General features: G+C 34.1%; 98 protein-coding genes, 3 tRNA genes and 1 pseudogene (1 of these 102 running past the window's edge). 50 read left to right on the top strand and 52 right to left on the bottom strand.

The window, feature by feature from the left end; all coding sequences use genetic code 11:
- Window positions 1-114: 114 nt before the first annotated feature.
- Together HNV08_RS07665 and HNV08_RS07660 are read right to left on the bottom strand one after the other, a co-directional pair.
- The gene (locus HNV08_RS07665; protein WP_173280577.1) at window positions 115-417 is read right to left on the bottom strand and encodes a hypothetical protein; all 303 of its coding nucleotides are present in this window, start codon (window positions 415-417) and stop codon (window positions 115-117) included.
- Window positions 405-1,916, bottom strand: a complete 1,512-nt coding sequence (locus HNV08_RS07660; RefSeq protein ID WP_173280576.1) for a hypothetical protein — start codon at window positions 1,914-1,916, stop codon at window positions 405-407. Before HNV08_RS07660 ends, HNV08_RS07665 begins: the two co-directional genes overlap by 13 nt.
- A 351-nt stretch (window positions 1,917-2,267) precedes the next feature.
- On the opposite strand from HNV08_RS07660, the gene HNV08_RS07655 reads away from it, so the two are divergent.
- Together HNV08_RS07655 and HNV08_RS07650 are read left to right on the top strand one after the other, a co-directional pair.
- Window positions 2,268-2,807, top strand: a complete 540-nt coding sequence (locus HNV08_RS07655) for a hypothetical protein (RefSeq protein ID WP_173280575.1) — start codon at window positions 2,268-2,270, stop codon at window positions 2,805-2,807.
- A gap of 53 nt (window positions 2,808-2,860) precedes the next feature.
- Complete coding sequence (locus HNV08_RS07650; protein ID WP_173280574.1) at window positions 2,861-3,544, top strand: hypothetical protein; 684 nt, start codon at window positions 2,861-2,863, stop codon at window positions 3,542-3,544.
- Between the two features lie 222 nt (window positions 3,545-3,766).
- Here HNV08_RS07650 and HNV08_RS07645 read toward each other — a convergent pair.
- Window positions 3,767-3,851 (bottom strand) — tRNA-Ser (locus HNV08_RS07645).
- Window positions 3,852-4,070: 219 nt separating this feature from the next.
- Here HNV08_RS07645 and HNV08_RS07640 point away from each other — a divergent pair.
- The 3 genes from HNV08_RS07640 (at window position 4,071) to HNV08_RS07630 (ending at window position 7,238) form a co-directional block, all read left to right on the top strand.
- Entirely contained in the window at window positions 4,071-4,403 is a 333-nt protein-coding gene (locus HNV08_RS07640; protein ID WP_173280573.1) for a hypothetical protein, read from the top strand.
- A gap of 176 nt (window positions 4,404-4,579) precedes the next feature.
- Window positions 4,580-5,611 (top strand): M28 family metallopeptidase, encoded by a 1,032-nt coding sequence (locus HNV08_RS07635; RefSeq protein ID WP_173280572.1) that lies wholly within the window; start codon window positions 4,580-4,582, stop codon window positions 5,609-5,611.
- 49 nt (window positions 5,612-5,660) lie between these two features.
- Window positions 5,661-7,238: a M28 family peptidase gene (locus HNV08_RS07630; protein ID WP_173280571.1), complete on the top strand. Its 1,578-nt coding sequence runs from the start codon at window positions 5,661-5,663 to the stop codon at window positions 7,236-7,238.
- A 111-nt stretch (window positions 7,239-7,349) separates the two neighbouring features.
- On the opposite strand, the gene HNV08_RS07625 is transcribed toward HNV08_RS07630, so the two are convergent.
- Window positions 7,350-7,425 (bottom strand) — tRNA-His (locus HNV08_RS07625).
- A 59-nt stretch (window positions 7,426-7,484) separates the two neighbouring features.
- Window positions 7,485-8,207, bottom strand: coding sequence for a bacillithiol biosynthesis deacetylase BshB1 (bshB1, locus tag HNV08_RS07620; RefSeq protein WP_173280570.1), 723 nt, complete (start codon window positions 8,205-8,207; stop codon window positions 7,485-7,487).
- Between the two features lie 222 nt (window positions 8,208-8,429).
- On the opposite strand from bshB1, the gene HNV08_RS07615 reads away from it, so the two are divergent.
- From HNV08_RS07615 to HNV08_RS07605, 3 genes are read left to right on the top strand one after another with little or no spacing between them, the layout of a single operon-like run.
- Complete coding sequence (locus tag HNV08_RS07615) at window positions 8,430-10,268, top strand: SLC13 family permease (protein WP_173280569.1); 1,839 nt, start codon at window positions 8,430-8,432, stop codon at window positions 10,266-10,268.
- A 51-nt stretch (window positions 10,269-10,319) separates the two neighbouring features.
- A complete protein-coding gene (gene pckA / locus HNV08_RS07610; protein ID WP_394353394.1) occupies window positions 10,320-11,930 on the top strand; it encodes a phosphoenolpyruvate carboxykinase (ATP) in 1,611 nt (536 codons plus the stop codon).
- Window positions 11,931-11,986: 56 nt separating this feature from the next.
- Window positions 11,987-12,670, top strand: coding sequence for a DUF2490 domain-containing protein (locus tag HNV08_RS07605; RefSeq protein ID WP_173280567.1), 684 nt, complete (start codon window positions 11,987-11,989; stop codon window positions 12,668-12,670).
- Between the two features lie 40 nt (window positions 12,671-12,710).
- Here HNV08_RS07605 and HNV08_RS07600 read toward each other — a convergent pair whose 3' ends face one another.
- From HNV08_RS07600 to HNV08_RS07580, 5 genes are all read right to left on the bottom strand, one after another.
- The gene (locus HNV08_RS07600) at window positions 12,711-13,865 is read right to left on the bottom strand and encodes a trans-sulfuration enzyme family protein (protein ID WP_173280566.1); all 1,155 of its coding nucleotides are present in this window, start codon (window positions 13,863-13,865) and stop codon (window positions 12,711-12,713) included.
- A gap of 48 nt (window positions 13,866-13,913) precedes the next feature.
- On the bottom strand, window positions 13,914-14,687 hold the full coding sequence (locus HNV08_RS07595) for a T9SS type A sorting domain-containing protein (RefSeq protein ID WP_173280565.1): 774 nt from the start codon (window positions 14,685-14,687) through the stop codon (window positions 13,914-13,916).
- Between the two features lie 206 nt (window positions 14,688-14,893).
- The gene (gene ccsA / locus HNV08_RS07590; RefSeq protein ID WP_173280564.1) at window positions 14,894-18,148 is read right to left on the bottom strand and encodes a cytochrome c biogenesis protein CcsA; all 3,255 of its coding nucleotides are present in this window, start codon (window positions 18,146-18,148) and stop codon (window positions 14,894-14,896) included.
- 104 nt (window positions 18,149-18,252) lie between these two features.
- Entirely contained in the window at window positions 18,253-18,702 is a 450-nt protein-coding gene (mscL, locus tag HNV08_RS07585) for a large conductance mechanosensitive channel protein MscL (protein WP_173280563.1), read from the bottom strand.
- A 65-nt stretch (window positions 18,703-18,767) separates the two neighbouring features.
- Complete coding sequence (locus HNV08_RS07580; protein ID WP_173280562.1) at window positions 18,768-19,157, bottom strand: group III truncated hemoglobin; 390 nt, start codon at window positions 19,155-19,157, stop codon at window positions 18,768-18,770.
- Between the two features lie 69 nt (window positions 19,158-19,226).
- On the opposite strand from HNV08_RS07580, the gene HNV08_RS07575 reads away from it, so the two are divergent.
- The 9 genes and pseudogenes from HNV08_RS07575 to HNV08_RS07535 all read left to right on the top strand — a co-directional run bounded on the left by HNV08_RS07575 (window position 19,227) and on the right by HNV08_RS07535 (window position 26,303).
- Complete coding sequence (locus tag HNV08_RS07575; RefSeq protein WP_173280561.1) at window positions 19,227-20,018, top strand: Rossmann-like and DUF2520 domain-containing protein; 792 nt, start codon at window positions 19,227-19,229, stop codon at window positions 20,016-20,018.
- A gap of 14 nt (window positions 20,019-20,032) precedes the next feature.
- The gene (locus HNV08_RS07570) at window positions 20,033-20,566 is read left to right on the top strand and encodes a KdsC family phosphatase (protein ID WP_173280560.1); all 534 of its coding nucleotides are present in this window, start codon (window positions 20,033-20,035) and stop codon (window positions 20,564-20,566) included.
- 113 nt (window positions 20,567-20,679) lie between these two features.
- Window positions 20,680-21,606, top strand: coding sequence for a geranylgeranylglycerol-phosphate geranylgeranyltransferase (locus HNV08_RS07565; RefSeq protein WP_173280559.1), 927 nt, complete (start codon window positions 20,680-20,682; stop codon window positions 21,604-21,606).
- 1 nt (window position 21,607) lies between these two features.
- Entirely contained in the window at window positions 21,608-22,201 is a 594-nt protein-coding gene (locus tag HNV08_RS07560; protein WP_173280558.1) for a Maf-like protein, read from the top strand.
- Window positions 22,202-22,233: 32 nt separating this feature from the next.
- The gene (locus tag HNV08_RS07555) at window positions 22,234-23,172 is read left to right on the top strand and encodes a septum formation inhibitor Maf (RefSeq protein ID WP_173280557.1); all 939 of its coding nucleotides are present in this window, start codon (window positions 22,234-22,236) and stop codon (window positions 23,170-23,172) included.
- Between the two features lie 42 nt (window positions 23,173-23,214).
- Window positions 23,215-23,749 (top strand): annotated as a pseudogene (locus HNV08_RS07550) (mechanosensitive ion channel domain-containing protein).
- A 34-nt stretch (window positions 23,750-23,783) separates the two neighbouring features.
- Complete coding sequence (corA, locus tag HNV08_RS07545; protein ID WP_173280556.1) at window positions 23,784-24,866, top strand: magnesium/cobalt transporter CorA; 1,083 nt, start codon at window positions 23,784-23,786, stop codon at window positions 24,864-24,866.
- Between the two features lie 589 nt (window positions 24,867-25,455).
- Window positions 25,456-25,806, top strand: coding sequence for a hypothetical protein (locus HNV08_RS07540; protein WP_173280555.1), 351 nt, complete (start codon window positions 25,456-25,458; stop codon window positions 25,804-25,806).
- An 89-nt stretch (window positions 25,807-25,895) separates the two neighbouring features.
- Window positions 25,896-26,303, top strand: coding sequence for a hypothetical protein (locus HNV08_RS07535; RefSeq protein ID WP_173280554.1), 408 nt, complete (start codon window positions 25,896-25,898; stop codon window positions 26,301-26,303).
- On the opposite strand, the gene HNV08_RS07530 is transcribed toward HNV08_RS07535, so the two are convergent.
- The 4 genes from HNV08_RS07530 to HNV08_RS07515 all read right to left on the bottom strand — a co-directional run bounded on the left by HNV08_RS07530 (window position 26,290) and on the right by HNV08_RS07515 (window position 29,797).
- The gene (locus tag HNV08_RS07530; protein WP_173280553.1) at window positions 26,290-26,994 is read right to left on the bottom strand and encodes a peptidoglycan DD-metalloendopeptidase family protein; all 705 of its coding nucleotides are present in this window, start codon (window positions 26,992-26,994) and stop codon (window positions 26,290-26,292) included. The genes HNV08_RS07535 and HNV08_RS07530 overlap by 14 nt on opposite strands.
- A gap of 146 nt (window positions 26,995-27,140) precedes the next feature.
- Window positions 27,141-28,727, bottom strand: coding sequence for a CCDC174 family protein (locus HNV08_RS07525; RefSeq protein ID WP_173280552.1), 1,587 nt, complete (start codon window positions 28,725-28,727; stop codon window positions 27,141-27,143).
- Window positions 28,728-28,776: 49 nt separating this feature from the next.
- The gene (locus HNV08_RS07520) at window positions 28,777-29,346 is read right to left on the bottom strand and encodes a hypothetical protein (RefSeq protein ID WP_173280551.1); all 570 of its coding nucleotides are present in this window, start codon (window positions 29,344-29,346) and stop codon (window positions 28,777-28,779) included.
- Entirely contained in the window at window positions 29,330-29,797 is a 468-nt protein-coding gene (locus HNV08_RS07515) for an RNA polymerase sigma factor (protein ID WP_194241984.1), read from the bottom strand. Before HNV08_RS07515 ends, HNV08_RS07520 begins: the two co-directional genes overlap by 17 nt.
- Before the next feature lie 302 nt (window positions 29,798-30,099).
- On the opposite strand from HNV08_RS07515, the gene HNV08_RS07510 reads away from it, so the two are divergent.
- The 6 genes from HNV08_RS07510 (at window position 30,100) to HNV08_RS07485 (ending at window position 35,188) form a co-directional block, all read left to right on the top strand.
- The gene (locus HNV08_RS07510) at window positions 30,100-30,666 is read left to right on the top strand and encodes a DUF2911 domain-containing protein (RefSeq protein ID WP_173280550.1); all 567 of its coding nucleotides are present in this window, start codon (window positions 30,100-30,102) and stop codon (window positions 30,664-30,666) included.
- 6 nt (window positions 30,667-30,672) lie between these two features.
- Window positions 30,673-31,758 (top strand): methylmalonyl Co-A mutase-associated GTPase MeaB, encoded by a 1,086-nt coding sequence (meaB, locus tag HNV08_RS07505; protein ID WP_173280549.1) that lies wholly within the window; start codon window positions 30,673-30,675, stop codon window positions 31,756-31,758.
- 89 nt (window positions 31,759-31,847) lie between these two features.
- Window positions 31,848-32,066: a hypothetical protein gene (locus tag HNV08_RS07500; RefSeq protein ID WP_173280548.1), complete on the top strand. Its 219-nt coding sequence runs from the start codon at window positions 31,848-31,850 to the stop codon at window positions 32,064-32,066.
- Window positions 32,067-32,143: 77 nt separating this feature from the next.
- Window positions 32,144-32,860 (top strand): glycosyltransferase family 2 protein, encoded by a 717-nt coding sequence (locus HNV08_RS07495; protein ID WP_173280547.1) that lies wholly within the window; start codon window positions 32,144-32,146, stop codon window positions 32,858-32,860.
- Between the two features lie 91 nt (window positions 32,861-32,951).
- The gene (locus HNV08_RS07490; RefSeq protein WP_173280546.1) at window positions 32,952-33,575 is read left to right on the top strand and encodes a lipid-A-disaccharide synthase N-terminal domain-containing protein; all 624 of its coding nucleotides are present in this window, start codon (window positions 32,952-32,954) and stop codon (window positions 33,573-33,575) included.
- 2 nt (window positions 33,576-33,577) lie between these two features.
- Window positions 33,578-35,188: an ArnT family glycosyltransferase gene (locus HNV08_RS07485; protein ID WP_173280545.1), complete on the top strand. Its 1,611-nt coding sequence runs from the start codon at window positions 33,578-33,580 to the stop codon at window positions 35,186-35,188.
- Here HNV08_RS07485 and HNV08_RS07480 read toward each other — a convergent pair.
- From HNV08_RS07480 to HNV08_RS07440, 9 genes are all read right to left on the bottom strand, one after another.
- Entirely contained in the window at window positions 35,175-35,744 is a 570-nt protein-coding gene (locus tag HNV08_RS07480) for a phosphatase PAP2 family protein (protein ID WP_173280544.1), read from the bottom strand. The genes HNV08_RS07485 and HNV08_RS07480 overlap by 14 nt on opposite strands.
- Entirely contained in the window at window positions 35,744-35,971 is a 228-nt protein-coding gene (locus tag HNV08_RS07475) for a hypothetical protein (RefSeq protein ID WP_173280543.1), read from the bottom strand. Before HNV08_RS07475 ends, HNV08_RS07480 begins: the two co-directional genes overlap by 1 nt.
- A 3-nt stretch (window positions 35,972-35,974) precedes the next feature.
- The gene (locus HNV08_RS07470; RefSeq protein ID WP_173280542.1) at window positions 35,975-37,357 is read right to left on the bottom strand and encodes an MATE family efflux transporter; all 1,383 of its coding nucleotides are present in this window, start codon (window positions 37,355-37,357) and stop codon (window positions 35,975-35,977) included.
- 39 nt (window positions 37,358-37,396) lie between these two features.
- Window positions 37,397-38,005, bottom strand: a complete 609-nt coding sequence (locus HNV08_RS07465; RefSeq protein ID WP_173280541.1) for a MarC family protein — start codon at window positions 38,003-38,005, stop codon at window positions 37,397-37,399.
- Complete coding sequence (locus HNV08_RS07460; RefSeq protein ID WP_173280540.1) at window positions 38,006-38,527, bottom strand: DUF3124 domain-containing protein; 522 nt, start codon at window positions 38,525-38,527, stop codon at window positions 38,006-38,008.
- A 145-nt stretch (window positions 38,528-38,672) separates the two neighbouring features.
- Entirely contained in the window at window positions 38,673-39,614 is a 942-nt protein-coding gene (locus tag HNV08_RS07455; RefSeq protein ID WP_173280539.1) for an NAD(P)H-dependent flavin oxidoreductase, read from the bottom strand.
- Between the two features lie 9 nt (window positions 39,615-39,623).
- Entirely contained in the window at window positions 39,624-41,240 is a 1,617-nt protein-coding gene (locus tag HNV08_RS07450) for a S8 family serine peptidase (RefSeq protein WP_173280538.1), read from the bottom strand.
- Window positions 41,241-41,343: 103 nt separating this feature from the next.
- On the bottom strand, window positions 41,344-42,531 hold the full coding sequence (gene mnmA, locus HNV08_RS07445; protein ID WP_173280537.1) for a tRNA 2-thiouridine(34) synthase MnmA: 1,188 nt from the start codon (window positions 42,529-42,531) through the stop codon (window positions 41,344-41,346).
- A 138-nt stretch (window positions 42,532-42,669) separates the two neighbouring features.
- Window positions 42,670-43,380 carry a toxin-antitoxin system YwqK family antitoxin gene (locus tag HNV08_RS07440; protein WP_173280536.1) on the bottom strand — a complete coding sequence of 237 codons (711 nt, stop codon included), beginning with the start codon at window positions 43,378-43,380 and terminating at the stop codon, window positions 42,670-42,672.
- A gap of 63 nt (window positions 43,381-43,443) precedes the next feature.
- Between HNV08_RS07440 and HNV08_RS07435 the strand changes: the two genes are divergently transcribed.
- Entirely contained in the window at window positions 43,444-44,424 is a 981-nt protein-coding gene (locus HNV08_RS07435; protein ID WP_173280535.1) for a fasciclin domain-containing protein, read from the top strand.
- Between the two features lie 229 nt (window positions 44,425-44,653).
- On the opposite strand, the gene yidC is transcribed toward HNV08_RS07435, so the two are convergent.
- Both yidC and HNV08_RS07425 read right to left on the bottom strand, forming a co-directional pair.
- Complete coding sequence (yidC, locus tag HNV08_RS07430) at window positions 44,654-46,555, bottom strand: membrane protein insertase YidC (protein ID WP_173280534.1); 1,902 nt, start codon at window positions 46,553-46,555, stop codon at window positions 44,654-44,656.
- A 122-nt stretch (window positions 46,556-46,677) separates the two neighbouring features.
- Window positions 46,678-48,294, bottom strand: coding sequence for a CTP synthase (locus HNV08_RS07425; protein WP_173280533.1), 1,617 nt, complete (start codon window positions 48,292-48,294; stop codon window positions 46,678-46,680).
- Between the two features lie 462 nt (window positions 48,295-48,756).
- Here HNV08_RS07425 and HNV08_RS07420 point away from each other — a divergent pair, with 462 nt between their 5' ends.
- The 4 genes from HNV08_RS07420 (at window position 48,757) to HNV08_RS16415 (ending at window position 54,234) form a co-directional block, all read left to right on the top strand.
- Window positions 48,757-51,258 carry a PIG-L family deacetylase gene (locus HNV08_RS07420; RefSeq protein WP_173280532.1) on the top strand — a complete coding sequence of 834 codons (2,502 nt, stop codon included), beginning with the start codon at window positions 48,757-48,759 and terminating at the stop codon, window positions 51,256-51,258.
- A gap of 187 nt (window positions 51,259-51,445) precedes the next feature.
- Complete coding sequence (locus HNV08_RS07415) at window positions 51,446-53,260, top strand: sodium:solute symporter (RefSeq protein ID WP_173280531.1); 1,815 nt, start codon at window positions 51,446-51,448, stop codon at window positions 53,258-53,260.
- On the top strand, window positions 53,260-53,637 hold the full coding sequence (locus tag HNV08_RS16420; RefSeq protein WP_317170217.1) for a Gfo/Idh/MocA family protein: 378 nt from the start codon (window positions 53,260-53,262) through the stop codon (window positions 53,635-53,637). Before HNV08_RS07415 ends, HNV08_RS16420 begins: the two co-directional genes overlap by 1 nt.
- 27 nt (window positions 53,638-53,664) lie before the next feature.
- Window positions 53,665-54,234, top strand: a complete 570-nt coding sequence (locus HNV08_RS16415) for a Gfo/Idh/MocA family protein (protein ID WP_317170216.1) — start codon at window positions 53,665-53,667, stop codon at window positions 54,232-54,234.
- 75 nt (window positions 54,235-54,309) lie between these two features.
- Here the strand turns inward: HNV08_RS16415 and HNV08_RS07405 are convergent, their stop codons facing one another.
- Window positions 54,310-55,155: a DUF2911 domain-containing protein gene (locus tag HNV08_RS07405; RefSeq protein WP_173280530.1), complete on the bottom strand. Its 846-nt coding sequence runs from the start codon at window positions 55,153-55,155 to the stop codon at window positions 54,310-54,312.
- Between the two features lie 267 nt (window positions 55,156-55,422).
- Here HNV08_RS07405 and HNV08_RS07400 point away from each other — a divergent pair, with 267 nt between their 5' ends.
- From HNV08_RS07400 to HNV08_RS07335, 14 genes are all read left to right on the top strand, one after another.
- Window positions 55,423-56,079 carry a TetR family transcriptional regulator C-terminal domain-containing protein gene (locus HNV08_RS07400; RefSeq protein ID WP_173280529.1) on the top strand — a complete coding sequence of 219 codons (657 nt, stop codon included), beginning with the start codon at window positions 55,423-55,425 and terminating at the stop codon, window positions 56,077-56,079.
- A 5-nt stretch (window positions 56,080-56,084) separates the two neighbouring features.
- Window positions 56,085-57,395: an ABC1 kinase family protein gene (locus tag HNV08_RS07395; RefSeq protein ID WP_173280528.1), complete on the top strand. Its 1,311-nt coding sequence runs from the start codon at window positions 56,085-56,087 to the stop codon at window positions 57,393-57,395.
- Between the two features lie 29 nt (window positions 57,396-57,424).
- Window positions 57,425-58,846, top strand: a complete 1,422-nt coding sequence (locus HNV08_RS07390; RefSeq protein WP_173280527.1) for an SDR family oxidoreductase — start codon at window positions 57,425-57,427, stop codon at window positions 58,844-58,846.
- 159 nt (window positions 58,847-59,005) lie between these two features.
- Window positions 59,006-59,371 (top strand): hypothetical protein, encoded by a 366-nt coding sequence (locus tag HNV08_RS07385; RefSeq protein WP_173280526.1) that lies wholly within the window; start codon window positions 59,006-59,008, stop codon window positions 59,369-59,371.
- The gene (locus tag HNV08_RS07380; RefSeq protein ID WP_173280525.1) at window positions 59,368-59,640 is read left to right on the top strand and encodes a TIGR03643 family protein; all 273 of its coding nucleotides are present in this window, start codon (window positions 59,368-59,370) and stop codon (window positions 59,638-59,640) included. The genes HNV08_RS07385 and HNV08_RS07380 overlap by 4 nt, the downstream gene beginning before the upstream one ends.
- A gap of 55 nt (window positions 59,641-59,695) precedes the next feature.
- Window positions 59,696-60,385 carry a GTP cyclohydrolase I FolE gene (gene folE, locus HNV08_RS07375; protein WP_173280524.1) on the top strand — a complete coding sequence of 230 codons (690 nt, stop codon included), beginning with the start codon at window positions 59,696-59,698 and terminating at the stop codon, window positions 60,383-60,385.
- A 6-nt stretch (window positions 60,386-60,391) separates the two neighbouring features.
- On the top strand, window positions 60,392-60,622 hold the full coding sequence (locus tag HNV08_RS07370) for a hypothetical protein (protein ID WP_173280523.1): 231 nt from the start codon (window positions 60,392-60,394) through the stop codon (window positions 60,620-60,622).
- An 8-nt stretch (window positions 60,623-60,630) separates the two neighbouring features.
- Entirely contained in the window at window positions 60,631-61,317 is a 687-nt protein-coding gene (locus HNV08_RS07365) for an SDR family NAD(P)-dependent oxidoreductase (protein ID WP_173280522.1), read from the top strand.
- Between the two features lie 31 nt (window positions 61,318-61,348).
- Window positions 61,349-61,837, top strand: a complete 489-nt coding sequence (locus HNV08_RS07360) for a glutathione peroxidase (RefSeq protein WP_173280521.1) — start codon at window positions 61,349-61,351, stop codon at window positions 61,835-61,837.
- Window positions 61,838-61,843: 6 nt separating this feature from the next.
- A complete protein-coding gene (locus HNV08_RS07355; RefSeq protein ID WP_173280520.1) occupies window positions 61,844-62,014 on the top strand; it encodes a Lacal_2735 family protein in 171 nt (56 codons plus the stop codon).
- Window position 62,015: 1 nt separating this feature from the next.
- On the top strand, window positions 62,016-62,480 hold the full coding sequence (locus HNV08_RS07350) for a TspO/MBR family protein (RefSeq protein ID WP_173280519.1): 465 nt from the start codon (window positions 62,016-62,018) through the stop codon (window positions 62,478-62,480).
- 26 nt (window positions 62,481-62,506) lie between these two features.
- A complete protein-coding gene (locus tag HNV08_RS07345) occupies window positions 62,507-62,974 on the top strand; it encodes an SRPBCC family protein (protein ID WP_173280518.1) in 468 nt (155 codons plus the stop codon).
- Window positions 62,975-63,108: 134 nt separating this feature from the next.
- Window positions 63,109-64,413, top strand: coding sequence for a cryptochrome/photolyase family protein (locus HNV08_RS07340; RefSeq protein ID WP_173280517.1), 1,305 nt, complete (start codon window positions 63,109-63,111; stop codon window positions 64,411-64,413).
- Between the two features lie 144 nt (window positions 64,414-64,557).
- Complete coding sequence (locus tag HNV08_RS07335) at window positions 64,558-64,920, top strand: nuclear transport factor 2 family protein (protein WP_173280516.1); 363 nt, start codon at window positions 64,558-64,560, stop codon at window positions 64,918-64,920.
- 18 nt (window positions 64,921-64,938) lie between these two features.
- Here the strand turns inward: HNV08_RS07335 and HNV08_RS07330 are convergent, their stop codons facing one another.
- The 4 genes from HNV08_RS07330 to HNV08_RS07315 all read right to left on the bottom strand — a co-directional run bounded on the left by HNV08_RS07330 (window position 64,939) and on the right by HNV08_RS07315 (window position 70,802).
- Window positions 64,939-68,163, bottom strand: a complete 3,225-nt coding sequence (locus HNV08_RS07330; protein ID WP_173280515.1) for a T9SS type B sorting domain-containing protein — start codon at window positions 68,161-68,163, stop codon at window positions 64,939-64,941.
- A gap of 272 nt (window positions 68,164-68,435) precedes the next feature.
- Complete coding sequence (gene murA, locus HNV08_RS07325; protein WP_173280514.1) at window positions 68,436-69,752, bottom strand: UDP-N-acetylglucosamine 1-carboxyvinyltransferase; 1,317 nt, start codon at window positions 69,750-69,752, stop codon at window positions 68,436-68,438.
- 5 nt (window positions 69,753-69,757) lie between these two features.
- Window positions 69,758-70,417 (bottom strand): DUF4290 domain-containing protein, encoded by a 660-nt coding sequence (locus HNV08_RS07320; protein ID WP_173280513.1) that lies wholly within the window; start codon window positions 70,415-70,417, stop codon window positions 69,758-69,760.
- 91 nt (window positions 70,418-70,508) lie between these two features.
- Window positions 70,509-70,802, bottom strand: coding sequence for a DUF493 family protein (locus tag HNV08_RS07315; RefSeq protein WP_173280512.1), 294 nt, complete (start codon window positions 70,800-70,802; stop codon window positions 70,509-70,511).
- Between the two features lie 213 nt (window positions 70,803-71,015).
- Between HNV08_RS07315 and HNV08_RS07310 the strand changes: the two genes are divergently transcribed.
- From HNV08_RS07310 to HNV08_RS07290, 5 genes are all read left to right on the top strand, one after another.
- Window positions 71,016-71,558 carry an AAA family ATPase gene (locus HNV08_RS07310; protein WP_173280511.1) on the top strand — a complete coding sequence of 181 codons (543 nt, stop codon included), beginning with the start codon at window positions 71,016-71,018 and terminating at the stop codon, window positions 71,556-71,558.
- The gene (locus HNV08_RS07305) at window positions 71,558-73,453 is read left to right on the top strand and encodes a RecQ family ATP-dependent DNA helicase (RefSeq protein WP_173280510.1); all 1,896 of its coding nucleotides are present in this window, start codon (window positions 71,558-71,560) and stop codon (window positions 73,451-73,453) included. Before HNV08_RS07310 ends, HNV08_RS07305 begins: the two co-directional genes overlap by 1 nt.
- Window positions 73,450-74,409 carry a methionyl-tRNA formyltransferase gene (gene fmt, locus HNV08_RS07300; RefSeq protein WP_173280509.1) on the top strand — a complete coding sequence of 320 codons (960 nt, stop codon included), beginning with the start codon at window positions 73,450-73,452 and terminating at the stop codon, window positions 74,407-74,409. The genes HNV08_RS07305 and fmt overlap by 4 nt, the downstream gene beginning before the upstream one ends.
- A 131-nt stretch (window positions 74,410-74,540) precedes the next feature.
- Complete coding sequence (locus tag HNV08_RS07295) at window positions 74,541-74,879, top strand: HU family DNA-binding protein (protein WP_262886685.1); 339 nt, start codon at window positions 74,541-74,543, stop codon at window positions 74,877-74,879.
- A gap of 145 nt (window positions 74,880-75,024) precedes the next feature.
- Window positions 75,025-75,579 carry a YqgE/AlgH family protein gene (locus tag HNV08_RS07290; RefSeq protein ID WP_173280508.1) on the top strand — a complete coding sequence of 185 codons (555 nt, stop codon included), beginning with the start codon at window positions 75,025-75,027 and terminating at the stop codon, window positions 75,577-75,579.
- Between the two features lie 4 nt (window positions 75,580-75,583).
- On the opposite strand, the gene HNV08_RS07285 is transcribed toward HNV08_RS07290, so the two are convergent.
- Both HNV08_RS07285 and HNV08_RS07280 read right to left on the bottom strand, forming a co-directional pair.
- Complete coding sequence (locus HNV08_RS07285; protein ID WP_173280507.1) at window positions 75,584-76,435, bottom strand: aminotransferase class IV; 852 nt, start codon at window positions 76,433-76,435, stop codon at window positions 75,584-75,586.
- 166 nt (window positions 76,436-76,601) lie between these two features.
- Window positions 76,602-76,994 carry an START-like domain-containing protein gene (locus tag HNV08_RS07280; protein WP_173280506.1) on the bottom strand — a complete coding sequence of 131 codons (393 nt, stop codon included), beginning with the start codon at window positions 76,992-76,994 and terminating at the stop codon, window positions 76,602-76,604.
- Between the two features lie 179 nt (window positions 76,995-77,173).
- On the opposite strand from HNV08_RS07280, the gene HNV08_RS07275 reads away from it, so the two are divergent.
- Window positions 77,174-77,247 (top strand) — tRNA-Met (locus HNV08_RS07275).
- 102 nt (window positions 77,248-77,349) lie between these two features.
- Here HNV08_RS07275 and HNV08_RS07270 read toward each other — a convergent pair.
- From HNV08_RS07270 to HNV08_RS07205, 14 genes are all read right to left on the bottom strand, one after another.
- Entirely contained in the window at window positions 77,350-80,220 is a 2,871-nt protein-coding gene (locus HNV08_RS07270) for a type I restriction endonuclease subunit R (RefSeq protein WP_173280505.1), read from the bottom strand.
- Window positions 80,217-80,504, bottom strand: a complete 288-nt coding sequence (locus HNV08_RS07265; RefSeq protein ID WP_173280504.1) for a GIY-YIG nuclease family protein — start codon at window positions 80,502-80,504, stop codon at window positions 80,217-80,219. Before HNV08_RS07265 ends, HNV08_RS07270 begins: the two co-directional genes overlap by 4 nt.
- A gap of 109 nt (window positions 80,505-80,613) precedes the next feature.
- Entirely contained in the window at window positions 80,614-81,990 is a 1,377-nt protein-coding gene (locus tag HNV08_RS07260) for a restriction endonuclease subunit S (protein WP_173280503.1), read from the bottom strand.
- Window positions 81,990-83,591: a type I restriction-modification system subunit M gene (locus HNV08_RS07255; protein ID WP_173280502.1), complete on the bottom strand. Its 1,602-nt coding sequence runs from the start codon at window positions 83,589-83,591 to the stop codon at window positions 81,990-81,992. Before HNV08_RS07255 ends, HNV08_RS07260 begins: the two co-directional genes overlap by 1 nt.
- Before the next feature lie 8 nt (window positions 83,592-83,599).
- Window positions 83,600-84,271: a hypothetical protein gene (locus HNV08_RS07250; protein ID WP_173280501.1), complete on the bottom strand. Its 672-nt coding sequence runs from the start codon at window positions 84,269-84,271 to the stop codon at window positions 83,600-83,602.
- A 155-nt stretch (window positions 84,272-84,426) separates the two neighbouring features.
- Window positions 84,427-84,651 carry a hypothetical protein gene (locus HNV08_RS07245; RefSeq protein WP_173280500.1) on the bottom strand — a complete coding sequence of 75 codons (225 nt, stop codon included), beginning with the start codon at window positions 84,649-84,651 and terminating at the stop codon, window positions 84,427-84,429.
- A 90-nt stretch (window positions 84,652-84,741) separates the two neighbouring features.
- The gene (locus HNV08_RS07240) at window positions 84,742-85,584 is read right to left on the bottom strand and encodes an endonuclease/exonuclease/phosphatase family protein (RefSeq protein WP_194241983.1); all 843 of its coding nucleotides are present in this window, start codon (window positions 85,582-85,584) and stop codon (window positions 84,742-84,744) included.
- An 11-nt stretch (window positions 85,585-85,595) separates the two neighbouring features.
- Window positions 85,596-86,516: a hypothetical protein gene (locus HNV08_RS07235; RefSeq protein ID WP_194241982.1), complete on the bottom strand. Its 921-nt coding sequence runs from the start codon at window positions 86,514-86,516 to the stop codon at window positions 85,596-85,598.
- 3 nt (window positions 86,517-86,519) lie between these two features.
- A complete protein-coding gene (locus HNV08_RS07230; RefSeq protein WP_173280499.1) occupies window positions 86,520-87,785 on the bottom strand; it encodes an ABC transporter permease in 1,266 nt (421 codons plus the stop codon).
- Window positions 87,786-87,787: 2 nt separating this feature from the next.
- Window positions 87,788-88,183 carry a TerB family tellurite resistance protein gene (locus HNV08_RS07225; protein WP_173280498.1) on the bottom strand — a complete coding sequence of 132 codons (396 nt, stop codon included), beginning with the start codon at window positions 88,181-88,183 and terminating at the stop codon, window positions 87,788-87,790.
- Window positions 88,184-88,292: 109 nt separating this feature from the next.
- The gene (locus HNV08_RS07220; RefSeq protein WP_173280497.1) at window positions 88,293-88,655 is read right to left on the bottom strand and encodes a DUF6567 family protein; all 363 of its coding nucleotides are present in this window, start codon (window positions 88,653-88,655) and stop codon (window positions 88,293-88,295) included.
- 273 nt (window positions 88,656-88,928) lie between these two features.
- Window positions 88,929-89,594 (bottom strand): DNA-binding response regulator, encoded by a 666-nt coding sequence (locus tag HNV08_RS07215; protein ID WP_173280496.1) that lies wholly within the window; start codon window positions 89,592-89,594, stop codon window positions 88,929-88,931.
- A gap of 2 nt (window positions 89,595-89,596) precedes the next feature.
- Complete coding sequence (locus tag HNV08_RS07210) at window positions 89,597-91,198, bottom strand: tetratricopeptide repeat-containing sensor histidine kinase (protein WP_173280495.1); 1,602 nt, start codon at window positions 91,196-91,198, stop codon at window positions 89,597-89,599.
- A gap of 93 nt (window positions 91,199-91,291) precedes the next feature.
- Entirely contained in the window at window positions 91,292-91,447 is a 156-nt protein-coding gene (locus tag HNV08_RS07205) for a hypothetical protein (RefSeq protein ID WP_173280145.1), read from the bottom strand.
- A 353-nt stretch (window positions 91,448-91,800) separates the two neighbouring features.
- Here HNV08_RS07205 and HNV08_RS07200 point away from each other — a divergent pair, with 353 nt between their 5' ends.
- Complete coding sequence (locus tag HNV08_RS07200; protein ID WP_173280494.1) at window positions 91,801-92,490, top strand: hypothetical protein; 690 nt, start codon at window positions 91,801-91,803, stop codon at window positions 92,488-92,490.
- A 215-nt stretch (window positions 92,491-92,705) separates the two neighbouring features.
- On the opposite strand, the gene HNV08_RS07195 is transcribed toward HNV08_RS07200, so the two are convergent.
- The 5 genes from HNV08_RS07195 to HNV08_RS07175 form a co-directional block, all read right to left on the bottom strand.
- Complete coding sequence (locus HNV08_RS07195) at window positions 92,706-93,068, bottom strand: hypothetical protein (RefSeq protein WP_173280493.1); 363 nt, start codon at window positions 93,066-93,068, stop codon at window positions 92,706-92,708.
- A gap of 203 nt (window positions 93,069-93,271) precedes the next feature.
- Entirely contained in the window at window positions 93,272-93,418 is a 147-nt protein-coding gene (locus tag HNV08_RS07190; protein WP_173280492.1) for a hypothetical protein, read from the bottom strand.
- Window positions 93,419-93,708: 290 nt separating this feature from the next.
- Window positions 93,709-94,221 carry a GNAT family N-acetyltransferase gene (locus HNV08_RS07185; RefSeq protein ID WP_173280491.1) on the bottom strand — a complete coding sequence of 171 codons (513 nt, stop codon included), beginning with the start codon at window positions 94,219-94,221 and terminating at the stop codon, window positions 93,709-93,711.
- A 58-nt stretch (window positions 94,222-94,279) separates the two neighbouring features.
- Window positions 94,280-95,284 carry a PorP/SprF family type IX secretion system membrane protein gene (locus tag HNV08_RS07180; RefSeq protein WP_173280490.1) on the bottom strand — a complete coding sequence of 335 codons (1,005 nt, stop codon included), beginning with the start codon at window positions 95,282-95,284 and terminating at the stop codon, window positions 94,280-94,282.
- Between the two features lie 6 nt (window positions 95,285-95,290).
- Complete coding sequence (locus tag HNV08_RS07175) at window positions 95,291-101,143, bottom strand: PKD domain-containing protein (protein WP_173280489.1); 5,853 nt, start codon at window positions 101,141-101,143, stop codon at window positions 95,291-95,293.
- 304 nt (window positions 101,144-101,447) lie between these two features.
- Here HNV08_RS07175 and HNV08_RS07170 point away from each other — a divergent pair, with 304 nt between their 5' ends.
- Window positions 101,448-105,581: a LamG-like jellyroll fold domain-containing protein gene (locus HNV08_RS07170; protein WP_173280488.1), complete on the top strand. Its 4,134-nt coding sequence runs from the start codon at window positions 101,448-101,450 to the stop codon at window positions 105,579-105,581.
- A gap of 58 nt (window positions 105,582-105,639) precedes the next feature.
- Here the strand turns inward: HNV08_RS07170 and hisS are convergent, their stop codons facing one another.
- Window positions 105,640-106,579 carry the 3' portion of a histidine--tRNA ligase gene (gene hisS / locus HNV08_RS07165; protein ID WP_173280487.1) on the bottom strand. Its footprint extends 443 nt past the window's final position, so 940 of the gene's 1,383 nt are visible here — the last part of the coding sequence; its start codon lies beyond the right edge, outside the window — the gene reads right to left on this strand; its stop codon occupies window positions 105,640-105,642.

The following is a 106,579-nucleotide window of genomic DNA, read 5'->3' as shown; positions in this document are numbered from 1 at the left end:
AAACGCACATAGATTATCTGTGGGTTGGCTGTGTTGGTATAATTTCCAACATTGATTATTGGATCGTCTCCCGTTTCTGCATCGGCCGCACTCACATGGTAAGTCAATGAAACCTCAGATGGATTCTAATAACTCTGTAGCTTGAATAGAACCACCACTTTGTATTGCGTCTGTTACATTTAAATATTCTAAAATAATAACATCGCTTGTTGCCACAAAATCAAACCAAACATCATTAGTATTATTAGATGACGCACCACAAGTATTAGGATCTCCTGTAGATTCTGTTGCACCTGCATTACTTGCACTTGTTACTAACGTACAAGAATCGTCTGTGTTAACCGATAAACTAATAGGAGCACTACACTCATCGTTAGTTGGAGGACAATAAAAGTATGAAGCGTCTAATAAAAACAAGTACCGTCTTGCTCATTAGTTAAGGTAAAGTTTACTGTAGTTCCACTTGCGTAAGGACCAGCTGTTACCACACCAGTTGAAGAAATTCCTGAAATATCAGCACTTGTTGCATCATCATCAGTTAAAACTAAAGACGTAGCGCTTCCTAAATAAGAAATATCAACATCTACAGTAAACTGTCCATTAGCGCAATCTGCAACAGGTGTTAAACTTCCAATTGTAGGATTAATACAACTGTTCTCTGTTATTATTAAATCGTATGTATACGTTCTTGTGCTTCCTGAGTTACTCAATACCACAAAATAGGTGTTTCCAGCAAGTAACACTATTTCTGTTAAACTTCTAGTATCTCCAGAAAATGTACCTACATAAGCAATACATTCAGTAGCGACATCAGGACAACCATTGACTACATGAATACTTGCACCATTATTAGATATATTAGATACATCAATATTAATAGACATATCAGTAGCTGGTGTAATTTCATAAAATACATCCTTTCCGTTCATGTATGAATTACTACATGGACTTGCATCGATGTTATCTTCATAATTATCGGTATCACCACCTGACTCTAAATACGGAAATGAAGTGACTACAATTGGGCTACTACATGTTGCTCCTGGAAGTGGCGCAGAACGTGTTGTAAACGTTTCTTCTACACAACCTGTTGCACTTCCTATCCCATTAAATGGCACTATGTTTACAAAATATTGTGTTTCATAAGCTAAACCAGCTAAAACATAACTTGCTTCTGTTGTTGTTGCTGCATTGACTACATCAGTACCTCCAGATGTTGTACCTACAGACACTGTATATCCTGTTGGTAAACCTGTCGCTGCTTCCCAAGCCATAGTCATATCAACGTCTGCATCAGTTGCACCAGCTACTGGTGTTGTTAAAGCTACATCACAGTTTGGTACTGTAGAAGCAACCTGATTTAAAGAAACATTATCAATACTTACCCATAAAGCAAAGTTTGAAATATTAACTGCTGTTACCACAAAACGAGCTTGAAAATCACTACCATTAGCTATAGGGCCAATATTAACACTTGCCATAGAACAATCTGATGTGCTCGTGTACGTAAAATTAGAATCATCTATAGTGATAATATTATTCCAATTTGTGCCATCTGTTGTATATTCTAAAACAACTGAACCCCAATCTGTTGCTGGAGCAACAAAACTAGCTGGAGGAAATTGACTCACTTGTTCTAATACATTTAATGAAAAACTAACCGAAAGATCTGTTCCGTTAGAAATTGCAGTATAATTTTCAGTAGTCAGAGTTTCTTGACCTGCACTCGTAAAACCAGTTCCTATAGATTTAGTAGAACCATCACATGGAAAATTCGAAGACGCTCCAAAATTAGTTTCTGTCCAACCAGTAGGAACAGCATTATTTGCCAAGTCATCGAAATCCTCATTGACTTCAATTTGAGCAAATGATACAATGCTAAACAGCATCATACAATAAAATGTAATTTTTTTCATAGGGTATGGATTAATTAATTAGAAATAAACTTTAAACACCTAATATATAATAAGTAATACTTTAATAAAAGGACTTATGTTTGGTATTTACGGAAATTTGAAAGTGAAAAAACAGGCCAAAAACCCTGTAAATCAACCAATTAAAACAATTCATAACACAAACTACAATATGTTCTCTAAAATTTAGAAAATTGTAAGATTCCTTAAAAATTAATCTAAAAATTTTAAAATATATTTCGAAACAAATCCAAATTACGTTTTAAAATCTAAAAAAAATAACGGTTTTCAGGGAGTTTTACCATTTAAGATTGCCATAAGTTTGTACCAAGATTAATGCATCATATTTAATTTATGAAAACAAAACTTATCAACTGTCTTATTATATTTATTATCATTCAATCTTGTGGCTTTAATACTTCTCCAGAAGACTATTTTGATACTACAACGTTAAACACCAATTTATTAACCAATTTTGGCTCTAAAGATTTTGAACATTTCAACAATTTAAAACTTCAAAATGGACTATACACTGAAAATGAAGAAGGCGAATGGGTAGCTCAAAATAAATTGGTGCCTCATTTACAGACTTATGTGATTCCTTCTTTGGAAAAAAAGATTAAAGAAATAAAAGACTTAAGACCTACAGCCAGCACAGAAGCCATGATTAACGCCTCTCTTCTACTTCATGAATTCACTTTAGAAAAATATCAACTTGACTATCTACATATTGCACAGCTTATAGATAACCAAACAAATAGCAAGGTTATAACTGCAGCAATCTTTAATTTAGAACATAGCCATGCTGAAAAATTTTGGGAATTACACAAGAAATTAACGGATGTTGCATTACCTTATGCCAAAGCAAATAACATTGAAGTAACGCGTTATTAAATACACTAAGCCAATTACATCTTAGATGTATTTCAGTTATTAATCTCTAAAAAATGCAGAATATCTCCAAAACCATACTAAATCTAACCTCAAAAAAGTTAGCAACATACCTCATAATTTACCCTTTAATTATTGCGTTAATACATATTGTTTTAATACTAGTATTACAATCAAATGCTATTCAATCTGAACACTTAAATGGAACCCTATTGTTATCAACCTACATCTTTACAGGACTCTATGTTATCATTGCGACAATTTGGTTATTATGGCTACGAGCAACAACACAATCTGTAGATACACCTCTATTAGGATTACGATTAAAATGGTTTAAAATTGCTTTTGGTCTTTTTGTATTTTACTTAGTTTATAATTTGTGCTACAACTTCCTTATCAATTTTATCAATTCTTATAATGCGGATTATACTTGGCTATTATATGCTTCAATAGAAATAATAAACAGTATTGGTCTCTTAATACTTTATCCTACTATCTGTCATTATTCTGCAAGAGCAATCTATGCCAAAAAACACGCTCGTAAAACCACATGGATTAATGCTTTACCATATACTTTACTTTTAATCTTTTTACCAATAAGTATTCCTGTTTTTCAGAATCATTTCAGCCCTATTAAAACAGAGCAAAAGACTTTAGTTAAACTATACGTTTTAGGCTTCATTTTAATCGCAATACTCTTTATCGTAGGATTTATAGCTGCTATTTCTGGATTAATTTAATATATATGGTAAGATCAGATCACTAGTCTATGTCGCACCAATAGAAGAAAAGACTACAAGGAAAGGACCAGACTACTAAAAAAATAGCACTGATCTCATCTGAAAACATTAGTGCGAAAACTGAACAGTTTTGTCATTCTTTATTTTGAAGTTTTGAGCCAAATAAAAAGTCCCATAAACATAATGTTTATAGGACTTTCCTTGATTTTCAACAAATCTCTGCGGAGAGTAAGGGATTCGAACCCCTGGAGGTGTGACCCTCAACAGTTTTCAAGACTGCCGCATTCGACCACTCTGCCAACTCTCCTTTAGCGGCTGCAAATATAATAGGCTTTTTGTTCTAGACAAATATTTTTTACTAGTTTTTTTAAAAAAAATGGAATTATTATTTCGAATAGAATAAAATTGTAATCTTTTGCACATCGTTTATGCGTTCGGCATAATAAATGTTGACTAAATTCTTAAATTTACCAATCTAAATATGAGAAGGTATTAAAAAATATAGATCGCTATAAATAAGATAAATATGAAAAAAGTAATCATCGCCATCGGAATAATCACTGCCATCATAGCCACTATTTTAGCAGCTTCAAAATTTTACAATTTATCTGTGGCACCTACCATCATCGCTTTTTTATGTGGTATTTCAATTTTATTTTTATCGAAAAAAGATAAAACAAAGACCAAATCGATTCAATATATATTTCTTTTAGCCATTATTTCACTTTCCCTCACGATTTATAAAGGGGTAACCCATCCAATACAGAGCGAAGACACAAATCAAACAGATGGAAACAACGTAGAGGACACCAATAGTAAAGCAACAATAGGCGAAAACACTAAGGAAGCTATTAATTGAAAACATCATATCAAAAAAAATAAAATTTTGATTTTTTTGAGATACGTATTTCAACCAAATTATATTACTTTTACTACAACTATTTTAATGTATAAAACTTGCTGTTTTAACAGTTAAATTCGAGGGGAATTACATATTTTTTAGCAGCACAATCTTTTAATAAACTCTAAGGAAACATGAAAGTACTTGTGGCCTCTGCACTTATTCTTGTTGGTTCTTGCGCAACAATAAGACATAGCGAAAAGATAGACAATCTAAAAAAGAGCATTTCTTTTAAGGACAATACAACGGTAAATACTTATTTAAGCACCATAAAACAAACGGATTTAAAAAAGCACCTAGTAGAAATATCTTCCGATAAATATCAAGGTAGAATGACAGGGGAAGAAGGTCATAATCAAGTTTGCGACTACATAAGACGTCAGTATAAAACACTAAACGTGTTACCTCCAGAAACGCACCCTAATTATTACCAAATAGTCCCTAAGACGGCACTACCTAATGACCTTAAAGATTCGCAAAACATTATTGCTTACATAGAAGGTTCAGAATTTCCAGACGAATATGTGTTTATTGCAGCACATTCTGATCATGAAGGTGTAAAAAATGGCGACATATATAATGGCGCAGATGATAACGGTTCTGGTACGGCTGCTGTCCTGGAAATGGCGGAAGCATTTAGTATGGCAGCAAAAGACGGTTACAGACCTAAACGCAGCATAGTATTTTTACATGTCACTGCAGAAGAAGTGGGCTTGCATGGTTCTAGATATTACACAGAACACCCTATTTTCCCATTAGAAAATACCGTTGCCACATTAAATATTGATATGATTGGCCGTGTAGACGATAGGCATTTAAATGATGAAAACTACGTTTACCTCATCGGTTCTAACAAAATGAGTACCGAATTAGACTTTATTGCTCAAAAGGCCAATTCTGATTTTACACAGCTTAATTTAGACTATAAGTACAATTCAGATAATGACCCAAATCAGTACTATTATAGATCAGACCATTACAATTTTGCTCTAAAAGGCATACCTGTGATTTTCTTTTTTAACGGTGAGCACGAAGATTATACCAAGCCAACAGATACTGAGGATAAAATTAATTATCCACTTTTAGAAAAACGTGCCAAATTGATTTTTGCTACAGCCTGGTATCTCGCCAATTCACCCACCCGATTATCTGTTGAGATTATTTAAATGAAACGTAGGCATTTTTTTATAATGCTTAAATAAACAAATTCACTATATGAAAAAGATACTCCTACTAAGTTGCAGCACATTGTTATTATTAGCATGTGGCAGCTCCTCAAAAAACAAATCGACCAACCCAAGTGAAAATGAACCTATTGTTGATCCTACAACTTATGCTTCAAGCATTACTTCAGAAGAATTAAAAACAATGCTTTACATCTATGCTTCTGATGAGTTTGAAGGTAGAGATACGGGTGAAAAAGGTCAGAAAATGGCAGTTGAATATTTAAAGGAACAGTACAAAGCAATGTCTATACCAACTCCTTTAGGTGGTGATGATTATTTTCAGGAAGTAGCTTTAGAAAAACAAAAGACCGCTGAGGCCAAGTTGTCTGTGAACGGAAAACTGTATCACAATTTTGCAGATCATATTGTATTAGCAGCATCTCAAAGCGCTACTATAAACGCAAATGAAATTGTTTATGTAGGTTATGGCATTGATGATGACAACTACTCCGATTACAACAATATAAATGTAACAGACAAAATAGTTGTAGCTAAAGCTGGTGAACCAAAAGATAGCATAGGTAATTTTATAACATCAGGTAAAACCGAAAAAACAAAATGGACCAATGGTCGACAATCAATATCTAGTAAAAGAGACGCTGCTAAAAAAAATGGTGCAAGAGCGCTTCTTTATATAGATAGTGATGCTTTCTCAAGATACGCACCATATCTTCAAAGGCAAGCAGAATCTGGCACAACAGGTCGTTTGTCTTTAAAAAGTGAAGCTGACAATATGGTAATGTTAATGATTAATGACAATTTAGGTAAGGTTTTATTAGCTTCAATTGCAGAATCATCTACACCACAACAACTTAACACAAACATTACTATTGAAGTTAATAATACCTCAGAATCAATTATATCCGAAAATGTAGTCGCGTTCATTAAAGGTTCTGAGAAACCAGATGAAATTCTTGTGATTTCTGCACATTTAGATCATGAAGGCATCAAAAACGGAAAAGTGTACAATGGTGCAGACGATGACGGCTCTGGCACTGTAGCGATGTTAGAAATCGCTGAAGCATTTAAAACAGCACAACAAAATGGTCACGGTCCTAAGAGATCTATATTATTTTTACATGTCACAGGAGAAGAAAAAGGCCTATTGGGCTCAAAATATTATGCCGATAACGACCCTATATTCCCTCTAGAAAATACGGTTGCAGATCTAAATATTGACATGATTGGCAGAACGGATCCTAAACGTACAATTGGGACTAGAAATTATATTTATTTAATTGGTAGCGATAAGTTAAGTACAGATTTACATACAATATCTGAAGATGTTAATTCCAAATACATAAATTTAGAATTAGATTATAAATTTAATGATGATAATGATCCAAATCGTTTTTACTACAGATCTGACCATTACAATTTTGCAAAGCACAATATTCCTGTCATTTTTTATTTTAATGGTACACATGATGATTATCATCAGCCTTCCGATACACCAGATAAAATAGAATATGATTTATTAGAAACGAGAACACGATTAATTTTTCATACAGCTTGGGAGATTGCCAATAGAGCAGATAGAATCATCGTTGATAAAGCCAAAAAATAATATTGAAAATAAAATAGTATAAAAAAGCCTTTCGAATGAACGAAAGGCTTTTTTTATAACAAAATAATTTCCACAAAAAAAGCTTCTCTTTTCAGAGAAGCTTTGTCTTTTGGGTGGAAGACCGGGTTCGAACCGGCGACTTTCGGTACCACAAACCGACGCTCTAACCAGCTGAGCTACAACCACCATTTTAAATTGGATTGCAAAGATAAATTAATTGTTATCTCTTGCAAATTCTTTTTTATATTATTTTAAATCAAATAACGATTCTACGGCAACATAACGCTCAACTGTATAGCCTTCAGCATGTTCCACACCGATTAATCGACCTAAATTCCTTGCTCTATAATTTATACTATCTGTAAAGTTTTTACTTGAAATAGGAGTTTCTGGCTCCTTACTTTGCGGATCAAAGAATTGGGTCTTATACGCTAAAACAGCAGCTTCTTTAGCATCCATATAACCTGTAACATCAACAACTACATCTGGTTCTAAATCTTTCCACTGAATATAATGGTAAATAGTTTTTGGTCGCCAAGGTTCTTGTTTTTGACCTTCTGCCTTATATACGGTCTCAATTTTTTTTAATCCACTTAGAAAACAAGCATCACTTACCAACTGACTTCCCTTAGGATGATCAATATGTCTATCATCTACGGCATTACAAATAATAATCTCAGGTCGATAATGACGAATCATTTTTATAAGTTCTATTTGATGGTCTTTATCATTAACAAAAAATCCGTCCGCAAAACACATATTTTCTCTAGTATGTACACCCAATATTTCAGCGGCATTGGCAGCTTCTTCATCACGTGTTTCTGCTGTACCTCTTGTACCTAATTCACCTCTTGTTAAGTCTATAATTCCAACTTTTTTGCCATTAGCGACTTCTTTTGCCAATGTTGCTCCGCAGCCTAATTCTACATCATCAGGATGTGCTCCTATGGCTAATATGTCTAATTTCATTCTTTTTTAGCTTTATCTGTAATTCAAAAATATCAAAAAGAAAATAGATTTCTCCTTTCTTTTCAATTCGTAATCGGTTTCGTTTATAATTAATCTCATTTTTTTAACCAAAAATTAAATAAAGTTGAAAAATATGCCATACCCACAAAGTATGACTTTAGTCATAAAAATTGGCTATTAATGATTCTACCTTTACACTATAACTAAAAAGTCAAAGTCCTTATGAGCTTAATGATAGCCATTTTAATTATCACAATTTCTCTTTTTGTTTGGGGAAAATTCACACCAGATATTATCGCACTAATTTCAATGCTAAGTTTATTCATTTTTGGCATTTTAGATTTAACAGAAACATTAAGTGGTTTTAGTAACCCAACTGTGATAATGATTGCTGCATTGTTTATCATTGGCGAAGGATTATCTCAAACGGGTTGGACAGCATTAGCCGGAGAAAAATTTATAAAACTCGCCGGAAAAAGCAAAATTAAACTCTTAATGATTACAACCTTAGGGTCTGGATTATTATCTGGTGTTGTTAGCAATACTGGTACTGTAGCAACACTAATGCCTGTTACTATTGCTTCAGCTTGGAGTATAGGAACTTTACCTTCAAAATTATTAATGCCTGTTGCATTTGGGTCTAATACAGGTGGTTTATTAACATTAACTGGTACACCTCCTAACATTATTGTAAACAATACAATGATAGAAAGTGGTTTAGAAGGGTTTTCTTTTTTTGAATTTGGACTTATAGGTTTACCATTACTCATATTAGCACTACTCTACTTTAGATTTATAGGTTATAGACTATTACCAAGTAACAAAACCAACAATAAGCCAATAAACATTAGTACTACCTTACACCAATGGATAGAAGCCTACAAAGTAGATGGCGAATATTATAGATTAAGAGTACGCTCTGTATCGCCTTTTTTAAATACCAAACTAGGCGATTGGGATTTTGAAAATAAACATGCCATTTCCATTTTACGCATAAAACGTAGACATCCTAGTCGATTAAAAGGAAATTCGCCTTACATAGAACTACCTACAAAGGATACAGAATTCCTCTATCACGATATTATTACCGTTAAGGGCTACACTGAAGCCATAAACGCCCTAATGATCACTTTTAGATTAGGTCTTTTACCATTAGATCCAATAGAAGATGAATTAAAAGAGAATCTTATAAATCAAGAAGTTGGAATGACGGAAGTACTCGTTACACCTCAATCTGCTTGGGTTGGCAAAAAAATTAAATCTAGTCATTTGTTTGAACGCTATAATGTACAATTAATGGCAGCGTCTAGAAACTCTAAGCCTTTAATAGGACCTGAAATAACGGTTAAAGCAGGCGATGCGTTTTTAATACGAGGCGAATGGAGCGCAATCGATGATCTAAAAAAACATTATGAACATTTAGTCATATGTGGTAGTCCTGAAGGTATGGCAAAAACAGTGACCAATCTTACAACTAAATCTTATATCGCTTTACTATCCTTAGTTCTAATGATTGTATTGTTAGTTTTTAAAATTGTGCCTGGTGCGATTGCTGCACTCATTGCTGCAGGTATAATTTTAATTACAGGATGTGTACCTATTTCAAAGGCATATAAAGGCATTAGTTGGATCAGTGTTATTATGATAGCAGCAATGATACCAATGGGTATTGCACTACAAAAAACGGGTACTGCAGCACTTATTGCCAATGGTTTAGTGCAAACACTCGGTAATCTAAACCCTGTTGTTTTACTTGCTGGCGTATTTCTTTTAACAGCCGCTTTTAGTCAAGTCATTAACAATTCTGCGACAGCAGTTCTCATGGCTCCCATTGTAATTATTGCAGCGAACACGCTTCATATCTCTGCAGCGCCATTTATGATTGTAGTTGCCATAAGTGCATCTACTGCATTTTTAACACCTGTAGGCACAACCACAAATGCTATGGTAATGACTGCTGGAGCCTACAAGTTTATGGACTATTTAAAAGTCGGTGCGCCACTACTCCTACTGTTCTTAATAACATCACTAATCTTAGTGCCATTAATTTGGCCATTTTAATAGTAATTCTAAAAACATTAAATCATGGAAACCTTATTAAACAAAGCAATTATGAAAACAAGAGACTTAACGAAGTATGGCATAAAAAACGCCATTGCAAAATGGAACTTAAGCCCAGAAGAGCTACAAGCCATTACTGTTGAAAAAGGCATGGGAAAAGAAACTAACAATGGCACATTAGCCATTAATACAGGTAAATTCACTGGTCGTTCTCCTCAAGATAGATTTATTGTAAAAGATAATTATACAAGTGATAAAGTATGGTGGGGAAAAACAAATAAAGCTATTACGCCAGAAAACTTTGATCATCTACAATCTGAAATTGTTAATTATTTAAGTGAAAAAGAAATCTACGTCAGAGATGCCTACGTTTGTGCAGATCCAGAATACAAAACTAATGTAAGAACAGTGACCGAATATCCTTGGTCTAACATGTTTACCTACAATATGTTTTTAAGATTAGACCCGTCTGAATTAGCCGACTTTCAAGAAGATTGGTTGGTATTATGCGCACCTGGTTATGTCGCACAAAACCCAAAGGCATATGGTCTAAGACAAGGCAATTTTTCTATCCTAAATTTTACAAAAAAAATAGCACTAGTTGGAGGTTCTGGCTATACAGGAGAAATTAAAAAAGGTATTTTTTCTTCTTTAAATTTTATTCTTCCTATAGAAAAAAACGTATTACCTATGCATTGTTCTGCTAATGTTGGTGAAGCTGGTGACACGGCAATTTTCTTTGGGTTATCTGGCACAGGTAAAACTACATTATCTGCAGACCCTTCACGAAAACTCATTGGCGATGATGAGCATGGTTGGACCGCAAAGAACACCATATTTAATTTTGAAGGTGGCTGCTATGCAAAAGTGATTGATCTTTCTGAAGAAAAGGAACCAGAAATATTTAGAGCTATAAAACCAGGTGCTATACTAGAAAATGTCATTTTTAAAGACAATGGAGAAGTTGACTATATGGATAGTAGTATTACGCAAAATACACGTGTTAGCTACCCTATTTATCATATCGATAATATCCAAAAACCATCGTATGCAGAACATCCCAAACATATTTTCTTCCTAACTGCTGATGCTTTTGGTGTATTACCTCCTGTTTCAAAATTAACACCTGGTCAAGCAGCATATCATTTTATTTCAGGTTATACGGCTAAAGTTGCTGGTACCGAAGCAGGAATCACTGAACCTGTCCCTTCATTTTCAGCTTGTTTTGGCGAGCCATTTATGCCTTTGCACCCAACCGTTTATGCAGAGATGTTAAGCAAAAAAATGCAAGATGCTGGTGTTAACGTCTGGCTCATTAATACAGGTTGGAGTGCTGGTCCTTACGGTATTGGCTCTCGTATAAAGTTAAAATATACTCGTGCTATGATTACTGCTATATTAAATGGAGCGCTAGACCAAGTGGACTTTGAGCAACACCCAATTTTTGGATTATTTATGCCTAAAACTTGTCCTAATGTTCCAAATGATTTATTAGATCCAATGCGTACTTGGGAAAACAAGAGTCAATACATCAGTAAATCAATTCAATTAGCACATTCATTCCATTTAAATTTTGAAAAATTTGCTAGTGAAGCGTCTGAACAAATTATTGAAGGTGGTCCATTAATTGACGAACACCATCATTTACATGATCACATATAATTCCATGATTGAAAAGAGCCCTTTACTGGGCTCTTTTTTTAATTACTTATATTGTTATGAAAACATCTTATTATATTTTATTTTCATTGGTCTTTAATAGTCTTTTTTTAGTAGCACAACCTACTGGAGCGCAAGAATTAGGTTCATGGCAGGAAATAACAATATCTAATAAACTTAGTGAAAAGTATAGTTTCTTTGGCGCTTTAACGAGTTGGAGTTACGAATTACCTCTAAAAAGATCCCATTTATTATCAGCCATTGTTGGTGCTCAATATCATTTTAACTCTAAAACATCGATAGGTATTGGCTACGCTTTTGGCGACATCGATTCCTCTTTTGAAATTAATGATGTACCGCATACTAAAGAACATCGCATATTAGAACAATTTGGCATAAAACATAAGTGGCATAATATCAGTCTATCGCAAAGATTTAGACTAGAACATCGTTTTTTAGACTACCAAACAGAATCTATTCTTAAACACAGATGGCGTTATCGCTTTAAATCCACAATCCCTATTAACACTACTTTTTTTATTTCAATTTACGATGAAATTCATTTTAATCTAAATCCATTTGAATTTCAACAAAACAGAGTATTTTCTGGAATTGGTATGCGTTTGCATAAAAACATTAAGGCAGAATTGGGCTATGCAAGACATTCTTTTAGTACCAAAAGCTTTAATAGATTATCTATTCAGCTTAACTTAAAATTAGATTCCACCAAGTTAAAAACCTAAAAGACGACCCTTGTGATCGCGAATAAAACAAAGTCCAACGTTATTTTGAATTTTTAATAGCTTGATTAATATCTCTTTTTAGATCCTTTACATCTTCTATACCAACAGAAAAACGCACTAACTGATCTGATATCCCAACCGCATCACGTTCTTTTTGAGTCAATAAGGCATGTGAGGTTAAATGTGGTGATACCACAGTACTTTCAACACCTGCCAAACTCATTGAAGATTTAATTAATTGTAAAGATTTTTGAAACTGTTGCGCATCTAAATCTGCCACCAATTCAAAAGACAACATGGCACCAAAACCACGCATCTGCGATTTCGCCAATGCATATTCTGGATGCGATTTTAATCCAGGATAATAAACCTTAGAAACCTTTGGGTGTTTATGTAGCCATTTTGCTAATTTCAAAGCGTTTTTGGTCTGAGCTTTTACGCGTAAACCGAGGGTTTTCATACTTCGTTCTAACATCCAAACCGTCATATCACTTAGACTACCACCTAGGTTTTTTCCAACATTCCAAATGCGTTCTACGTGTTCTGTAGTACTCGCAACAGCACCTGCACAAATATCACTATGTCCGCCAAAATATTTTGTCGCTGAATGCATAACCATATCAATCCCTAAATCCATAGGTGTTTGATTAATTGGTGAAGCAAATGTATTATCCATAGACGTTAAAATACCTTTAGATTTTCCAAATTTTGCAATGGCAGCAATATCCGTAATGGTCAATAACGGGTTAGAAGGCGTTTCTATATGAATTAATTTTGTATTGCGCTGCGTTACAGCCTCAAAATCTTCTACGGTATAGCCATTGGTAAACGTGTACTCAATGCCATATTTAGGAAATTCTTCCTTTATAAAATTTACCGTACCACCATACAAGGTATTTTGCACCACTAAATGGTCGCCTTGCTTTAAAAAGGCCAAAAACATAGTGCTTATCGCTGCCATGCCAGAACCAAAAATCATTGCGGCTTCTGTATGCTCTAAAGTTGCTATTTTCTTAGCTAAAAATTCTTGATTTGGTGTATTAAAATAGCGTGGATAGCGCTTAATTTCCACATCTAAATACTCATATGATGAGCTTAAATATATAGGCGATACTGCACCTTTAAATTGTTCATCTTTTACCTCGCCAACATGTGTGCAAATAGTATTTAAACCTAGCTTTTTACTCTTAGACATCTTATAATTATTAATGCATTAAAATTAATAAAAATAGATGGGTACTTTTTATTTCTCAATGCAAATTTTGGTTGTATAAGCATAGATGTCTGATTCTAAAGTAAGAATATAAATCCCAGAAGATATATTTGATGCTGCTAATTGTATTGAATTCGATGTAGTATTTTGAATCGTTTCATTTAAAATACGCTTACCATCAACACTATATACATTGAGGTTAATGGCATTGTTTGTTTGAGCAATTCCGTTAATATGTATTTCATCTTGACCAGGCGAATACCATAATTTAAAGTCTTGAGAATCTGTTTGAGATACAGATAGTACTTCTTCATTTATAGTAGCTCCTACCAAATTAGAAAATGTAATAAAAAACCGATCTAAATAGGTCTCAGCAGAAAGATTATTAAGATAATCGACATCATTTAATAATGTAAATTCATCTAATTCTAAATCATAGAGATACACATCAATGGTCTCTTCAAAATTTTCTAATTCATCTAAGGATATTTTTACATCTCCCGAATTTGATAAAAACATTCCTAGAGGATAATATTTATCGTCGCTAAAAGCACCTACGCCTTGTATAACGTAACGTCCATTTTCTATGATCCAATTTAAATCATCAGATAAACTATCTACATTTAAGGCATCATATCCATAGTCTAATCCATCAGTAGCAGAATTATCTGGCACAAATCCTAGTAATAATTGTCTTGATTGACCTTCAGGGTTTTCAAAATTAACTCTAACACGTTGTATGTCATTTTGTGCTGTAGAAATACCTATGCACATTAAAAGAATAAAGCTTAGTATCGTTCTCATTAGATTTGGGGTTTTAATGATGATTCTATTAGGATCTAAAAATAGACACAAATCAAAAAAACACCTATTAAAAACATATTTTAACGATAAAATACATTTTTAATTAACAAAGAAGTTTATTTTCCTACAAAATATACTATAAAATAACATGACTCTAGCATACCATCCATAAAGAATGGTTTAAACATAAATCATGTAATACTTATTTATTTTTTATAAAAAACAACATACTTTCTATAGGATAAAAACCCAAGTACAGCAATAATTCCAAGAGAAATTGCAATGACTTTACCACTTAAAATTTGATCACCACTTGCATAAGAGTGCAAGCCTGCTAAATAGAAATTAACTCCAAAATAGGTCATTAAGATACTGCCGTATGCCAGTATAGACATTAAGCTATATATCCATCGACCTCTTAAACCAGGCACTAATCTCATGTGAATTACAAACGCATAGATCATAATACTAATTAAAGCCCAAGTTTCTTTAGGATCCCAACCCCAATATCTTCCCCAACTTTCATTAGCCCACATGCCTCCTAAAAAGTTACCTATCGTTAGCATTACTAATCCTACAGTCAATGCCATTTCATTAATTATGGTAAGCTCTTTAATATTAATAAGCATACGCTCCTTATTATTCTTCGTTGTAAAAATCATTAATAACAGAGCCACGACACCTAATATCATTCCTAATGTAAAAGGGCCATAACTTGCAACAATAACCGAAACGTGAATCATTAACCAATACCCTTGCAATACTGGCTGTAGATTCCCTATCGCAGGATCTAGCCAACTCCAATGCGCAATCATAAGAATCATTGATGTTACAAAAGCACCTGCTGCAACCGTTAAACTTGAAGCACTAAATTTACCTAAAAACGATTCTTTTTTCTCTGAAGAATCACTTTTCTTGCTCTTAGTGATACCTACAATAAATCCAAATAACATGGTAGACCAAGCGACATAAATCATAGACTCGTATGTATCACTCCATGGTGCATGTCCAGACAGGTACCATCTCCAAATTAAACCAGCAGTATGCGATATAAAAAATAGCGCAATAATAATCATAAACAGTTTTACCGCTATTTTTAAAGCTTTGCTTTTATACTTAAAAATCTGAGCAATAATTAATATAAATAATAATGCGCCTGCCAGCATGTATAAATAATATAGACGCTTAAAAATATCAAAATCGTTATATAATATTTCTGCATTAATTTTCTCATCAGATAGCATAACCTCGCTACCATATTTTTGCTGTGTTTTCTTAATACCATTTAGCAATTCTTCGGCTTTAGAATAATCACCAGTTTGTTTTGCATTATTTAAGGTTACTAAATATGCAACAAACCCATTGTTTATAAAGTTGCCGTATAATGTATCTTTTATTTTTTCTCTAAGCCCTTCATCTCTAAAATCCTTAGACGATATCCAACGGTTATTTTCGTCATCAGGTAGCGGAAAAATCTTAATGTTTCTGCCTTCAATAGCATCTGATAACAGACTTAATCGACCATAGACTTCTTTAATTTGACTTTGATAACCCGTCGGAATTTTGGCATTAAAAGCATCTTCTAAATACGGATCTAGTTTATTTACACCTCGTTCTGTAAAAAAGTCGAGCAAACTTGCATGTTTTACAGATTTGTCAACACCAATAATAGTTCTAATAGAATCTGCCTTTCGTGGCGTTAAATAAATGACTGGCACATTATACCATAGCATAGGACTCTCTTGAATTGATAAAAATACTTGATCGGCATTAAACTCTTCATAAGTATCTCTATGACTTATTCCTCTTAACATTTCTGACGCATAGGTATGAATTGGCATCATACGCCCACTGTAATCCTGAATTACCATTTTAGAAAACTCAGACGCGTGTTCCTTTGGTGTAATATGGACTCTTAATATAGAATCAATTTGTTCTTTTACTGGTCTTTCTTGGTGATTATGGCCATCATTTTCTGAATGTTCTTGCGCAAATCCGGTAAAACCAAACAGAAGCAAAATCATAGTCATCATTTTTGCTTTCTGAGTTTTTATCTTTTTCAATCGGTTTCTGATATCATCGAAACGTGTGTTTTTTGCAAAGAGAATAGCTAATAAACCAAAATATAATAGCATATAACCTGCATATGTTATATAAGTTCCCCAAAAATCATGGTTTACTGAAAGATAGGTGCCTTTTTCATCTGGATCAAAATTGGCTTGAAAGAATCGATAACCTCTGTGATCTAACACATGGTTCATAAAAATATGATAGTCAAAATCGCCTTCTTCTTTATCTAAAACAGTCACTTTACTTTCATAAGATGAATAGGCTTTTTCTGTTCCAGGATACTTTTTGGCTATAAAATCATTAAGCTTAACATCAAAAGGTAATTTTAAAACTTTTGGCCCATATTTTAATGCGAGCTCTAGTCCTCCTACTTCAAATTCTTCATATTCACTTGGGATACCTGGTCCTCCTAACAAACCTACTTCTTTGGTTTCTCCATTTGCAGACACTTCTAAAATAAGTCCATCCGTATCATTCTTTAACAATTGAGATTTTTTAACCACTCCAAAATCGCCTTTCACTATAGGCTTTGGCATAACAATTTGCATGTTTCCTATGATATAACGCGATCTTAAAATTAAAGGTTGTAAACTATCTTTGTATAATTTACCTGTTGCACGTGTTGCCATGGTCATATATTCGCCTTCGTATGGCGATTGAATATATAAACCCTCTTCCGTTTCAGTAATATTTATAGCATCTTTTTCGAATTTATTTAAAGACACTAAAACATTATGAAGGCTAGATATTGTGCCATCTTCTAAGTAATGATTGTGTGGTGCACCTGCTCCTGCTTCTACAATTTTTAAATAACGCTTACCTGTTTCATTTGGAATGATATCCTTTTCTGCTCCTTTTATTAATTCCTTGAGTTTAATTGTAACATCAGTATCTCCATAATCTAATGTTTTATTAAATGAATTATCTAAGCGATGAGAAAAGTCTACCTCCTCTTCTACTCTACGTTGCTGTAACTGACCATTTATTTTATAATCGCCAATAATACGACCGCTTATGTATGTTTTTTGAGAGTAAAATTCGTTTTGTGTTTCGCCTTCTCTAATTGGCATAATGCCTTCATATCCTACATAACGTGTAATAAATGCACCAATTAGTATAAATAAAAAGGATATGTGTAATATAAAAGTGGCCCACTTCTCTTTTTTATACAAACGAAATCTAAAAATATTTCCAGCAAAATTAATTACGAAAAAGACCATTATGGCTTCAAACCACCAAGCGCCATATATCAAAGTTCTCGTGTAAGGTGTTGGCGACGTATCCATATTTCTATCTAAAAGTGTCCCTGTTGCCATGGCAACGGCAAAGGCTATAAATAAAAACGCGGTAAGTTTTGTTGAAAATAGGAAATTAGCGATTTTCTTTTGCATAACGTAAGGCTTTTTTAAGCTCGCGCAAAGATACGGTTTTTAAACGATTTAGGCATTCCTTTAAAAGTCTCAATAGATGTTAAAATTCTATTAATTCTAAAGGTTTAAGAATTAGAATTTGCCTTCAACATTTTGTTTTGCTCTTCCATTAAATCCTTTAAATCAGATAACAACTGAATATCCTTAGGAGTTACCACAGTTTCGTCTGTAGTATCTTGAGCTTGGTTTATAAGTCTGTTCATAAACTTTACAATTACAAATACTGTAAAACCGATAATTATAAAATCTAAAAACACTTCAGACAATTTACCATAAGCAACAGCTACCTCAGCCGTTATGGTTTCACCCGCAGAATTTAATACAGCATCTCGCAACACTAATTTTTTATCACTAAAATTTACACCATCTGTTAGCAGTGACAATGGTGGTAACAGAACCTGCTTTGCTAATACATCGATGACTTTATTAAAAGCTGCACCAATGATGATACCAACAGCCATATCCATCATGTTTCCTTTTACTGCAAATTCTTTAAATTCTTTGATGAGCTTCATATTATATTTTGTGTTTTAGTTATTTGATTTTTAAAACACAAATTTAAGAAGATGCACATAAAAGCTTAAGTATTTCTAGACGTAAAAATATTCATGTACATAAAAGTGCCCATTTTACGTGCTCTTCGTTTAGCGTTTTCAGCATAATCACCTTCAAATAATTCGTTTATAGTTTGAAACCATAAATTCAGCCAAATGCCAAAATGCAATTCTGTAATACTATGATTAAAAACTTTGTCCACTTTGGTATGTGCTTCTAAGGGATTGCCATTAAATTTTGATTTTAAAAATAAGCTCGATTCCCAAAATGTAGTTAAATGGTCTAAATGTGCTGGCCAATCCTTAATGGTTTTATTAAAAAATGGTCCTAGCGTTTCATCTTTTCTAACTTTTTCATAAAATTCAGAAACCAATAAAAAAACGTCTTCTCTAGTTTTAATGTCTTTTTTGCTCATTGTTTCAAAGTTATTCTTTTAATCGCTTTGTTGTTATTCTAAGATAAGAAATCTTAGTATTTTTACCGCATGATTTCAGTAATATTACTTGGTGCTGGTAATGTCGCCACACATTTATACAAAGCCTTTTCTACTGCCGAAAACGTTTCGGTAAAACAGTGGTACAATAGAACGCGTTCGTCAATTTCTTCGTATGCCAATGACGTAGATATCACAGATTCGTTAGAGGATTTAAAGGAAGCAGATATTTACATTATTGCGGTAAGTGATGATAGTATTGCTGAATTTTCTTCGGCATTACCATTTACAAACCGTTTCGTTGTACATACTTCCGGAAGTGTTGCCATGCACGATATTGATAAGAAAAACCAAATTGGCGTTTTTTATCCCTTACAAACATTTTCTAAAGGTGCAGACATTGATTTTTCTGAAGTCCCAATCTGTGTAGAAGTGTATGAGAAGGAAAACTTAGAATTGTTAAGAACCTTAGCAAGAGCTGTGGGCTGCAGACCTCATAAAATTACTACTGAACAACGCCAAACACTTCATTTAGCTGCTGTTTTTGTAAATAATTTTACAAATCAACTCTATAGAATAGGCCATGAAATTTGCGAAACAAAGAACATAGAATTTGAAATTCTGCATCCATTAATTGAAGAAACTGCTAAAAAAGTACAGCAAATGTCGCCTTTTATGGCACAAACTGGTCCTGCAAAACGCAATGATAAAAAAACAATTAAAAGACAGTTAAAATTAATAGAAAAAGAAGAGCACGAAATTATTTATAAACTGCTGACCTCATCTATTAAGAAGACGCATAATGTTTCGAGTTATAAAACTAGAACAGTAAAAACCAATTAAAATTAGCACCACCAATGAGCGACGAAAAAAGTTACAAAGAATATTTAGTAGATATAACCACTTTCATTTTTGATGTAGATGGTGTTTTAACCGATGGAACGATTACAGTAACCACTGATGGCGAAATGCTCAGAACCATGAACATTAAAGACGGGTTTGCGCTAAAAACAGCTATTGATGCTGGCTTTAACTTATGTATTATTTCTGGTGGATCTAATGAAGGGGTTCGTAAACGCTTGGCTGGTTTAGGCATAAAAGACATTTTTTTAGGCGCACATAATAAAATTGAACAACTCAATGAATATTTAGATCAGCACAAGGTTTCTAAATCTGAAGTCTTGTATATGGGCGACGATATACCAGATTATCCTGTGATGAAATTGGTTGGTTTACCATGTTGTCCGCAAGATGCTGTGCCAGAAATTAAAGGGATTTCTAAATATATTTCTCATAAAAATGGTGGTAAAGGTGCCGTGAGAGATGTTATAGAGCAAGTCTTAAAAGTACAAGGCAAATGGAATGGGAATTTTAATGCTAAGTATGACTAGTACGAAGTATGAAGTAAGAAGTATGAAGTAAGAAGTAAGAAGTAAGAAGTAAGAAGTAAGAAGTAAGAAGTAAGAAGTAAGAAAATTAAATATTTATAGTACAACTCCCTCAAATGATTCACATTCTCAATTTAATCCGCTGGAAAAACTTAGTAATGATTGCATTTATGCAGTACTTAATAAAATATGCTTTACTGATACCATTTCAAGACAGTCATAATGTGGCCATATCTTTATCGCATTTTAATTTTTTCTTGCTTGTTTTAGCCACACTGCTTATCGCAGCAGGTGGTTATGTTATCAATGATATTAATGATATAGAAACCGATAAAATCAATAAACCTAATCAACTCCTTGTTACAAAAAACATTAGTGAAAAAGATGCGTATTCCCTTTTTATGGCACTCAATATCTTAGGTGTAGGATTAGGGTTTTATTTAACTTATGGCATTGGCAAAACTGGCTTTTTTGCCATCTTTTTTGTGGCTTCTGCACTACTCTATATTTATTCCACATCACTCAAACAAATTGCCGTAGTAGGCAATGTAGTGGTTTCTATAGTGGTTGCTCTTAGTATTTTGTTGGTCGGTATTTTTGAATTAATCCCACCAATGAATGCATCTAATGAAGCCGTACAAACAACGTTTATTAATATAATAAAAGACTACGCCATTTTTGCCTTTTTAATTAATCTTGTAAGGGAAATGGTTAAAGATATTGAAGATATTGAAGGAGACAAAAAAACAGAAATACAAACGTTGCCAGTTCTTTTAGGCAAAGCTAAAGCTAACAAAATCGTTTTCTTTATCTCTTTACTTCCTATTCTATCCATTGTATATTACGTTATTACTTATTTATTTAAGCAATTACCCGTTGTAGGTTACTTTTTAATTTTGGTTATAGCGCCTTTAATTTATGCCAGTATTAAATTATTTTCTGCTGAAACTAAAGCAGATTACAAACACATTAGTTTCATCTATAAATTAGTGATGCTCTCTGGCATGTTGTCTTTAGTACTTTATTATTATATCTTAAATTAATATGTTAAACAACAAGCTTAAAGACTACAATATCATTTTGGCCTCTGCTTCACCGCGTCGTCATGCATTTTTAAAAGATATGCATCTTGATTTTGAAATAAGGTTAAAACCCGTAGACGAGATCTTTCCGAAGCATTTAAAACGAGAAGAAATAACCGATTTTTTAGCCAAACTTAAAGCCGAGCCTTTTGCTAAAGACCTTAATGACAATGATATTCTCATTACAAGTGACACCATCGTTTGGCTAGAAGACAAAGCCTTAGGGAAACCTAAGGATGAAGCGCATGCCTTTAAGATGATAAAATCCTTAAGCCACAAAACTCATGAGGTTGTTACGTCTATTTGCATTTCTTTTAATGGACAGCAACTACTAGAAAACACAGTCACCAAAGTGACTTTTAAGCCGCTCACTGATGAAGAAATCTGGTATTACATCAAGCATTTTAAACCATTAGATAAAGCAGGTGCTTATGGGATACAAGAATGGATTGGTGCAATTGGTATTACCAGTATTGAAGGGGCTTACAATAACGTCGTTGGCTTACCAACACATTTACTTTACAAAACGTTAAATAGTATTGCGGTCGGTAGCTAGAAACGTATCTTTATTATAAAAAATAAGATGTTATGATAAAGTATATAAAACCTATTCTAGTTGTAGTTGCAGTTAGCCTTTTAAGCTTTACGGCTTGTAAAGACGAAAGCACAAAAGAAAAACCTGAAACTGCTATGCGTTCTGAAGTAATAGCAGAGCCAAAGCCACCAAAAAAAATACTATCAGAAGACTTTAAAGACTATTGGTATAATGGCGAAGCCGAGATTACATCGTACAAATTAGAGCAAGCGCGCTATGGCGAAATTAAGGACGGAACTTCTGTGCTCATCTTTGTTACTGAAGACTTTTTACCTAAAGAGCAGGTTAAAGCAAACCATTATAACGCGAGTAATATTCCAGTTTTAAAATTAAATATGACCAAGAATTTTAATACTGGTATTTACCCTTATTCTATAATGCAAAGCACTTTTTTTCCTGTTTCTAATAACCAACATGCCATAAAAATTTCGGCTTCTATACAAGAATGGTGTGGCCAAGTGTATACCCAATTAAACAATCGAGAATCCTTTGAAATAATGTCTCATTCTTACTTTGAAGGTGAAGCGGATAACACATTTTCTCTCGAAAAAAATTGGACCGAAAATGAACTTTGGGTAAAATTAAGAATCGACCCTAAAAGTCTACCTGTTGGCGACATAACTATTATCCCGTCTATTGAAAGCGCAAGGCTAAATCACGATGAGCTTAAAGCTTACAAGGCGACTGCCATTCTTAAAGAAGATAGTTATACTATTAATTACCATGAATTAAGACGTACTTTACAAATAGAATTTAATTCAAAATTCCCATATGAGATTTTAGGCTGGACAGAAACAACCACAACAGGTAAAGGACCTTCAGAAAAAACGCTGACTACAAAAGCAACAAAATTAGAATCTCTAAAAACGGATTATTGGAACAAAAAAAGTAATGCCGATTTAAGTCTAAGGACCGATTTAAAATTGCAATAAACAAATATTAGTTTAAATTTAGATATCAATAATTATTTTTAAATGACAGGCTTTTTATCTCATTATCAGTTTGAAATTATTAGAACACTAATTTTATTAGTTGTTATTATAGTCATTCGATCCATAATTGTAATTACAGTAAAAAATATAGGTAAAAAAAGTGGAACAACGGAAGCCAGAGCTGGCTTAATAGGACGCTATGCTACAGTCCTCTTGGTGCTCATTGCCATATTAATAGAAGCCTTTATTCTTGGAGCAGAACCTGAGCAAGTTTCATTAGTATTCTCATCAGTATTTGCCGTTATTGGCGTAGGCTTATTTGCAATTTGGTCTATCTTAAGTAACATCACTTCTGGTGTAATAATGTTCTTTTCTTTTCCTTATAAAGTAGGAGACAAAATTAGAATACAAGATAAAGATTTCCCCCATTGAAGCGATAATTGAAGACATTGGAGCGTTTCAAATTCATCTCAGAGATGATAATGGCGATTTAGTGACCTATCCTAACAATCTTATTCTTCAAAAAGCAGTAACTTTACTACAAAAGGATGCATTAGACGATACAAGTATTTTGTAATATAGTATCGTGTTTATTCTAAAAATCTTAAAACATGGTTTTAAAACGTAAGGTCAAAAAAAGAACGGAACATTACAAAAAACATGTTGGCCAAGTGCCAGGCACATTAATCTATACTGGAGAAAAATCGGACAAGGAATTTTATATTGAAGCCTTCGATTATACCAAAGACACGTTTTTAGAACGTGTATTAACAACTATTGAAGATACTTATTCTTTTAAAGACACCGATTCTGTTTCTTGGATTAATGTAGACGGCTTAAAACACACCGAACAGATTGAAAACATTGGCAAACAGTATAATTTACATCCTCTCGTTTTAGAAGATATTGTAAACACTACGCAACGACCAAAAATAGATGAATACGACGATTATGTGTTTATAGTGTTAAAAATGCTATACTATGATAAGGATGAAAACATTGTTATAGAGCAAGTCAGTTTTGTATTAGGTAAAAATTACGTGTTGTCTTTTCAAGAGTCTGAAGGCGATGTTTTTGATACCATTAGAGAACGCCTTAGATTAGGCAATGGACGAATTAGAACTCTAAAATCGGACTACCTATTATATGCATTAATCGATGCCGTTGTTGACAATTACTTTAGTATTATTGAAACTTTAGGCAATAAAATTGAAGATTTAGAAACCGATTTATTTGCTGGCAACACTAGAGAAAATATAAGCGTAGACGTACAACAGTTAAAACGAGAAATCTTAAAAGTAAGGCGTGCTATTTTTCCTCTTCGCGAAATCATTAACCGCGTAGAAAAAGGTGAACACCCATTAATTTACAAGAAAACAATCACTTATTTTAGAGATATTTACGACCATTTAATTCAGGTTTCAAAAAATATAGATATTTACCGCGAAATGATATGGAGTTTAATGGATATGTATATGACTAGCATAAGCAACAAGATGAATGAAGTGATGAAAGTGCTCACTATTATTTCATCAATATTTATTCCGTTAACATTTCTTGCTGGTATCTATGGAATGAATTTTGAATACATCCCAGAATTAAAATACCGTTATGGCTACTTTGTGTTATTAGGTGTTATGTTCATTATGTTTATTGGATTGTTGTATTATTTCAAACGTAAGAAATGGTTGTAATTAAAACATCTTAAATAACTTGAATACATTAACGATATATGATTGGGTTAAATTAGGATTAAGTATTTCTATTTCGATAATTCTGCTAGTTTTCCGGTACTCAATGATATCGGAAACTATCGTAACATGTTTGTTGCTTACTATATTGGTATTCGATATAGTTAAATATAACAGAATCAATAATTTTACATCAGTATTGATACACTATTTGTCTTGGATTTTCATAATGTCTTGTGTCATCTATGTTAGGAGAGTTGGGTTACATTTTTGGTCGCCATTAGTATTGATTTTATTCATAAAACCTTTAGCCCTAATCTTCAATATATTAAAGTTTAAAAAACTATACATAACTAAAACTATTTTAGGAAATTTATGGCTAATAAGTCTGTCACTATATTTGATAGAACTAATTTTAAATTCTACTCATGGCTTAGCATCATTTGCTCTAAAATTGGCTATTATCTCTACTCTTGAAACGACTCTAATCATTTTAATAAGTAATAAACTATTAATTTATGAACCTAGCATTATAACAATGGGTTGGAAAAAAATTAAAAATCACTTCTAATATTCCCAGTAAATTTTTAACATGATTACAAAGCAAAGACCAATCCTAATCATAGCCATTGTTATTTCTCTTGCTATAGAAATTCTTCTAATAGTTTCTGTATATAGTAATGTAGGCAGCGAAAGACTACCTGCGCAAATAGGACGCTTGGTCTTTCAGCTAATTTTTATGGTTTGGGCATTGACTTCAAAATCTAACACAGCGCTTTTTGTTTTAATGGCTTACCACCTCGTTACTGGTTTTATTATTTTAAATTCAAATACAGCTTCAGAATTAATAGCCAAAGGTTTAATCGCTTATCACATATTAATCGGTTTAATGATATACTTTCATGAGTATATTGAAGGTCAATTATTCTCTAAAAATCATTAAAAAAATAAGACTTAGAACAACGTAAAAAGCCAAGCTCATTTAATTTGTACAAAATAATTCGTTACCTTAACATCTAATTAGATTTTAAAATGAAAAATGTATTAGCTACTATTATAGGATTGATTGTTGCAAGTATCACCGTACATATCTTTGAAGCCGTAATTGGTCATAATCTATTTACTTTTCCTGAAGGTGCAGAGCTCTCAAATACGGAATGGATAAAAAACAATATGGACAAAATTCCTATGGGTTCTAAAATTTGTGTCGTATTTGCGCACTTTGCAGGTATAATTACGGGTATGTTTGTGGCTGCTAAAATTTCTAAACAAAGTGTTATTCCTTCTCACATTACAGGTGGTTTAATGGTCTTAGCAACTTTTGTAACCATAGTGATGCAGCCAAAAGAACTTTGGTTTTCAATTTCTGATGGTGTTTTTGCGATTTTAGGTTTTTTAATAGGAAAAGTTTTAGCTCAAAAACAAATCACAGATTTTTAGACGATTTATCTATTCCTAATAACCAACTAGGATCAGGACAATTTCTTTTATAAAACAAGAGCTCATTTTCACTGGTGACACCAGGATAATCACCTGAGTAATTCATAATATCTTTTATTATCTGAAAATGTAAATGCGGCGGATAATCACCATTTACTTCTGCTGTTCCCAAGGTTCCGATTTGAGTTCCGGCCAAGACGTTGTCACCCATACTAATGTTTGTTATGGAATCTAAGCTTAAATGCCCATACAAGGTATAAAACTCGAAATTACTAATGTTATGTTTTAGAATTAGTGTTGGTCCGTAATCACCATGGTTGGTGTTGTTTTTAAAACTATGAATACAACCATTTAGAGGTGCAAAAATTGGTGTATTTGCCTTTATCCACATATCCACACCTAAGTGAATATCGCGATCTTCGTTAGTATCTTGTGCGTTAAAATAGCGGCTTCGTTTATAAATGCCACGCTTCTCTAAATAACCACCATAAGCTAACTGAGCTTTATGAACTTTAATATGTGCTGTTATATAGGCCTCCAAATCTGTAGCGCTAGCCAAATTAACCTGTTTTAATTTAGGGTTATCAATAGATAAATCTAGAGACACACAATCTTGACTATCCCTTAATGTTTGGATGACGGCATGCGCATTGAGAGACTTTAAAAAAATTTCAAAACTTGAAAAAGGCATAAAATAAAAATTTCCATAAAAATAGAAAACTATTTAATGGAAAGCGGAAAGGAGTACCAGATTCTAATGTTAATCTGAAAAACAAAATTTACATGACACTCTTGATTAAAATTGAAAGGCAACCAATGCCTAACCAATATTTTTTTTTAATTTACAATGACATTACTAAATTTAGCATTAACAACAACATTTCTGTTTGAATCTTCACTATTTGGTAAATTTCTTATGGTCTTTTGTGTTTTAGATTTATTGTTATACTTAGATCTGTTCCCCTTAAAATAGAGAATATAATCAACATCTTTAGGCAAATTTATTAACGCATCACTATGTTCTAAAACTAAATTTAGATTCTTAAAAACATCTGAAATATTAGAAATAGTAAGGTCTCCAAAACTACCATCAATAATACCAGTTTCGGTAAGATTTTGAATATTAATATTAGATGATTTAGCGTTGAGAACTAAACTTTTAGCATTTTTAATCTGTGCTTTATCTACAAAGTTGAGGTTTAAGGTTCCTACGTTCCATGTATCTACCACAACTGGTGAATACGATACATTGATGGAAGTATCACTTCCATCAATGTGTTCTGCTGCCAAGAATGAATGCGAAATATCGCCTCTCATGTTATAAATCACAGAGCTCAGTTTTAATTCGCCATGTCTTATATCTGTTTTTAATTTAGCTTTTTTAGGAATTTTAATTTTAATTACCTTTTTCACTTTACTAGTGCTACCTGTTTCTAAACGATGAATAACCTGAGCATTTCGTCTATTTTGCAACGCATCACGTCTTGCTTCTAAAGCAGCTTTACGTGCATCTCTTTGCCTATGCAAAGCTTCTTCCCTTTTTTGATGCGCTTCTCGTCTTTCCTCCATGATCTCAGAACGTTCATCCATCTCATGACTAAAACGCTCGCCCCAAACTTTTATCTTTTCTTCCCATTCTTTACCGAATTTCTTACTAAACGCTTCGCCCCATTTTTCCATTTCCTTTCCATATTTTTCTCCAAATTTTTTGCCCCATGCTTCCATATCCTCTGTCCATTTGCCATCAAAACGTTGCGCATATTCTTTTCCCCATTTTTCCATTTTTTCTTGGTAACCAGCTTCACCAAACTTTCTAGCCCAATCTTCCATTTGTTTCTGAAATTCTTTTCCACCTTTCTTTTCGTATTTTTTGCTCCATTCTGCTAAATACGCCTCACCTTCCTCTTGGTATCTCTCATAATCAAACACTATAGTCGTTACGCCTTTTGGTAATTCGGGTAATTCTGGCATCACAGGCATTTCTGGCAATTCTGGCATCTTTGGCATTTGTATCATTTCTGGAAGCTCTGGCATCTCTGGCATCTCAGGCATTTCTGGCAACTCTATAAGCTGATATTCTAAATCATTTAATAAAACCGAATAATCATCGGAATCTAACAAACCAACATGTCTACCTCCAAGAGATGAAATGGACACTTTAGAATTAGACCCTTCTACCTTAAGACTCCAATGCTCCAAAGCGTCTTTTAATTGCTCCGTAGATAATATTTCGCTTTCAATATAAGCTTCAATTTCTACAGTGTTTTTATTCCAAGTTTCTAATTGAATTTCTACATTACTGGTGTTTAAGTCTACAACGACATCCTTATTTACCTTAATGGTTTGCGATGTTTTGTTCAATGTTTTCTGTGCATAACCTAAAGTGGTAAAAAGGCAGAGGATTAAAATTTTGATTTTGTTCATGATTTTTTGATTTAACTGTTCGTTTTTTAATTGAATTTGATTGATTGATTTAAGAAGTTATTTGCTCAATTGGTACATCACTAAAGTCTTTAAGCTTATCCTTCAAACGCATAACAAGCTTTAAACGAAACTTTAAATTTTGTATCAATGCATCTAAGGTGGCTTCATTAGGTCCGTTTTTATTTAGCTCTATCGTTAATCTTTTATACTCGTCATTTAACTCTTTTAAGCGCGCTATATAACCATCAAACAATTCTTTATTTTCTGGTGTTAATTGCACTTTAGACAACTCTAAATTTATACTCGCCAAGTAATAATCTTCTACTTTTTTAAAATCTGGTGAAACATCACCCAACGTTTTTATTTCCGTATCAACCACCTGAATTGGGTCTTTATCTTCAACAGAATGATTAAACATTTTTAATCCTCCAATGCTTAACCCTAATAACAGTATGATACTGGCAGCGACTTTAAAAAACGGAAATTTATGTGATGATTTTTCTTCAACAGGAAAGGCTTTATCTAATTTCTGAAGAAAGCGAAGCTCATGACCTTCAGACATTTTCAAGTCTTTATTTTGAGTATTATTCTTATATAAATCTCTAATATCTTGCTTCATTTTGTTTTACTTTTAATGCGTTTTGTAACTTTTGTTTGCCACGAGACAACTGCGTTCTTGAGGCGACTTCAGTGATGTTTAGTATTTCAGAAATCTCTTTATGATCATAACCTTCTATTAAATATAACAACACCACGTATTTGTATTTTTCGGGTAGCTTTTCAATTTCAGCATTAATGTCTTCAACTGTAATTTCTGGAGCTACTTGCCAATCAGTATCATTGTCATTGGTAACATGGCTTATATGAAAATCTTCTAACGCTACCAACCGTTGATGCTTAGACTTTAACGTATCAATACATCTATTAATGACAATTCTTTTTAACCAAGCGCCAAAACTAACTTGAGCTTTAAATTGATCTAATCTAGCAAAAGCACTTATAAAAGATTCTTGTACAACATCCTCTGCTTCCATAGTATTATGTACATACCTTCTGGCTACAACTAACATTCCATTACAATACTGATTGTACAGTTGTAATTGGGCTTGCCTATTGTTCTGTTTACACAGTTCAACAATATGAATTTGAAACGTACTAATTTTGGTTTTGGTTTTTTTGATTGATTATACACTAAAGACGACACAAAAAATAAAGTGTTGCAAAAATTTATCTTAAAAGATCATTTTTTTATAAGAAATGCTTAAAATTCAGCGTTAGTAACTTATAAATTTAAGGATTTGAATTATCTTTAGACATAGAATGCATAAGTTTGCATTTCATTTAACTTTCTTAATTTTTTAGAATAACAACTATGCTAAAACGCCTCCTTATTATTCTCAGTATATTAGCCTTAGGTTTACTATTATATTCTGTATTTGTAGAAAATATTTTCTCGCCACGATTGAGTCCTAAAGACACAGCAGAAATCGCGCTTAATGATTTAAAATTAAAAGTAGAATACAACAGACCTTCTAAAAGAGAACGTATTGTTTTTGGCGCTCTTGTTCCATTTAATCAAGTATGGCGAACAGGTGCAAACGAAGCCACAACCTTTGAGACTAATAAAGATCTCTTAATAGATGGAATGGTTTTAAAAAAAGGAAAATACACCATTTGGACTGTGCCTATGCAAGCACAATGGAAAATAATGTTTAATTCTAAGCAGTATGATTGGGGTGTTAATGAAAAAATGGAACCAATGTGGGATCCAAATTATGACGCCTTAGAAGTTGTTGTGCCTTCAGAACAAATTGATGAAACTGTAGAACAATTTACAATTGCTTTTGATCATAAAACTGGGAATCTTAAATTAACGATGGCTTGGGACAATACTATTATTGAACTGCCATTAAGATCGCATACGCCTTCAAAACCTTAATATGTGATGCAAAGCGACAAAAAAGATAAGCTATTTAAGTCTGCTTTGCATGAGCAAAAAGGTGTCAATTCGCCTAAAAGCCTTAGTTCTAACGCTGCAAAAACCATAAAAGAAAACCGACAAAAACAGCCTTCTGTCCATGAATTGGTTTCTGGTATTACTTCAAAAAACATTACAGCATTAAGTAGAGCTATTACCTTAGTAGAAAGCACAAATCCCTTACACACTAAAAAAGCGAACGACATCATTACTCAATGTTTGCCTTATGCTAATAATTCGGTAAGAATTGGTATCACAGGTGTGCCTGGTGTTGGAAAAAGCACCTTTATTGAAGCTTTTGGATTGCATCTCACCGCTATTGGTAAAAAAGTAGCAGTCCTTGCCGTAGACCCAAGTAGCAGTCTAAGCAAGGGCAGTATTTTAGGTGATAAAACCCGAATGGAAGATTTAGTGAAGCATGAAAATGCATTTATTAGACCTTCGCCCTCAGGAAATTCTTTAGGAGGTGTTGCCAGAAAAACCAGAGAAACCATTATTTTATGTGAAGCTGCTGGTTATGATGTTATTATTATTGAAACCGTAGGTGTTGGTCAAAGCGAAACGGCTGTGCACAGTATGGTAGATTTCTTTTTATTACTAAAACTCGCTGGTGCTGGTGATGAATTACAAGGTATAAAACGTGGCATCATTGAGATGGCAGATGCCATCGTTATTAACAAAGCTGATGGGGACAATATTAAAGCTGCGAAAACAGCTAAAGTAGAATTTAATAGAGCGTTACATTTATACCCTTCTAAAGACTCTAAATGGTCACCAAAAGTTACTTTATGTAGTGCTTTAAAACGTGAAGGCATTAATGACGTTTGGAATCTTATTGAAGAATACGTTAAAACCATGACAACGAGTAACTATTTTGAAAACAACAGGACACAACAGAATAAGTTTTGGTTACTCCAAACCATAGAAGACCGTTTAAAATCTAATTTTTATAATACTTCTAACATAAAAGAAGAATTAGAATCTCAAATTAAATTAGTTAAAGCCGGAAAAACAACACCTTTTGCTGCTGCTGAGTATATATTAAACCTGTGAATAAAAAAATAATATATGCCATACTCATATTAAGTACCATTAGCTTAATAATTTTGGCACATATTCATCTAACTATCTACCAACATTATATGAGATCTACTGCTAAAACGCGTGCTTTATTTGGTCTATCAGAATGGTTAATCTACGGTTATAGATATTATTACGGTATAATGCCTTTAATAGGTTGCATAGTGAGTTTATATTTAGCCTTTAAAGCAGAATTAAAACAAGTTGCCTTATTAGCTGCATTGATTTCATTTATGGCGATTCTATTTTCAATATTTAGTATTTGGCGATTGTTTATTTAAAACAGCAGCTTTAATTAAATAGGCTTTATCGCTAATATAAAAAACAATACTTTTGTATAGACTAAGCACATAAGCACATGACGTATAAGTTTACTATCATAGTTCCTGTTTATAACGAAGAGGACAATTTAGACCGTGTAGAAAAAGAGCTTTCTAATTATTTAGACATAGCGACTGTTTCTACATCCATTTTATTTGTAAATGATGGTTCTAGCGATAATAGCCAAGCGTTAATTGAAGGTATTTGCGAACGTCATGAAGCTTTTGAATATATTCTATTTAAAGAAAATAGAGGCTTGAGTGCTGCGATAAAAGCTGGTTTTGACCATGTAGATTCTGAACTTGTAGGTTATATAGATTCTGACTTGCAAACGGCACCCGAAGATTTTAATATTTTATTAGAACATATAGATACGCATGAATTAGTCACTGGTGTGCGCTCTAACCGTAAAGATTCCTTTGTAAAAAACATGTCGTCTAAAATAGCAAACGGCATAAGACGTGCATTTACAAAAGATGGAATGGATGATACTGGCTGCCCACTAAAAGTTATACGAACAGATTATGCGAAGCGCATCCCAATGTTTAGAGGATTACATCGTTTTTTACCTGCAATGATTATGTTGCAAAACGGTCGTGTTACACAAGTGACAGTGCAGCATTTTCCAAGAATGGCTGGCACTGCTAAATTCGGATTGTGGAACAGATTACTTGGCCCTTTAATGGATTGTTTTGCTTATCTATGGATGAAAAAAAAATACATTAATTACGAGGTATCAAAATCTAGTAAATAATTAGGACGTCTATTATTACAGTGACCTAGGTAACCATTGCTAATGGTACAAATGTTTGGACTAAATTGAATTTAAAACAACATCTTTAATATTGAAAGACTGGATTATTTACAGCATCGGATTTTTAGCTCAGATTTTATTTTCTTCTCGGCTAATTATACAATGGATAGCCTCAGAAAAGCAACGTAAGGTCATAACACCAAAAACGTTTTGGACACTGAGTTTAATCGCTTCTTTTCTCTTATTTATCTATGGTTATTTACGTTTAGACTTCGCCATTATGCTTGGTCAGAGTTTAACCTATTTCATTTATATTAGAAATTTACAATTGCAAGGTCAGTGGCAGAAGTTTCCAAAAGTCATTCAATATTTGTTATTTTTTGCACCTATTTTCATTGTAATATTTTACTTTAACAACAATCAAATAGATGTCGACTTACTTTTTAAAAATGCAGACATTCCTACTTGGTTATTAACCTTAGGTGTTGTTGCTCAAGTCATTTTCACATTGCGATTTGTTTATCAATGGATACATTCTGAACGCAACAAAGCATCAACCTTACCAATGGGATTTTGGGTCTTGAGTTTAATTGGTGCTGGTTTAATATTAACCTACGCCATCATTAGAAAAGACCCAGTTTTATTTGTTGGTCATTTATTCGGCCTTATAATTTATGCTCGAAATGCATATCTCATTAGACAAACCAAAGATTAATAATGATAAAGTTAATAGAAAAACAGCCCATCCTTAGTCTATTATGTTGTGTAGTTGTTATGCTAGGCTTTACGATAGATGCCATACCTGTAACCATTATGGAAGCTCGTAATTTTATTTCGGCTAGAGAAATGCTCACAGATGATAACTGGATTTTAACCACTCTTAATGGCCAAGCACGTTACCAAAAACCACCATTACCAACATGGATTACAGCCATTTTTGGCTATATATTTGGTATAACCTCTGTTTTAGCATTACGCTGGCCTACCTTACTTTTTGTGGCGAGTATTGGTGTTTCAATTTATTTGCTGTCAAAAAAATTAGAGTTATCTAAAGCACATAGTCTTATCAATGGTTTTATAGCTATAACCTCATTTTATATTATTGGAATTACCATTGAAGCGCCTTGGGATATTTACACCCATGGCTTTATGCTGATGGCATTACATCAATTATTTCTAATGTTTAGAACAAAAGAAACTTCTATTTTAAGAAGCTTACTTTTTGTGTTGTTTTTAGCAGGTTCCGTATTATCTAAAGGCCCTGTTTCATTATATGTGTTATTCTTACCATTTGTAATAGCCTATGGCATTGTGTTTAAGTTTAAAGGCCAACCGATTCATTTTTTAAAACTTCTTAGTCTATTAATCTTTGGTATTGTTTTAGGTGGATGGTGGTACTTTCATGTCCGAATTGCCGATCCTAAAACATTTACCGCTATTGCAGAACGTGAAACATCAAATTGGAGTAGCTATAATGTAAGACCGTTTTATTATTACTGGAGCTTCTTTGTACAAAGCGGATTGTGGACAATCCCAGCTTTTATTAGTTTACTTTATCCTTATTTAAAAACACGAGTTTCAAATATAAAAGCATATCGTTTTAGCTTCTTTTGGACCATTTTTGCAGTGATTCTATTGTCTGTAATTCCTGAAAAAAAATCGCGTTATTTAATGCCTGTTTTAATTCCTTTGGCCATAAATATTGGCTTCTACATTGAGTATTTAATTAGAGAATTCAAAACTATAACTTCAAAAAAAGAAACGATTCCTGTATATTTTCAATTTGGCTTAATTGGCACTATTGGCATCTTATTTTGGGCATCTGGTTTCTTTTTATTATCTGATACAGAGGGCTCTACTAAAATTAGATTTTTTATGGCCAGTGCAGTCTTAGCCATTATTGGTTTTTTCATTTTTAAAAACTTAAGAACAAAAGACATAAAAAACGTATTCTATCTTGTTGTAGCGTTTATGATGAGTATAGGAGTCTTGGTATTACCATTAGCAAAAGGCCAAGCGCAAGCGCATTATAAAGCCGTTTCAGAATTAAATGCTGACCACTTAAAACTCTACACCTTAGATGGTGTTTCTCCAGAAGTGTTATATAATTATGGGCGTAAAATTCTCAGTTTAAAAACGAAAGACGGCATTTTAATTCCTGCTGAAAAACAATTTAGACTGTTAACCTCAACGTCAAAACCAGAAGATATATCAGAACTTTCTAAATTATATACTATTGAATTTATAGCTACTTATGATTTAAATTTTTCTGCTAGAGATCATAAATCAAGACTGGTTAATCAATTATATAAGCTTACTTTGAAATAAAACGTTTCATTAAATATTTGTTCAGCTTATAAAATCCAAAACCCGAAATGGCTCCAAAGAGTAATCCGCATGCAATATCTAATGGATAATGAACACCAACATAGATACGACTGTAGGCCACGACTAAACTCCAAACAATTAAAATATAAATAAGATTTTTAAAATACGGTCTTAACAATAAACCCGCGAATAGTGCTGTAGACATAGAGTTAGAAGAATGACCTGAGAAAAAACCATACTTACCACAACGAGGTGCAATAAAGCGCGTAAAATCCATAACACCTTCTGCTCTACAAGGTCTTGGACGCATAAATGTATCTTTAAAAACATTGGTTATTTGATCTGTAAATGCAATCATACCAGCAATTACCAAAACCATTAAGAGTAAAGCTTTCCAACCAAATTTCTTATAAATTAAAAACAACAATACGAGATATAAAGGAATCGATGAGAATTTATTGGTTATCACTAACCATAAGCCATCCCAAGATGCTGTTCCTAAATTGTTGAGATATAGAAATAACTCTTTATCGTATTGTAACAGTTGTTCTAGCATTAATCATCATATCTAGCCACTTCCCTATCGTAAAAATCAGTAGCTTGTTTAATATAGTTTTCCGTTTCGGTTTCGAGCTCTTTTTCATCGTGCTGATCGAATTCTTCAAACCATTCTACCTCATCATTTTCTAGATTAATTATAAATCTCGGAAATTCTGTATGTATAATATAAATGGCATTAGGAAAATCTGTATTGTCTCCTAATATAAATTTTGGTAGTTCCATGTACTAATTTTTATCTTGTTGCAAAATTAAACGCTTTGTGAGATAATTAAACCTAAAATATAATAAAATTGCAGCTGCTGTTAAACCTGCTAACAGTCCAATCCAAATACCAATGCTTCCATAAGCATCTTCTTTTCCAAGAAAATAACTAATGGGAAAACCAATAACCCAATAAGACACAAAGGTTAATATCGTTGGTATCTTTACATCTTGCAAGCCTCTCAATGCGCCAAGTATAATGACTTGTAGACTATCACTAATTTGAAACACTGCAGATGCCAACAATAATGTAGCAGCAATATCTACAACCTGAGCCGTATCTATCGCATTTACAGGATCATCTAAATCCACATATAAATTAGGCAACATTGTATGAAATATCACAAATAATAACGCAAACAGTATCGCGAAACAAAACCCAATTAAAAATATAGATTCTGCAATTCGTCTTAAGGCTTTAAAATCTTTTAATCCTTTTTGATTACCAACGCGTATCATTGCAGCAACACTCAATCCCATAGCGACCATAAAGGTCATAGATGACAAATTTAGTGCTATTTGATTTGCCGCTTGCGCATTTGCACCTAGTGTTCCGCTCAACCATATCGCAGCTGTAAAAATAGCAACCTCAAAAAACATCTGCATGGCACTAGGTAAGCCTAAATTGGTAAGCTTTTTTAAAGGGTATTTTTTTAGCTCAAAGAATTTAATTTGTGTTACAAACGGTTTGGATTTTTCGCGTTTAGCCAATAACCACCACAAATAAGCGACCATGACAAAACGTGAAACTAAAGTCCCAACAGCCGCACCTACAATTCCCATTTCTGGAAAACCAAATTTTCCAAAAATTAAAACATAGTTAATGGCGACATTCAATAAATTAGCCACTATAGTAGCATACATAGGATATTTAGTCAATGACAGACCATCACTAAACTGCTTAAATGCCTGAAATATAATTAATGGTACTAAAGAAAAAGCAACCAAATCGAGATACGGTAAAGCCAATGCTACAACCTCTTCAGGCTGGTCCATAACATGCATTAAAGGTTTAGCAAATAATAGCATTACAAATAATAGCAAGCCTAAAACAGTACATAAAAACAATCCGTGTTTAAAAACGGATTTCCCTTTAGTAAAATTATTTTCAGAATCGGCCTCAGCTACAAGTGGAGTAATTGCCGTTGAAAACCCAATACCTAAAGACATTGCTATAAAAATAAAGCTATTTCCTAATGAAACAGCAGCCAATTCTGCCGCTCCCAATTGCCCAACCATTACGTTATCTATGAAACTCACAAACGTGTGTCCGAGCATTCCCAATATAACAGGAGAAGCGAGCTTTAAATTATATTTAAACTCCTTTGTATAATTGCTTAAAATCATGGCGCAAAAGTAATACTTCAATGGCCTTTTTGAAGCTAATTATTTCGTAAAATAATCTGAAATTCCTGATAAAATATTTTGAACCGCATACGCTGCTAAAATTAAGCCCATTATTTTACTGATGACCGTAATGCCATAACTCCCTATTCTATCCTGAACTTTTGTTGCAGCCAACAATATTAAACTTGTAGCGCCTATTACTAGCAATACTAAAAGCGTGGTCATTATTTGCTCGTTAATAGTATATGTATGATTATCAGTCAATAACACTACAGCCATTATAGCGCCAGGTGAAGCTATCGACGGAATGGCAACAGGAAAAATAGTCACATGTTTATAATCTGAAATTTGACTTTTCTCCTTTTCTGGTTTACCATCTCCAAAGATCATTGTAAGGGCAAACAGAAATAAGATGACACCTCCTGAAATTTGAAACGCATCTAAGGAAACTTCCATGCCTTCAAGAATGAGTTGCCCAATGACAATAAAAAAGAGTAAAATTAGAAACGCAACACCTGAAGCTCTAAGAGCTATTTTCTTCTTATATTTTGCATCAAACTCTTTGGTTGCTTCTAAAAACACAGGCACTGTACCAATGGGATCAATAACCGCAAATAAAAAAAATATACTCGTTAAAATTTCTGCCATTTAATAAATCCTTTTTGCTTGTGTAATAAATGATAAGCCTTGCTGACCTGCTGTAGAAGTCATAACGCCTTCAAAAAGTGGTTCTGGAGTGTCTTTTAGCACTTTCCAATCAAATAAAAAGTTAGAACCTGTACCACCCGAAATATCGGCTTCATCAATAACTATTTCTACAGTTTCTAAAGGTGCCAAATATACGGTGTTTTTAATATAGCTCTTTAACAGTGTACCATGAGTATCGTAATAATCTGCGTGCGTTAAATATACAGTGTCTTTCATACTCACATTTCTTAAACTAACCATAGCCGTTAAGTTATAGGTTTTATGCTGCGAATAACTATAAATTTGTGAATAAACAGACAAATAAGAATGTCCTGACGTAAATAGCGAATCTGACTTAGCAATTGTCACTTCACGATCGTGCCAGTTTACTTTAATAGGATCCTCTTCACTATCAAAATTGATCTTGTTTTCACAAGCATAAAAACCAAAAAGAATTACGAATAGTGCGCTTAGTTGTTTCATGATGCAATGTATTGGTTAAAATGAATTATAAAGATAATCCAATGGTTTTAAAAGCATTAATTATCCCTAATTATTTTTTAAATTCCAACCGTTTTTCCTCTACTCCTATTCCTAATATGAAGGCTATTCACTGCGACGAATAAGCCTACAGCGTTGGTACTACTTTTTTAGCTGCTTCAAACTCGGTAACCATATCCGCAACAATTTGCGCTACTGGTTTTACATTGTGTATTAAACCAGCTATTTGCCCTATTTCTAATTCACCATCTTCTAAATCACCTTCAAACATACCTCTTTTGGCTCTGGCCCTTCCTAACAATTCTTTGAGTTGCTCTGGTGTTGGACTCGTTTTATAAAGGTCCTGTAGTTCGTTATAAAACTTATTCTTTATTAATCTTACAGGTGCTAATTCTTTTAAAGTGAGTTGTGTATCACCTTCTTTGGCATCTACTACCACTTGTTTAAAGACTTGATGAGCAGACGATTCTTCACTAGCTACAAATCGACTCCCAACCTGTACACCATCTGCACCTAAAACCATACATGCCAACATGGCTTTACCTGTTGCAATACCACCTGCCGCAATTAATGGTATCTGTAGTTGTTCTTTTACCATAGGTATTAAGGTTAAGGTTGTCGTTTCATCTCTTCCGTTGTGTCCTCCTGCTTCAAAACCTTCTGCTACAATGGCATCTACACCTGCTGCTTGTGCTTTTAATGCAAATTTCACACTACTCACCACATGGACAACTATAATCCCTTTATTTTGTAGCCATTGGGTCCAAGTCTTTGGGTTTCCTGCCGAAGTAAATACTATTTTAACACCTTCTTCTACAATGATATCCATTATTTCTTGAATATTTGGATATAACATAGGCACATTTACACCAAAAGGTTTATCGGTTGCCGCTTTACATTTCTGAATATGCGTTCGCAATACTTCTGGATACATAGAGCCTGCACCTAACAAACCTAAAATACCAGAATTACTAGCCGCTGAGGCTAGTTTCCAACCGCTATTCCAAATCATTCCTGCTTGGATTATTGGGTGTTTAATACCAAACAATGTTGTAATTCTATTCGCCATAATTAAACGTTACGCTTTTATAAACTTGAAGGTTTTTGAATATTTTTCATTATTAAGACGAACAAAATAAATTCCTTTTTCTAACTCTGAAACATCTAGCTTAGAGTTGTTATTCGTCATATTTTGACTTAAAATCTTTTGACCTAATTGATTGCAAATCGAAGCTTCAACATTAAGTAAATCAGTTGTACTGTTAATATTTAAATAAGCGGTTACTGGATTAGGATAAATATTAATACCTTCCAATAACACAGCATCTATAGATAATACCGTTGTTCTTGCCAAATCTAAATCTGGAATCCCATAGCCTAAAAAATCATCAGGATTTGTATATTGAGAAGCCGATTCTCTTACCAAGCTCATGACTTCAGAAGGTAATTTCTCTGGTATGGCTTGCCAAAGCGAAGCGATACCACCACACATTATAGGACCACTAAATGAAGTTCCGTTATTTTGCACAATAGCATCGTACTCATCAATAACATAAGCCAATCCGCCTTGTGCAACAACATCTGGTTTTTGATAACCAACCTGAGCCGCACTACCTTGTGAACTAAATGACACATAATTGCCATCTGCATTCACGGCTCCTATACTCAAAACGTTTGGCGAATCTGCTGGTGCACCAACAGTTTGCCAGCTTGTAGCTCCTGAGTTACCTGCACTTACAACAACCAATATTCCTTTTTCTGCAGCTATGGATGCACCTTTTGTTATATATGTAACTTGTCCGTTCATATCTGAAGGCGAATAATCATAACTCGAATTATTATACGTTTGATACCCTAAAGAGGTGTTTATCATATCAACACCCAAACTATCAGCACGTTCTGCCGCTTCTACCCAATAACTTTCTTCAACCGGATTTTCACTCCCTGAATCTTCGGTTCTAAATAAATAGTAGGCTGCATCTGGCGCAGTGCCAACATATTGACCTTGTACAAATGCTGCCATCGTACTCAATACTTTTGTACCATGATTATTACCTGTAAAAGCATATACATCAGCATTTCTGTCTACAAAATCATAGCCATGAAGTAAATCATTATTATCTCTCAATCGCTGAAAAGCAGCCATAGTATTAACATTAGGAAAACCTGCATCCATGACCGCTATTGTGATACCATCTCCTGTGAAATCTGCTAAATGCAAGTTATTTACATTAATCATTTCAACTTGATTTTGCGCATTGCCATATGTAAAAGCTATGGATTCATTTTCGACTTCGTTTTTATCTAAAGGCGATGCATTTCTAGACGCGGCATCCAAACTATTATTCGCAAAATCTATACTCTCTACATAATTTAAATTACTTAATGCATTAATATCTGCTTCAGTCCCTCTAACATGGACAGCATTAAACCATTTAGATTTTGCCATAACAGTTATACCTGTTTGATTTTTTAAATCGGAAATATAGGTTTCATTTACTGGCACATCACGATCGTCTATCACCACATTGTGATTTTGCTTTCTATCAATAGCTTTCTGAGTAAGAATACTTATTGGGTTGGCTATAGATGCGGCAACATTTGGTTTGTCTGTGAGGTAAATCCACGCATCTTCTTGTGCTATGGCGAAAGCATTGACTAAAAACAAAAAAACTAAAGAGAGACTAATTTTCATGGACTGATAAATTTTATACTTTAACTTATTTACGACGTTTACAGTTTCTAGGTTTTATAATCTTAGAAAAAGCCATTAAATAAAGACAAATACCTACTGCAAGTTAGGAAATTACTCCTGAACCTAATAATTCATCGTCTATATACCACGCTACAAATTGGCCTTCGGTAATGGCTGATTGTTTATTTTCAAACGCTACGTAAAGGCCTGAGGCTACTTTATGTAAAGTGGCTTTTTCTAAATCTTGTCGGTAACGAATTCTAGCCATAACAGATAAAGTTTCCCCTTCAGCAATCGCCATATCTTCTCGTACCCAATGCAATTCTTCATTGGTAACAAACAATACATTTCTGTACAAGCCAGGATGTTGTTTGCCTTGACCTGTATAAATTACATTCTCATTAACATCTGTATCTATTACAAATAAAGGTTCTACGGTACCGCCAACACCTAAGCCTTTTCGTTGTCCTTTTGTAAAATAGTGCGCACCTTGATGTTTACCAACTACTTTACCATCAGACATATTATATACTGGTTTTTTAGATCGGTATTTTAACTCTGCTTCTTTTGAATCGAAATTTGGTATGGCTTGATTATAAATTTCTAAATCTGAATTTACCTCAACAATATCACCTTCTTTTGGCTTTAATTGTTGTTGTAAAAACTCTGGTAATCTTACCTTACCAATAAAACAAAGTCCTTGAGAATCTTTCTTTTCTGCTGTAATTAAGTCTTGAGCCTTAGCAATCTCTCTTACTTCTGGTTTTTGTAATTCGCCAATAGGAAACAAAGCTTTCGCTAATTGTTGTTGTGATAATTGACAAAGAAAATAGGATTGATCTTTATTAGTGTCTGCACCTGCCAAGAGTTGATGTATTTGTTTCCCATCTTTTTCAATCGTTGCTTTTCTACAATAATGACCTGTTGCAACAAAATCTGCACCTAGTTCTAGAGCAATATCCATAAAGACATCGAATTTTATTTCCCTATTGCAAAGTACATCAGGATTTGGCGTACGTCCTTTTTCGTATTCATTAAACATATAATCTACAATACGCTCTTTGTACTGCACACTTAAATCTACAGTTTGAAAAGGTATACCTAATTTATCGGCTACCAACATGGCATCGTTACTATCTTCTAGCCAAGGACATTCATCTGAAATGGTCACGGAATCATCGTGCCAATTTTTCATAAAAAGTCCAATCACCTCATAGCCTTGCGCTTTTAAAAGATAAGCTGCAACGCTAGAATCTACTCCTCCTGAAAGTCCTACAATAACTCTTTTCATAAACAATACCTGTAAAACAGGAATCTCATATTTAGTTAAAACATCTTAGTCTAAAAAACTGCGGCAAAATTACAAATAAAAAAAGGCAATCTTGTTAAGATTGCCATTTTCAAATTCTATTGATAGTATAGCTTTAAACTATTCTTTTTTATATATAATTTCTTCTGTGGTATGGTCAATTTTTTTATTAAGCTGTCCTGCCTTGTAATACTTCCAAATCCCATCCTTTTTATTGTCCTTATAATCGCCTTCAGAGACAACTTGTCCTTCTGAATTATAATGTATGGTTTTTCCTTCTAACTGACCTTCTATATAATTAGCATGCCTTAGTAGTACATTTTGCTCCGAATACCATTTTGATTCGCCATGCAATTCGCCATTTTTATAGTTAGCACGTTCTGCAACTTTTCCTGTTTTAAAATAAACAATACGTTCACCCTCTAATAATCCGGCGTCATTATAATGTTCTTTAATCATTATATCTGAAGAATTTTTATGGTAAAAAACCCAATCGCCTGTAAATCGTTTTCCGTTCATTTTACCCTTGCTAATCACTTTTTTAGTTGAAGCAAAAAAGGTAACATCTGCAATACTATCGTGCTCATTAAACACTTTTACTGCACTTAATACACTTTTACCAGAAGATAAAGTGTAAAATTTAAAGGAATCTACTTCTTTACCATGAACAAACGTGCCTTCATATCGTTTTTGATCTGTTTTATGGTAGTTCTTTGTCCATTTCCCATGACGTTTACCGTCTTTATCAAATTGATTTACAGATTTTTGAGCATAACTAGTTGTTAAAAAAACTGTTAAAATAAAAAGAGAATAAATTTTTTGTTTAACCATTTTCTATATTTGTTAAACAAACCAGCGCGGTTTGAATGATGAACACTTTAAAAACTCAAAACAATGAAAATTATTTTAAAAAACTACAAATTACTTGCAGTATTTCTAATGGTTATAAGTTTTACTTCATGTAGCGACGATGATGACAATGGCACAACAGCTCCAACAACTGTTGTTGATATTGCTTTAGAAAACAATTTAACATCTTTAGCTGCAGCCCTCACAGCCACTGATTTAGTAACGACATTACAAGGTTCTGGACCATTTACAGTTTTTGCTCCATCCAATGAGGCTTTTGCTGATCTTTTAACAGCAACTGGTTTAGACTTAGACAATTTATCTACTGCAGAAGAAGATTTAGTAAGAAATATTTTATTGAATCATGTTATAATTGGAGAGACGATTAACTCAACGACTTTGGCTAATGCTGGATCTGGTTATGTAAACACTGGTGCAACTGGACCTAATGGTGCAAATTTGAGTCTATATTTTAAAACGACTAGTGGCGTAATGATTAATGGATCTTCTACAGTAACAAATGCAGATAATATAGCTTCAAATGGTATAGTACATATTGTAGATGAAGTTATAGGGTTACCAACAATAGCGACTTTTGCAACAACAAATCCTGCTTTAGATACTTTAGTTGCTGCATTGGCTTATGCTGACTCAGGAACACCAACTGTTCCATACATAACAACTGTTTCTGATGCTACAGCTGGACCATTTACAGTGTTCGCTCCTACCAACGATGCTTTTTCAGATTTATTAGCAGAATTAAATGTGTCTGCATTATCAGATTTAGGCACTGACACTGTTGATGCCGTATTGTTATATCACATCGTTAACGCTAATGTACAGTCATCACAATTACCAAACGGAACAGTAACAACGCTTGGTGGAGAAATTACTGCAGACAATACGTCTTTTAGTTTAACGGATGCTAACGGCAGAGTAATTAATATTATCGTTTCTCTAGTAGATATTCAAGCAATCAACGGTGTTGTTCATGTGATAGACAAAGTTGTTTTAACACCACAATAAAATAAATAAGGAAATTTATTAATATGTTTTGATTAATAAATAGTTAGGTGCAGAAGCTCAAACGTAAAGTTTGGGCTTTTGTAATTTAAATGGTTTTGGTCTTGTAGATTATTCTAAAATTATGTGACAATCATGGAAGCCACGTACATACGCCCAAAACGTCCAAAAAGATACTTCAATAAAAAAGCCTTAACGCTTAGGTTAAGGCTTCCTTTATAAGACTAAAGAATTACTTCTTTTTATTCTTTTGTTGCGCTTGTTTTTGAGCTTCAGCCTGCTCCATCATTTCAGCCATTTTTTTCTGAAACTTGTTTTGCTTTTTAGGCTTGGTTTTGTTCACTTCAATTTTTGCCAATACCTTGTCTTCATCAATAATGTAGTTTTTAATTACTAACATAATACCAATACTAATTAAGTTTGATATGAAATAGTACAAACTTAAACCAGACGCATAATTATTAAAGAATACCAACATAAGTAATGGAGAGAAGTAAATCATATACTTCATCATTTTCCCCATATCTGGCATCCCTTCTTGTGTTGGCTGCGATGCCACTTGCTGTCCTGTGGTCATTTTCATATAAAAGAATATAGCGACAGCCGCTAATATTGGAAATAAACTAACATGACTACCATAAAAAGGAATACTGAATGGTAATTCTAAGATAGAATCATAAGAACTTAAATCATCTGCCCAAAGGAAACTTTTTTGTCTTAAATCGAATGCTGTTGGAAAAAATTGAAACAAGGCATAGAATACAGGTATCTGCATTAAACCAGGTAAACAACCACTCAACGGACTTGCGCCAGCTCTACTTTGTATGGCCATAGTCTCTTGTTGTGCTTTTAATTTATTGTCTTTATACTTTTCTCTTACTGCATCTAATTCTGGCTTTAAAATTTTCATCTTAGCCTGAGACAAAAACTGCTTATACTGTACAAAAGACAACATTATTTTTACTAAGATAGTCATTACTACAATAGCAATTCCATGTGGTAAATATTGAATTAAAAACCCAAATAATGGAATAAAAATTATTTTATTGATCCAACCAAAAATGCCCCAACCAAATGGAATACTTTGATCTAATCCTTTATCATAAGACTTTAACGTTGCCGCCTCAGTTGGTCCATAATATAAACCTAAACTCTTGTTTATTTCTCCACCACTATAGGCTAATGGTAACTTTGAGGTATACATCTTAGTAAACAATGTATCTATTTCCTCATCGTCAACCAAATTCTTTGAACTCATAGCCACAGACTTAAACGGACTATCATTGGATACTAAAATAGAACTAAAAAAGAATTGTCTATATGATAACCACTCTACTTCTGTTTCAGTTTCATCATCATCTCCCATTTGAGATAATTTATCTACCTTACCATCATCATACATATAAGTTAGTCTTGTATAGCGATTTTCGTAGCTTATACTTTTGGCATGACGAATACCTTTTTGTTTCCAATCTAAAGTAATTGGTTGCGACGTATTAAAAACACCACTTAAACCTTGAGATTTAATTGAGAAATCAATCATATAATCATCTGGCTTCAACTCATAACGGTATTCTAAAAATGCCGTTTCTGAAGCCTTAAATCGCATAGAAATAATGGTATTTGCGCCACTTTTAGTTACCTTAGGCTGAAATGGTAACTCTTGGGTATTAAAGGTGCGATTGTCTGAAGTACCAAACGTTAAATTAAAGGCACTATTATTATCCTTTACCAAATAAATAGGTACTGAATCATAATCCACAAACTTTTTCAATTTAACCTGTGCTAAATGACCACCAATTCTATTAAATTTTAATTCAAAAACATCTGTTTCTACTGTGGTAACATCATCGCCTGGCAAAGTGGCTGCATACCCAAAACGTCCTAATTTTCCTTGAGCAGCTGCTAACTGTGTAGAATCTAACGTTTGCGTATTGGCATAATCATTAGCTGTAGTGACTAGAGGGTCGTCTTGTTTGCTAGAATTAGCTGCTTCAACTTGCTCTTGCTCTGCCTTTTTCTGTGCTTCTAGCTCTTCTGGAGTTGGCTGATTTTGATACATCATAAATACCAAAATTCCGAATATTAGGATAAAACCAATGATTGATTTAGCGTCGAATTTCTTTTCTTCCATGTTTAGTTTTCAATTTTAGACCTGTCAGGTTTTAAAGTCTAACAGGTCTTATAAGGTAACTCTATGGACAACCCAAAAAACTGTCCAAAGTTAATATTGCGCCAAAGTGGCACGTTTTAATATTATTTTTTCTTCTTGTATTTTAAAGATGCTGAAACAAATGCCACAAATAATGGATGTGGATTGCTTACTGTACTTTTATATTCTGGATGGTATTGCACACCAACAAACCAATCATTTTCAGGGATTTCAATGATCTCAACTAAACCAGTTTCAGGATTAACACCTGTAGATTTTAAACCAGAATTTTCAAATCGCGTCTTATAATCATTATTATACTCAAAACGGTGTCTGTGTCTTTCCTTTATTTGCTCTGTTTGGTAAACCTGTTGTGCAATGCTATCGGATTGTAGTGTACAGTCCCAAGATCCTAAACGCATAGTGCCGCCTTTATTAATGACATTTTTCTGCGATTCCATTAAGTTAATTACTGGATCTGGCGTATGTTCATCCATTTCTACTGAATTAGCCGCTTTAAGATTTAAGACATTTCTGGCATATTCTATAACTGCCATTTGCATACCTAAACAAATACCTAAAAACGGAATATTATTTTCTCGTACATACTTAACAGCATCAATTTTCCCTTCAATGCCACGTTCTCCAAAACCTGGTGCTACTAAAACACCATCTAAGTGACCTAATTTAAATGCAATATTACTTTCTGATAAATATTCTGAATGAATAGGCTCTACTACAACTTTAACTTCTTTTTTAGCACCAGCATGTATAAAGGCTTCTAAGATAGATTTATAAGAATCTTGTAATTCTACATACTTACCAATTAAACCAATTGTAATTTCACTTTTAGGGTTTTTATGACGTTTTACAAACGCATTCCAACGTGTTAAATCTGGTTCACTACTTTCTAATTGTAATTGATTTAAGACCACTTTATCTAAGCCTTCGTGTAGCATTAAATTAGGTACATCATATATCGTAGAGGCATCTATGGATTCTATAACTGCTTCTTTTTTTACATTACAAAAACGAGCAAGTTTCGTTTTTAAACCTTCACTTAAAGGGTGTTCTGTTCTACAAACCAGAATATCAGCTTGCACTCCACTTTCCATCAAAGTTTTTACACTGTGTTGTGTAGGCTTTGTTTTTAATTCGCCTGCAGCAGATAAATAAGGGACTAAAGTTAAATGAATTACACAAGTGTTATGTTCGCCTAGATCCCATTCTAATTGTCTAACTGCTTCTATATATGGTAAAGATTCAATATCTCCAACGGTACCTCCAATTTCTGTAATTACGATATCATAATCACCTGAGTTGCCTAAAATTTGAATTCGTCTTTTAATCTCATCAGTGATATGCGGAATAACTTGAACTGTTTTTCCTAAAAACTCACCTCTTCGCTCTTTATCAATGACACTTTGGTATATTCTACCTGTTGTAACATTATTGGCTTGAGAAGTAGGAACATTTAAGAAACGCTCATAGTGTCCTAAGTCTAAGTCGGTTTCTGCTCCATCTTCCGTAACATAACATTCGCCATGCTCGTAAGGGTTTAATGTTCCAGGATCTATATTTATATATGGATCTAATTTTTGAATGGTAATTCTGTAACCTTGTGATTGCAAAAGTTTTGCTAGAGATGCTGCTATAATGCCTTTTCCAAGAGAAGAAGACACGCCTCCTGTTACAAAAATATATTTAGGGTTTGTGGTCATGGTACGTTGTTAAACGTAGGCAAAATTACAAAATTAAATGAGTTAAACCCCATTTGTTTATCGTTTGTTAATATATTCTACAAAACATTCATAAAAGCCTGTATTATTGAGGTATACATCATTTTTTATTTACAAAAGCATACTAAAAGGCGTTCTTCCCAAGCGCACACCTCTAAATATCAATTGCATTTTTGATACTTTGTATTTCTTTTAGTATTGAAAGGTTTCCTTTAAGAAAAAAACAATAAAGCTTTGCCCATATAAATTCCATAGAGATACTTCAACAAAAGGATTTGTGCTATAAATAAAACAGTTCAATATTTATTATTATATGTCAACCGTACCTTCTTAAAAAAACAGAATGCACGTGTATGGCTCTATCGAATCGTTAAATAAATCTAAATGAATGTTTAGAATTTTTATTCTTTTCTATATTTGACGCGCAACTAACTTTATGACCACATGTACCAACTTAGACTCTGTCTATTATTTTTTATAGGCGGCATTATTTCATTACAAGGACAGCAACCAAAAGCATATAATTCTTCAGAAATTTACGAGGCGATCCAAAAACTCAATGTTCTAGGATCGGTACTGTACATTGCGGCACATCCTGATGACGAAAATACAAGGCTAATCTCGTATATGTCTAATGAAGTAAAAGCGCGTACAGCGTATCTGTCGTTAACACGTGGTGATGGCGGACAAAATCTTATTGGACCAGAAATTAGAGAGCTATTAGGAGTCATACGAACACAAGAATTATTGGCTGCTAGACGTGTAGATGGTGGTGAACAACGCTTTTCTAGAGCTAATGATTTTGGGTATTCCAAACATCCTGACGAAACTTTAGAAATATGGAATAAAGACGAAGTTCTAGCTGATGTGGTTTGGGCTATAAGAGAATTTAAGCCCGATGTTATAATCAATCGTTTTGATCATAGAAGAGCAGGTCTTACACATGGACATCATACCACGTCTGCTATGTTGAGTTTAGAAGCTTTTGATTTAGCAAACGATGCCTCTCAATACGCTTCGCAATTAAAGTACACCCAAACATGGCAACCCAAACGATTATTCTATAATACATCTTGGTGGCGCTATGGTAGCCAAGAAGAGTTTAATAAGATTGATAAAAGCAACATGTTAAACTTTGATATTGGTGTTTATTATCCTAGCAAAGGCCTGTCTAACAATGAAGTGGCCGCATTAGCGAGTAGCCAACATTTATGTCAAGGATTTGGAAGACTTTCACAACGTGGTACTCAACAAGAATATATTGAATTTTTAAAAGGTAAACCCTTAACAAAAAAGGAAAGTGTTTTTGAAGGTTTGGATACCTCATGGACACGAATTGAAGGTGGTAAAGCCATAGAAAACATTTTAAAACCTATTGAAGATCATTTTAATTTTAAAAATCCTAGTGAACACTTATCGCAACTGTTAGAAGCATACAAATTGATTCAAAACTTAAAAGATGAGCACTGGAGAACTATAAAAACTAAAGACATAAAGACTATAATTGAAGCTTGTACTGGTTTATATCTTGAAGCTTCAGCTCATAGCCCTACAGCAACACCTAATTCTGAGGTGGTCTTAAATATGGAAGTTTTAAACAGGAGCCATGCTAAAATTGACTTAATGTCTTATCACATGTCTACCCTTAAACGTGGTATTTCTAAAAACATGACCTTAGCTGCCAACCAAAAACTAACTTTTGAAGAAAGTATTGTCATCCCAGAAGACATCAACTACACCACACCATATTGGCTTAACAACCAAAGTACATTAGGCATGTACGATGTAAAGGACCAAAATTTAATAGGTCTACCAGAAACACCACGTGCCGTATTTGTTGACTTTAATTTACTTATCGAAGGCACACCAATACAAATTAAAAAACCTGTCGTTTACAGATACTCGCAACCGGATAAAGGAGAACTATACAGACCATTCGAGATTGTTCCTATAGTATCTGCAAGTCTAGATAATGAAGTCTATATTTTTGATAGTCATGCTCAAAAAGAAATAACCGTTACGGTAAAAGCAGGTAAAGACCATATTGAAGGTTATGTACAAATGGCGTATCCTAAGGATTGGCAGGTGTTTCCAGAAAAACAGAAAATAGCCATAACCAATAAAAATGACATTCAAAAGGTTGTATTTACTATTGTGCCGCCAAAACAGCAAAGCGAAGGATTAATTACACCAATGGTTAATGTTAATGGCAACTTTTTTACTGATGAACTCATTGAAATTGATTATTCTCATATTCCTTTTCAAACAGTTTTAATTCCAAGTGAAAGTAAAATAGTAAGATTAGACATTAAAAAAACTGGAAATAACATTGGTTATATCGAAGGCGCTGGTGATGTTGTCCCTGAAAGCCTTAGACAAATTGGCTATAACGTATCTATCATAAAACCCGAGGAGATTTCTCCAGATAAATTAAGGACTTTTGACGCTATTGTTTTGGGCATTAGAGCCTATAATATTGTAGACGACCTTCAGTTTAAACAAAAACACTTACTCGATTACGTAAAAAACGGAGGGAATTTAGTCGTTCAATATAATACCAACAGACGACTTAAAGTAGAGCAATTAGCACCATTTCATTTAAAATTATCTAGAGATCGTGTCACAGATGAAAATGCAGATATCCAAATTTTAGAACCCAACCATCCCATTTTAAATTTTCCAAATAAAATTACTAGCAAAGATTTTGAAGGTTGGGTACAAGAAAGAGGTTTATATTTCCCAAATGAATGGTCAGAAGAATTTACGCCATTACTGGCTTCTAACGATAAAGGTGAAGCTTCAAAACAAGGCGCATTACTTGTTGCAAAGTATGGAAAAGGCAACTATATATATACAGGATTAAGCTTTTTTCGAGAATTTCCGGCCGGAGTCTCAGGTGCTTTCAGAATTTTTGCTAACTTGTTATCCGCAGAAAAAACCGATTAACGGTCTTTTTTGAAACCATCAACGTATTACAACACCCTCTTATAACTAACTTAAAACCAAAAACATGACAAATCAAAACCAACCAAAACAAAACCAAAGATGGAGCAAAATGTATACAGCAGTATTAATCGCTAATGCGGTTTATATCGTATTATTTTACTTTATTACAGCTTCATTCGCATAAAAAATGCCTCAAATTTTAGACTGGAAAGACTGGGCTGTTTTAATCATTACCTTAGCCATTATCGTTGGTTATGGGACTTGGAAAACAAAAGGGCAAAAAAATGCACAAGATTACATAAAAGGTGGTAACACCTCAAAATGGTGGACTATTGGTCTATCCGTAATGGCAACACAGGCTAGTGCAATTACTTTTCTTTCTACTACTGGCCAAGCCTTTTCTGATGGCATGGGATTTGTTCAATTTTATTTTGGACTCCCAATTGCCATGGTCATTATTTGCTTGGTATTTATTCCTCTATACCATAGACTTAAAGTCTATACAGCCTATGAGTTTTTAGAAAACAGATTCGATCTAAAAACCAGAAGTTTAACTGCTATTCTTTTCTTAATTCAGCGTGGCTTAGCTGCAGGAATTACCATATTTGCGCCTGCCATAATCTTATCTGTTGTGTTAGGTTGGAATATAGTGACCTTAAACATTATCATTGGTGTTTTAGTTATCATTTATACTGTTTCTGGCGGTACTAAAGCTGTTACAGTTACCCAAAAACAACAAATGTTTGTCATTTTTGCGGGCATGTTAGCCGCATTATTTATCATCATTAATTTAATTCCTGAAGACGTTTCTTTTTTAGATGCCATAGACATTGCAGGCGCAACAGGAAAAATGAAAGTTTTAGACTTCTCTTTTGATTTAGAAAACAGATATACCGTCTGGACAGGGCTTATTGGTGGTACTTTTTTAATGTTGTCTTATTTTGGCACTGACCAAAGTCAAGTGCAACGCTACCTTTCTGGTAAATCGATAAAGGAAATGCAAATGGGCTTACTATTTAATGGTATGCTCAAAGTACCTATGCAATTCTTTATTTTATTAGTTGGTGTAATGGTATTTGTGTTTTATCAATTTAACCCTTCACCGCTTAATTTTATAGATAAATCCACGCAGATCGTTTTAGCTTCAGAATATGGTAATGACTACAGAGCCTTACAAGATCAGCAAGCTCAACTTTTTGATTTAAAACAAAAAACGTCATTGCAATTGGCATCATCAGAAGGCAAAGACGAAGCGGCAAAAAAACAACTCGCCGAACTCAACCTTTTAGAGAAATCATACCGTTCGGAGTCCAAGTTTTTAATAAAAAAAGCTGTTGACCCAGACTATGAGAAAGCCTATCATCAGCTTCAAGGTGAGGTTAAAGCCTTAGAACAAGACACAGAAAGCTCAGAATACATTGAAAAAAACGCAGCCCTAATGGCATTATATCGTGATGCTGCAAAGGATACGCAGACTAATGACAGAGATTATATGTTTATTACATTTATCCTCAATAATCTCCCTAAAGGCTTAATAGGTTTATTGTTGGCGGTCATACTTTCAGCTGCAATGTCCTCTACAGCTTCAGAAATAAACGCTTTAGCTACCATTACTTCAATAGATTTATACGGTAGAAATTTAAAAGAAGAAAAGGATGATGCTCATATGGTTAAAGTAACCAAGTGGTTTACATTTGGATGGGGAATCGTGGCCATTATAATTGCTTGCTTTGCGGATCTTGCCGAAAATCTTATACAGTTAGTTAACATCATTGGCTCCATATTCTACGGTAATGTGTTAGGTATCTTTTTACTCGCTTTTTTCTTTAAATATATAAAAGGAAATGCCGTTTTTATTGGCGCACTAATTACTCAAGCCATTGTTGTTATTGGTTGGTGGTTAGATTGGATGCCTTATTTATGGTTAAATTTATTTGGCTGTATTGTAGTCATCTGTATAGCGAACATACTACAAGCCGTAATGCCTAAAAAAGTGGCGTAATGACCTCAAAAATTATAAATTGGGGAATTATTGGAGCTGGAAAAATTGCGACAAAATTTGCTACAGATTTAAACGCGGTTCCTAATTGCAACTTTTACGCTATTGCTTCAAGACACATTGAAAAAGCAGAAACCTTTAAAAACCAATACAATGCAAATGTTGCTTATGGTAGTTACGAAGAGCTTGTTAAGGATAACACTATAGACGCTATTTATATTGCCACACCGCATAGTTTTCATAAAGCCCATTCTACATTATGTTTAAAGCATAATAAACCTGTGCTATGCGAAAAGCCATTCGCTATGAATTTGCAAGAAGTTGAAGCTATGATTCAACTTTCTAAAGAAACAAATACTTTATTAATGGAAGCGATGTAGACCAATTTTCTTCCACATTTTAATTATGTGTTAGAGCTACTTCAACGCAAACATTTTGGACAAATCTTAAAATTTGAAGCTGATTTCGGATTTCACCCAACCTATGATGAAACCTCTAGAGTATTTGATAAATCTGTAGGAGGTGGAAGCTTATTAGACATTGGCATCTACCCAATTTTTGCAGCACTTTCTGCTTTAGGTCAACCAAATTCTATTGAGGCCAATGCAGAATTTTATGATTCTGGTCCGGATTCTAAATGCGATATCATCTTTCACTACAATGCGGCTACAGCCTATTTAAAAAGTACTTTTTTAGAGAAAACAAACACCGAAGCTACATTCTATTATGAAGCGGGTATTATTAAAATAAATAGTCGTTTTCACGAACCTTCTTCGGTTACATTAATTGACAATAAAGGGCATTCTGAAGATATAGACTTCAATTATAAAACCATTGGGTATAGTTTCGAAATTGAACATTTTAACCAACTGATAAGAAGTGATAAAAAAGAAAGCCAGTTAATGACGTTTAAAAAAAGTCAGCAGTTAATTAACACCTTAGACCAGGTGAGAATGCGAATTGGATTGGAATATTAAAACAAAAAAAAACGCAACTCAAATGCGTTGCGTTTTTCAATAGTATTGCTGAGCAAAGTGCTCTAAAACGTTATATTATTTTGCGCCCCATTCTTTAAGAGAGTCTTCATTCATTTTAATATAGTCTGCATTTCCAGCGGCTTTAGAACCTTCTAAAGATTTTTTAGCAATTTCAATCGCACCTTTCTTATCACCAGCAGCAGCATAAATTAAAGATTGCTTACGCAATTGGTAAAAACGAGGTTCCTTTATCATTGACATCGCTTTATCAATCCATTCTTTCGCTTGCTTAATGTCTTTTCCTTCAGTTAAATTATAAACTGCAGCAGCATAATAATCATTTGCAGAAGGACCAGCCATTACTTTTTCTATGGCAGCACTAACCGTTTTATCTGTTGGTACTTTGAATTCTACACCAACATAAGTTTTCTCCCACATCATTCCAAGAACCGCAGAACTACTCGTAATGTCATCTACAGAAATCGTAAACGATTGAATATCCATTTCTATAGGATATACTTTAGCAGTAACTCTTGCCGCAACCTTAGATTCATCAATTTCCTTTGGTGTTCCCCAATTATTCGTATCTGTATAAAAAATGACTTCCCAAGATTTTGCAGAAGGTGTAACAAAAATGGCATAAGCACCAGCTTTTAATTCATTACCTCCTATTTCAACAGCATCACTAAAAGTTACCATTGTATTTTTGTTTGCTCCAGTTCTCCATAATTTTCCATAAGGAACAAGATCTCCAAAAATTGTTCTGCCATTCATTGCTGGTCTTGAGTATTCAATGGCTACATCTGTTAAACCAACAACTTGCTCAAGCTTAGCAGCAGGACTCGCTTGTGGTGTTTTAATTTGTGCATTTACAGAAAACAATAATGTTAACGCAAATGTAAATAGTACTAACTTCTTCATAAATTATAGTGTTAAGTGTGTTTATAATGGGTATAAAATTACGCCTAAAGCTATTTTGTATTTGTTAATAAAAACCTAAAATACCAATTAGTTTTCTTTAACACACTGTTTGTAAGACCTAATAGCTCCTTCAAATCATTGACTTCAAAGTCAACAAGTTCTATGGTAAACATGGCAACAAAATAAATTCTTATTAAATTTTGTTTAACTTTTTAGCAATATTGTTAAACATTATTTATCTTTACACTATATTTAATCACATTTATTATGGCTCAGAAGAAAGCAATCAAACAATCGGACCTTATCGATTATTATATGGATTATGTGTTAACGCATAACCAAAAGCCAAAATCGGTCTATGCTTTTGCAAAAGACCATAATTTTGAAGAACAGAAATTCTATGAATGCTTTGGGTCTTTTGAAGCCTTAGAGCAATCTATATTTCAAATATTTTTCGAGCATACTATTGCTAATCTAGAGAAAAGTGAAGATTATCATGCGTTTGATGCCAGAAACAAAATGCTCAGTTTCTATTACACCTTCTTTGAGATTTTAACAGCGAATAGAAGTTATGTGATTCATGCCTTAAAATCTAATAATAACAAACTTGAAACTTTAAAAGTGCTAAAACATTTAAAAGATAGTTTTACTAATTACGTAGCACACTTAGATATTAAGACTATTGATTTAAAACAAGAACAATTAGAAAAAATTCAGACAAAAGCCTTGAAAGAATCGGCTTGGATTCAATTATTAGTCACACTAAGGTTTTGGATGGACGACGTATCGTCTTCATTTGAAAAGACCGATATTTTTATAGAAAAATCGTTAAAAACAAGTTTCGATTTAATAGATACAACACCATTAAAAAGCATTATTGACTTTGGTAAATTTTTATGCAAAGAAAAAATGCAATCCAAATAGCGCTTATGAAAACTATAGACAGCATACCGATTTCAAAAATATCTAGAGCTAGTAGATTAGTGTCTACTGGTGCAAAAGTTGGTGTTAATTACTTAAAATATTATGGGGATAAAATGGTTAATTCTGAAGCAGAAGCTAAAGAACGTCTTAACCAGAATAACGCAGAAGATATTTACGATAGCTTAAAAACACTAAAAGGAAGTGCTTTAAAAGTGGCGCAAATGTTGAGTATGGAAAAGAGCATATTGCCACAGGCTTATGTGGAGAAATTTTCGTTGTCTCAATTTTCAGTGCCACCATTATCACCACCCTTAGTTATAAAAACATTTAAAAAATATTTTGGGAAACATCCCGAAGATTTATTTGATACTTTCAACGCAACTTCAGTTAATGCTGCTAGTATAGGTCAAGTCCATATTGCAGAGAAGAATGGGAAAAAATTTGCTGTGAAAATCCAATATCCTGGAGTTGCGGAAAGTATTGCATCAGACTTAGCTTTGGTTAAACCTATTGCTATTAAGATGTTTAATATTAAAGGCAAAGATTCTGATAAATATTTTAAAGAGGTTGAAAATAAACTCACAGAAGAAACCAACTACATTTTAGAAGTTGAACAAAGTAAGGCCGTTGTAGAGGCTTGTAAACATATTCCTAATTTAAAATTTCCTAAGTATTATTCAGATTTATCGTCTGAACGTATTATTACTATGGATTACATGAAAGGCGAACACCTTTCGGAATTTGTAACACACAACACAGACGAAGATTTAGCAAATCAGTTAGGCCAAGCCCTTTGGGATTTCTACATGTTTCAAATTCATAATCTCAGAAAAGTCCATGCAGACCCACATCCTGGCAATTTCTTAATATCGGCATCTGGCGATTTAATTGCGCTCGATTTTGGCTGTATGAAAACCATCCCAGAAGATTTTTATATGCCGTATTTCGAGTTAGCAGAAAAAGAATGCATAGACAATCCGAAGTTATTTACCGAAAAACTGTACGAGTTAGAAATTTTAAGACCAGATGATTCGGATGAAGAGATAAAATTCTTTAGCGCTATGTTTCATGAGTTGTTAAGCTTGTTTACAAAACCTTTTCATGTTGAAGAATTCGATTTTTCAAATCCTGATTTTTTCAATCAAATTTCAGAAATGGGACAACGCTATTCAAAAAGTACAGAACTTAGAAACATGAATGGCAATAGAGGTTCTAAACACTTTATTTACATCAACAGAACCTTCTTTGGACTATATAATTTAATGTTCGATTTAAAATCTAAAAACGTTAAAATCAATAATTTTAAAACGCTATAAATGCGCTTACTCACAAAAATCAATCAATAATGCGCATACTAATCACAGGCACAACAGGCTATATTGCCAAAAGACTCGCCCTTCAATTGCTTGAAGATGAGCATGAGTTGGTTTGCTGTGTACGTGATTTAAACCGAATTCCAGATGAAATTGAAGACCATCCTTTATGTTCTTTTATAAAAGTAGATTTCTTAAAACCCGAAGATGCTGAGATACCTAAAGACATAGACGCTGCGTATTATCTGATTCATTCCATGTCTACAAGCTCTAATGATTTTGAAGATTTAGAACAACAATGTGCACAGAATTTTAAAGACCTTGTAGAACCAACCGACTGTAAGCAAGTGCTTTTTTTAAGCGGAATTGTTAACGATGCATCATTATCTAAACATTTAAAATCGAGATTACAGGTAGAAAACACTTTAAAGTCTGAAGCCTATGCACTAACCACATTTAGAGCAGGCATCATCGTTGGTAGCGGAAGCGCTTCTTTTGAAATCATAAGAGATATCGTAGAAAAATTACCCTTTATGATTACACCACGTTGGCTAAATACCAAAACGCAACCCTTAGCCATTCGTGATGTGCTTAACTTTTTAGCAGGCGGATTAGGTAAAACCGAACTCTATAATAATGCATATGACATTTATGGACCAGAAGTCCTTACGTACAAAGAAATGTTACTTCAATTTGCAGAAGTAAGAGGTTTAAAACGCTACATCGTTACACTTCCCGTACTAACACCAAAACTATCATCGTATTGGTTATATTTTGTAACCTCTACCTCGTTTAAATTAGCAGCAGCATTGGTAGATAGTATGAAAGTTGAAGTCATTGGAAAACCAAGCAACATCAACAGCATCATTGGTATTGAACCCATGGATTATAAAACTGCTGTGGATTTAGCTTTTCAAAAAATTGAACAAAATGCTGTAATATCCAGTTGGAAAGATGCTGTGAGTAGCGGTCGATTTAAAGACCAATTATCTAAGCATATTGAGTTGCCTAAATTTGGTTGTTTTAGAGATGTGAAGCAACGTAAAGTGATAGACGAAGCATTTACACTGAACAAAATTTGGGCTATTGGTGGCCGAAATGGTTGGTACAGCTTTAATGGTTTGTGGAAAATTAGAGGATATATGGACAAGCTTTTTGGTGGTGTTGGTTTAAGACGCGGCCGAACGAGCGATACCTATTTAGAAGCTGGCGATGCACTAGATTTTTGGCGCGTTTTATATGCCAACAAAGAAGAAAAACGACTTTTATTGTTTGCAGAAATGCGATTGCCTGGCGAGGCTTGGTTAGAGTTTAAAATTGTAGACAACCAATTACACCAACGTGCTGTCTTTAGACCTAAAGGGATTTGGGGACGTTTGTATTGGTATGCCGTTTTACCGTTTCATGCTTTTGTTTTTAATGGCATGATTAACGCTTTAGTTAAAAAAACTTAATTTTTACAATAAAGCCAAAAGATCAACGCTATACGTAGAACGTATCGCTACCAATGACATCTTGAATTCTAATTATTGCCTGTTTTTTCCCTAATTATCTGTTAATTTTGTTTAACTTATTTTATATTTTATTAAACATTTCTTATATTTGATAAAGAAATGAGATTAGAAACTATACATTACAATAAGGAACACAAACAAATTACGACTGACAATATTGACAGTCCTTATAGTTTGGTACAGAAATTGAAACTGTATAGTGTAGGTTCTAAACATAAGAAATTTGACAATGTGAGTCCAAATATGCATTCCATGATGAATTCAGGATTACAATATTTTGCTTGGATCATTCCTTATTACCATCTCGTTATATATAAAATCAATGGATTTAGCATACATACGCAACGAAAATTTTTGCACTTTAGAGCCAACAAAACTTTTAAAGAAATTAAGACGTTTTTTGAAAAGGTAATGGATGCCAAAGTAAAGTACAATGTACAACATGCAATACCTTACGCTCTATGAATTTAGAACTAAAAGACATTGATAGAATTATTGAAATGGCATGGGAAGACAGAACACCGTTTGAAGCCATTACGTTTCAATTTCATTTAAAAGAACAAGCCATTATTAATTTAATGCGACGCGAATTAAAACCTAGTAGCTTCAGATTATGGAGAGCACGCGTACAAGGACGAGCTACTAAACACAGTAAAAAAAGAACGTTTGACGAAGGCAGATTTAAATGCTCAAGACAAAAGACAATATCAAATAACTCTATATCAAAACGTTAACACGTGCTTTGATTTAAGTTTGTAGTACTTAAAGACAGCACATTAAAAAGATTCAATGCATACAGAAACGACTTCCAAAGACAATGGACAGCTTAATGGTTTTACAAACGAAGCTATTGGCGACGACCATTTATTTACAAGTTTAGACACACCAATGAAAGCCAATGCTTTTGATATGTCTAACGACGAAAAGAAAAAACGCATCTCTATTTTATTTTCAGAAATAATGGACGTAATGGGTTTAGATTTAACCGACGATTCATTGCAAGGCACACCAGACCGTGTGGCCAAAATGTATGTTGAAGAAATATTTTCTGGTTTAGACCCAAAAAACAAGCCTAAAATGGCCCTTTTTGAAAATAAGTATCAGTATAATCAGATGTTGGTAGAAAAAAATATTACCTTTTACTCTAATTGTGAACATCATTTCGTACCAATTATAGGAAAAGCACATATTGCCTACAAATCATCTGGAAAAGTGATTGGACTTTCTAAATTAAACAGAATTGTTCAATACTATGCCAAACGTCCTCAAGTTCAAGAGCGATTAACAAACCAAATTGCTAACGAATTAAAAACAGTATTAGAAACTGAAGACGTTGCCGTTATTATAGATGCTAAGCATTTATGTGTGTCTTCTAGAGGAATACAAGATGATACCTCTACAACAGTAACAACATATTATGGAGGCGAATTTAATAACGCTTCAAAAATTTTAGAATTACAAAATTATTTAAACAACTAATAAGCTATGAGTACAGTAGAAAAAGCTTTAGAATTTGAAAACAGAAAGTTTTCATTTAAAACAACAAGTGACAGAATTTTAGCAGCAAGAGAAGCTAAAGATTTAATATTAGAAGTCAACGAATTATATAAGAAAGAGAAAGACAGCAAGTTAATGGACTTAATGAAGCGTCTTACCGTAATTAAGCAAAAGATTGAAAAACGCTTAAAAGGTAGACCATTAACAGCAACCTCTTAAGTAAAGCAATGAAAAGATTAATCATTATTGGAGGAAGCAAAGGTATTGGTAAGGCAATTATCTCAGCTTTGCTTTCTTCTTATGATGAGATTGTAAATATCAGTCGTACATCGCCAGAGGAGTCACATTCTAATCTAACACATTACCATTGTGATATTCTAACGGATGAATTACCAGCCATAGATAAAGCCGACGGTTTAGTGTACTGTCCTGGAAGTATTAATCTTAAACCCATAAACAGACTTAGTATCGATGATTTTAAAAATGATTTTGACATTAATGTTATTGGTGCTGTAAAGGCTATTCAAACCTATTTACCAGCTTTAAAACAAGGGAACAAACCAGCAATTATACTGTTTAGTACTGTTGCTGCAAAGCTAGGCATGCCGTTTCATGCTAGTGTAGCAGCTTCAAAATCAGCCATTGAAGGCTTAACAAAATCTTTAGGAGCAGAATTAGCACCAAACATACGCATCAATGCTATTGCACCAACGGTTACAGATACAGCGTTGGCTTCAAAATTATTGCGTAATGAACGGATGATTGACAATATGAACGAGCGTCATCCCTTAAAAAAATATCTTCAATCTAAAGAAGTTGCAGATATGGCAGGCTTTTTATTATCAGAAAAAGCGGCTTCTATGTCAGGACAAATATTTGAAATGGACTGTGGTATCGTCAGTTTCAAATTATAAATACCATTTAATTACTTAATACTAAAACATCATGATAGCAACGGCTAGGCATTCAGTGTACGATATAATGATAAACAGCCTTCAAGGTCAACCTATAGATTTTCAACAATTTATAGGTAAAAAGATACTATTTGTTAATGTGGCTTCAAAATGTGGTTTTACACCTCAATACAGCGCGTTACAAGAGCTTCAAGATACGTACAACGATAATTTAGTGGTTATTGGTGTGCCTTGTAATCAATTTGGAAATCAAGAACCTGGTAATGCAAATACCATTCAAGAGTTTTGCGAAACTAATTATGGTGTTTCTTTTATAATAACCGAAAAAGTTGATGTTAAAGGCAGCGCTCAACATCCATTATACGCTTGGCTTACCGATAAATCTTTAAATGGAAAGCAAAACTCAAATGTCAAATGGAATTTTCAAAAATACTTAGTGGATGAGCATGGTGGGTTTCTAGACTATTATTATTCCATCACAAAACCTTTGAGTAAAAGAATCACAAAACACTTAAAATAGAACACTATGTTTGGACGCTTTAAAAAAACTTCAGAATTAGAAAAGCTTCAAAAGCAATACAAAAAGCTAATGGCAGATTGGCATAAACTCTCAGCTACAAACAGAGGCGAAAGTGATAAAAAATATGCCGAAGCACAAGCAGTTATGGACAAAATTGAACAATTAAAACAAGCGTAAATTGAACAGGATTTATCTTATTATTCTATTTCTCGTCATTAATTTCGGTGGTCTCGCCTTAGGTCGCTATTTTATGGGAGACGCTGTAACTGGCACATGGTATTCTAATTTAAATAAAGCACCTTGGACACCACCTGGTTGGGTTTTTGGAGCAGCTTGGACACTGATTATGATTTGCTTTTCGGTATATCTTAGTTATTTATTTTCGGTTCGTAATTCTAGTTTTGTTAAAACACTTTTTGTTATTGCTTTTATTTTAAATGTTAGTTGGAATTATATGTTTTTTAACCAGCAATTCATAACCTTAGGATTTATTAATATCATTTTGCTCACGTTACTCATTACCTACTTCTTTATAACGTTTGGAGACGATAAACTAAGCCACATTAAATATCTCTTACTACCTTACATTATTTGGCTTTGTATTGCGACATCGCTCAATGGTTATATAGTGTTTAATAATTAATCATAACATATTCCAAAATCCAACAGATGAAAATATACAGGTTACATAAAACGCAAAATTTACCAATATCAGTTGAACAAGCTTGGGCATTTTTATCGAGTCCTGCGAATTTAAAAACCATCACACCAGATTATATGAGTTTTGATATTCTCTCTGGAGCAGACAGGCCTATGTTTCCAGGACAAATTATTCAATATATCGTGACACCCGTTTTGGGCATAAAAACGAAATGGGTTACCGAAATTACACATGTAAAAGCTAATGAATATTTTGTAGACGAACAGCGTTTTGGACCCTATGCCCTTTGGCATCATAAGCATTTTATAAAAGAAATTGAAGGTGGTGTAGAAATGGAAGATATTATAGATTATAAAGTACCAATGGGAATTCTTGGGCAATTAGCACATCCCATTTTAGTAAAACCCAAATTAGAAGAAATTTTTAATTACAGAACTACTAAGCTGGAAGAATTGTTTGGAAAATACAAGTTGTAATGAACATTCTCGCTAAGGCGCAAAGTCGCAAAGATTCAGAGATTCAAAGGCTGAATATAATAAACCAAACCTTTTACTTTACACGATGCACTAATTACTGACCACCACCAACCACCAACCACAAACAACAACACATGAGTAAAAAAGTAAACATTTTCTGGTTTCGACGCGATTTAAGATTAGACGATAATCGCGGATTCTATGAAGCGCTAAAAGGCGACTATCCTGTGTTGCCAATTTTTATTTTTGATACGGAAATATTAGAACACCTTCCGGAAGATGATGCGCGTGTTACTTTCATATTTGAAACACTTCAAAATTTAAGTCTAACCATACAAGATGAACATAGTAGTAGCATTGCCATGTATAAAGGAAAGCCTGAAGACATCTACAGGCTATTAATTTCAGAATACGATATTGAAACTGTGTTTACAAATCATGATTACGAGCCTTATGCTACAACACGTGATACGTCGATTAAAACCCTTTTAGAAAAGCATAATATTGAATTTAAAACCTATAAAGACCAGGTTATTTTTGAAAAAAGTGAGGTTGTAAAAAATGATGGAAAACCTTATTTAGTGTATACACCTTATATGCGCAAATGGAAAGAAAAGTTTAGAGCCTTAGATTTAGAAATTTTCTACACCAATTCCTATTTAGATAACCTTCTTGAGCATAGCAGATTACCGAATTTATCCTTAGCGGATATTGGATTTAAAAAATCGAACCAAGACATTACACCTTATGATGTCACACCCACTTTGATTCAAAATTACGAAGCCACTAGAAATTATCCTGCGCAAGATGCCACATCACGTTTAGGACCACATTTAAGATTCGGAACGGTTAGTATTCGTAAAATGATAAAGAAAGCCATTGCTGAAGACAATGAAATATTTTGGCAAGAACTAATTTGGCGCGAATTTTTTATGCAAATTCTATGGCATTTTCCACATACAAAAAACGAAGCTTTTAAACCTAAATACGACCGTATTGAATGGCGTTATAATGCAACTGAATTTAAAGCGTGGTGCGAAGGTAAAACCGGTTATCCATTAGTAGATGCAGGTATGCGACAACTAAATGCCACAGGTTTTATGCACAACAGAGTAAGAATGTTGGTTGGCAGTTTTCTGTGCAAACATCTATTGATGGATTGGCGATTAGGTGAAGCCTACTTTGCAGAAAAACTACATGATTATGATATGGCGAGTAATGTTGGAAATTGGCAATGGGTTGCCGGTTGTGGTGTTGACGCCGCACCATATTTTAGAATTTTTAATCCCACCACACAAATTCAAAAATTTGACAAAGCGCATCAATATATACAGCAATGGGTTCCCGATTACCAAGAATTAACGTATCCTCAACCTATTGTAGATCATAAAAAAGCGAGAGAACGCTGTCTTATGACCTATAAATCGGCTTTAACATAGTCTTTTCGCTTCTATTAACAACTGCAATTAAAAGCCAATCTATTTATAGTGTTTTCAAATTAAATGTTAAAAACATAAAAATTATTTAAGTAAAGTGACAAAACTTTAGTTAACTTTAGTGCATTAATTAAAACTGAAACAATTATGAATACTTGGGGTGTAGCAAAAAAATGGAAAGAAATGTGTGAAAAAGGTAAAAACTTAGAATGCATTAATGAGCTTTATTCAGAAGATGTTGTAAGTAAAGAAATGCCTGGAATGCCTCGTGAAAGTATTACCGGAAAACAAAATGTCTGGAATAAAAATAAAGAATGGTTAGATAACGTAGAAGAAATTCATGCAAGCTCTATTAGTGCGCCTATAGTTGCAGGCAATCATTTTACTACAAAAATGAAATTTGATCTCACCTTTAAAGACAGAGGAAGACAACAAATGGAAGAGCTAGCCGTTTTTGAAGTCAAAGATGGAAAAATTACTTCAGAACAATTTCTGTATGCCTTAGAATAAGTTGCGTTTCAATTAAAATTAACGTTTAAGCGTAAAGTGACCTCTATGGGTTAAACCATTAGAGCGCTTTACAACAAACCAATAATCACTCGTTGGCATAAGATTACCATTATAGCGTCCATCCCAACCACTATCATTTCCAGAAAAACTAACGAGTAACTTTCCATATCTATCGTAGATATATACTTGCAAATCTGGTTCTAATTGCGCACCTGTAATATGCCAATATTCATTTTCACCATCGCCATTAGGCGTAAAGAATTTTTTATAATTTATTAATGAAATATCTTCGGTAGTGATACCACAGCCATTACTGTCTTTTACATATACTGTATAAATCCCAGAATCTAAATAATCAAAATAACTATCTAACTGATAGTTTATGCCATCCAATGAATATTCATAATTACCAAGACCTGACACTTCTATATCAATAAAATTACTATGTGAAGTAAAGTCCTCAGTTATTATGGCCTCAATACTCGCCATACTAGAAACTGTAATCGTATAGGTTTTAGTAGCATCACAAGAAAAATCGCTATAATCATTGGAAACAGTTACCGTATAATCACCAACCGTATCGGCAACAATACTTCGTGTGGTTTCACCAGTAGACCATAAATAACTCGTATATCCTGATGCGGCAGATAATAGTACTGTGTTACCTTCACAAAGGGTAATAAATTCATCTGGTTCTAACTGCGGAATAGAGCCTACTATAAGTTGAAATGTTCCGGTTTCATAACAAATGTCTAAGGTATTGTGTACCATTCGTACATAAATGGTTTGCGGATTACTTATATTCTCATAATTTTCAGAAATGGCATGCACACCATTATCCGCATCATTTTGTGACACATGGTACGTTATGGTGAAATCATCAGGATTTTGATTCCCTAATAATTGCGCATTCTGTTGTGATAAATCAAACTGCACTTGGTTAGTGGAACTCGGTTGACAACTCACTAAATCTGAAGCCTCATTAAGGTTTACAACAGGCACTAAATTATTTGTATTTACAGTAATAGCTTCAATCTGCCCACACACATCCTCTACTCTAATGTCATAAATCCCAGCGCTTAAACCACTAAAAACATTATTTTCGCCATTATCTATAAATATAGGAGAAACTATAGAAAAATTATATGGTGGCACACCTGCTACATCCACTATGATATCAGATGGCCCAGAACCACCTTCACAATTAAGATTAAACACATCATTTATTACTAAATCAGAGGTGATCTCAAACGTTCCAAAAACGTCAAAACAAAAGGCATCAGAATCTGGATTAATCGCAGATTGAAAAACTTTTATCAATCTAAATGAACCAACCACAAAATTATTTAGAAGACTTTCGCCATTTTGCAATGAGATCGCATTAGTCGTATTTGGCAACTGGTCTTCATCATACAAGACACCTGTAGAAGGATGTCCCCAACCCTCATTCTCAGGATAATACTTCTGAAACCAATACGATTGATTTTCAACTGACACATCAGTATCCATGATACTTAAGTCAAAAGAACCACAATTTTTTTGCAAATTAAAAATAGCCTCATTATTACTATAATTATACGATTCTATAACTTGATTAAACATAAATTCATTGCCACAACTGTCTGTAAATTCAATGGTATAATCTCCTACTGGCAAATCATCGACATAGAAAAATCCTTCTGGTAAAATGGCAGCACTATAATCAAAAGGTAAAGTCTGAGAAAATGCAGAAGGTGCTTCAATGAATAGCACAGAAGCTACAGCACCATAAGCCCCATTGATTCGCAAACTCCCAACATCAGAACTACAGCCCACGAAAGTGGATACATTAAGATTAATTTCTTCTAGTTCGGGTATCTCAACAACTTCAACATAGGCATCGCCGCAACTATCTACCAGCTCTACAACATAAGTTCCTTTAGGCAATACATCCACTACCAAATACCCATTATCTGTAATAAAATTAGACATGTCATCTGGCAAGCCATTTTCATAGGCATCAGGTGCCTCGGTAAACACTGCCGAAACGATTTCTCTATTAGGAATGTTAATAGACAAAGCACCTGTAAGAGGATCACATCCTCCATTTGTTGCCGAAATATTAGGCAAAATTGGCTCTTCTATTAATGCTAGAGCTGCCGTCCCAGTTCTTTCGCAGGCATCTACAATATTCACTTCATAATAGCCATAAGGAACCCCTAAGTCCTCATCTTCAAAAGAAACTACGGTTTCCGTAAAAACGCCTCCATTATCATAATAATCTGAAAAATTAAATGCTGCTGGCGCTTCTATAAATTCTAGTGTATATGGCAGTACGATATTACTCACATCTATAATTAAATCATTTCCACATACATTGGTCACAGCAGACATGTTGACCTCTGGTGTTGGATCAATGTTTTCCGTATGTGAAACGCTATCACCACAGCTATCTTGTACTTCGGTTTCTACCGTAAAGGATTGATCGTCATAATCCGTTACTGTCACAGAAATTTCGAGTTCCGTTTCAGGACCATCCTCATGGGTTTGACTAAAATTGGTGGTTTCATTTCCATCTGAATAACTAATCGAATAATCTACAGTAATGGGATAAAAAAGCTGAGAACCATTGCTTGCTGTAATGACCTGGATAATTGTAGTTTCATCACAATTATTTAAAATATTCGGTTGTGCTGCTGTAGAAATGGAATAGGAAAAATCACTTAAAATTAAAGTATAGGTCTTAGTAATAGCATTTCCACAGGTATCAAAAACACGAATAATGTATGTGCCTTCGGGAAGATTATTAAACGTATTATCTAGTTGTGGCGGCACAGTCACAGGGCCAGAAATCACTTCAAAAAGTTCCGCACTACCAGATAACGTCGTGACCATTACAGTGGTGTTATTGCAAGAGCCTGTGAAACCTTGGCTGATTTCAAAATCTAAAACCGAAAAAACATCTTCAATATGTGCATCAGCACTTTGTGTGTTTTCATCTGCATTCAACGTTTGGCGTGCCTCTACGACATACTGACCACTTGCTAGATTACTAAATGTTGATTCTGAAGTTTGTGCAATTGGCGTATCAAGATCGGGAGACAAATACAAGATATACGTCACTTCTGCACCTGTGGTTATCCCAGAAACCGTCATAGCAATAGAACCATTGCTTGCACATGAAGCCGCACTTGTAGATACTGAAAAATTAAAATCATTCAGTTGTGCACAAACCAACTGACTCGTCAAAAATAGACAAAACAAAATGCAACATTTTAGAGGGAAAAATGGTTTCATTTGATTATAATTTCAAAATTATTTTAAATCGTAAGATACAAATTATTGATAGCCTATGATCTAATACCTCGATGAAATAACTTTATTTACCGATAGACAACCTATTAATAATGGATTCAATTTTAACGTAATTTGGCTGTGTTTCCATCTGCCCATTAAAATTGAAACGATTAGAAAAGAAAAAGACTACAATGGTCTGTAGTCTTTCTTTAATTTTATTTGATTTAATGCTGTGCGGCTTAATTGCCTTCTAAGCGTTCAATCTTAGCACCAATAGCTCTAAGACGTTCATCAATGTTTTCATATCCACGATCTATCTGTTCTATATTATGAATCATAGAGGTTCCTTTCGCCGATAATGCTGCAATTAATAAAGACACACCTGCTCTTATATCTGGCGATGTCATGGTTGTCGCTTTTAAAGTCGATTTGAAATCATGACCAATTACGGTCGCTCTATGCGGATCACAAAGAATAATTTTTGCGCCCATATCTATCAATTTATCTACAAAGAACAAACGGCTTTCAAACATTTTTTGGTGTACAACTGCACTCCCTCTCGCTTGTGTTAAAACCGTTAAGATTATACTTAATAAATCTGGTGTAAATCCTGGCCAAGGTGCATCTGCTATAGTTAAAATAGATCCATCAATAAAGTTTTGCACTTCATAACCATTAGTATGTGCTGGAATATGGATATCATCGCCTTGGCGTTCTACAGTTATTCCTATTTTTCTAAAAACATTAGGAATTTGTCCTAAATCATCCCAACTCACATTAGTAATGGTCAATTCACTTTTAGTCATAGCTGCTAAACCTATCCAACTTCCAATTTCAATCATGTCTGGCAACATTCTATGATCTGTTCCTCCTAAAGTATCAACCCCTTCAATAATTAACATGTTAGAACCAACACCAGAAATTTTAGCGCCCATGCGGTTAAGCATTTTACACAACTGTTGTAAATACGGTTCACAAGCAGCATTGTAAATGGTTGTGATGCCTTCTGCTAAAACAGCAGCCATAACAATATTTGCGGTTCCGGTTACTGAGGCTTCATCTAAAAGCATATATGTGCCTTTTAGCTTTTTAGCTTCAACACCATAAAATAAATCTTCTTTGTTATAACGGAATTCTGCACCAAGGTTAATAAAACCTTCAAAGTGTGTATCTAATCTTCGACGCCCTATTTTATCACCACCTGGTTTAGGAATATAACCCTTACCAAATCGTGCCAATAATGGCCCAACAATCATAATGGATCCTCTTAACCCTTTTCCGTCTTCTTTAAATTCTGCAGATTCTAAATATTTTAAATTAACGTCATCAGCTTTAAAGGTATAAGAGCCTTTTCCTAATTTATTAATTTTTACACCTAATTTTTTTAAAAGGGCAATGAGTTTATTGACATCAATAATATCTGGAATATTATCGATCTTAATTTCTTCAGCAGTTAAAAGCACTGCACATAAAATTTGTAATGCTTCGTTTTTTGCGCCTTGTGGTTGAATTTTTCCTTTTAACTTGTGACCACCTTCAATTTTAAATGTACCCATTCGTATTAGTAACGTTTTCTGTTATTAGAATATTTTTTCTTGTTGGAATTGTTATTCTTTTTGTTTGAATTGTTTTTACCACCATACTTCGATTTTGTACGCATTAAACTCGTAGAATCCGTAAGGTCTTCATCACTATCTTTAAGGTTTAATTTTCCACCAGAAAGTTCATACAAATGGTTGTAGATTACATCATCTTCAACCGTATCCTTATTCCAATTAAGGAAACACTTTTTCATATGATTCGCAATCGTATAGGTTAAAGCTTCCTTTAACTCACTATCTTCCCAACTCACAGCGACATCAATCATTGTTTTTATGTTATTTCCATAAAATCGATACTTAGGATGGTTTTGCGGATATTTAAGAGGTTCTGGTCTGGCTTGAATTTCTTCCTTTGAAGGCTCTCCATAAGGTGCGTCAACATCAATATCAAAATCTGCCATAATAAATAGCTGATCCCAAAGCTTATGCTTAAAATCTGGAACATCTCTTAAATGCGGTTGTAAATTACCCATTACAGATATAATGGCATTGGCTAACTTATTGCGCTCTTCTTTGGTTTCGCGAGATTTTGCGTGATTAATCATCTTTTGGAGATGACGTCCGTATTCCGGAATTATTAAATGCTCGCGCTCTGTGTTGTATTCTAAATCGTCAATCAAAATTGTAAAATGTGTGTAGTAAATATGTTTTAACCTGAAGTCTCTAGGTTTTGTTGCAAAGTACAAAAAAATACGAAGCTTAAAAGGTATTTTATAGAGAAATTACATCGTCTACCTTTTCCGCCACTTCTTTGTATTTATCCACTACAGCTTCTGGGTTTTTCATTCTTACATTAATAGACACACTGGTGTATTTTCCGTTTTTTGATGCGGTTGTGGTGATAACGGCGCCTAAATTATCGAAAAGGGCTTCAATTTGCTTAATTCCCAAACCATCTGTAAGTACAATAAACTTATATAAATAGGTGGTAGGCCAAAGGGCTGTATCGTACAATTGCGATTTTAATTTTTCGTAAAATTCGTCCGTCTTTTTAGAATTCTCCATAGTCATTTTTTATGGCTGTAAAGATACGTTTAAAACTTAAAAGCAAAAGCACAAATCTATTTTCAAGCGTTTTTCTAGCCTAAAACAACCACAATAGATGATGGCATACTTACTTCTATTTTACTTTTAAATTCAAAAATCTAACAGGATTTTAATTTTCTACTATTAATCCCTTATTTTTAACGCTTATTAAATGTTTACATAATAATGACATTGAACCCAAAAAAAATTGTAATTGCTGGAGGTCCTGGAACAGGAAAAACAACACTGATTAATGCCTTAAAAAAACGTAATTTTAAGTGCTTTGATGAAGTCTCAAGGCAGATTACCTTACAAGCCAGGCAAGATGGTATAGAGCAATTATTCCTTACAGAACCTTTACTTTTTAGTGAAAAACTTTTAGAAGGTAGAATCCAACAATTTAAAGATGCTGCTGAGGCAACAGAAGCATTTGTTTTTTTAGACAGAGGCCTACCTGATGTCATCGCCTATATGGATTTTATTGGCGACAGCTATCCGCAACATTTTGTAGAGGCTTGTGCACAGTACACCTATGATTACATTTTTATTTTAGCACCTTGGAAAGCCATTTTTACTAGCGACAATGAACGCTATGAAAACTTTGAAGAAGCTACTAAAATTCACCAGCACCTTATTGCGACGTATACACGATTTGGTTACCAGTTAATTGATGTACCCTTTGGCAGTGTTGCCACACGAACCGATTTTATTTTAGAGTCCTTAACTTTGCAGTAATGCATCCTATAGAAGTATTAGAACGATATTGGCAACACACGTCTTTTAGACCTTATCAAGAAGACATTATCTCTTCTGTTTTAAACCATGAAGACACCTTTGCATTACTACCAACAGGTGGTGGAAAATCCGTTTGTTTTCAGATTCCTGCTCTGATTCAAGAGGGTATTTGCATTGTGGTCTCGCCTTTAATTGCCTTAATGAAAGATCAGGTAAATACCTTAAAAGAAAAAGGTATTAAAGCCATCGCTTTAACTTCTGGCATGTCTTATAAGGATTTAGACACACAATTAGACAATTGCATATATGGGAATTACAAATTTCTTTACCTGTCTCCAGAACGCCTGCAACAGACCTTGGTAAAGGAACGCATTCAGCGCATGAAAGTGAACCTAATTGCTGTAGATGAAGCGCATTGTATTAGCCAATGGGGCAATGATTTTAGACCTGCTTATAAAAACATTTCGGTCTTACGGGAGTTACATCCTCATGTTAATTGCATCGCACTAACTGCAACGGCAAAACATAATGTGGTAGAAGATATTATTAAAAATCTCGATTTTATAAATCCTAGCGTTTTTAAAGCTTCGTTTACACGACCTAATATTGCCTACAGCGTTGTACATACGGATGATAAACTCTTTCAATTAGAACAGATTTTAACCAACGCTCCTGAATCCTCCATTATCTATGTTAGAAACAGACGTGCCACCACTGATATACATCAGTATTTAAAGGCAAAAGGCTTTTCGTCTACCTTTTATCATGGTGGTATTACCCATAAGGAAAAGCAAGAACGCTTATACCAATGGACGCATGAGCAAACACCTATTATGGTGGCAACGACAGCATTTGGGATGGGTATTGACAAGGCCAACGTTAAAACCGTGATTCACTTTAATTTACCCGAAAGTTTAGAAAGTTATTACCAAGAAGCAGGACGCGCCGGAAGAAATGGAGAAAAAGCCCATGCTATTATCTTAAAACAGCACATTGATGAAGATCATTTACGCAATCAGTTTTTAAGCGCGTTACCATCCGTTACTTTTGTAAAAACGGTTTATAATAAGTTGTGTAATTACTTTCAAATATCCTATGGCGAAGGCGAAAACACCTTACATCAATTTGATTTTAAGTCCTTTTGCCAACAGTACAAACTAAGTGCCTCGATTACTTACAACGCTCTTATTTTACTCGATAGAAATGCTGTCATTACCTTAACGCAACATTTTAATTACAGAACCAAAATTCAGTTTATCACCACAAATACGGTTTTGTTTCAATATTTAGAAACACATAAAGATCTCAACCTACTGGTAAAAGTTATATTAAGAACCTATGGTGGCATATTTGACTATGACACCAAAGTGGATTTGAGTTTAATCACAAAAAAAGCCAAGTTATCTGAAAAACAAGTTATTGCACAATTGCAACGCTTAGAGAGCGATGACGTTATTAGTTTACAAATAGCCAATACAGATTCTGAAATTACATTTATTAAACCCAGAGAAGATGCGATTACCATAAACCCTATTGCCAAAACTATTGAACAACAACACCGTTTAAAGCATCAGCAAATAGAGGCCGTATTGCACTACATCAAAAATGATACGCGTTGTAGAAATAGACAATTGCTTCAGTATTTTGGAGAAACTTCTAAAACCAATTGTGGTATTTGCTCAGTTTGTACAGCGCCATCTACAAAAGCTACAGACGCTTCTAGTGATGCTATATCCTTTCAAATTTTAAAACTATTACAGACTGAAGCCTTATCTTCGCGACAATTAATGCAACAGTTAAACTGTTCTGAAGAAGCATTGTTTCGGAGCATTTCAGAATTAATAGAAACAAAAACCATAACATTAACACCAACAAACACCTATACTCTTATATGACAACACAACGTGACTTACGCATCGTTTTTATGGGCACTCCAGACTTTGCCGTTGCCAGTTTAAAAGCACTAATAGACCACAATTATAAGGTTGTTGGCGTTATTACAGCTCCAGACCGACCTGCTGGTCGTGGTCAAAAACTAAGAGCTTCGGCTGTAAAGGAATTTGCGTTAGCACATGATTTAAACATTCTACAACCAACAAATTTAAAAGCCACCTCTTTTATTGAAACGTTAAAGGCTTTAGACGCCAATTTACAAATTATTGTAGCCTTTAGAATGTTGCCAAAAGTGGTTTGGCAAATGCCAGAATATGGTACGTTTAACCTTCATGCATCACTATTACCACAGTATAGAGGTGCAGCACCCATCCATTGGGCTATTATTAATGGAGAAACCAAAACAGGTGTGACTACATTTTTTATTGACGAAAAAATAGATACAGGTGCCATAATTAAAAGTGAAGAAACTTCCATTGGCAAGACGACTACCGTGGGTGAATTACACGACGATTTAATGCGTATTGGTAGCGCTTTGGTCATAGAAACCGTGGCGCAAATCAAAGCAGATGCCGTGACCACAACGATACAACCGCAGTCTAAAGATTTAAAAACAGCCTATAAGCTTAACCGTGACAATTGCAAAATAGATTGGTCCCAAACCTTAGACACTATATATAATAAGATAAGAGGATTAAATCCGTTTCCAACGGCTTGGTGTTATCTCGATAATGATGAAGACCAGCCCTTATCCGTTAAAATTTATGCTGTAGAAAAAATTGAAGCTACACATCAATTAGAGCTCGGCACCGTGATTGCATCCAAAGATGCGCTAAAAGTATCATGCCAAGGCGGTTACATAAATATTTTAGAAATTCAATTGCCAGGCAAGCGAAAAATGCCAGTAAAATCACTTCTGAACGGCTTTCGATTTTCTTCCTCCGCAAAAATGCTGTAAACCCTTGTAAACATTGGATTTGTGAAAAATCCGTTAAAATGCATCTTGGTTATTAACAAATGCCTCAAGTTATCAACAAAAATCCGTTTTTCCCTTGCTATTACTTGTGTAGCTGAATATTACTAATAATTTTGTCTACGGATTTTAACAACACTTATTTAAAATCGAATTATTTAACAAATTTAAATTATAATTTTATGAACAAAACAGATTTAATCAACGGAATGGCAGAGAATGCTGGAATCACTAAAGCAGCAGCAAAAAAAGCATTAGACTCTTTATTAGTTGATATTGAAGGATCTTTACAAAAAGGTAACAGAGTATCTTTAGTAGGATTTGGTTCTTGGTCAGTTTCTAAAAGAGCGGCAAGAGATGGAAGAAACCCACAAACTGGTAAAACTATCAAAATCAAAGCTAAAAATGTTGTGAAATTTAAGGCAGGTTCTGACTTAAGTAGCGCAGTAAACTAAGACATATTTAGTTTAAAATATAAAGCCTGCTCCATGAGCAGGTTTTTTTTTGTCCTAATTTTAAGGCATTTAAGTTGTTTATCTAACAAAAAAAAACTAGATTTAGTAATTCATAATAGATTATTACTCTAATTAAAAGCCTAAAATGAACAAACCCGAAAAAGGTAATCTACTGATTGCTGAACCTTCCATCATCGGAGATATTTCATTTAATCGCGCTGTTATACTCCTAGCAGACCATAACGCGTTGGGTTCTGTGGGCTTTATATTAAACAAACCTTTAGAGTACAACCTTAAAGATCTTATTGATGGTACAGACTCGGAATTCCCTGTTTATAATGGCGGTCCTGTAGAGCAAGACAATCTTTATTTTATACATAAATCTCCAGACCTTATTCCCGACAGTGTAGAAATTTCTAATGGCATTTTTTGGGGTGGCGATTTTGCTGTAGTGATTGAGCTAATCAATAACGGTAAAATCACGGCTACTGATATTCGATTCTTTTTAGGCTATTCTGGTTGGGATGAAAAACAACTAGACAATGAGCTCAAATCTAATGCATGGTTAGTCTCTGAGAATGTCTATAACAATGAGATCATTTCAAAATCTTGTAATTCGTTTTGGCGCGATAAAATGTTAGAACTCGGTGGCGATTATAGCATTTGGTCTAATGCGCCAGAAAATCCAAGCTATAATTAATAGGTTACACCAACCTTAGTTTTGCATTTAGCTTCGTGATTAAACCCTGAGCAAACTCCTTTTTAAATACTTTCTTACGATATTTAGTAATGGGCACAATACCTTTTATTACGTTGGTTACAAACAACTCATCGGCTTTTTGAAGTTCAAACGGACTTATAGATGCTTCTTCTACCGTGAGATTAACATCTTTAGATACCAATTCTAAAATTTGCTTTCGCATAACCCCTTTAAGACATCCATCTTCTAATGGAGGTGTTTTTATATGCGCGCCTTTTACTAAAAATAAATTGCCGTTTAAGGCTTCAATAACGCTTTTGTTGGTATTAAGCACTAAGCAATTATCAAAGTCGTTTTCTTTGGCATAAATACTTCCAATGACCTGAATGGCTTTATTATTAGACTTTAAACCCGATAATAAGCCTGGCGCTACAAAATAATCTTTATATAAATCAACTCTATAAGCCGCTTGCGTATCAATCGTATAAAAAGGATTGTCATGCGGTTCTACACTAATATGGTAACCTACTGTTGCGTCTGCAGTTGGTGCGTATTTACCGCCTTCACCTCTATCTACATTTAGTCTTACACGTGCCGATGCTCGTAATAAGTCGTTGGCTTCTAACGTTGTTAAGATTTCGACCTCTAAAAATTCCATAGTGAAATTCATAGGAATCTCCATTCTTAAAATACGCATTGAGGCCATTAATCTAAAATAATGATCTTCCCAAAAGAATATTTTACCATTAACCACTTTTAAGGTTTCAAAAAGGGCATCGCCATATTTATAACCTCTATTATGTACTGTTAGTTTAGAATCTGCTTGTGACAGCAATGCACCGTTAAAATTTACCATAAAAAACACCCCTAAAGTCCCCTCAAGGAACCATCTTAAAAAAAGACATTAATAATTAAAAACGGACTATACTTTGAAAATGCAAGTATAATAATGTCCAAAAAAAATCTCGATTTAGGTTTAAATTAAATCGAGACAAATATAAATGAGATAAGTTATTTCCTAGCTATCTAGAGCCTAAAACTTGTTTAAGACTTCCTATTTGGTTGGTCCAAAGCATTTTTCCTTCTTCAATTTCATCATCTTCAGCAAAATCTGTAATCATTAAAGAGACATCTTTTGTAATTTCATCGACCTGAATACGCATTTCAAAATAATTAGATAAGCCATCCTCGTCATCTTCTAGCCAACGAAACTTTACGCGTTCGCCACTTTTTTTACTTAATAATTTAGCTTGCTCCTCGGAACCATCCCAAATAAAAGTAAACAATTCACCACGAGAATTAACGTTATCTGCAAACCATTCTGATAAGCCAGAAGGTGTTGATATGTAGGTATATAGTAAAGCTGGTGATGCCTGAATCACAAACTCCATTTCAAATTTTTCTTTATCGTCCATAGATAGTTATATTATGTGCTCAATATATACAATTTATGATGGATTCTTAAGCTTTAAATTAAAATTATTTTTTTTAGTTTTTATTGTTTGCTGTCGTAGAATTTGTTTTTATATTTGCAGCCGCAATTACGTATATTCAATCTTGAAAATTAACAAGTCTATACAACGTAATTGAAAATGGCGAGGTAGCTCAGTTGGTTAGAGCGTTGGATTCATAACCCAGAGGTCACGAGTTCAAATCTCGTTCTCGCTACATCAGAAAAAGTCTAGTACAACAGTACTGGACTTTTTTTATGTGTTGTACTGAAGCTTGCTTCAAAGTGCATAAACATAAAAAAAGTTCTAAATAATGCAATTATCCTGTCATTCCATCAACAAACACCTGTACAAACTCCTTCATTTTATCTAAAATACGTTCTCCAATTTCACGTGCCTTTAAAATACTTGGTCTGTTGTCTAGACACTTAAAAATATCGTCACGCAATGGTTCTCTTCCATAATCCGTATAACTTTCTATTAAGCTTTTAAACTGTTTTTGGTCTAAGTGTTCTTCTTCACAAATTTTAGCTAAAGCTAGTATCTTTTCTTCGTGCCAAAAGCGTTCAAATTCGTCTTGAATAGCATCTACATCACTAATATGTGGTAAATTTTCTTCAATAAACTTCTCTATTAACTCGCGTTTACTTCGTAATTGAACATCACCAGAAAGCATATCGATAATTGCCTTTTTCTGTGCTTTAGCATCTTCTGTTTTTGCATGTTTAAGCTTTGCTAGAAGCTGTAAAATGTATGCTACATTTATTTGATCGCGATGAATGAGTTCTAACTCAAAGTCGATGTCGTCTAGAATTGATGTCTTATGCTTTTGGCTATCATTCTTAACCTTATCGTATAAATCTAAATACTTGCTTTTGTAATCTTCAAACGTTTGCTCGTTAATTCCTAAATCTTCCCAATCAAAATCGGTGTACGACTCTAATACATTTTTAGCACGTAACAAACGTCTAAACGCTTGTATAAATGCTAACTCTTCGGTTTCAGTTGGTAAATTATCAACCTCTTGAAAGGTTGGTACAATTTCAAGTAGATTTTTTAAAGCGTCATCAAACTTTTCTGCAATAGTCTCGTAAGGAGGAAGAATTATATCTTCAATTGCATCCTTGTTTGAAAACAAAGTAATCGCTTCATCTGTTACCTTTTTAAGGTTTCTAAAGCACAAAATATTTCCTTGCGACTTCTGCTCTCCTAAAATTCTGTTGGTTCTAGAATACGCTTGTATTAAACCATGGTACTTTAGGTTTTTATCAACGTACAATGTATTTACCTTTTTAGCATCAAAACCTGTTAACATCATATTTACTACAATAACAATGTCTAATCGGTCTTTGTCTTGAAATGTTGTTTTTTCGCGTTCTTTTAAACGCTTACTGATGTCTTTAAAGTAGTTTTCGAACTGTTGACTGTCTTTAGTAGAAAAACTGGTATTATACATTTGGTTGTAATCCGAAATATATTCGTCTAACTTTTCTCTTGTATGGCTAGTTTTGTATTGCGGTTGCGATTCTGCTGCTTGTGGTAATTGGTCTCCTGGAATATAATCTTGTGCATCTTCATCATCTTCATTAGTACCATAACTAAAAATAGTAGCAATCCGTAAATTATGCTCGCCTTCTTCTTTTTTTCGTTTAAAGATGTCGTAATACTTAATCAGCGTTTCTATATTACTTACTGCAAATAATGCCGAATAGTCTTTATTAAACGTTTTCTGATTGTGATATGCAATCATATAATCTGCAATTTTTTCTAGTCGCTTTTCATCTGCAAACACCTCAGCCGTATCAATAGCTTCAACTTCAATATCTATAAGTGTATTCCCTTTTTGCTTGTATTTACCAACATACTCAATACCAAAGCGCAATACATTTTGGTCTTTTATTGCATCTGTAATCACGTATTTGTGCAAGCAAACTCCAAATAAATCTTTGGTGGTTCGTTTTCCTAAATCGTTTTTTGAGGCATTGTCTTTAAAAATTGGTGTGCCTGTAAAGCCAAAGAGTTGGCTGCTTTTAAAATATTCGGTAATTTTTTTGTGTGTATCTCCAAACTGACTGCGATGACACTCGTCAAAAATAAAGACCACTTTTTTATCTTGTAAATGCGTTAAGCTTTTCTCGTAATTGGCTTTAGAAATAGCATTATTTAGTTTTTGAATTGTAGTTAATACCAATTTAGAATCGTCAGTCAATTGCTTAACCAAAGATTGCGTATTGTCTGTAACATCTACACTATCTTTTTTAAAGCTATTAAACTCTAACATGGTTTGGTAATCTAAATCTTTACGGTCTACTACAAATACGACTTTGTGTACGTTTGGCAAGTCCATAATAATTTGGCTTGCTTTAAAAGACGTTAAGGTTTTACCAGAACCTGTGGTGTGCCAAATGTAACCGTTGTTGTTACTTGTAGCGACTTGATTCACCAGCTTTTCTGTGGCATAAAACTGATAAGGACGTAAGACCATTAATATTTTATGCGTTTCGTTATGTACCACATATTTTGCAATCATTTTACCCAAATGGTTTGGGTTTAAAAATGAACTAGCAAACGCTGTTACATCTGTTATGTTTTTATTATTTACATCTGCCCAAAAGAAGGTTTGCTTAACAGATTGCAATTTATTATTGGCTAGATACTTTGTATTTACGCCATTACTAATAACAAACAATTGCACATACTGAAACAAACCATGATTAGACCAAAACGAATGCCTTTGATAACGATTAATCTGGTTAAAAGCCTCCTTTATTTCTAAACCACGACGCTTTAACTCTATTTGCACTAAAGGTAAACCGTTTACTAACAACGTTACATCGTAACGGTTTTTGTAAGTCCCTTCTTGAGTGATTTGATTAGTGACTTGAAACAAGTTTTTCGTCCAATCTTCACTATTAAAAAAGCGCACATAAAAACTATCGCCATTGTCTCTGGTAATGTTGAAACGATCGCGTAAGGTTTTTGCTTTTTCAAACACGTTGCCTTTTGCTAAATGGTTTAAAATAGTATCAAACTCTTTAGTAGAAAACACCGTTTTATTAAACGCTTCTAATTGGGCTTTTAAATTAGATACTAAAGCATCGCCATCTTGTATGGTTACGTTTTGGTAGCCTAAACCTACTAATTGTTTAATTAGGTTATTTTCTAGTTGTGCTTCGGATTGTTTTGTCATAATTCATTAAAGAGGTCTGCCCACTCTGGATTTATACGTTCTATTAATGCTATTTTTTTTGCTCTGCTTCCTGCTTTTAATTGTTTTTCTCTGCCAATAGCATCTCCAATGCTTTGGTGTGCTTCGTAATACACTAATTTAGTTAAATTATATCTTGCTGTAAACGATTTTTTATCTTGTTTTTCTTTATGCTGAGTGATGCGCCGTTTTAAATAAGCGGTTACACCAACATAAAGTGTGGTGTTGTTTTTATTGGTTAGTATGTATACGTATCCTGGTTTCATATGTCATTGCGTCTCGTTTACGTCATTGCGAACGCAGTGAAGCAATCTGTTTATTGTTTACGTTTACTTTCATGAGTTTGCTTCACTCCGTTCGCAATGACAGTACGTTTTACACAAACATCTGCTGCAACAGCCCTTTTTTAAACGCTTGCGTGTTGCTTATTTGCGTTTGTACGGCTTCTATTTTTTTATCTATAGCACTTAAATAATTGGCTATTTTTTGTTGTTCTTCGAAACAAGGAATTTCAATTTTCTCTTTTGAATAATCCTTAAAATATATATGAGGAATAGTGCTTCCAATTATATATTTATTAAACCGAATATTGTTTAAAACCGAATAAAGGAAATACAAATTCACTTTTATTTTGGGTGAAATAATATCCAATGTTCCTAGAACTGAAGATTTAGGTTCACATAATAAAGTTCTTCCTACTCCAGCTCCATCTTTTACTATTGAAACAAAAGCTTCCTCTTCTCTATAGAAGTCAATGCTTTTTAAATAACCTGATGCTCCATATAATTTATAATCACCTATATTTTCTTCAATAGTATTAGCTGCAATGTTTGATGATTTTTTAGTTGCAATTTCTCCCAACCGCTTCTCTTCCCAATCTGGGAATTGTGTTTGGTATTCATTAGTGACAGATTGTTTTGAGTTTGCTTCATGAGATTGCTTCACTGCGTTCGCAATGACGTCTGGTTTAAAGCGCAATTGTTGGCTAAACAGTTGTTGCATTACGCCTTTTTTGTACTGCTCTAGGGTTTCTTTTTTGGTGGTTAGTTGCTGTAGTTTGGTGTCTACTGCTGTTAAAAAATTGGCTATTTTTTGTTGTTCTGGGAGGTTGGGGAATAATAATTTGATATTTCTCAAGTCGTCAATTCCAACATTAGTTTGATTTCCTGTTCCTCCTTTTGATTCATTAAAAAAGAAATAATAAAATCTTGATGTTTTTATAAGATTATTTACAAAATCAGCATCACTTTCATTTGGTTTTGCTCTTAAACAAACAAGTCTTTGATTTAGTAAGAATCTATTATTTTCAGGAATAACAATTGAATAACCATAATCTCGTTTTCCAACTGTCCCTGTTAATGTTAAAAGAATATCCTTTTTCTTAAGTAAATATTTTTCAAGTTTGGAATCAATTTCTTCCCAATAAGATGGATTTCTATCTAATTGTAATTCACTCTTATAAATATTTGACATTTTAAGTAATTGATATTTACTATCAACACTTTTCATCTCAAAACTTTTAAAAGCATAACCAGCAATAAAATCAATTTTTGAAACTAATTTTTTCTTTTCCCATTCCCCTTCAAACTCTTTAAAGCGTAGTTTGGGTACGTCATTGCGAGGCTTTTTAGCCGAAGTAATCTGTTTGTTGTTTCCGTTCGCTTTATGAGATTGCTTCGTCGAGTTTGCTTCGTTCCTCGCAACAGGCTCTCGCAATGACGGTTTCGATGACGTTTTGTTTTCGTTTGCCATTAGAAAGGAGTTTCTATGTTTAACTGTTTGCAAAAGTCTGCAATGGTAGCATCTGTTTTTGCTATGTCTGCCTCCAAGGCTTTTAGGTCTTTGGCTACTGTGGTTAAATCTATGGGTTCTTCTTCTTCAAAGGTATCTACATAACGTGGTATGTTTAGGTTGTAATCGTTTTCTTTAACCTCGTCTAAAATGGCTACGTATGAATACTTATCAATAGTAGCTTGAGATTCTTCGCCGCGCTCTGAATGACAATACGCTCTGTAAGTTTCTACTATTTTATCAATATGCTGGTCTTGTAAAACGTTTTGAGTTTTTACTTTCTCGTAATGTTGGCTGGCATCTATAAATAAAATGCTTTCTGGTTGCTCTCGCTTCTTTTTTAGCACTAAAATACAGGTTGGTATGCTTGTACCATAAAATATGTTTGCTGGCAAACCTATAACGGCATCTAGGTAGTTTTTGTCTTCTATTAAAAACTTTCTAATATGTCCTTCGGCTGAACCACGGAACAATACACCATGTGGTAGTACACAAGCCATTGTACCATTATTGTCTAGTTGGTGTACCATGTGTTGCACAAATGCAAAATCTGCTTTAGATTTTGGTGCTAGTTTACCGTATGCCGAAAACCTATCATCGCTCATAAATAATGGGCTTGCGCTCCAGTTTGCCGAAAATGGTGGATTGGCAACTATGGCCTCAAAACGTTTGTCTATATGGTTTGGGCTTGGGTTTACTAAGGTGTCTTCGTTATAAATATCGAAACGTTTGTAGTGTACGTCGTGCATAATCATGTTCATTCTGCACAAGTTATAGGTTGTTGGGTTACTTTCTTGCCCAAAAAATTCGCCTACGTCGCCTACTTCTTTAGCCACACGTAATAACAACGAGCCAGAACCACAAGTGGGATCGTACACGCTTTTTAGTTTGGTTTTATTTGTGGTTACTAATTGCGCCAATATTTTAGAGACTTGTTGTGGTGTGTAAAATTCGCCTGCTTTTTTTCCTGCTCCAGAGGCAAATTGCCCAATTAAATACTCGTAGGCATCACCAAGGATGTCGCTATCTGAGTTTTCTAGGTCAAAATCGATACCTTCTAAATGGGTAAGTACTTTTACTATGAGTTCGTTTTTAGCGTCTTCGGTCTTCCCTAGTTTGCTACTGGTTAAATCGAGGTCTTCAAACAGGTTACCAAAATCGTCTTCGCTTTCGCTTCCCATGGTACTTTGCTCTATGCTAGTGAGCACGTTGGCTAAATCGCCAAGTATAAAGTTGTTTTTGCCGCCAGAATTACCACGTTTTGCTAACTCACTAAAGAGTTCGCTTGGTTTAAGAAAATAACCAAGTTTGTCTAATGCTTCGTAACGAATGGCTTCCAATAAGTCTTCGGCTTGCTCGTGGCTTTCTACGGTATCGTAACTTAAACCATCTGGTTCTAGAATTTCGTTGGCGTAGAGTTTCATTTTTCGACTTAAATATTTGTAAAAAATAAAGCCTAATATATAATCTCTAAAATCGTCTGCATCCATATTACCACGAAGGTCGTTGGCAATATTCCAGAGGGTTTGTTTTAGTAATGCTTGTTTTTGGTCTTCTGACATTTGTTGTTTTATACGTGTTGAAAGAATTTTACAGCGTAATTACAGTATTCTATAATTTTATCTTTATCGGTATCAAATTCTTTTCTATTACCTAAATAGTTTCGGCTCGTTTCTGTTATTTCTTTACCTTCCTGTAGCTCTTCGAAAGATATACATTTTATATGTTTTTTAGACATTAAAACAATTAAAGCATTTTGGTATGGATAATCGCCATTTTTATCAATATCGCTTAACTTAAAACAACCGTTTGCTCTAAATTTAACTTCAATAAAATGTGCTTGATTGTCTTTAAAAACAACCAAATCTGGCATTCTCCTTATATTCATTGCCACATCATCTTTAACACCTCTTAGTAAATCTTTAATACCAGGAATAGTATTTTCCATTCCATATTGAAACACCTGAAAGCCTAAATCTACAAATAAACGTTCTATTAAAGTCTCTGCAATTCTACCTTTTGTTAGATTATAATTAAAATTATTTGTCGCAACATCTATAGTTTTTTCGGCTGCACTATCTTTGGTATTATCAACCTTCGTTGTACTCGTTTTAGTTTTGGGTTTAGCTTTTGGTTTTTCTGCAACAGCAACGTCTTCGCTGTTATTCTCTTTTTTGTAACATTTATAACAGAGACCACCATTAAATTTGGTGTAGCCTCCACATGTAATACATTCTGCCATTCAGTAGGTTTTTAATTGATGCTTAGTTATGAGCACATACTAGTTTATTCGTTTTGTAAAAACATTTCACAAAGGGGAAAAGACTATTAAAAATTAAGGGATTTTAAAGGTAGAAAAAACAAACAAATCACATAATATTTTTTAATATTTTAAACTTAGAGACGACCTAACCCAAGTAACATTGTAAAAAACCCAAAAATTATTGGCAGAGCAATTAACCACCATACTAATTTTGAGGTATTACTGCGAATTTTTTCTAATTTATCAATTTGTAATTGTTGCGCAAATAATAACTCTCTGAGTATTTCTTCGTTATTAAAATCATTATAAGTTTTTATAAACGTAATGCGCTTTGGTGTTAACTTAATTTTATCCGTCATTATTTACTATTTTAATTAATACTGAGATGTAAATTAAAAAGGTCTATCCACTTAATATTATGGGATTCCGCAATTATTAGAAATATTACTTCAAAGTGAAAATTCTAAAGCAACAGGTAAGTGATCTGATATTAATCTTGCTGTTGCTAAATTTTCACAAGTTTTGATGTAATCAACAACTCTAGAATTAATAAAACTTATTTGTTTGGAATAGTATATATTATCTATAGCATGACTTAAATAATCTCCACTTTTACATTTTCGCTTTAAAGTCGTTTTTGAGTTCTTAACTGCTGAACTATAACCTTGATCATAAAAATCATTCCAAACACTGTGTTCTTCATTTAAGTTAAAATCACCTGATATAATAATTTTATCAGAATTTAGTCGCTTTTGATATTCTTTAAATAGTACAATTTCTAATTCTGGTAAATCGTTATGTTTTCTAGAATGAAAGTTAACAACAAAAAAAGTTGAATCCTTATGTTTAGCTTTAAATTCTGCGATAAAAGGCTCTCTAATTATTTGAGATTCTAATTCACTATCCAAGAATGCTCTTCCTTTTAAACTCACTTTACTTGTTTTCCATAAAAAAGCATAACGTTCACTCATATAAGCAGAAGGGCTTTTGGTAGGGTTACTAATTCTATAATCCCACTTGCTTCCTTTTCTATTAAGCTCATCTGCAATTTGAGCAATTTTTTGTGCGCCTCCTGGATGCTTAGCCACAACTTCTTGGATAGCAACGACATCAAAATCATTTAATGTCTTTGCGATGAACGCTATTTCTTCATTGTTTTTTGATTGGCCTAAGTCTTGGATGTTCCAAGTAATTAATTTTATACTTTCAACGCTATTAAAATCTAATTCATTTGAGTTATTAGAAAAACTAAGAAACGTAATAACTAAGCCTATAAAAAGTATTTTTTTCATTAATGAATTTCCTATTTATTTTTTATAAAATTTTTAATTATTATATCCATATTTGCGGGTAGTTCGGCCATTTTAAATTCAAAATTACCTTCCTTTAAGCCCATTCCATACAACCAATCTGACCAATATTTTTTAAGCACATCATAGTCGTAATCATTATTATTTGATGTTGACGGATTTATACCTAAAACTAATATCTCTAGATTAGACAAATCTTGATTTACAGGAATAAATCCATGGTTATTAGATTCTATTATCTCTTTCCAGTTAGATGAATTCAATTTTTTATGTCTTATTTTTTTTGGAGTAATGTACGATGATAAATTATCTTCATTTAAATTACTATCCTCATAGAAAATATAGCCATCAGTTAATATTACTAAAATATTTCTGTAGTCTTTATCAATGCAATAATCTTTTACTTTATTTTTAAAAAAGCCCCAAGTATCTGAACCATTATCGTGATTAGCATCTTTTAAAGCTTGTTTATATATTTCTAACCCAAAATAAGCATAAGTAGAACTTATTGCATTTATGTAGTCTAATGTGCCATTATCTCTAGTTACATGGAATTTTAACTGATTAGACAAATCATTAATCTTAGGATTTAAAGGTTCTGGATCAAAATACAACTGAATCTTATCGTCTAAATGTCTCGATTTTTTATGTTTTATCTCATCTTCAAACGCCTCAGCAACCGAGTTTAAATAACCAACGTCTCTTCTATAAAATTGCATACTGGGATTATTGTATTTTGTGGTATCAATTCTATCGGACAAATCAAGCAGAATACTAATGTTTAGATTAGAAATCTGCTTATTTTTTTTTGTGGTTGAATTCGTTTTAATTTCCTTCTCCGCCTGCTTATTAGAATCTGAAGCACAACCAAGGAGTGTTAACGAAAAAGCGGTAATTATTAATAATCTATTCATAATCTAATTTTGGGTATATATTGTATGCTGTGTAGAGTCTTCATTAAGGTTTAATGCAATGAGATGATTATTGCAGATGGTTTGGCAATTCTCTAATAACTCATCTTTTTGTCTTGCTGGCAATGCAATCTCTGTTCCAATTGCCTGAAACCAACCTTCTACATATTGATGATGGTAATGAAGGTATTTCTTAACAGGAAAAATAAAACCATCAATTTTATTTTGAGCTTCTGAAATTTTCCCTTTCGCTTCAGTAATTTTAGATTTTATTGAATCACTTATTATTCCGTTTTCTTTTAATTCTAAATTTATTTTGGCTAACTCTTTTTGTTTTGCTCTTATAAACACATTAATTTTATCTAAACTTTCGTGCTCTTTCATTATAAAATCAAAAACTAATCCCCAAATAATATAAACAATAAAACCCGCAAAAATTATAACCCAAAATTCAGATTCTTTAATAGCTATAGTTAAATCAAAATCTGGAGATGAAGGTGTTCTATTAAATTCGTAAATCTTTTTTTCAATAACGTATGCAAGCAGTCCATCAAACAAAAATGTTATAATAAATAGACCTAACAACTTAATTTTACTCGCTACTCCTGGTACTTTTTGCATCATATGAATAATATAACCCAAGCCCATGAATACAAAAGGAATAGTAACTATAAGTATGGCCTCTAATGCACCATCTTGAAGAGCTTTTGAAAATGCTTGTGCATCAAATATTGCAGAAGACAAACTATCATCGTTAAACTCTTTAAAAAACACTGAATATGATGCTGAAATATAAAATACTAATAAATAAAGTGTAATTGGCAATAAGAGCGCAAGACCAATGTAAAACTTAATCTTCGGATTTCTTTCTACTATTAATCCGTGATTATTAGGATTAACTCTGACATCAATAATGTCATCCTTTATCTGCGATACTTTATCATTATATTCTACTTGTTTTTCGTCATTAATTTCCTTTGCTGTTTCTAACTTTTTTATCTCAGATTTTTGTCTTTCAATTTCTTCATGGTACGGCTTTTTAAGTTTTTCTTGTTCAATCTTTTGATTTCTGCATTGATCTTCAAAACTATTATATACATTTTGAAGACAAGCTTTTAAAACAATCGGTTTGCCAGTTGCCTTTTGAGCCGCAGCAAAACCACTTTGGTAATAAGTTATCCTAATATTATCTTGATTAGTTATATTATTGTCTAATTCTTCTTCCTCTGGTTGATTTTTCTTAACAGCAAATAAATTTCTTAACTTCTCCATATTTATTCGTTAATTTTTGTAATTATTTCCTCAACTGACAATTTTTGTTTAGCGCACTCTAGTAAAAAGTCCACTAATTGTTGTAGGTTTTCATCTAAAAAACCAAATCTTTTACAATATTTTAATAGAGTGTTTCTTTCATCTTCCGTTACAACTCCATCAGCCCATATCATTTTAGCTAAATCATTGAGGTATTCTATTTTTAAATTTAAAGTTTCAGGAATTTTTGCGTCGTCAGTTAAAGGGTTTAAAAGAACTTGTTGCAACTGCACTTCTGACACTCCTCTTTCTTCAGCAAAACGATATAACATTTTTAATTCTAGCACATCAAAATTGTCATCTGAGAAGGCCATCTGATAAAGTCTTAAAAAATGACTTTTTAATTCGGTTGATATCATATTATCTATTATGTTATAGTTAAAGTTATCCTCAAACATAAAACCATTAAAAAACAAAACCTTACGGATTTCCGTAAGGCTCTGCAAAGCATCTAATTAATAGCAAAAATTATAGAAACTCAATTATTTGACCTGAGACAATTACTTTATATTTATTAAAGAAAAATAAAAACCCGCTAGTCTTTACTTCTACCAATTCATTAATCACAGTTCTTGATGCACCTTCCATACCAGCTGATTTTAGCATTTTAGCTTTTGCTTCTGCAACTAAGCCGTTTTTAGCTAATCCACCGATACCAAAAATATAGGTCGCTGAGGCTTCTCCTTTAGCTATATTTACAACCTTAAAGTTATTTTCTGTCAACACCACTTCTGTCGTATTCTGGTTGTAATTTTGAGGTAATCCATAGTGAGCAGCACAACTTGTAAAGCACATTGATACCACAATTAATAACATAGATAATCTTTTCATTTAATAATACATTTATTGTTTACCTACTTCTGCTTTAATTCTGTTTTCGGCTTATTCCGACTTTCCATCGCGAACTTAAAACCAAAATAAAAGACTTCCTTACGGAAAACCTTAATGCACAAAAAAAGAGGTATTCAATTAAGAATACCTCTTCAATTATTTTAATTTCTACGATAGAACAATTTCCCTTACATCCCCTAAAAGCAGAAATCTTTCAAACTTAAAAACAACGCAATAATATTTTTTACGGCAATCCGTAAAAGACTATCTTTTTTAAATTAAACCTAAATCTTTTACCGTTGCCACTAAGTGTATGGCATTATTAGCCTTGAATTGAATACGAAGTTTATTTAATCGTTTCTCTATAGTACTTAAACTATTTGGACTAATATCCTTAGATTTAAACTGGTGGCTAATCTCTTCTTGTGATAGACCATTAGATAGTAATTTTAGCAATTGAATATCGTAATCATAAATTTCTAAATGACTTTTTGGACTAACTGCTTGTGCTACTTGAGGCGATAAATAACGATGCTGTTGTGCCACTGTTTTTATAGCTTCTTCCAATTGAATTGACCCCTTCCTATCCTTACACACGTAGGCATTAACACCAAATTGATGGACTAAAGATCTTACTTTTTGTAATTGATCTTTCATTGAATAAACGATTATTGGCAATTCAGTAAAATCTTTGCGTAACGCAGCAATTAAGGCTTCTCCAGATTCAAAATTAGCATTACGATGGTCTTTTTTAAAGGATAAATCTGTAATCACTAAATCATAGTCTTGTTGGTCTAGTGCTGCACGTTTCACTTTTAAAAAGGCATCATCACAGTACTGCACTACGTCTACAGTTTTAACCTTACAGTGTGCTAGTACTTGCTGAACGCTTTTAGTAATAGCATCATGATCATCTACAATTAAAACTTTCTTAAACATGACTAAATAATAATTTGGGTTTTAAATCCTTTATGAGGTTCTGTTTCAAAAGTAATTGTTCCGTTTAGAGATTCAATACGGTTTTCCACATTTTGCAATCCTGTACTTTTATTTAAGTTACAACCAACACCATTATCTGAATAATTTAAAACGATTTTCTTTCCTTCATTTTTAAATGCTAAAACGGCTATCGAAGCGTGGCTATGCTTTTTCATATTTATTAATAGTTCTTGCAACACTTTATAGATGGTAGTTCTTTTCATTTTAGAAAATGATTCCCAATCAATATCAGCATTACCTTTGGCTAATACACTTGTAGAAGCATTACTAAAACTTAAAACTAAATCTTTAATAACGTCTTCAAATAGATCATCGCCTTCTGTAGAACCATGTTCTTTTGAAATGTCTCTTGTTTTACTGTATATATCTTGTAAATCATCTATGAGATGACTATTACTTAGTGATTCACTTTCTAGTTTTGTCATAAACTGAAAGACATCGTTGGCAACCTCATCGTGTATTTGCTTAGAAATTCTTGATTCAGTGTCATACACTTGTTGTATTTTTTCCTTTCTATGCTTAGATTTCAATAAGAAATAAATAAAGATTGATACTAACGTAATAAAAGCACCTGCAATAACGGCAATGATAGTTCTCGTTTTCTGTTGCTCCTCTTTTAACTGACTTTCTAAAGCTTTTCTTTTAAATTCTGAATTATCATATTTTAAGAAAGCATCTTTACTTGCACGCTCTTTATCTGCATTAGTTATACTATCATTAAGTATTTTATAGGCTTTTGCATGGCTATCTTTACTTAATTTAGTTAACATACCTAAAGCATCATGCCTATAAATAGGCGAATTAATATGATTGGCGAATTCCTGAGCTTTTAAAGCATTTTTTAAGGACTTGTCTAAACTGTCTACCTTATAATAATATTCCGCTAAATGCGAATAGCTTGTATACAGTGATGTGGTGTCTTTTTTTGCTTCTCTAAGTTCTAAAGCGGATTGCATTAACGGTAAATCTTTAGAACTTTCGTTTAAAAGTGAATAAACAAACCCCAAATTATCTAAAATACGAGCAATAGCAAGTGTATCTGTTAACCTAGGCAATACCTTGTAAGCTTTGAGTAAGTGTGCTTTAGCCTGAATTAAATTTTTATCCCTTCTATATATATTTGAAATATTATTGTAAACAATAGCACTATCTCTTGCGTTATCTGTAATTTCTAAAACTCTATCATAGAGTTCTAAGCACTTGGCTTGATTTCGTTGTTCGTAATATAATAGACCTAAAAGCGTATAAAAGCTTTTTCTAAGTTGTGTGTTTTTTTCGTAATCTAGATTGGCATCTAAAATTTTTATCGCTTCTAGAGCCTTATCTTCACTAGCTTCATAAGCTCCTTTTTTGTAATGGATACTCGAAATATAGTAGAGGTCATTGAGAACAAAGGATAATTTATTGTTTTGAGCTGCATTTTCATAATGATTTTGAAAATAATTAAAGGCTTTATCTAAGTCATCTGGACGCTGTGGTTTTAAAGCTAATTGAGAATAATACTTTAAACTATCATTTTTTACTTGCCCATTAACAAATTGCATACTTAGAAAAAATAATATGCTGTAGATAAAACAAAAAAAGAGGAATGAAGTATTGATTGATTTCATTCCTCTAAAATAAGAACTAAATATTAATTAACCACTAATTTCTTCTGGAGGTGGTGGTGGAATTTCTCCGTTTTCTCCACAACAGGCTTGTGGTACATTTTCATCTGCTATACTCTCAGGATTACATGATAAAAAAACTGAATTGAGGAAAACCGTAAACATTATAACATATATTTTTTTCATTTTGTATGGATTTAAAATTAGACAATAGTGTTGCTGTCCGAGAAATTCTCAGAGGCATAGTTGCTTAGCAACACCAACTATTTTTGAGGTAAAAACCTCCATTTTGGGAAGTGTGAAGTCGTGAAGTAAAACCTGCTCTACCTTCCCAAATAATGCAGCATTTTACATTCTAACTTCAGTATGGAATTGAAATTCGCAAGGCCCTTTGCGTAGGTGACCGTTATCAATTCTATGCCAAATGAATGAAGTTTACTTTGGAACTAATGGAAAAAAACAGGAAACGAATTGGAAAAGAATTTCCAAATGATTTCTATACAAATTTTACTAAGTTTAAACGCTTAAAAACCAACTAAATGCACAATACATTACTTATAAAAGCTTTTGAAAAAGCAAAAGAAGAAGTGAACTCTGTAAATGTATATCCGAGAGCACAGGTACTATCAGACTATATTTTAGAAGATAGTAAAGAGCCTTATGGTGCTAAAATTTTAAGTATTAAGTATAAGTCTGCCATCAGTACACCAAGCATTCCTATAACGATTAAAAATCATGCAACAATTTCACTGAGTCGATATTTGGGATATAGTGATTATTCAGATTTTGTAAAACACAACTTAGACCAAAATAATGAAATTAATACGCAAGGAGATTCAACGACCTATATTTTAGACCGAAAGAAATCCGTAATTACAGCTCTAATCATCTTAACCATAGTTATTGGTGTATTAATTTATAATTACGTGAACAGACAACGCTTTATGATATGGAATGAAGATCATTATATCGAAGTTAATTTAGATGCCAACAAGTACAGTTTGAATCAGCTTAAATTCTACAAAGAAGAACGTATCATCAATTTTAAAAAAATAAAGCCTAAATGCGAAGACACCCTCTTCAATAGAGATGGAAGTGTAAAGATTTGGTATGGTAAAAACGCGCAAAAAAAATTAGAATACTTTACCAGTTTAGGGTTGCATCCTGAAACTGGAAAATCACTCAAGCCTATAACGCAATACATGATTGACAAATATATATGTAATTAGAACCTGATCATGAAGCACCAGATTTTAAAGTTGACTGATTTTCACGACCATCGAAATTTAAATAACATTCATCCCGTTTGGCGCACTTTTATGGCCTTTCCTTGGGACTAATTGTAATCTATACACTAATAACTTAAATTGTTTTCACTGAACAACACAGTTTTTATCAAACAACACGTGCTTTTTCCAATAATAAAAAGCGTACAACCAACGTTTTAATGTATAGCCATGTTACTAGAGGATAATACTCTAAAGCAACGTTCGCTACCAAGATACAAGGGATTGCCATGTTCCTCTGACCAAAAGCCATCTAAAACATCTTTTGTAAGGCATTTATAGACAACAACACCTTTATAGATATGACCCTCGTCTCCTTTGTAGTGAAAGTTGATGACTAAAATATTATCTTTAAAAAAGCCAGTACCAAATTGTGTTTGTTGCTTATTAATAAGCCATTGGGCAATTATTCGGTTATTATGGTCTAAACTTAAGGTTAGTGTGCCTCGATAGGAAATGCCAGCTTCATTTTGGTTGCTGCCTTCTATGGTATATATGCCTACTAGGTCTTTTATGTGCATGCTACAAGTTTTGCGAAGCACAAAGCTATATTTTATTTTGAAAAACCAATTACAGTTATAGCATGAAACCGTTTATGAATTAAAAAAAGCCATAGCATACCTATAGAATGCCGTTAAATTACAGTAAAATCGACATTTTTAAATAGGCCATAGCAGCCAAAGTCAACCGACTTGATTTTTAGTAGCGGTTGATCGTCCTTAGTTTAGATAAACATAAAGGTATCTTCGTCTTTTGAAAACGCTTTAGTAATCACTTGTTTTGGTGTTGAACTCTGTCCCTTTTCAGTTTTTTGTGTTGTACCAAAGCTTAATTTTTGAAGTCTGTTTTTTAAAATGTGTAATGGATTCATCGTTAATAGCATTTACTGTTACTAAAGATACGTTGAAAATCGAAATTTGGATGTCGCAAAATCCTCAAAAACACCTTAAAATGAACAACTTAACAATGATTTAACATACGCTACACAAAACCGAAATCCTAAAGTCAAAAGTGAAAGCACTTTTAGTCTAACTGCACTCAGAATGCGTTGCGCTGCTAGTCGCTCATTGACAGGCAGGTCTTACATGTGCATGAATCAAAAATAGATTTAAGTCATTTAACGCACCTTACAACAGTGTTTTGGTACTGCAGCAGCTACCTTTAGTCTAATTCTAGCAGGTAAACCCAATACGTTTTGCCTAAATATTGAATGGTTTTGTCTTTCTTAAAGCCTCGTGTTTCATAGATATTTCTAGCCGCATCCATAAATTCGGAAGTATGCAAAGCAACATGTGTTTCTTGGGTATCTTTGGCATGAGCAATACACAGTTCCGTTAACGTTTTGCCTATACCTTTACCTCTTTGTTTGGGATGCACACCCAGAAATCTTATATAACTCCAATCGGCTTTAAACAATGTTGTAGGATGACCACCAGCTACTAAATAAATCATTCCTATAATTACTGAATCCAGCTCACAAACAAAAACCGTACTTTGCGCAATGCGTTGTTTTAAACCTGTATCACTATTGAGAAAAGCGTTCATTTTATCCCAATTTGCTTTGGTTAACACCGTACTAAATTCAGCATATGATGCCTTTCCTAATGCTTTAAGCTGTTCAAAATCTGAATCGTCAGCGCGTCTATAATAAAATTCTTTTTTGAAGTCTGGCATGGTTTAAAATATAGACAAAGCATTAAAGTTGTATTGAACCGATTTGCGCCTTCATCCATTAGCGCTTACGACTACGATCTGTTGGGCAATTGCGACAGCGCGACATGTAAGTAACAGAAAACTCGTAGACACCATTCGTTCTACCAATTTTTGAAATATTAGCATCGTAAGACAGCCCGAATCTAAAACTAGTATATTCTAAGCCTATAAAACTATTTATGGACGTGAGAAGATGACTATTATTATCATTCCTAGCCGGATTTGTCGCTGCAGTGAGTCCAACTAAAAACTGATTAACATGAAATAATGAACCTATATCTAGGCGATTGTATTCGCCTTGTTGCATATAATTAGCGGTCATCATTATTCTGTAATCTTGCAAAAATGGAAAACGATAATTACCATGTACGGAATAAAAAATATCTAATGGTACATTCTGATCTCTTATGAATGAGATATTTGGTCGATTAAGGTGTTTTGCCGAAAAACCAAACCAATAGGTATTGTCATTCCTTGCTTTTTTCTCAAAGACCACACCTGCAGAGACATCAAAAAACACAATATTTTCTGTATTTGCACCAAAGGGATCTACAGAATTGGGATGAATCACACCTGTATTAATATTTATTTGATCGGCCAATGTTAAACTGTTAAAACCTACATCTTTTAGTCCAAAACCAACTTCTAAGGCTGGTCTAAAAAACCATCCACCATTGAGATTAACACGATGCATATAGTTGGCATTCACTTGGTAAAAATTGTAATTGCTAAAGGATTCATTTTGCCACATGGCATTAAACCCTATACCACTACCAGAACTGTTTCTGTTTTCGTAAGATTTATTAATGAAAAAATATTGTGTACTTACTTTTAAATCTAAATTGGGCCATTGGGTTCTACTCAATACACCAGCACTGACTCTATCATTATCTTCAAACCCAGTAAACCCAGGATTTAAAGTTTCTTGAATATAATTCGATTGCGTAAATATAGGGTCTTGGGCATGCACTACGCATCCAAATAAAACCGCTAATAAAATGGTAAATCTTGCTTTAATGGTCATTCGGTTTTATTTAATATAGATAAAGGCGCCTTGTTGTTTCACTTGGTTGCCATAAAATGTCTTTGCAGAAAAGGTGTAGTAATAATTGCCGTTTTCGGCTTCTTCTTCTTTTACCATACCATCCCATCCTCGTAAAGCATCACCTTTTTCGTTATAAATTAAACTTCCCCAAGTATCGTAAATACTAAGCTCTAAACTGCTTAAGCCAATAAAAACCGGAGCAAAGAAATCATTAATGCCATCATCATTTGGTGTAAACGCATCTGGCACAACCAACTTATACCCTTCTTCGATCACTAAGGTAATCACTTGCTCATACACGCAGCCGTATGGATACGTAACCGTTTGCGTTACCACATAACTTCCTGGTGTAAAATAGGTATGTATAGGATGTACTTCTGAAGAAAAACTACCATCCCCAAAATCCCATAAGATACTGTCGTAATTTCCGGTGGCTGTGGTTGTAAATTCAATAGGATCTTGTATAGCATACAATCCATAATTTAAGAATCCGAATGATGACGTTGTAAACCCAGGATCACCAAAGGCAGCAATGTCTACATTAAAGGTATAGTTAGCCGTACAGCCTAAATTATCTGTCACTTCTAAAACTACCAATCCATTGGTGTCTGTAGACATAAATTCGTTGTTGAGACCGCTTACCGTACCATCTGACCAACTAAACTGAAATGGTGGCACGCCTCCACTCGCCATTGCTAAAAAGGTTTGATCTATACTTGCTGTTTCACAATCTACATCTACCTGATCAATGACCTCAACCTGTAAGGGTTCAAATCGTGTCACCTCATAACTCGCTTCAATCTCACAACCATTGGTATCCGTAACCGTAACAGTATAAGTATTTGGAGGTACAGCACTTAAATCTTCTGTGATGGCACCATTACTCCACAACACATTAAAGGGTGGTGTTCCTCCTTCAATTAATAAATTAACACTGCCACTGTTAGTATCATCACAATCTAAAGCATGTGTAATGTTGGCTGACAAACTTAATGGCGCAACATCAAAAATGGTAAAACTGTCTTGAATTTCGCAAGGTGTTCCATCAATAATGGTTACTGTATATGTACCAGGTCCTAAATTATTTCGTTCTGTACCAGCCACAGGATCATCATCCCAAACCAAGGATACAGGATCAATACCTCCAACAAAATTAAGGGTAATACTTGCATCATTTTCGCCTGCACAAGTCATTTGCGTCACTACAGGACTTATTGAAAATTCTGGTGGCTGCTCAATGATTACAGGAAATTCACGTTCACAAAGTTCCGCATCCGTAATGGTAATAGTATACGTGCCTCCAGATAGATTAATCTGACTCATCCCTAATCCAAAATTACTCCAGGCCACCTCATATGGCGACACTCCTCCAGAAATGGAATTAATAACGATAGAGGCATCATTATCACCATAACATTGCATTTGTGTGACTGTAAGGTCCACCTCAATTTGTGTGTTCTGTATAATTTCCACCTCCAAATCATCTGTACATCCTGAATTATCTGTTACCGTAAGATTATAAACGCCTGCATACAATGTATCAATATCTTCATCCGTACTTGAAAATCCATTTGGACCTGTCCAAGCATAAGTATAGTCCGTTCGTCCGCCACCGACATCTACCAAAATAGCACCTGTAGCCTCACCAAAACATAACACATCCGTTTTAGTATCTAATACAGCCGTCAATTCAGCTGGTTCAATGATCTCAAAATCGAGCGTAATTGGTCCACAATTATTTTGGTCGGTTACAGCAATGGCATACAATCCTGGTCCGAGATCTGTTAAATCTTCATCCGTAGCATAAGGTGTACCATTTAAGGTCCATTCGTATATATAAGGCATCACACCTCCTGAAACGTCAATAGCGATTTCCCCATCATTAGCATTAAAACAAGAAATGGTTTCTGGATCAAAACTAACCGCACTAAATACCAATTCTTCGGGTTCTGTTATTTCGAAAGTGGTCGAAAACGGACAACCACCATCATCTTCAATCGTTAAAGTGTATATTCCGATTTCTAGATTCGAAATATCTTCATCTGTACTTGAAAAACCATTAGGTCCTGACCATGAAACAGTATAGGGCTGACCACTAGTAAAAGGAATACCACCAACAATATCAATAGCTATAGACGCCGTATTCGCTTGATAGCATAAATTATGTGTTAGTGTTGATGTTACGGTTATAGAAGGATTTACAGTCACGACCATTTCAAAAGTTTCGCCTGCACAATTTCCAGAAACAGGTGTTACCACATAGGTCACCGTAGCCGGATTGGTTGTGGTATTCTCTAAAGTTTGCGACAGTGTTGCCACCGCAGTTAACTGTTCTGTTGCACCAACAATACTACCTGCAGGACTTACCGTTGGTGTTGGCCAAGTATACAATGTATTTAAGGGCACAATATCGCCTGTATTCGTTGTATCTGGCATAAACTCAAATGAATTACCACTACAAATTAATGCGGTTGCATCATCTATTATGGGTGTCTCATTGACAATGATTTCGGCCGTTTGAGACACAATTTCCGAACAACCTCCAGAATTAAAATTAATGACAACATAATAATACATAGAACCTACAACACTAACATCAGGACTGTAGGTTGCTGACGTAGCACCAGCTATAGCCGTCCCAGACGTTGGATCATCCGTTGCTGTTTGATACCATTGATAAGACGCTGTGCCTGCTCCATTGGTATAAGACACGGACAAATCTGGAGTAGATTCTCCCAAACACAATTCATCTAAAATAGGCTGTGAACTAAATTGAGCACCTGCACTAATAATGATTTCAGAAGTATCACTTGTAACCTCACATCCTGAAACATCTTGTGTAATTACGCAGTAATAGTATACTGTCCCTACAATATCTGTAGGTGGTAAAAAGGTGTTTGCTGTTGCGCCTGAAATAGCCGAACCAGACGTCGTATCATCTACAGCACTCGCATACCATTGGTAAGACATTGTACCAAGGCCACCTGCAACGGTAACTTCTAAATTTTGTGCAGTAGAGTTCTCACAAAGACTTTGTGAAGCCATAGGCTGTGACGTCACTTGAGGATCCTCAACGACAACAATCTCTGCCACTGCACTTGTTAAGGCCGCACAACCGTTAGCATTATAATTGGCTTCAACATAAAAATAATAAGTACCTATGGCATTAAATGCAGGAGGTGTATAAGAGGCATTAGTTGCTCCCGAAATTAAAGTTCCTCCGGAATTGCTATTTGTGGTATTTGAGTACCATTGAAACGTAGGCGTCTCCGAACCACCTGAAACCATAATTTCAAGTGCTTCCGACACACCGCCAACACATAAGGATTGCGTACTTTGCGGCTGCGCATCTATTTGTGTTAGCGCTGTGACTTCAATGGCTGCCGTATCTGAACTAATTTCAGAACATCCTCCTGTTGAAAATGATATCACAACATAATAATACGTAGTACCCACTGTTGTGGTTGGTGGTGTATATGTATCTGAAGTAGCACCTGCTATTGGCGTACCAGAGGTGGTATTATCTAGTGTATTCTCATACCATTGATAGTTTGGTGTACCAGAACCATCAAACGCCACCATCAAATCATTAGCGATACCATTTTGACATACCGAATCAGCATTTGGCTGCGTGGTTATGAGTGGTGCGGGAATAACACTGATTTCAAAATCAACAGCATCACCAACACATCCATTAATTTCTGGTGTTACTGTATAAATTAATGAAAGCGTGCCTGTTGTCGTATTCACAATAGTTTGCGAAGGAATCGTACTCGATGTACCACTTGGTATATAACCTGTTAAACCAGCAGGTACATTAGCAACCCAACTATAGGTAGTGGAAGCATTGTTAGACGTTAAATTAATTTCTGATGTGGATGCTCCAGAACACAGAGATTGTGTCACATCTGTATTTGAAATTACAGGTGAATCATTTACAGAAAAGTCTTCAGTGACCGTGGTTGTACCACAGGCATTGGTCATACTAAATGTGATGGTATACGTCCCTACAGAATTATACGCAATAGCGCCAGGATCTAAAAGATTTGAAGTGGCTGGTGATCCGCCAGGAAACGACCAGCTATATGTTATGGTATCTGATGGACCTGCACAAGACTCTACCGTTGCTGTTGGCTGTATACTCGTCAAACCACAAACGTCATCAACCGTATTAATTACGGCCGTTGGTGGTTGGCGAACCTCAATAAACTGAGAGGTTGAAAAATCACCACAAGAATTGGTCGCTGTTATGACCAGTTCGTAAGTACCAGCTGTATCAAATTGAAACGAAGGACTTGCTGATGTCTCGTCGGTACCATTAATAAATGCCCAAGTGGCTGTCGTTCCACAAAATTCTGCCGTATAATTAACCGCCCACAAATAGGTAGGTGTAATACAGCTATTCGTTTCATCTGTTGTATTCATTGTATTGACTTGCAATGCCGTACAACCTTCATTCACATTTGTGGTAAATACTGGCACCAAATCATCTTCCACACATACCGTTCTTATGACCTCATCCATACCACAACGGTTACCCGTTCTTAGTTTTACTTCATAGGTTCCAATTTGAGTAAAATTAAAACAAATAGCATCCGAACCGGCTAGCCAAAGACCCGGATCAGAACTCCCAAAATCGTCGCCCATGGAACCACTAGACACTGTAAAACCCGTATTGGGTGTGACTTCCCAAATTATATTAGGACTCGTGTCGCAAGAATTACCAAGACCATTATTCTCGTCACCAATTGATGTATTTTGAAAACAAGCCGGTTGATTAGTACATACCACATCGTCACCTGTAAAACTTGCTTCTGGCGCTATGGAAACATAAATAGGCACCACACCAACGGAAGACGTACTACAAGGGTTTGAAGCTACAATAATAGCCGAAAAAGAATTCTCATAGGTATTGGTACCATCAGAACTTGTCGTATTACATGAAGACATATCAAACGTATGCGTGACACTCGCTGGAGGCGGATGACTAAATACTTCTGGTGGCGAACCATCATTAAATGTCACAGTATAGGTTGTACCTGGAGGATTATTTTCTGTCCCTGTGATGGGAAAGGTTAAAGGATTAATATTACAAATATCTGTATTTCCTGGATTCCCTAAAGAAACCGCAGGATTAGACCCAACGAAAACCGTATAAGCTGTTACCGTATCACAACCATTACTTCCGGTTATGGTATAGGTTAAATCATAAATTCCAACGTTGTAATTGTGAGTGGTAGACGACCATGTCGTGGCACTAAAATCTGGCGATCCATCGCCCCAATTTATAGTGTAACTCGTATTTAATCCCTGTGTAGATGACTGATTTGTAAAGGTAAATTCTGAACCCGAATTAATACATTGTCTAAATACAGGTAAGCCATTGAAGGTTGTTCCAGATCCTGTACCACCTAAAGTGCCATCTGGAGATTGAATAACAGTAAACTGAATACTTTCATTTATGGTAGAAACCTCAGGTACATCATCTTCAACACTAACTAGAGTGTAGGTTACTGTACCAACATTACTGATATCTGCATTTATTGTAACAGAGGTATTCGATCCTGTGGTAGACACCGTTTGAATAGCTCCTGCATTGATGCGGTAACTAAAAACATAAGGCAAGGTCCCATTAGACCCTGTAAATGTAATTTGTGGCGCTGGTGCTTCATTTTGGCAGACGGTAATTCCGCCTCCACTTATTGTGGCATCTGGTAAAAAATTGGTAGTTGATGAACTGGCTTGCCGCTTATTGGCAATATCTATAATATTAAAAGCACTAATTAACCCAAAAAAAAGACTAATGACTAATAATAGGCTATATTTTATTTTCCCCATAAATATATGATAGCTAATTATTTAAAACGATTTCAATGTAATAAAATCTAATTATGTTGTTCGTAAAAGTTTACAATATTCGACAAGATTAAATTTTAGTCTACCAAATACAACTTAAGACCTAAAGTGTACAATTAATTATAAGATTACACCTTTCTAAACTAGAAATTTTACGAAGTCGAAATCCTATATACACAAGTCTATCAATTGCAATAATTTTACATTTAAACGGATTTATTTGCATTTCATGGATTTTATTTGTAGGTTTGTCGAAGAATTAGTCCCAAACTAAATTTAACCTAACATGATCTATACGATCAAATTATTACAACGTATCGCGTTTGGCATGCTTTCCTTATGTTTTGGCATAATGAGCTATGCGCAAACCTTAGATATGGCTATACCTAGCCAAACCAACCCAACGTTATTAACGCAGTCCCCACCTAAATATCTCTTTGATAGTGATGGCGATGGCATTGATGACCATATCGATAAAGATGATGATAATGATGGCATAGAAGATGCCCTTGAAGAACTCGCTTGCCAAAGCTCGAACAGTGCTGGATCTACAGTCTATAAATACGTATATGAAACTTTTGGTAGTGGCAGTCGAGCACCAATTCAAACGTTATACCATTCCTATTCATCGTATTGTTATGACAATGGTAACGGAAGTTGCGATAACAGCGCAGCGCAACATAATGGCAAATACACCGTAGCTCCTTTCGCAACGAATGCCGAAGACACAACCTCGGAAAACATGTATTGGTATACTGGCGAAGATCATACCAATAGAAATTTACAAGGTCGCATGGCCATCTTTAATGCAGCTTCACAACCTGGAGTTTTCTATACGGCTAACATCAAAGGTGCCTTACCTAACATTCCGATATCCTATAGTTTTTGGGCCTTAAATTTAGACAGCTCAACAACTCCTGATATAGATCAGCGCACACGTCCGCAAATTAAAGTAGAGTTTAGAGATGTAGACCATAATCTTTTGGCCGCAATTAACACAGGTGATATTCCACCATCTATTAATGGAAATCCAGAGGCCAGTTGGCACAATTATTCCGCAAATTTCACACTAGAAGTCAGCGAGTTTAATGTCTTTTTTTATACGACCGAAACTGGTAACAACGGTAATGATTTTGCATTAGATGATATAGAAATCAAGCAAATATTATGCGATACAGATCACGATGGTGTTGCCAATATTTTTGATTTAGACAGCGACAATGATGGTATACCTGATGCGGTTGAAGCTGGATATGGCACATTAACCAATGGTACTGCTGTTATCACAGCTATAGTCGATTCGAATGTCAATGGACTACAAGACACTTGTGAAACCACATTACCCTTAGACTCCGATAATGATGGTGTCCCTAACTATTTAGATTTGGATAGTGATAATGACGGACGCTTTGACATTGATGAATCTGGTGCAGGAAATTCTGGTAACATCAATTTTCAAAATGGTGATGGTGACCAGGATGGTGATGGCGTAGGCGATGGAACAGACTCTGACAAAATAAGAGCAAAAGACACCAATACTGATGGTGTTTTAGAATACTTTACTGATGGCATTTTAGATGTCTTTGATTACTACAACGGCAGTGATTTAAATTCTGGTTATGGTAACCAAAATCAAGGTCTAAATCATACCGCTTTTGTTGTAGACAGTGACCATGATGGTTTGCCAGACTATATGGACGCCTACAACAATGACACAAACACCTTTGATATTGCAACCACAAGGTACTCGCATTTAGATGCAAATTCTGATGGTATTATTGATGGCTCTATAGACACCGACCACGATGGTTTACTCGATAGTTTTGATACTGACCATAATTCATTTGGATCACCAAGAGTGCTTAATGATAAACTTCAGCTGTATTTTGATGGTAGAAATGACTACATCAAAGACATGACCATATTAAGTGAGCAGCCTGAAGTCACATTAATGGGTTGGATAAAATTAGATCCTACAGGTACAGGCCAGCGTTTTGTATTTGGACAAGAGCACTTTTACTTAAAAGTGTTATCTAATAATACGTTATTCGTCCAAGCTGGAAACCAAAGTTTAACCTCAGCACAACCGTTACTTAGCGATAGATGGATTCACATTACTACAACATACAGTAACGCAGAACAAAGTCTAAAACTATTCATCAATGGACAAGAAAATGGTAGCACCACTATCAATAGTATATTACCAACAGATGAGACCCCTTTTTATTATGGTCGACGTCATAACGCTACAGACCCGTGGTTTTACAAAGGCCATATGGATGAATTAAGAGTGTTTAAAAAAGCGCTATCTGCTGATGAAATTCAGAAAATTGTTTACCAAGAGATTGAAAATAATGGCAATGTTATAGGCAAAGAAGTCCCAAGAGAAATTACCAGTTTAGCTTGGTCTGATCTGCTTACCTATTACCGTTTAGATCATTTTAATGGAAAATACACAGAGAATTTAGCAACCACACAAGGTGCTTCTAATCCTGGCGCTGAACTATTCAATTTTAAACAGATTGCACCTCAGAATGCACCATTACCGTTTATCACTCAAGACAACGGAAATTTAGCTACAGCGGTTACAAATAGTGCTCAAGGTATAAATGGATACGATGCCATTACCTATGATTGGTCTATTGTAAAAATCCGTCATGCTCAGATAAATTTCAATAATAGACAGCAGCATTTGGCATTAATTGTCAACGAAAAAGATGCTAACAATGAGCCTATTGAATTTAAAATTACCGATGACTCAGAACTTAATGTATCTTGGTATTTAAAACTAGATGGTAGTATAGATCTTGAAGGTGAATCTCAATTAATTCAAGGCGAAGATAGTATCCTTGATGCCACTAGCATAGGAAAAATTGAACGCGATCAGCAAGGCACTGCAGATACCTACACGTATAACTATTGGTCTTCGCCAGTATCTAAACAAAATTCTAACGTACCGAGCTTTAGAGTCACAGATGTTATGATGGATGGCAGTCAGAGTGAACACCCAACGGCAATAAATTTTTCATCATCTGGCTATAATGGCGCAGCCACAAGCCCTATAAAAATAGCCGATTATTGGATATGGAAATACACCAATCAGAACACCAATAATTATTCTTCATGGCAACATATTAGACGCACAGGACAAATTTTTCCTGGTGAGGGCTACACAATGAAAGGTCCAGGCACTGGAAGCATTTCCACACCTCAAAATTATGTTTTTTCTGGTCAACCAAATAATGGCGAAATCCAATTACCTATTACTCAAGATAATGATTTCTTAGTAGGTAACCCGTACCCTTCTGCTATCGATGCTAATCAATTTATAAAAGATAATGGACCAGAATTACAAGATGACAACACACCTGTTCCAAATGCGACACCTATAATTAGTGGCACTTTATACTTCTGGGAACATTGGGGTGGAGGGTCTCATAGTTTTCAAGATTACCAAGGTGGTTATGCCACATACAACTATTCTGGTGCTGTAAAAGCGGCATACAAAGGTAGTAATCACCCAGATTTAACAGACGGCAACTCGCCTACTAAAAAACCAGGTCGCTATATACCAGTTGGACAAGGCTTCTTTGTTATTGGAGCACATACAGGGACGATAACATTTAATAATGGACAACGGTTATTTAAAAAAGAAAGTGACGATCTATCCGTTTTTATGCGAAGTGCGTTTTCTGTATCAGCCAACACCAGCGATGCTAACGAAGAGGCTTCTCAAGAAATCGATGAGCGTATGAAATTTAGAATCGGTTTTAATTCTGTAAACACCATAAGACGACAACTCTTATTAACTATTGACGACAATGCTACACCTGATGTGGATTGGGCTTATGATGGTTTGCTAAATGAAAATCAAATCGATGATATGTTCTGGACCATTAATGAAGAGGCTTTTATTATTCAAGGTAGTAATGCGGCAGACAATACCACGACATATCCACTTGGAATTAAAACAAACACAGATGGTATAAATACAATAAATATCGATGCCTTAGAAAACGTACCAGAGGCTCTAAACATCTATTTACATGATTTAGAACTCGATCTTTATCACGATTTAAGAGAAAGTCCATACGATATCTTTTTAAATGCTGGCGAACATTTACAACGTTTTGAAATTGCCTTTAACACAACATCTGAAGCATTAGGCATTGAAGACAATAGCGCAAATACTATGGATATAGTGTACTCAAATAGTACCAACCACATCGTAATTGTAAACCCTAACCGTATTCCTCTTAAGTCATTGGCAGTATATAATATGTTAGGCCAATCTGTTTACAGTTTACAAAGTATAGCCCATGATGAATATGAAATAAAAAAATTAAGTAGCGGAACTTACATCGTTAAGCTACAAACAACATCAGGTGCCATAGTAACCAAAAAAATTATAAAAGAATAGTTGATTGTTTTTAGTTAGTGATAAGAACGTCTCAGCCCTAAGAAGGTTGAGGCGTTCTTTATTTAATTAATAAGATTAATGCGTCTAAGGTAACTTCCTTTTGTTCACCAGTAACCATATTTTTTAAAGTGAAAATTTCTAAAGATAATTCGCTTTCACCTACCAATACGACAAAAGGAATATTGCGACGATTAGCATAATTCATTTGTTTCTTTTTCTGTTTACCAGATATTGCAGCATCAGGAAACAACTCGGCTTTTATACCTTCTGCTCTTAACTTGGTAACAGCACCTAAACTATACATCGCTTCCTCATCGCCAAAATTGATAAACAATACCTTTGTAGACTCAGTTATGGTATCTGGAAATAAATTCAATTCTTCTAAAACCAAATAAATTCGGTCTAAACCAAAGCTAATACCAACACCACTCATATCTTTAAGACCAAAAATTCCGGTAAGATCATCGTAACGACCGCCTCCACCAATGGATCCCATTTTTACACCTTCTGGTGCTGCGACTTCAAAAATAGCACCTGTATAATAATTAAGACCTCGAGCTAAGGTAACGTCTAATTGTAAGATGGCGGTTTTTAGTTTTAAGCTTGAAATGGCTGTGTTTATAAATTCTAATTCTTCAATACCTTTGAGTCCAATTTCTGAAGCACTTAAAATAGATTTTAAACTTTCTATTTGGTTTCCAAAATCGCCTTTTAATGTAAATAAAGGCTGAAGCTTAGTAATACCATCTTCCGAAATCCCTTTACTTCGCATTTCTTCTTTTACTTTCTCCTCGCCTATTTTGTCTAACTTGTCTAAAGCGACTGTAAAATCGATGAGTTTATCTTGTGCACCAATCACTTCTGCTATACCAGATAAGATTTTTCGGTTATTGATTTTTATGGTAACACCTTCTAATTTTAAAGCTGAAAAAACCGCATCATATAACTGCACAAACTCTACTTCTTGAAACGACGATTTTGAACCAACAACATCTGCA

The organism is Winogradskyella eckloniae (genome assembly GCF_013249045.1).
Taxonomy (GTDB): Bacteria; Bacteroidota; Bacteroidia; order Flavobacteriales; family Flavobacteriaceae; genus Winogradskyella; species Winogradskyella eckloniae.
Note: the sequence above shows the minus strand (reverse complement) of the source record. Positions and strands in the feature narration are given on the sequence as shown.

Coding starts and splice junctions, on each gene's coding strand:
- HNV08_RS07335 (WP_173280516.1), top strand. CDS start 64,558: ATGAATACTTGGGGTGTAGCAAAAAAATGGAAAGAAATGTGTGAAAAA.
- HNV08_RS07635 (WP_173280572.1), top strand. CDS start 4,580: ATGAAAGTACTTGTGGCCTCTGCACTTATTCTTGTTGGTTCTTGCGCA.
- HNV08_RS07355 (WP_173280520.1), top strand. CDS start 61,844: ATGTTTGGACGCTTTAAAAAAACTTCAGAATTAGAAAAGCTTCAAAAG.
- HNV08_RS07435 (WP_173280535.1), top strand. CDS start 43,444: ATGAAAATTATTTTAAAAAACTACAAATTACTTGCAGTATTTCTAATG.
- HNV08_RS16420 (WP_317170217.1), top strand. CDS start 53,260: ATGACCTCAAAAATTATAAATTGGGGAATTATTGGAGCTGGAAAAATT.
- HNV08_RS07555 (WP_173280557.1), top strand. CDS start 22,234: ATGATAAAGTATATAAAACCTATTCTAGTTGTAGTTGCAGTTAGCCTT.
- HNV08_RS07385 (WP_173280526.1), top strand. CDS start 59,006: ATGAGATTAGAAACTATACATTACAATAAGGAACACAAACAAATTACG.
- HNV08_RS07425 (WP_173280533.1), bottom strand. CDS start 48,294: ATGACCACAAACCCTAAATATATTTTTGTAACAGGAGGCGTGTCTTCT.
- HNV08_RS07245 (WP_173280500.1), bottom strand. CDS start 84,651: ATGACGGATAAAATTAAGTTAACACCAAAGCGCATTACGTTTATAAAA.
- mnmA (WP_173280537.1), bottom strand. CDS start 42,531: ATGAAAAGAGTTATTGTAGGACTTTCAGGAGGAGTAGATTCTAGCGTT.
- HNV08_RS07250 (WP_173280501.1), bottom strand. CDS start 84,271: ATGGCAGAATGTATTACATGTGGAGGCTACACCAAATTTAATGGTGGT.
- corA (WP_173280556.1), top strand. CDS start 23,784: ATGGTTTTAAAACGTAAGGTCAAAAAAAGAACGGAACATTACAAAAAA.
- HNV08_RS07605 (WP_173280567.1), top strand. CDS start 11,987: ATGAAAACATCTTATTATATTTTATTTTCATTGGTCTTTAATAGTCTT.
- HNV08_RS07225 (WP_173280498.1), bottom strand. CDS start 88,183: ATGATATCAACCGAATTAAAAAGTCATTTTTTAAGACTTTATCAGATG.
- HNV08_RS07415 (WP_173280531.1), top strand. CDS start 51,446: ATGCCTCAAATTTTAGACTGGAAAGACTGGGCTGTTTTAATCATTACC.
- HNV08_RS07455 (WP_173280539.1), bottom strand. CDS start 39,614: ATGGCGAATAGAATTACAACATTGTTTGGTATTAAACACCCAATAATC.
- HNV08_RS07235 (WP_194241982.1), bottom strand. CDS start 86,516: ATGAATAGATTATTAATAATTACCGCTTTTTCGTTAACACTCCTTGGT.
- HNV08_RS07530 (WP_173280553.1), bottom strand. CDS start 26,994: ATGCCTTTTTCAAGTTTTGAAATTTTTTTAAAGTCTCTCAATGCGCAT.
- HNV08_RS07285 (WP_173280507.1), bottom strand. CDS start 76,435: ATGGTAAATTTTAACGGTGCATTGCTGTCACAAGCAGATTCTAAACTA.
- HNV08_RS07365 (WP_173280522.1), top strand. CDS start 60,631: ATGAAAAGATTAATCATTATTGGAGGAAGCAAAGGTATTGGTAAGGCA.
- HNV08_RS07255 (WP_173280502.1), bottom strand. CDS start 83,591: ATGTCAGAAGACCAAAAACAAGCATTACTAAAACAAACCCTCTGGAAT.
- HNV08_RS07615 (WP_173280569.1), top strand. CDS start 8,430: ATGAGCTTAATGATAGCCATTTTAATTATCACAATTTCTCTTTTTGTT.
- HNV08_RS07315 (WP_173280512.1), bottom strand. CDS start 70,802: ATGGAGAATTCTAAAAAGACGGACGAATTTTACGAAAAATTAAAATCG.
- HNV08_RS07190 (WP_173280492.1), bottom strand. CDS start 93,418: ATGAATCCATTACACATTTTAAAAAACAGACTTCAAAAATTAAGCTTT.
- HNV08_RS07520 (WP_173280551.1), bottom strand. CDS start 29,346: ATGAAGCAAGATATTAGAGATTTATATAAGAATAATACTCAAAATAAA.
- HNV08_RS07290 (WP_173280508.1), top strand. CDS start 75,025: ATGAACAAACCCGAAAAAGGTAATCTACTGATTGCTGAACCTTCCATC.
- HNV08_RS07540 (WP_173280555.1), top strand. CDS start 25,456: ATGATTACAAAGCAAAGACCAATCCTAATCATAGCCATTGTTATTTCT.
- HNV08_RS07630 (WP_173280571.1), top strand. CDS start 5,661: ATGAAAAAGATACTCCTACTAAGTTGCAGCACATTGTTATTATTAGCA.
- HNV08_RS07305 (WP_173280510.1), top strand. CDS start 71,558: ATGCATCCTATAGAAGTATTAGAACGATATTGGCAACACACGTCTTTT.
- HNV08_RS07390 (WP_173280527.1), top strand. CDS start 57,425: ATGCGCATACTAATCACAGGCACAACAGGCTATATTGCCAAAAGACTC.
- HNV08_RS07230 (WP_173280499.1), bottom strand. CDS start 87,785: ATGGAGAAGTTAAGAAATTTATTTGCTGTTAAGAAAAATCAACCAGAG.
- HNV08_RS07640 (WP_173280573.1), top strand. CDS start 4,071: ATGAAAAAAGTAATCATCGCCATCGGAATAATCACTGCCATCATAGCC.
- HNV08_RS07205 (WP_173280145.1), bottom strand. CDS start 91,447: ATGAAAAAAATATATGTTATAATGTTTACGGTTTTCCTCAATTCAGTT.
- HNV08_RS07525 (WP_173280552.1), bottom strand. CDS start 28,727: ATGAACAAAATCAAAATTTTAATCCTCTGCCTTTTTACCACTTTAGGT.
- HNV08_RS07450 (WP_173280538.1), bottom strand. CDS start 41,240: ATGAAAATTAGTCTCTCTTTAGTTTTTTTGTTTTTAGTCAATGCTTTC.
- HNV08_RS07270 (WP_173280505.1), bottom strand. CDS start 80,220: ATGACAAAACAATCCGAAGCACAACTAGAAAATAACCTAATTAAACAA.
- HNV08_RS07195 (WP_173280493.1), bottom strand. CDS start 93,068: ATGCACATAAAAGACCTAGTAGGCATATATACCATAGAAGGCAGCAAC.
- HNV08_RS07470 (WP_173280542.1), bottom strand. CDS start 37,357: ATGATTTTAAGCAATTATACAAAGGAGTTTAAATATAATTTAAAGCTC.
- HNV08_RS07570 (WP_173280560.1), top strand. CDS start 20,033: ATGAGCGACGAAAAAAGTTACAAAGAATATTTAGTAGATATAACCACT.
- folE (WP_173280524.1), top strand. CDS start 59,696: ATGCATACAGAAACGACTTCCAAAGACAATGGACAGCTTAATGGTTTT.
- HNV08_RS07420 (WP_173280532.1), top strand. CDS start 48,757: ATGTACCAACTTAGACTCTGTCTATTATTTTTTATAGGCGGCATTATT.
- HNV08_RS07215 (WP_173280496.1), bottom strand. CDS start 89,594: ATGTTTAAGAAAGTTTTAATTGTAGATGATCATGATGCTATTACTAAA.
- HNV08_RS07565 (WP_173280559.1), top strand. CDS start 20,680: ATGATTCACATTCTCAATTTAATCCGCTGGAAAAACTTAGTAATGATT.
- HNV08_RS07510 (WP_173280550.1), top strand. CDS start 30,100: ATGCTAAAACGCCTCCTTATTATTCTCAGTATATTAGCCTTAGGTTTA.
- HNV08_RS07340 (WP_173280517.1), top strand. CDS start 63,109: ATGAGTAAAAAAGTAAACATTTTCTGGTTTCGACGCGATTTAAGATTA.
- HNV08_RS07480 (WP_173280544.1), bottom strand. CDS start 35,744: ATGCTAGAACAACTGTTACAATACGATAAAGAGTTATTTCTATATCTC.
- HNV08_RS07170 (WP_173280488.1), top strand. CDS start 101,448: ATGATCTATACGATCAAATTATTACAACGTATCGCGTTTGGCATGCTT.
- HNV08_RS07475 (WP_173280543.1), bottom strand. CDS start 35,971: ATGGAACTACCAAAATTTATATTAGGAGACAATACAGATTTTCCTAAT.
- HNV08_RS07650 (WP_173280574.1), top strand. CDS start 2,861: ATGCAGAATATCTCCAAAACCATACTAAATCTAACCTCAAAAAAGTTA.
- HNV08_RS07265 (WP_173280504.1), bottom strand. CDS start 80,504: ATGAAACCAGGATACGTATACATACTAACCAATAAAAACAACACCACA.
- HNV08_RS07580 (WP_173280562.1), bottom strand. CDS start 19,157: ATGAGCAAAAAAGACATTAAAACTAGAGAAGACGTTTTTTTATTGGTT.
- HNV08_RS07240 (WP_194241983.1), bottom strand. CDS start 85,584: ATGAAAAAAATACTTTTTATAGGCTTAGTTATTACGTTTCTTAGTTTT.
- HNV08_RS07185 (WP_173280491.1), bottom strand. CDS start 94,221: ATGCCAGACTTCAAAAAAGAATTTTATTATAGACGCGCTGACGATTCA.
- HNV08_RS07655 (WP_173280575.1), top strand. CDS start 2,268: ATGAAAACAAAACTTATCAACTGTCTTATTATATTTATTATCATTCAA.
- HNV08_RS07345 (WP_173280518.1), top strand. CDS start 62,507: ATGAAAATATACAGGTTACATAAAACGCAAAATTTACCAATATCAGTT.
- HNV08_RS07495 (WP_173280547.1), top strand. CDS start 32,144: ATGACGTATAAGTTTACTATCATAGTTCCTGTTTATAACGAAGAGGAC.
- HNV08_RS07200 (WP_173280494.1), top strand. CDS start 91,801: ATGCACAATACATTACTTATAAAAGCTTTTGAAAAAGCAAAAGAAGAA.
- HNV08_RS07485 (WP_173280545.1), top strand. CDS start 33,578: ATGATAAAGTTAATAGAAAAACAGCCCATCCTTAGTCTATTATGTTGT.
- HNV08_RS07535 (WP_173280554.1), top strand. CDS start 25,896: ATGAAAAATGTATTAGCTACTATTATAGGATTGATTGTTGCAAGTATC.
- fmt (WP_173280509.1), top strand. CDS start 73,450: ATGACAACACAACGTGACTTACGCATCGTTTTTATGGGCACTCCAGAC.
- HNV08_RS07400 (WP_173280529.1), top strand. CDS start 55,423: ATGGCTCAGAAGAAAGCAATCAAACAATCGGACCTTATCGATTATTAT.
- HNV08_RS07465 (WP_173280541.1), bottom strand. CDS start 38,005: ATGGCAGAAATTTTAACGAGTATATTTTTTTTATTTGCGGTTATTGAT.
- HNV08_RS07440 (WP_173280536.1), bottom strand. CDS start 43,380: ATGGTTAAACAAAAAATTTATTCTCTTTTTATTTTAACAGTTTTTTTA.
- HNV08_RS07360 (WP_173280521.1), top strand. CDS start 61,349: ATGATAGCAACGGCTAGGCATTCAGTGTACGATATAATGATAAACAGC.
- murA (WP_173280514.1), bottom strand. CDS start 69,752: ATGGGTACATTTAAAATTGAAGGTGGTCACAAGTTAAAAGGAAAAATT.
- HNV08_RS07220 (WP_173280497.1), bottom strand. CDS start 88,655: ATGAAAAGATTATCTATGTTATTAATTGTGGTATCAATGTGCTTTACA.
- HNV08_RS07280 (WP_173280506.1), bottom strand. CDS start 76,994: ATGGACGATAAAGAAAAATTTGAAATGGAGTTTGTGATTCAGGCATCA.
- HNV08_RS07560 (WP_173280558.1), top strand. CDS start 21,608: ATGTTAAACAACAAGCTTAAAGACTACAATATCATTTTGGCCTCTGCT.
- HNV08_RS07370 (WP_173280523.1), top strand. CDS start 60,392: ATGAGTACAGTAGAAAAAGCTTTAGAATTTGAAAACAGAAAGTTTTCA.
- meaB (WP_173280549.1), top strand. CDS start 30,673: ATGCAAAGCGACAAAAAAGATAAGCTATTTAAGTCTGCTTTGCATGAG.
- bshB1 (WP_173280570.1), bottom strand. CDS start 8,207: ATGAAATTAGACATATTAGCCATAGGAGCACATCCTGATGATGTAGAA.
- HNV08_RS07260 (WP_173280503.1), bottom strand. CDS start 81,990: ATGGCAAACGAAAACAAAACGTCATCGAAACCGTCATTGCGAGAGCCT.
- HNV08_RS07575 (WP_173280561.1), top strand. CDS start 19,227: ATGATTTCAGTAATATTACTTGGTGCTGGTAATGTCGCCACACATTTA.
- mscL (WP_173280563.1), bottom strand. CDS start 18,702: ATGAAGCTCATCAAAGAATTTAAAGAATTTGCAGTAAAAGGAAACATG.
- pckA (WP_394353394.1), top strand. CDS start 10,320: ATGAAAACAAGAGACTTAACGAAGTATGGCATAAAAAACGCCATTGCA.
- HNV08_RS07405 (WP_173280530.1), bottom strand. CDS start 55,155: ATGAAGAAGTTAGTACTATTTACATTTGCGTTAACATTATTGTTTTCT.
- HNV08_RS07460 (WP_173280540.1), bottom strand. CDS start 38,527: ATGAAACAACTAAGCGCACTATTCGTAATTCTTTTTGGTTTTTATGCT.
- HNV08_RS07395 (WP_173280528.1), top strand. CDS start 56,085: ATGAAAACTATAGACAGCATACCGATTTCAAAAATATCTAGAGCTAGT.
- HNV08_RS07180 (WP_173280490.1), bottom strand. CDS start 95,284: ATGACCATTAAAGCAAGATTTACCATTTTATTAGCGGTTTTATTTGGA.
- HNV08_RS07175 (WP_173280489.1), bottom strand. CDS start 101,143: ATGGGGAAAATAAAATATAGCCTATTATTAGTCATTAGTCTTTTTTTT.
- HNV08_RS07500 (WP_173280548.1), top strand. CDS start 31,848: ATGAGATCTACTGCTAAAACGCGTGCTTTATTTGGTCTATCAGAATGG.
- yidC (WP_173280534.1), bottom strand. CDS start 46,555: ATGGAAGAAAAGAAATTCGACGCTAAATCAATCATTGGTTTTATCCTA.
- HNV08_RS07600 (WP_173280566.1), bottom strand. CDS start 13,865: ATGTCTAAGAGTAAAAAGCTAGGTTTAAATACTATTTGCACACATGTT.
- HNV08_RS07660 (WP_173280576.1), bottom strand. CDS start 1,916: ATGAAAAAAATTACATTTTATTGTATGATGCTGTTTAGCATTGTATCA.
- ccsA (WP_173280564.1), bottom strand. CDS start 18,148: ATGCAAAAGAAAATCGCTAATTTCCTATTTTCAACAAAACTTACCGCG.
- HNV08_RS07210 (WP_173280495.1), bottom strand. CDS start 91,198: ATGCAATTTGTTAATGGGCAAGTAAAAAATGATAGTTTAAAGTATTAT.
- HNV08_RS07515 (WP_194241984.1), bottom strand. CDS start 29,797: ATGTTAGTTGTAGCCAGAAGGTATGTACATAATACTATGGAAGCAGAG.
- HNV08_RS07595 (WP_173280565.1), bottom strand. CDS start 14,687: ATGAGAACGATACTAAGCTTTATTCTTTTAATGTGCATAGGTATTTCT.
- HNV08_RS07380 (WP_173280525.1), top strand. CDS start 59,368: ATGAATTTAGAACTAAAAGACATTGATAGAATTATTGAAATGGCATGG.